This is a genomic window from Baekduia sp., assembly GCF_035318805.1.
Lineage (GTDB): Bacteria > Actinomycetota > Thermoleophilia > Solirubrobacterales > Solirubrobacteraceae > Baekduia.
In genome coordinates this window covers 1-113287 of the sequence record NZ_DATHDY010000016.1, presented here as the reverse complement: position 1 = coordinate 113287, position 113287 = coordinate 1, and the positions used below count along the sequence as shown (strand labels likewise).

107 protein-coding genes, 1 tRNA gene and 1 pseudogene (1 of these 109 cut by a window edge) are annotated in these 113287 nt (G+C 73.5%); 48 read left to right on the top strand and 61 right to left on the bottom strand.

Features of this window, described 5'->3' with window-relative positions; all coding sequences use genetic code 11:
- Together VK501_RS03465 and VK501_RS03460 are read right to left on the bottom strand one after the other, a co-directional pair.
- Positions 1 to 391: the 5' portion of a hypothetical protein gene (locus VK501_RS03465; protein ID WP_324334673.1), read on the bottom strand. 302 nt of this gene lie to the left of the window's left edge; 391 of the gene's 693 nt are visible here — the first part of the coding sequence; the start codon lies at positions 389 to 391; the stop codon falls past the left edge of the window.
- Positions 392 to 463: 72 nt separating this feature from the next.
- A complete protein-coding gene (locus VK501_RS03460) occupies positions 464 to 2158 on the bottom strand; it encodes a cytochrome c biogenesis protein DipZ (protein ID WP_324334671.1) in 1695 nt (564 codons plus the stop codon).
- A gap of 114 nt (positions 2159 to 2272) precedes the next feature.
- Here VK501_RS03460 and VK501_RS03455 point away from each other — a divergent pair, with 114 nt between their 5' ends.
- Positions 2273 to 3988, top strand: a complete 1716-nt coding sequence (locus VK501_RS03455; RefSeq protein ID WP_324334669.1) for a LuxR C-terminal-related transcriptional regulator — start codon at positions 2273 to 2275, stop codon at positions 3986 to 3988.
- 86 nt (positions 3989 to 4074) lie between these two features.
- Positions 4075 to 4425 carry a response regulator transcription factor gene (locus tag VK501_RS03450; RefSeq protein ID WP_324334665.1) on the top strand — a complete coding sequence of 117 codons (351 nt, stop codon included), beginning with the start codon at positions 4075 to 4077 and terminating at the stop codon, positions 4423 to 4425.
- A 209-nt stretch (positions 4426 to 4634) separates the two neighbouring features.
- Here the strand turns inward: VK501_RS03450 and VK501_RS03445 are convergent, their stop codons facing one another.
- On the bottom strand, positions 4635 to 6113 hold the full coding sequence (locus VK501_RS03445) for a flavin monoamine oxidase family protein (protein ID WP_324334663.1): 1479 nt from the start codon (positions 6111 to 6113) through the stop codon (positions 4635 to 4637).
- A 23-nt stretch (positions 6114 to 6136) separates the two neighbouring features.
- The gene (locus VK501_RS03440) at positions 6137 to 6925 is read right to left on the bottom strand and encodes a hypothetical protein (RefSeq protein ID WP_324334661.1); all 789 of its coding nucleotides are present in this window, start codon (positions 6923 to 6925) and stop codon (positions 6137 to 6139) included.
- Positions 6926 to 7027: 102 nt separating this feature from the next.
- On the opposite strand from VK501_RS03440, the gene VK501_RS03435 reads away from it, so the two are divergent.
- The 3 genes from VK501_RS03435 to VK501_RS03425 are packed head-to-tail and all read left to right on the top strand — an operon-like array spanning position 7028 to position 8795.
- Positions 7028 to 7816, top strand: coding sequence for a HipA family kinase (locus VK501_RS03435; protein WP_324334659.1), 789 nt, complete (start codon positions 7028 to 7030; stop codon positions 7814 to 7816).
- Positions 7803 to 8201, top strand: coding sequence for a DUF3037 domain-containing protein (locus tag VK501_RS03430; RefSeq protein ID WP_324334657.1), 399 nt, complete (start codon positions 7803 to 7805; stop codon positions 8199 to 8201). Before VK501_RS03435 ends, VK501_RS03430 begins: the two co-directional genes overlap by 14 nt.
- A gap of 3 nt (positions 8202 to 8204) precedes the next feature.
- Positions 8205 to 8795: a YdeI/OmpD-associated family protein gene (locus VK501_RS03425; protein ID WP_324334655.1), complete on the top strand. Its 591-nt coding sequence runs from the start codon at positions 8205 to 8207 to the stop codon at positions 8793 to 8795.
- Between the two features lie 19 nt (positions 8796 to 8814).
- Here the strand turns inward: VK501_RS03425 and VK501_RS03420 are convergent, their stop codons facing one another.
- Together VK501_RS03420 and VK501_RS03415 are read right to left on the bottom strand one after the other, a co-directional pair.
- Complete coding sequence (locus VK501_RS03420) at positions 8815 to 10203, bottom strand: FAD-binding oxidoreductase (protein ID WP_324334653.1); 1389 nt, start codon at positions 10201 to 10203, stop codon at positions 8815 to 8817.
- A 237-nt stretch (positions 10204 to 10440) separates the two neighbouring features.
- Entirely contained in the window at positions 10441 to 11073 is a 633-nt protein-coding gene (locus VK501_RS03415; RefSeq protein WP_324334652.1) for a TetR family transcriptional regulator, read from the bottom strand.
- A 94-nt stretch (positions 11074 to 11167) separates the two neighbouring features.
- Between VK501_RS03415 and VK501_RS03410 the strand changes: the two genes are divergently transcribed.
- Complete coding sequence (locus tag VK501_RS03410) at positions 11168 to 13306, top strand: MMPL family transporter (protein WP_324334650.1); 2139 nt, start codon at positions 11168 to 11170, stop codon at positions 13304 to 13306.
- Here VK501_RS03410 and VK501_RS03405 read toward each other — a convergent pair.
- Positions 13303 to 14712, bottom strand: a complete 1410-nt coding sequence (locus VK501_RS03405) for a flavin-containing monooxygenase (protein ID WP_324334648.1) — start codon at positions 14710 to 14712, stop codon at positions 13303 to 13305. The genes VK501_RS03410 and VK501_RS03405 overlap by 4 nt on opposite strands.
- Positions 14713 to 14806: 94 nt before the next feature.
- Between VK501_RS03405 and VK501_RS03400 the strand changes: the two genes are divergently transcribed.
- From VK501_RS03400 to VK501_RS03380, 5 genes are read left to right on the top strand one after another with little or no spacing between them, the layout of a single operon-like run.
- On the top strand, positions 14807 to 16312 hold the full coding sequence (locus tag VK501_RS03400) for an MFS transporter (protein WP_324334646.1): 1506 nt from the start codon (positions 14807 to 14809) through the stop codon (positions 16310 to 16312).
- Positions 16309 to 16779, top strand: coding sequence for a MerR family transcriptional regulator (locus VK501_RS03395; protein WP_324334644.1), 471 nt, complete (start codon positions 16309 to 16311; stop codon positions 16777 to 16779). Before VK501_RS03400 ends, VK501_RS03395 begins: the two co-directional genes overlap by 4 nt.
- Before the next feature lie 34 nt (positions 16780 to 16813).
- Positions 16814 to 17602: a DUF427 domain-containing protein gene (locus tag VK501_RS03390; RefSeq protein WP_324334642.1), complete on the top strand. Its 789-nt coding sequence runs from the start codon at positions 16814 to 16816 to the stop codon at positions 17600 to 17602.
- Between the two features lie 45 nt (positions 17603 to 17647).
- Positions 17648 to 18817: a sensor histidine kinase gene (locus tag VK501_RS03385; protein ID WP_324334640.1), complete on the top strand. Its 1170-nt coding sequence runs from the start codon at positions 17648 to 17650 to the stop codon at positions 18815 to 18817.
- On the top strand, positions 18814 to 19383 hold the full coding sequence (locus VK501_RS03380) for a response regulator transcription factor (RefSeq protein ID WP_324334638.1): 570 nt from the start codon (positions 18814 to 18816) through the stop codon (positions 19381 to 19383). Before VK501_RS03385 ends, VK501_RS03380 begins: the two co-directional genes overlap by 4 nt.
- 56 nt (positions 19384 to 19439) lie before the next feature.
- Here the strand turns inward: VK501_RS03380 and VK501_RS03375 are convergent, their stop codons facing one another.
- Positions 19440 to 20105, bottom strand: coding sequence for a hypothetical protein (locus VK501_RS03375; protein WP_324334636.1), 666 nt, complete (start codon positions 20103 to 20105; stop codon positions 19440 to 19442).
- A 61-nt stretch (positions 20106 to 20166) separates the two neighbouring features.
- On the bottom strand, positions 20167 to 20526 hold the full coding sequence (locus VK501_RS03370) for a TetR-like C-terminal domain-containing protein (RefSeq protein WP_324334634.1): 360 nt from the start codon (positions 20524 to 20526) through the stop codon (positions 20167 to 20169).
- 107 nt (positions 20527 to 20633) lie between these two features.
- Here VK501_RS03370 and VK501_RS03365 point away from each other — a divergent pair, with 107 nt between their 5' ends.
- The 4 genes from VK501_RS03365 to VK501_RS03350 all read left to right on the top strand — a co-directional run bounded on the left by VK501_RS03365 (position 20634) and on the right by VK501_RS03350 (position 23373).
- On the top strand, positions 20634 to 20891 hold the full coding sequence (locus tag VK501_RS03365; protein WP_324334632.1) for a hypothetical protein: 258 nt from the start codon (positions 20634 to 20636) through the stop codon (positions 20889 to 20891).
- Positions 20892 to 21009: 118 nt separating this feature from the next.
- Complete coding sequence (locus tag VK501_RS03360) at positions 21010 to 21576, top strand: RNA polymerase sigma factor (RefSeq protein ID WP_324334630.1); 567 nt, start codon at positions 21010 to 21012, stop codon at positions 21574 to 21576.
- Complete coding sequence (locus VK501_RS03355) at positions 21573 to 22400, top strand: hypothetical protein (protein ID WP_324334627.1); 828 nt, start codon at positions 21573 to 21575, stop codon at positions 22398 to 22400. Before VK501_RS03360 ends, VK501_RS03355 begins: the two co-directional genes overlap by 4 nt.
- A 223-nt stretch (positions 22401 to 22623) precedes the next feature.
- Entirely contained in the window at positions 22624 to 23373 is a 750-nt protein-coding gene (locus VK501_RS03350) for a peptidase inhibitor family I36 protein (protein WP_324334625.1), read from the top strand.
- Between the two features lie 316 nt (positions 23374 to 23689).
- On the opposite strand, the gene VK501_RS03345 is transcribed toward VK501_RS03350, so the two are convergent.
- Positions 23690 to 25654, bottom strand: a complete 1965-nt coding sequence (locus tag VK501_RS03345) for an alpha/beta fold hydrolase (protein WP_324334623.1) — start codon at positions 25652 to 25654, stop codon at positions 23690 to 23692.
- Positions 25655 to 25783: 129 nt separating this feature from the next.
- Between VK501_RS03345 and VK501_RS03340 the strand changes: the two genes are divergently transcribed.
- Positions 25784 to 25993, top strand: coding sequence for a hypothetical protein (locus tag VK501_RS03340; RefSeq protein ID WP_324334621.1), 210 nt, complete (start codon positions 25784 to 25786; stop codon positions 25991 to 25993).
- On the opposite strand, the gene VK501_RS03335 is transcribed toward VK501_RS03340, so the two are convergent.
- Positions 25990 to 26175, bottom strand: a complete 186-nt coding sequence (locus VK501_RS03335) for a hypothetical protein (RefSeq protein WP_324334619.1) — start codon at positions 26173 to 26175, stop codon at positions 25990 to 25992. The genes VK501_RS03340 and VK501_RS03335 overlap by 4 nt on opposite strands.
- A gap of 79 nt (positions 26176 to 26254) precedes the next feature.
- Here VK501_RS03335 and VK501_RS03330 point away from each other — a divergent pair, with 79 nt between their 5' ends.
- Together VK501_RS03330 and VK501_RS03325 are read left to right on the top strand one after the other, a co-directional pair.
- A complete protein-coding gene (locus VK501_RS03330; RefSeq protein ID WP_324334617.1) occupies positions 26255 to 28033 on the top strand; it encodes an ABC transporter ATP-binding protein in 1779 nt (592 codons plus the stop codon).
- A 58-nt stretch (positions 28034 to 28091) separates the two neighbouring features.
- A complete protein-coding gene (locus VK501_RS03325; protein ID WP_324334615.1) occupies positions 28092 to 29918 on the top strand; it encodes an ABC transporter ATP-binding protein in 1827 nt (608 codons plus the stop codon).
- A gap of 55 nt (positions 29919 to 29973) precedes the next feature.
- Here VK501_RS03325 and VK501_RS03320 read toward each other — a convergent pair whose 3' ends face one another.
- The gene (locus VK501_RS03320; RefSeq protein WP_324334613.1) at positions 29974 to 30378 is read right to left on the bottom strand and encodes a plastocyanin/azurin family copper-binding protein; all 405 of its coding nucleotides are present in this window, start codon (positions 30376 to 30378) and stop codon (positions 29974 to 29976) included.
- Between the two features lie 80 nt (positions 30379 to 30458).
- Positions 30459 to 31055: a hypothetical protein gene (locus VK501_RS03315; protein ID WP_324334611.1), complete on the bottom strand. Its 597-nt coding sequence runs from the start codon at positions 31053 to 31055 to the stop codon at positions 30459 to 30461.
- A 113-nt stretch (positions 31056 to 31168) separates the two neighbouring features.
- Here VK501_RS03315 and VK501_RS03310 point away from each other — a divergent pair, with 113 nt between their 5' ends.
- A complete protein-coding gene (locus tag VK501_RS03310; protein WP_324334610.1) occupies positions 31169 to 31324 on the top strand; it encodes a hypothetical protein in 156 nt (51 codons plus the stop codon).
- A 1084-nt stretch (positions 31325 to 32408) separates the two neighbouring features.
- Here VK501_RS03310 and VK501_RS03305 read toward each other — a convergent pair.
- The 15 genes from VK501_RS03305 to VK501_RS03235 form a co-directional block, all read right to left on the bottom strand.
- Entirely contained in the window at positions 32409 to 33089 is a 681-nt protein-coding gene (locus VK501_RS03305; protein WP_324334608.1) for a hypothetical protein, read from the bottom strand.
- A 23-nt stretch (positions 33090 to 33112) separates the two neighbouring features.
- Positions 33113 to 33361, bottom strand: coding sequence for a hypothetical protein (locus VK501_RS03300; protein WP_324334606.1), 249 nt, complete (start codon positions 33359 to 33361; stop codon positions 33113 to 33115).
- Positions 33362 to 33795: 434 nt separating this feature from the next.
- Positions 33796 to 34263 carry a hypothetical protein gene (locus tag VK501_RS03295; RefSeq protein WP_324334604.1) on the bottom strand — a complete coding sequence of 156 codons (468 nt, stop codon included), beginning with the start codon at positions 34261 to 34263 and terminating at the stop codon, positions 33796 to 33798.
- Positions 34264 to 34378: 115 nt separating this feature from the next.
- Positions 34379 to 34450 (bottom strand) — tRNA-Gln (locus VK501_RS03290).
- A gap of 42 nt (positions 34451 to 34492) precedes the next feature.
- Complete coding sequence (locus VK501_RS03285; protein ID WP_324334602.1) at positions 34493 to 35167, bottom strand: potassium channel family protein; 675 nt, start codon at positions 35165 to 35167, stop codon at positions 34493 to 34495.
- 22 nt (positions 35168 to 35189) lie between these two features.
- The gene (locus tag VK501_RS03280) at positions 35190 to 35615 is read right to left on the bottom strand and encodes a TrkA family potassium uptake protein (protein ID WP_324334600.1); all 426 of its coding nucleotides are present in this window, start codon (positions 35613 to 35615) and stop codon (positions 35190 to 35192) included.
- Positions 35616 to 35674: 59 nt separating this feature from the next.
- Positions 35675 to 37675 carry an amino acid permease gene (locus VK501_RS03275; RefSeq protein WP_324334598.1) on the bottom strand — a complete coding sequence of 667 codons (2001 nt, stop codon included), beginning with the start codon at positions 37673 to 37675 and terminating at the stop codon, positions 35675 to 35677.
- The gene (locus VK501_RS03270; RefSeq protein ID WP_324334596.1) at positions 37676 to 37885 is read right to left on the bottom strand and encodes a hypothetical protein; all 210 of its coding nucleotides are present in this window, start codon (positions 37883 to 37885) and stop codon (positions 37676 to 37678) included.
- Positions 37886 to 37905: 20 nt separating this feature from the next.
- Complete coding sequence (locus tag VK501_RS03265; protein WP_324334594.1) at positions 37906 to 39825, bottom strand: amino acid permease; 1920 nt, start codon at positions 39823 to 39825, stop codon at positions 37906 to 37908.
- Between the two features lie 72 nt (positions 39826 to 39897).
- Entirely contained in the window at positions 39898 to 41970 is a 2073-nt protein-coding gene (locus VK501_RS03260) for a sodium-translocating pyrophosphatase (protein ID WP_349260968.1), read from the bottom strand.
- Between the two features lie 192 nt (positions 41971 to 42162).
- Positions 42163 to 42606: a hypothetical protein gene (locus VK501_RS03255; protein ID WP_324334591.1), complete on the bottom strand. Its 444-nt coding sequence runs from the start codon at positions 42604 to 42606 to the stop codon at positions 42163 to 42165.
- A 37-nt stretch (positions 42607 to 42643) separates the two neighbouring features.
- Positions 42644 to 43795, bottom strand: a complete 1152-nt coding sequence (locus VK501_RS03250; protein ID WP_324334588.1) for a carboxylate-amine ligase — start codon at positions 43793 to 43795, stop codon at positions 42644 to 42646.
- An 11-nt stretch (positions 43796 to 43806) separates the two neighbouring features.
- Positions 43807 to 44496, bottom strand: a complete 690-nt coding sequence (locus tag VK501_RS03245; RefSeq protein ID WP_324334587.1) for a redox-sensing transcriptional repressor Rex — start codon at positions 44494 to 44496, stop codon at positions 43807 to 43809.
- Complete coding sequence (locus VK501_RS03240) at positions 44493 to 44750, bottom strand: glutaredoxin family protein (RefSeq protein WP_414641038.1); 258 nt, start codon at positions 44748 to 44750, stop codon at positions 44493 to 44495. The genes VK501_RS03245 and VK501_RS03240 overlap by 4 nt, the downstream gene beginning before the upstream one ends.
- The gene (locus VK501_RS03235) at positions 44659 to 45345 is read right to left on the bottom strand and encodes a hypothetical protein (protein WP_324334583.1); all 687 of its coding nucleotides are present in this window, start codon (positions 45343 to 45345) and stop codon (positions 44659 to 44661) included. The genes VK501_RS03240 and VK501_RS03235 overlap by 92 nt, the downstream gene beginning before the upstream one ends.
- 74 nt (positions 45346 to 45419) lie before the next feature.
- On the opposite strand from VK501_RS03235, the gene VK501_RS03230 reads away from it, so the two are divergent.
- On the top strand, positions 45420 to 47174 hold the full coding sequence (locus tag VK501_RS03230) for a phosphatidylglycerol lysyltransferase domain-containing protein (protein WP_324334581.1): 1755 nt from the start codon (positions 45420 to 45422) through the stop codon (positions 47172 to 47174).
- 56 nt (positions 47175 to 47230) lie between these two features.
- Here the strand turns inward: VK501_RS03230 and tsaD are convergent, their stop codons facing one another.
- The 5 genes from tsaD to VK501_RS03205 form a co-directional block, all read right to left on the bottom strand.
- Positions 47231 to 48247, bottom strand: a complete 1017-nt coding sequence (tsaD, locus tag VK501_RS03225) for a tRNA (adenosine(37)-N6)-threonylcarbamoyltransferase complex transferase subunit TsaD (protein WP_324334579.1) — start codon at positions 48245 to 48247, stop codon at positions 47231 to 47233.
- A complete protein-coding gene (gene rimI, locus VK501_RS03220; protein WP_324334577.1) occupies positions 48244 to 48756 on the bottom strand; it encodes a ribosomal protein S18-alanine N-acetyltransferase in 513 nt (170 codons plus the stop codon). Before rimI ends, tsaD begins: the two co-directional genes overlap by 4 nt.
- A gap of 68 nt (positions 48757 to 48824) precedes the next feature.
- The gene (gene tsaB, locus VK501_RS03215) at positions 48825 to 49505 is read right to left on the bottom strand and encodes a tRNA (adenosine(37)-N6)-threonylcarbamoyltransferase complex dimerization subunit type 1 TsaB (protein WP_324334575.1); all 681 of its coding nucleotides are present in this window, start codon (positions 49503 to 49505) and stop codon (positions 48825 to 48827) included.
- Positions 49506 to 49524: 19 nt separating this feature from the next.
- Positions 49525 to 49959 carry a tRNA (adenosine(37)-N6)-threonylcarbamoyltransferase complex ATPase subunit type 1 TsaE gene (gene tsaE / locus VK501_RS03210; RefSeq protein ID WP_324334838.1) on the bottom strand — a complete coding sequence of 145 codons (435 nt, stop codon included), beginning with the start codon at positions 49957 to 49959 and terminating at the stop codon, positions 49525 to 49527.
- Positions 49946 to 50374 (bottom strand): LPXTG cell wall anchor domain-containing protein, encoded by a 429-nt coding sequence (locus VK501_RS03205; protein WP_324334572.1) that lies wholly within the window; start codon positions 50372 to 50374, stop codon positions 49946 to 49948. The genes tsaE and VK501_RS03205 overlap by 14 nt, the downstream gene beginning before the upstream one ends.
- A gap of 67 nt (positions 50375 to 50441) precedes the next feature.
- On the opposite strand from VK501_RS03205, the gene VK501_RS03200 reads away from it, so the two are divergent.
- Complete coding sequence (locus VK501_RS03200; protein ID WP_324334570.1) at positions 50442 to 52889, top strand: glycosyltransferase; 2448 nt, start codon at positions 50442 to 50444, stop codon at positions 52887 to 52889.
- Between the two features lie 21 nt (positions 52890 to 52910).
- On the opposite strand, the gene VK501_RS03195 is transcribed toward VK501_RS03200, so the two are convergent.
- Positions 52911 to 53462, bottom strand: coding sequence for a hypothetical protein (locus VK501_RS03195; protein ID WP_324334568.1), 552 nt, complete (start codon positions 53460 to 53462; stop codon positions 52911 to 52913).
- Positions 53463 to 53516: 54 nt separating this feature from the next.
- On the opposite strand from VK501_RS03195, the gene VK501_RS03190 reads away from it, so the two are divergent.
- Entirely contained in the window at positions 53517 to 54506 is a 990-nt protein-coding gene (locus VK501_RS03190; RefSeq protein ID WP_324334566.1) for a patatin-like phospholipase family protein, read from the top strand.
- On the opposite strand, the gene VK501_RS03185 is transcribed toward VK501_RS03190, so the two are convergent.
- The 10 genes from VK501_RS03185 to VK501_RS03140 form a co-directional block, all read right to left on the bottom strand.
- The gene (locus VK501_RS03185; protein ID WP_324334564.1) at positions 54469 to 54783 is read right to left on the bottom strand and encodes a hypothetical protein; all 315 of its coding nucleotides are present in this window, start codon (positions 54781 to 54783) and stop codon (positions 54469 to 54471) included. The genes VK501_RS03190 and VK501_RS03185 overlap by 38 nt on opposite strands.
- Before the next feature lie 35 nt (positions 54784 to 54818).
- Entirely contained in the window at positions 54819 to 55850 is a 1032-nt protein-coding gene (locus tag VK501_RS03180; RefSeq protein ID WP_324334562.1) for an SDR family NAD(P)-dependent oxidoreductase, read from the bottom strand.
- Positions 55847 to 56434 carry a CDP-diacylglycerol--glycerol-3-phosphate 3-phosphatidyltransferase gene (gene pgsA / locus VK501_RS03175; RefSeq protein WP_324334560.1) on the bottom strand — a complete coding sequence of 196 codons (588 nt, stop codon included), beginning with the start codon at positions 56432 to 56434 and terminating at the stop codon, positions 55847 to 55849. The genes VK501_RS03180 and pgsA overlap by 4 nt, the downstream gene beginning before the upstream one ends.
- A 26-nt stretch (positions 56435 to 56460) precedes the next feature.
- Positions 56461 to 59016 carry a phosphoenolpyruvate--protein phosphotransferase gene (gene ptsP / locus VK501_RS03170; RefSeq protein WP_324334558.1) on the bottom strand — a complete coding sequence of 852 codons (2556 nt, stop codon included), beginning with the start codon at positions 59014 to 59016 and terminating at the stop codon, positions 56461 to 56463.
- 38 nt (positions 59017 to 59054) lie between these two features.
- Entirely contained in the window at positions 59055 to 60566 is a 1512-nt protein-coding gene (gene glpK, locus VK501_RS03165) for a glycerol kinase GlpK (RefSeq protein WP_324334557.1), read from the bottom strand.
- Positions 60567 to 60594: 28 nt separating this feature from the next.
- Positions 60595 to 61254, bottom strand: a complete 660-nt coding sequence (dhaL, locus tag VK501_RS03160) for a dihydroxyacetone kinase subunit DhaL (RefSeq protein WP_349260966.1) — start codon at positions 61252 to 61254, stop codon at positions 60595 to 60597.
- A complete protein-coding gene (gene dhaK / locus VK501_RS03155; protein WP_324334553.1) occupies positions 61242 to 62243 on the bottom strand; it encodes a dihydroxyacetone kinase subunit DhaK in 1002 nt (333 codons plus the stop codon). Before dhaK ends, dhaL begins: the two co-directional genes overlap by 13 nt.
- An 8-nt stretch (positions 62244 to 62251) precedes the next feature.
- A complete protein-coding gene (locus VK501_RS03150; RefSeq protein ID WP_324334551.1) occupies positions 62252 to 62965 on the bottom strand; it encodes an MIP/aquaporin family protein in 714 nt (237 codons plus the stop codon).
- Positions 62966 to 63037: 72 nt separating this feature from the next.
- A complete protein-coding gene (locus VK501_RS03145; protein ID WP_324334549.1) occupies positions 63038 to 63904 on the bottom strand; it encodes a lysophospholipid acyltransferase family protein in 867 nt (288 codons plus the stop codon).
- Between the two features lie 76 nt (positions 63905 to 63980).
- On the bottom strand, positions 63981 to 64727 hold the full coding sequence (locus tag VK501_RS03140; protein ID WP_324334547.1) for a hypothetical protein: 747 nt from the start codon (positions 64725 to 64727) through the stop codon (positions 63981 to 63983).
- A gap of 369 nt (positions 64728 to 65096) precedes the next feature.
- Between VK501_RS03140 and VK501_RS03135 the strand changes: the two genes are divergently transcribed.
- On the top strand, positions 65097 to 65657 hold the full coding sequence (locus VK501_RS03135; RefSeq protein ID WP_324334546.1) for a cupredoxin domain-containing protein: 561 nt from the start codon (positions 65097 to 65099) through the stop codon (positions 65655 to 65657).
- Between the two features lie 13 nt (positions 65658 to 65670).
- Here VK501_RS03135 and VK501_RS03130 read toward each other — a convergent pair whose 3' ends face one another.
- Together VK501_RS03130 and VK501_RS03125 are read right to left on the bottom strand one after the other, a co-directional pair.
- On the bottom strand, positions 65671 to 66411 hold the full coding sequence (locus VK501_RS03130; RefSeq protein WP_324334544.1) for a class I SAM-dependent methyltransferase: 741 nt from the start codon (positions 66409 to 66411) through the stop codon (positions 65671 to 65673).
- The gene (locus VK501_RS03125; protein WP_324334543.1) at positions 66408 to 70745 is read right to left on the bottom strand and encodes an alpha-(1->3)-arabinofuranosyltransferase domain-containing protein; all 4338 of its coding nucleotides are present in this window, start codon (positions 70743 to 70745) and stop codon (positions 66408 to 66410) included. Before VK501_RS03125 ends, VK501_RS03130 begins: the two co-directional genes overlap by 4 nt.
- A gap of 29 nt (positions 70746 to 70774) precedes the next feature.
- On the opposite strand from VK501_RS03125, the gene VK501_RS03120 reads away from it, so the two are divergent.
- Both VK501_RS03120 and VK501_RS03115 read left to right on the top strand, forming a co-directional pair.
- Positions 70775 to 72334, top strand: a complete 1560-nt coding sequence (locus VK501_RS03120; protein WP_324334541.1) for an O-antigen ligase family protein — start codon at positions 70775 to 70777, stop codon at positions 72332 to 72334.
- 1153 nt (positions 72335 to 73487) lie between these two features.
- A complete protein-coding gene (locus tag VK501_RS03115) occupies positions 73488 to 74747 on the top strand; it encodes an acyltransferase (protein WP_324334539.1) in 1260 nt (419 codons plus the stop codon).
- Here the strand turns inward: VK501_RS03115 and VK501_RS03110 are convergent.
- Positions 74700 to 75104 (bottom strand): hypothetical protein, encoded by a 405-nt coding sequence (locus VK501_RS03110; RefSeq protein ID WP_324334537.1) that lies wholly within the window; start codon positions 75102 to 75104, stop codon positions 74700 to 74702. The two genes, VK501_RS03115 and VK501_RS03110, sit on opposite strands and share 48 nt — an antisense overlap.
- Complete coding sequence (locus VK501_RS03105; RefSeq protein WP_324334535.1) at positions 75101 to 75847, bottom strand: class I SAM-dependent methyltransferase; 747 nt, start codon at positions 75845 to 75847, stop codon at positions 75101 to 75103. Before VK501_RS03105 ends, VK501_RS03110 begins: the two co-directional genes overlap by 4 nt.
- Before the next feature lie 57 nt (positions 75848 to 75904).
- Between VK501_RS03105 and map the strand changes: the two genes are divergently transcribed.
- The 3 genes from map (at position 75905) to VK501_RS03090 (ending at position 78379) form a co-directional block, all read left to right on the top strand.
- Positions 75905 to 76642 (top strand): type I methionyl aminopeptidase, encoded by a 738-nt coding sequence (gene map, locus VK501_RS03100; RefSeq protein WP_324334533.1) that lies wholly within the window; start codon positions 75905 to 75907, stop codon positions 76640 to 76642.
- Positions 76639 to 77445 carry an ABC transporter ATP-binding protein gene (locus tag VK501_RS03095; protein WP_324334531.1) on the top strand — a complete coding sequence of 269 codons (807 nt, stop codon included), beginning with the start codon at positions 76639 to 76641 and terminating at the stop codon, positions 77443 to 77445. Before map ends, VK501_RS03095 begins: the two co-directional genes overlap by 4 nt.
- Before the next feature lie 79 nt (positions 77446 to 77524).
- A complete protein-coding gene (locus tag VK501_RS03090) occupies positions 77525 to 78379 on the top strand; it encodes an ABC transporter permease subunit (RefSeq protein WP_324334529.1) in 855 nt (284 codons plus the stop codon).
- Between the two features lie 627 nt (positions 78380 to 79006).
- Here the strand turns inward: VK501_RS03090 and VK501_RS03085 are convergent.
- Genes VK501_RS03085 through VK501_RS03075 form a run of 3 tightly spaced genes read right to left on the bottom strand, consistent with a single transcriptional unit; the run spans position 79007 to position 82601 of the window.
- Positions 79007 to 80488 (bottom strand): hypothetical protein, encoded by a 1482-nt coding sequence (locus tag VK501_RS03085; protein ID WP_324334527.1) that lies wholly within the window; start codon positions 80486 to 80488, stop codon positions 79007 to 79009.
- An 8-nt stretch (positions 80489 to 80496) separates the two neighbouring features.
- Complete coding sequence (locus VK501_RS03080; RefSeq protein WP_324334525.1) at positions 80497 to 81441, bottom strand: glycosyltransferase family 2 protein; 945 nt, start codon at positions 81439 to 81441, stop codon at positions 80497 to 80499.
- Positions 81438 to 82601, bottom strand: coding sequence for a glycosyltransferase (locus VK501_RS03075; protein WP_324334523.1), 1164 nt, complete (start codon positions 82599 to 82601; stop codon positions 81438 to 81440). Before VK501_RS03075 ends, VK501_RS03080 begins: the two co-directional genes overlap by 4 nt.
- A 248-nt stretch (positions 82602 to 82849) precedes the next feature.
- Between VK501_RS03075 and VK501_RS03070 the strand changes: the two genes are divergently transcribed.
- The 4 genes from VK501_RS03070 (at position 82850) to VK501_RS03055 (ending at position 86314) form a co-directional block, all read left to right on the top strand.
- The gene (locus VK501_RS03070) at positions 82850 to 83845 is read left to right on the top strand and encodes a glycosyltransferase family 1 protein (protein ID WP_324334521.1); all 996 of its coding nucleotides are present in this window, start codon (positions 82850 to 82852) and stop codon (positions 83843 to 83845) included.
- Positions 83842 to 84717, top strand: a complete 876-nt coding sequence (locus VK501_RS03065) for a glycosyltransferase (protein WP_324334519.1) — start codon at positions 83842 to 83844, stop codon at positions 84715 to 84717. The genes VK501_RS03070 and VK501_RS03065 overlap by 4 nt, the downstream gene beginning before the upstream one ends.
- A gap of 93 nt (positions 84718 to 84810) precedes the next feature.
- Positions 84811 to 85614 carry a hypothetical protein gene (locus VK501_RS03060; protein WP_324334517.1) on the top strand — a complete coding sequence of 268 codons (804 nt, stop codon included), beginning with the start codon at positions 84811 to 84813 and terminating at the stop codon, positions 85612 to 85614.
- A 28-nt stretch (positions 85615 to 85642) separates the two neighbouring features.
- Complete coding sequence (locus VK501_RS03055) at positions 85643 to 86314, top strand: HD domain-containing protein (RefSeq protein ID WP_324334515.1); 672 nt, start codon at positions 85643 to 85645, stop codon at positions 86312 to 86314.
- Positions 86315 to 86330: 16 nt separating this feature from the next.
- On the opposite strand, the gene VK501_RS03050 is transcribed toward VK501_RS03055, so the two are convergent.
- Entirely contained in the window at positions 86331 to 87038 is a 708-nt protein-coding gene (locus tag VK501_RS03050) for a uracil-DNA glycosylase (RefSeq protein WP_324334513.1), read from the bottom strand.
- 124 nt (positions 87039 to 87162) lie between these two features.
- On the opposite strand from VK501_RS03050, the gene VK501_RS03045 reads away from it, so the two are divergent.
- From VK501_RS03045 to VK501_RS03015, 7 genes are all read left to right on the top strand, one after another.
- A complete protein-coding gene (locus VK501_RS03045; protein ID WP_324334511.1) occupies positions 87163 to 87912 on the top strand; it encodes a DUF2520 domain-containing protein in 750 nt (249 codons plus the stop codon).
- A complete protein-coding gene (gene panC / locus VK501_RS03040; RefSeq protein ID WP_324334509.1) occupies positions 87909 to 88769 on the top strand; it encodes a pantoate--beta-alanine ligase in 861 nt (286 codons plus the stop codon). The genes VK501_RS03045 and panC overlap by 4 nt, the downstream gene beginning before the upstream one ends.
- Positions 88770 to 88776: 7 nt before the next feature.
- Positions 88777 to 89160 (top strand): aspartate 1-decarboxylase, encoded by a 384-nt coding sequence (gene panD / locus VK501_RS03035; RefSeq protein WP_324334507.1) that lies wholly within the window; start codon positions 88777 to 88779, stop codon positions 89158 to 89160.
- 52 nt (positions 89161 to 89212) lie between these two features.
- The gene (gene panB / locus VK501_RS03030; RefSeq protein WP_324334505.1) at positions 89213 to 90097 is read left to right on the top strand and encodes a 3-methyl-2-oxobutanoate hydroxymethyltransferase; all 885 of its coding nucleotides are present in this window, start codon (positions 89213 to 89215) and stop codon (positions 90095 to 90097) included.
- Positions 90098 to 90181: 84 nt separating this feature from the next.
- Positions 90182 to 90808 carry a DUF47 domain-containing protein gene (locus VK501_RS03025; RefSeq protein WP_324334503.1) on the top strand — a complete coding sequence of 209 codons (627 nt, stop codon included), beginning with the start codon at positions 90182 to 90184 and terminating at the stop codon, positions 90806 to 90808.
- Between the two features lie 39 nt (positions 90809 to 90847).
- On the top strand, positions 90848 to 91924 hold the full coding sequence (locus VK501_RS03020; protein WP_324334501.1) for an inorganic phosphate transporter: 1077 nt from the start codon (positions 90848 to 90850) through the stop codon (positions 91922 to 91924).
- 1 nt (position 91925) lies between these two features.
- Positions 91926 to 92162 (top strand): hypothetical protein, encoded by a 237-nt coding sequence (locus VK501_RS03015; RefSeq protein WP_324334499.1) that lies wholly within the window; start codon positions 91926 to 91928, stop codon positions 92160 to 92162.
- 137 nt (positions 92163 to 92299) lie between these two features.
- Here the strand turns inward: VK501_RS03015 and VK501_RS03010 are convergent, their stop codons facing one another.
- Together VK501_RS03010 and VK501_RS03005 are read right to left on the bottom strand one after the other, a co-directional pair.
- Positions 92300 to 92929: an acyltransferase gene (locus VK501_RS03010; protein ID WP_324334497.1), complete on the bottom strand. Its 630-nt coding sequence runs from the start codon at positions 92927 to 92929 to the stop codon at positions 92300 to 92302.
- Entirely contained in the window at positions 92926 to 94035 is a 1110-nt protein-coding gene (locus VK501_RS03005) for a hypothetical protein (RefSeq protein WP_324334495.1), read from the bottom strand. The genes VK501_RS03010 and VK501_RS03005 overlap by 4 nt, the downstream gene beginning before the upstream one ends.
- Positions 94036 to 94177: 142 nt before the next feature.
- Here VK501_RS03005 and VK501_RS03000 point away from each other — a divergent pair, with 142 nt between their 5' ends.
- The 3 genes from VK501_RS03000 to VK501_RS02990 all read left to right on the top strand — a co-directional run bounded on the left by VK501_RS03000 (position 94178) and on the right by VK501_RS02990 (position 97717).
- Entirely contained in the window at positions 94178 to 94873 is a 696-nt protein-coding gene (locus tag VK501_RS03000) for a hypothetical protein (protein WP_324334493.1), read from the top strand.
- Positions 94874 to 95023: 150 nt separating this feature from the next.
- Positions 95024 to 96403 (top strand): sigma-70 family RNA polymerase sigma factor, encoded by a 1380-nt coding sequence (locus tag VK501_RS02995; protein WP_324334491.1) that lies wholly within the window; start codon positions 95024 to 95026, stop codon positions 96401 to 96403.
- Between the two features lie 192 nt (positions 96404 to 96595).
- Positions 96596 to 97717, top strand: coding sequence for a LysM peptidoglycan-binding domain-containing protein (locus VK501_RS02990; protein ID WP_324334489.1), 1122 nt, complete (start codon positions 96596 to 96598; stop codon positions 97715 to 97717).
- A 126-nt stretch (positions 97718 to 97843) separates the two neighbouring features.
- On the opposite strand, the gene VK501_RS02985 is transcribed toward VK501_RS02990, so the two are convergent.
- From VK501_RS02985 to uvrB, 6 genes are all read right to left on the bottom strand, one after another.
- On the bottom strand, positions 97844 to 98857 hold the full coding sequence (locus VK501_RS02985; protein WP_324334487.1) for a hypothetical protein: 1014 nt from the start codon (positions 98855 to 98857) through the stop codon (positions 97844 to 97846).
- A gap of 131 nt (positions 98858 to 98988) precedes the next feature.
- The gene (uvrA, locus tag VK501_RS02980) at positions 98989 to 101892 is read right to left on the bottom strand and encodes an excinuclease ABC subunit UvrA (protein ID WP_324334485.1); all 2904 of its coding nucleotides are present in this window, start codon (positions 101890 to 101892) and stop codon (positions 98989 to 98991) included.
- Positions 101893 to 101964: 72 nt separating this feature from the next.
- On the bottom strand, positions 101965 to 103050 hold the full coding sequence (locus tag VK501_RS02975; protein WP_324334483.1) for a hypothetical protein: 1086 nt from the start codon (positions 103048 to 103050) through the stop codon (positions 101965 to 101967).
- A gap of 44 nt (positions 103051 to 103094) precedes the next feature.
- Entirely contained in the window at positions 103095 to 103931 is an 837-nt protein-coding gene (locus tag VK501_RS02970; protein WP_324334481.1) for a DivIVA domain-containing protein, read from the bottom strand.
- 80 nt (positions 103932 to 104011) lie between these two features.
- Positions 104012 to 104773: an A/G-specific adenine glycosylase gene (locus tag VK501_RS02965; protein WP_324334479.1), complete on the bottom strand. Its 762-nt coding sequence runs from the start codon at positions 104771 to 104773 to the stop codon at positions 104012 to 104014.
- 11 nt (positions 104774 to 104784) lie between these two features.
- Positions 104785 to 106809, bottom strand: a complete 2025-nt coding sequence (gene uvrB, locus VK501_RS02960; RefSeq protein WP_324334477.1) for an excinuclease ABC subunit UvrB — start codon at positions 106807 to 106809, stop codon at positions 104785 to 104787.
- A 64-nt stretch (positions 106810 to 106873) separates the two neighbouring features.
- Between uvrB and VK501_RS02955 the strand changes: the two genes are divergently transcribed.
- Positions 106874 to 108373, top strand: a complete 1500-nt coding sequence (locus tag VK501_RS02955) for an amino acid permease (RefSeq protein ID WP_324334475.1) — start codon at positions 106874 to 106876, stop codon at positions 108371 to 108373.
- 83 nt (positions 108374 to 108456) lie between these two features.
- On the opposite strand, the gene VK501_RS02950 is transcribed toward VK501_RS02955, so the two are convergent.
- Positions 108457 to 109125, bottom strand: a complete 669-nt coding sequence (locus VK501_RS02950; RefSeq protein WP_324334473.1) for a hypothetical protein — start codon at positions 109123 to 109125, stop codon at positions 108457 to 108459.
- A gap of 107 nt (positions 109126 to 109232) precedes the next feature.
- Between VK501_RS02950 and VK501_RS02945 the strand changes: the two genes are divergently transcribed.
- From VK501_RS02945 to VK501_RS02925, 5 genes and pseudogenes are all read left to right on the top strand, one after another.
- Positions 109233 to 109541, top strand: a complete 309-nt coding sequence (locus tag VK501_RS02945) for a metalloregulator ArsR/SmtB family transcription factor (protein ID WP_324334471.1) — start codon at positions 109233 to 109235, stop codon at positions 109539 to 109541.
- A 154-nt stretch (positions 109542 to 109695) separates the two neighbouring features.
- On the top strand, positions 109696 to 110910 hold the full coding sequence (locus VK501_RS02940; RefSeq protein ID WP_324334469.1) for an ROK family transcriptional regulator: 1215 nt from the start codon (positions 109696 to 109698) through the stop codon (positions 110908 to 110910).
- A gap of 53 nt (positions 110911 to 110963) precedes the next feature.
- Positions 110964 to 112094 carry a sugar ABC transporter substrate-binding protein gene (locus VK501_RS02935; RefSeq protein WP_414641037.1) on the top strand — a complete coding sequence of 377 codons (1131 nt, stop codon included), beginning with the start codon at positions 110964 to 110966 and terminating at the stop codon, positions 112092 to 112094.
- Between the two features lie 30 nt (positions 112095 to 112124).
- Positions 112125 to 112898 (top strand): ATP-binding cassette domain-containing protein, encoded by a 774-nt coding sequence (locus tag VK501_RS02930; RefSeq protein ID WP_324334465.1) that lies wholly within the window; start codon positions 112125 to 112127, stop codon positions 112896 to 112898.
- Positions 112898 to 113287: pseudogene (locus VK501_RS02925) on the top strand (hypothetical protein); the annotation flags it as partial. The gene VK501_RS02930 and the pseudogene VK501_RS02925, both read left to right, overlap by 1 nt.

Below are 113287 nucleotides of genomic sequence, written 5' to 3'. Positions count from 1 at the left end.
CGTCGAGCGCGCCGTTGAGGCCGTGGCCGAACCCGGGACCACCGGGGCCGCCCGGGCCGCCTGGCCCGCCGTGCCCGCCCGGCCCGGGACGGCCGGCGCCCGGCCCGCCCAGGACCCGGCCGTCCTTCGCGCGGTCGGCCTTGATCGCGTCGGCCTGCTTCTGGGTGATCTTGCCGTCCTTGACGGCCTGGTCGAGCTGGGCGTCCTCGGCGGCGCCGAGCGCGGAGCGCAGGGCCTCCGGCGTAACGTTCAGCCGCTTGGCGGCGTCGTCGAGGACCGACTGCTCGGCCTTCTTGGCGTCGTCGCCGCCGCCGGCGGCGATGGCGGCCCCTGCTCCTGCGCCGGCGGCCAGGACGGCGGCGGACACGATGATGTAGCGCTTGACCCTCATGGCCGCAGCATGCCTGGGGATGCTGAGGCGAACCTGAGAGCTGCCTGGGAGTGCCTGGTGGGTCGCGGCCCACTACCCGAAGGTGAACGCGTAGGCCGAGGTGCCCGGCGCCAGCGCGAGGTCCAGCCGATGGCGCCCGTTGCGCGGCAGCTCCGCGAGCGTGTAGAGGCGCTGGCGGTCGACGGTCACCGTACGCGAGCGGCGGCCGTCGACCGTGACGTCCACGCGGCCGCGGCGCCCGCCGGCCGGCGGGCTGAGCACGAGGTAGACGAAGCGCGCCTGCACCGACGCGGTGAGCGTGGCGTGCGAGACCGCGGTCGCCGCCTCGTCGCCGATGGCCCACGTGCCGCCGAGGGCGAACGCGTGGAGGGGCGGCGCGCCGGCGGGAGCGCGGTAGGTGCGGGTGCCCTTGGCCGGCGGGGTGCCGACGAAGCCCTGGGCGCGCGCGGCGCCGACGTAGGTCTCGGGCGTCGTCGCGGCGCTCACCGGCGTGACGTCGCGCGGCTTGGCGGGCGCCACGCCGACCGTGGCGCCGCGCTCGGCCAGCAGCGCGCGGATCGCGGCCTCCGACTCGGCGTACCGGCCCTCGCCGAAGTGCGTGTGGCGGACGTGGCCCGTCGCGTCGATCAGGTACTCGGCCGGCCAGTACTGGTTGCCCCACGCGTTCCAGGTCGCCAGGTCGTTGTCCTGCACGACGGGGTAGTCGATGCCGTTGGTCGAGATCGCCCGTGCGACGTTGCCCGCGTCGTGCTCGAAGCCGAACTCGGGCGCGTGGACGCCGACGATCGTCAGGCCCTCGTCGCGATAGCGCCGGTCCCACGCCTCGAGGTAGGGCAGCGTGCGCAGGCAGTTGATGCAGGTGTAGGTCCAGAAGTCGATCAAGACGACGCGCCCGCGCAGCGCCTTCAGCGAGAGCGGCCGGCCCCCAGGCGTGTTGAACCAGCGCTGCGTGCCGGTGAAGTCGGGGGCCGCCCCGAGGTCGGGGAGCTTGGCGTGCGGGTGCGCCGGGGCAGCGTGGGCGGCGGCGTCGAAGCGCGGGCGCCCACGCAGGCGGTCGAGCCGGTCCTGCACCGCATGGGAGCGCTCGATCCCGCCGGTCAGCGTCAGCGCCGAGGTGTGGCGCGCCAGCGCGGTCTCGAAGCGCAGGTCGAGGTTGGCGGCGAACACGATCGCGGTGATGATCATCACGGCGCCCAGCACGCGCTGGACGCGCAGGGCGCCGGCGCGGCGCAGCGGCTCCATCACGCGCCGGCCGCCGAGCGCGATGACCAGCAGCACGGCGGCCGAGCCGGCGACGTAGGCGATCGCGATCGCGACCGTGCGCCCCGTGGCCGCAGAGATCGAGACGACGGCGGCCAGCACCGGCCCGGCGCACGGCGCGTACACGAAGCCCAGCGCGCCGCCGACCACCAGGCCGGAGCCGAACCCGTCGCCGAGGCGCCGCGGACCGAGGCGGCTGAGGCCCGCCAGCGGGCGCTCCAGGCGCACGGCCAGCGGTGGCGCGAGCGCCGCGACGCCGGCGACGAGCAGGACGGCGATGCCGACGTGGCGCAGCGTCGTGTCGCCGAGGCCGAGGTGGCGCAGCAACTCCCCGCCGCCCACGATCGACACCGCGAACGTCGCCGACAGCCCGATCACCACGCCCAGCGGCCGCCGGCGCCCGCCCGCCGCACCGGCCGACAGCAGCGCGGGCAGCACCGGCAGGGCGCACGGGCTCAGCGCGGTGCCGGCGCCGACCACGGCGCTCAGCACGAGGAGGATCAGCACGCGTCGTCTATGGTCGTCGAGCCCATCAAAGCGCCCGCGGCGTCCGAGTGCGCCGGTGCCCGCCGTGGTGACAAGTCCCGCAGCGATGTCCCGCGCGGATAGGGTCGGCCGTTCATGGACGTCGCGCTCGCCAGCCCGGGCGACGCCGTCGCGCCCACGAAGCTCCACGTCCCGGCGCGCCGCGGCGCGCTCGTGTCGCGCGACGTGCTCGTCGATCGCCTCGTCGCCGCCCGCGACGCGCGGCTGGTGCTCGTCACGGGCGCGGGCGCCTCGGCGCTGCTGGCGCGGTGGCCCGATGCTCCGGCCGAGAATCGCGCCTTCGCCTGGCTCTCGCTCGATCCCGAGGATGCGGACCCCGTCCGCTTCTGGCGCTGCGCGATCGCGGCGCTGCGCACCGTGCACGCCGGGTTCGGGGCCCAGGCCGCCGCGCTGCTGCGGATCGGCGAGCCGGCGCTGGCGCCCGCCGTGCTGCCGCTGATCGCCGCCGAGGCCGCGACCCTGGAGCGCCCGGCGGTGCTCGTGCTCGACGGGTTCGGCACGCTCGGCGAGGCGCCGGAGGTGTCCGCGACGCTGGACCGCCTGCTGGTTCGCCTGCCGCCCACGCTGACCGTGGCGGTCGCCGCCGAGCAGGCGCCCGCGGCCTTGGAGGAGGTCGCGCGCCGGCGCGGCTCCCCCACGATCGTGGCCGGCGGCGCCCCCGCCCGCGCACGAGCCCGGACGCCCGACACCCCCGCCGCCGCGATCGCCGCCGCGCTGGCCGCCGGCGACCACGAGCGCGTCGCGACCGTCGTGGCCCAGCAGTGGGAGGCGACCCTGCACCGTGGCGAGCACGCCACGGTGGCCGGCTGGGTCGGCGCGCTGTCGGCCGCCGCAGCAGATGCCGAGCCGGGCCTCTGGCCCGTGCGCCTCTGGGCCGCGCTGGACGCCGGGCGCCCCGGCGAGGCCGAGCGCCTGCTGGCCACCGGCGAGGCCACGCTGCCGCGCGCGATCCGCGCCCGCGGGCTGCTGCTGCACGCCTTCGACGCCTTCCGCCGCGGGCACCTCGCCACGATGGCCCAGAGCCTCGACCGCGCGAGTGCCTTCGATCCGCAGGACGGCTTCTGGCACACCGCAGACGCGCAGCTCCGCGGCCTCGAGGCGTTCTGGCGCGGCCACCCGCGCGTCGCGCACCGCCACTTCGCCCGCGCCGCCGGGCTGGCCGAGATCCACGACGACCGCATCGCGCTGGCCTACGCGACGGGCTACCTCGCGCTCGTCGCCGCCGAGGGCTCGGACCGCGACGGCGCCCGCCGCCGCCTCGGCCGTCTCGAGGACCTGCGCGACGACGATCCCGCGGCCGGCGAGCACGCCGTCGCCTGCGCGGGCGCGCTGGCCGAGGGCCGGATGCTCGAGCTCGCGGGCGCGTGCGAGAGCGCCGTCGCGCCGCTGCAGCGCGCGCTCGCGCTGGCCGATCGCGGCGCCGGCCTGCACGAGCGCGCCGAGCCGCTGCTGCGCCTGGCGACCGTGCACCGCGCGTGCGGGCGGGCCGACGAGGCGGCCGACTGCGACGCGCGCGCCGCGCTGCTGCTCGCCGGCTGCGGCGATCACGGCCGCCTCGCCGGCCCCCTGGCCGCCGCGGCGCCGGCCGGCCTGCCGCGCGAGACGCTGAGCCCGAGCGAGCTCGCCGTGCTGCGCCTGCTGCCCACCGGCCTGTCGCAGCGCGAGATCGGCGCCGAGCTGTTCCTCTCGGTCAACACGGTCAAGACCCACTGCCGCAACATCTACATCAAGCTGCATGCTGGGTCGCGCGAGCAGGCGGTCGCGCGAGCCCGACACCAGGGGATGTTGTGAACTCACCGAACGGCGTACGGACAGCGGACGGCACGAGTGTGGATACCCGCACGTTGGAACCGGCCGTTGCAGGGCACGCTTGAGTCGTGCGCAAAAAGGTTCTCATCGTCGACGACCATCCGAGCTTCCGCTCGGCCGCCCGCCTGCTCCTGGAGCATGAGGGGTTCGACGTCGTCGGTGAAGCCGAGGACGGCGCCAGCGGCCTGGCCGCCAGCGCCGCGCTGGATCCCGACGTCGTGCTCCTCGACATCAACCTGCCCGACCTCGACGGCTTCGACGTCGCCTCGCGCATCTGCCTGGACCAGGCCGCGCCGAAGGTCGTGCTGACCTCCAGCCGCGATCCGCGCGAGTTCGGCCCCCTCGTCATGCGCAGCGGCGCCCAGGGCTTCATCCCCAAGGGCGAGCTGTCGGGCGCCCGCATCGACGCGCTGCTGTAGGGGGGTCGCCGGCCTGGGCGCCGGCATCGCGGAGCGTCCGTGGCGTTCCGCTCCGGCGCGCTCGCGCCGCGACGCGCCTTCGGGGGGCACTGACGAGAGCGAGCGCGGGCGCGAGGCGGGCTCGGTCGTCCGCAGGCGTCTCCGGGGAGGGGCCGGCGGCGCGCGTTCTCGTCGGTGATCCCGGACGACGTCCGCCGCGCCGCTCCCACTCAGAGCGCCGCCAGCACCTCCCGCGCCGCCCGCTCCCCCGAGCTGATCGCGCCGTCCATGTAGCCGTTCCAGTAGCCGGCGGTCTCGGTGCCCGCCCAGTGCACCGCGCCCACCGGCTCGATCAGCTTCGGCCCGAAGTCGACGAGCGTGCCGGGGCCGAGCACGGACGTCGGCCCGCCGCGGGTCCAGCGCTCCTCCACCCAGTCCTGCTCGAAGTAGTCGATCGGTGAGCGCGCCTTCGCGCCGAAGGCCGCGGCGAAGTCGTCGAGCACCGCGCGGCGCCGATCGTCGGCCGACCTCGTCTGCCACGTGCGCCACGAGCGCCCGCCCATGAAGCCCATCAGCACGCCGGGCCGGCCGTCGGGCGGTGTGTTGTCGAACATCGCCGGAACCGCGCCGTCGAGCTTCAGCGCCTGGCCGCTGAGGCCGTCGGCGCGCCAGAACGGCTCGGCGTAGATCGCCTCGCACTTGGCCAGCGTGCCGAGCACCATGCGGCGCCGGAGGCTGTCGTGCTCGGCGGGCAGCAGCGGGGCCCAGTCGATCTCGACGGCCAGCGGCGGCGGGATCGCCACGACCGCCCGCCGCGCCTGCCACGCCCGCCCGTCGGCGGTCGTCACGGTCACGGCGCCGCCGGCCTGCGCGATGCGCCGCACGGGCGCCTCGAGCACGACCCGGTCGCCGAGGTCGGCCGCCATGATCAGCGAGAGCCGCTGCGTGCCGCCGACCAGCCGGCTGTCCTGCGCGGCGCCCTTGCTGCCGATGCCGCGCTCCAGCGTGCCGGGCGTGTCGGCGTCACCGTAGCCCGCGATCGTGGCCAGCATGAACAGCATCGACACGTCGGCGGCGCGGCTGCCCAGCGCGGGCGACAGGAACAGGTTGACGAGCTGCAGCACCCGCGCGCTGTTGACGGTGTTGGCGCGGATCCAGCTCTCGGCCGTCTCGCCGTCGAGCTTCTCGGCGTCCGGCGCGGTCCACGGCGCGTCGACCGGCACCTTGGCCGCCATCGCGTCCAGGCGCGTGAGGAGCAGCGCGAGGTCGGGCAGCGCGAGCGGATCGGGCGGGATGTCGCCGGAGTAGCGCGTGGCGCGGCCGTCGGCCACGTAGACGTTCTGCCCCGGCCCGTAGCCGGGATAGGTGCCGACGCCGAGCTCGGCGGCGAGCGCGAGCACGCGGTTCTGCGTCGGGCCGACGTACTGGCCGCCGGCCTCCGTCACCTCGCCGCCGCCGAGGTCGTGGTTCAGCGTCCGGCCGCCGACGCGGTCGCGCGCCTCCAGCACCACGACCGAGCGGCCGGCGCGCACGAGGTTGCGGGCGGTCGTCAGCCCGGCGAGCCCCGCGCCGACCACCACCACGTCGACCGCCGTCGGGGCTTCTGCGACGGCCGCAGACGCGCTGCGTCCGCCGCCGAGCAGCAGCCCGGCGCCTCCTGCCGCCCCGGCGCCCAGCACGCCGCGGCGGGTCAACCTGCCCTTTTGCACGTCGCCTCCCGTATCGCTCGGTCTCAGGTCCTGCCAACCGCAACGCGGCGCCGGCGCGAAACATGCGCCCAGGCCTCGTAGCCCACGAGCACGATCGCCGGCGGCACGGTCGCCGGGAGCGTGTCGACGACCAGGAAGAGCTGATCCCACGCGTAGGAGACGACCAGCATCGCGACCGCGGCGGCGACCTGGTTGCGCCGCTGCACCGCGAGGATCCCGCCGAGCACGGCCGCCGCGAAGAAGTCGCCGTAGCCCAGGCTCGCGAAGCCGAAGCTCGCCGACTGCAGCTGCGGCAGCCCCGCACCGGGCGCCGCCGCCACCAGCACGGCGTTGGGCGCCTGCAGCTCGTTGCCGAAGACGAGGATCGAGTCCACGCTCGCCATCGCGACGAGGCCGAGCTTCAGCAGGGTCAGCGGCGCCGCCCCCGCGAGCAGCCGCCCGAGCGTCACGCACGAGCCGACGATCAGGGCGGTCGTCGCCAGCTGCCCGACCTTGGTGTCCTGGTCGGCCCAGGCCAGCGCCAGCAGCGGGACCGCCAGCGGCGCCAGCCACCACCGTGCGCCGTGCATCGCCCAGCCCAGCGCCAGCGCGCAGCCGGGCGGGATCAGCAGCAGCGCGACCCACGTCAGGACGTCCGCGCTCTGGGGGAACGCGTTGATCGCCACGATGACGACGGCGATCGAGAGCGGCAGCACCAGCGCCCACCAGCCACCGCGAAACCGGCGCAGGAAGTAGGGCACGCCCGCCGCCGGCAGCGCGACGCAGAGCGCCTGCGCCACCGTCAGCACCAGGTTGTCGAACCCGAACCACACCGGAGAGCGACCGTACCGGGCGGCGGTGGCCGGCGAAGCGCGCGGGCGAAGCCGGGACGGTGTCCACTCGCCGACCAGCCCAGCCGCTAGCGTCCCGCCGCGATGCCCTCCGCCGCCACGGCCGATCTGCGCACCGTGCACGCCACGCGCTACGTCCTGCCCCTGCGGGAGGGCGGGTCGATGCCCGGGCTCGTCGAGGCCGACGACGACGGCCTGTACGTCGTCAAGTTCCGCGGCGCCGGCCAGGGGCTGAAGGCGCTCATCGCCGAGGTGATCGTCGGCGAGCTGGCCCGCGCGCTGGACCTCGCCGTGCCCGAGATCGTGCTCATCGACGTCGACCCGCTGCTCGCGGCGGCCGAGCCCGACCCCGAGATCCAGGAGCTCGTCGAGGCCAGCGGGGGCAGCAACGCCGCGCTCGACTTCCTGCCCGGCTCGCTGCCGTTCTCGCCCGCCGCGCCGGTCGGCGTGACGCCCGAGCTCGCCGCCGACGTCGTCTGGCTCGACGCGCTGAGCGCCAACGTCGACCGCACGCCGCGCAACCCCAACATGTTGGTGTGGCACGGGCGCCTGTGGCTCATCGACCACGGCGCGGCGCTGTACCGCCATCACGGGCCGTCGTGGCCCCAGGGCGCCGCGACCGCCGGCTTCCCGCTGATCGCCGACCACGTGCTGCTGCCGTTCGCCGGCTCGATCCTCGACGCCGACGCGCGCCTGGCCCCCAAGCTCGACGACGACACCGTGCAGCGGATCGTCGGGTCGGTGCCCGACGACTGGCTCGGCGACGATCCCTCCACCGCGCGCCGCGCCTACGCCGAGCACCTGACCGAGCGCCTGCGCGCGCCGCGCGCGTTCGCCGCCGAGGCCGAGGAGCTGCGCCGTGCCGCCGCCTGACGCCTTCCAGTACGCGATCTGGCGCGTCGTGCCTGACGTCGAGCGCGGTGAGGCGGTCAACGCCGGCGTCGTGGTGTTCTGCCGGCGCCGCTCCTTCCTCGCCGCGCGCATCGAGCTCGACGAAGCGCGCCTGCGCGCGCTGGCGCCCCAGCTCGACATCGACGCGGTCCGCCGCCATCTCGACGGCCTCGTGCGCGTCGCCGCCGGCGATCCCGAGGCCGGGGCGATCGCCGCGCTGCCGCAGTCCGAGCGCTTCGGGTGGCTGACGGCCGCGTCGAGCACGATCGTCCAGCCCTCGGCGATCCACACCGGTCTGTCCGACGATCCGGACGGCCTGCTCGACCGCCTGTTCACGCGCCTGGTGGCGGCGCCCCGAGCGCGGTAGCCGATGGCCGCCCCGGACGTCCCCGACGACCTCCCGGTCCTGCGCTTCGCCGACACCGCCGCGTTCGAGGCCTGGATGGAGGCCGAGCACGGCAGCGCGCGCGGGCTCTGGCTCATGATCGCCAAGAAGGGCACGGGCGTCGCGTCCGTCACGGCCGCCGAGGCGCTGGACGTCGTGCTCTGCTGCGGCTGGATCGACGGCCAGCGCCGGGCGCTGGACGAGACGCACTTCCTGCAGCGCTACACCCCGCGGCGCCGGCGCAGCCCGTGGTCGAAGATCAACCGCGACAAGGTGGAGGCGCTGATCGCCGCGGGCCGCATGCGCCCCGCGGGCCACGCCGAGATCGAGCGCGCGAAGGCCGACGGCCGCTGGGACGCGGCCTACGCCGGGCAGCGCGTGGCGGTGGTCCCCGACGACCTGCAGCGGGCGCTGGACGCCGACGCCCCGGCGGCGGCGTTCTTCGCCACCCTGGACAGCCGCAACCGCTACGCGATCCTCTACCGCGTCAACGAGGCCAAGCGGTCAGAGACGCGGGTGCGGCGCATCGCCACGTTCGTGGCGATGTGCCGCGAGGGGCGCAAGGTCCACCCCTAGCTCCCGCGCTCGCCACCGGCTACCGCGTCGCCGGCGCGATCGCGTGGTTGGCGTGGATGATGTCGTACGGGTCGTACTGGGCCTTGACGGCCTGCAGCGCGGCGAACGCGTCGGTGCTGAACGCCGTGCTCGTGTCGGTGGCGCCCTCGGCGAAGTTGAGGTAGGGCCGCAAGGCCTTCCACGGCGCCAGCGCCGCCATGACCTGCGACAGCCGCGGCGGGATCGCGGCGCCCATCTCGGGCGTCATCGGCGTGCCGACCGCGAACAGGACGTAGGAGGCCTCGAGGCGACCGCACGCGCCCGCGCCGGCCGGGATGCGCGACAGCGCCCCGCCGAGGTGGCGCAGCTCGACCGCCAGCAGCGGCGACCCGGAGCCGTGGCCGGCGACGGCGACGAGCTGGTCGATCGCCTCGGCCGGCAGCTCCTCGAGCATCTGGTGGTCGCCCATGCCGGGGACCGGGTGCTCGGGATCCATGTGCAGGTGGCTGAGCGCGACGGGCGGCGCCATGGCGAACAGGTCGATCTCCGGCTGCAGCGCGCGCAGCGGGGCCAGGACCTCGTCGGCGTAGGCGTTGGAGCCCAGGACCGCGCCGTCGATCACCACGAACTGGCGGCCGCGGACCATCTCGGGGATGTCCGGCAGCGGCGGCACCTGGAGGATGCGGGCGGACGTCGTGACCGACTCGGGCGCGTCCAGCGTCCACTCGCGCCAGGCGTGCAGGACCTCGCTCGCGCGCTCCCACGGCCACAGCATCGCGCCGGCGTAGAGGTCGGGCACCACGATGAGCTGGAGCTCCATGGCGGTGATGACCGCGGCGCTGCCGGTGCCGCCGCGCAGCGCCCAGAACAGCTCGGGGTGCTGCTCGTGGTCGCAGGTCAGCTGCTCGCCGTCGGCCGTGACGACCTCGATCGAGGTGATGGTGTTGCAGCACAGGCCGAAGGCGCGGGCCATCCACCCGATGCCGCCGCCGAGGCAGTAGCCGACGAGCCCGACGTCGGGCGACGAGCCGGCCAGCGCCGCGAGGCCGAGCGCCGACGCCGGGCCGGTGAGGTCGCCGCACAGCGCGCCGGCCTCGACGCGGGCGAGGCGACGGTCGGCGTCGATCCGCACGCCGCGCATCAGCTTGGTGTTGAGCAGGATGCTGTCCTGCAGGCTGCTGCGCGCCTGGCCGTTGTGGCCCGTGCCCTGCGGGGCGACGCGCAGGCCGGCCTCACGGGCGAAGCGCACGACCGCGCTGACGTCGTCGGCGGTCCGCGGCACGGCGACGAACGCCGGCTGCTGGTCGACGAGCAGGTTCCACGCCTGACGGGCGTCGTCGTACCCGGCGTCGCCGGGCGCATGGATGTCGCCGGTGAACTGCCGGCGGAGGGTGTCCAGCTCGACGGCGGGACGGGCGGTGAAGATCACGGTGGGCCTCGTGGGGAGTCAGGGAGAGGAGTCGCTGCGCATCCTCTCCTCGCCCGCCCGACCGCGCATCAGGGATGTCCCCCGTCCGCCCATGCGGCTGCCTCTAGGAGACTGTGTCGCTATCGCGACTGGGGACCCACCTCCGGCGGCGACGGCTGGCCGTCGTGGGCCTCGGCCTCGCTGGCCGCCTACGGCACCCCTTAGTGCGGTCTCCCGCACCCCCGCCGCCGGGCCCGCTCAAGACGTGCGCGCCCCCGCGCGGCGCTCCTGCAGGGCGGCGATCCCGCCGTCCAGGAAGGCGAAGGCCTCGTCGAGCTGGGCCACGCCCTCGTCGCCGAAGGGCTTGGCGTGCTTCTCGGCGGGGTCGAGGGGCTGGATGGCCTTCAGGGCGGCGAGCGCCGCGGCGGCCACGAGGCGCGGGCGGAGGTCGTGGTCCTCGTCGCCGAGGTCGGCCGCGACCGCCGCGCGGATCAGCTCCTCGACCCGCCCGAGCAGGTGGCTCTCGTGGGAGGCCAGCGACTCGTTCTCGCGCACGAGCCGCTGGCGGATCTCCTGGTGCGGGTCGAGCGCGCCGTCGCCGCCCTCGGAGAACATCTCGAAGATCCAGGTGCGCAGCGCGTCGAACGTCGTGACGCCCTCCGCGCGCTCGCGCAGGGCGCCGGCGAGGCTGTCGAAGGTCGCGTCGAAGTCGCAGAAGACGACGTCCTCCTTGGACGGGAAGTACCCGAAGAACGTGCGCGGGGCGATGTCGGCGGCGGCGGCGATGTCGGCGACCGTGGTGGCCTGGAAGCCGCGCTCGGCGAACAGCCGGAACGCGGCGTCCTCGATGGTGCGCCGCGTCTGCTCCTTCTTGCGCTCGCGAAGACCCATTGCGCCGCTCAGTCTACCCGCCGTTCGTGACAACTGCATCCAGCGCAATTCTGCATTCGTTGCAATCTTGCGCTGACTGTGCCATCTTCGCCGAATGCGCCGCCTCGCCGCCTTCTCCCACGACCGCCGCCGACTGATCGCCACCCTCTGGGTCGCCCTGATCGTCGCCGCCGGTGCCCTCGCGGGCGCCGCCGGCTCGGGCTACATCAACAACTTCACGCTGCCGGGCACCGAGTCCCAGCGCGCCCTGGACCTCCTCAAGGACCGCTTCCCCCAGCAGTCCGGCGACTCCAGCCAGATCGTCTTCCACGTCGACCGCGGTCGTCTCGACAGCGCCGCCAACCGCGCGCACGTCGACCGCGTGGTCACGAGCGTCACCAAGCTCCCGAGCGTCGCGGGCGCAACCGCGCCGTCGGCCGCCAAGGGCTCGATCAGCCGCGACGGGCGCACCGCCTACGCCACGCTGCTCTTCGACCGGCAGGCCGTCGACCTCGACAAGACCGACGTCCAGCGCGTGATCGACACGGCGCAGAAGGGCGCTGGCCACGGCCTGCAGGTCGAGCTCGGCGGCCAGGCCATCCAGCGCTCCCAGCAGGCCGCGACCGGCGCGGGCGAGCTCATCGGCGTCGGCGTCGCCGTGATCGTCCTGATCCTCGTCCTCGGCTCGCTGACCGCGATGGCGATGCCGCTGATCTCCGCGTTCGCCGCGATCGCCGCGGCGATGGGCCTCGTCTACGCCGCGACGGGCTCCTTCGCGATCGCCGACTTCGCGCCGACGCTGGCGGTGATGATCGCGCTCGGGGTCGGGATCGACTACGCCCTGCTGATCATCAGCCGCTTCCGGACCGAGCGCGCCGAGGGCGCCGACGTCCGCGAGGCCACGCTGACGGCCATGGACACGGCCGGCCGCTCGGTGATGTTCGCCGGCACCACCGTGGTCATCGCCCTGCTCGGCATGCTCCTGCTGGGCGTCTCGTTCCTCAACGGCCCGGCCGTCGCGTCGGCCGCCGCGGTGGCGCTGACGATGCTGAGCTCCCTGACGCTCCTGCCCGCGCTGCTCGGCTTCTTCGGCCGCCGCGTGACGGTTCCCAGCGTCGCGTCGGTCGAGGGCGAGCCTCGCGGCTGGGCCCGCTGGAGCCGCATCGTCGAGCGGCGCCCCGGTGCCTTCGCGGCCGGCGCGCTCGTCGTGCTGCTGCTCGTCGCCTCGCCCGTCACCGGCATGCGCCTGGGCTCGGGCGACGCCGGCAACGACGGCCCGTCCCATACCACGCGCAAGGCCTATGACCTGCTGTCGGCCGGCTTCGGCCCCGGGTTCAACGGCCCGCTGCTGCTCGCCGCCGACGTCGACGGCGCGTCCGGCCGCACCCAGCTCACCCGGCTCGAGGGCACGCTGAAGTCCACGCCGGGCGTCGCGGCCGTCAGCGCGCCGGCGTTCAACCAGCAGGGCGACGCCGCGACGCTCACCGTGATCGGAGCGAGCAAGCCGCAGGACGCGGCGACCAAGGACCTGCTGACCAACCTCCGCGACGACGTGGTGCCGCGGATCGCCCAGCCCGGCTCCGGGTTGAACGTCAGCATCGGCGGCTCCACGGCGTCGACGGTGGACTTCGGCGACGTGCTGTCGTCCAAGCTGCCGCTGTTCATCGGGGTGGTGATCGGCCTGTCGCTGCTGCTGCTGGCGGTCGTCTTCCGCTCGCTGCTGATCCCCGCCAAGGCCGCCGTGCTGAACCTGCTGAGCATCGGCGCCGCTCTCGGCGTCATCACGTTCATCTTCCAGGACGGTCACCTCGCCTCGCTGATCGGCGTGGAGACGACCAGCCCGATCGAGCCGTTCCTCCCGGTGATGCTGTTCGCCATCATCTTCGGGTTGTCCATGGACTACGAGGTCTTCCTCGTCACCCGCATGCACGAGGAGTGGGAGCACACCAAGGACGCGGCCTTCGCCGTGCGTCACGGACTGGCGCTGACCGGGAAGGTCGTCATGGCCGCGGCCATCATCATGATCTCGGTCTTCGGCTCGTTCATCCTGGGCGACGACCGCACGATCAAGCTGTTCGGCGTCGGCCTCGCGTCCGCGGTGCTCTTCGACGCCTTCGTGATCCGGCTGATCCTCGTGCCCGCCCTCATGCACCTGTTCGGGCGCGCGAGCTGGTGGATGCCGAGGGGCCTGGACCGGCGCCTGCCCCGCCTGTCGATCGAGGGGCCGCAGACCGTGTCGCCCCAGGAGAGCTAGGAGACTGTGTCGCTATCGCGACTGGGGGACCCACCTCCGGCGGCGACGGCCGGCCGTCGTGGGCCTCGGCCTCGCCGGCCGCCTACGGCACCCCCAGCGGCGCGCTCGGCGCCCGCCTCGCGCTCCTTGCGCAGCGCCCGCATGTAGTCGTCGTAGTCCACCTGGATGGTGTGGCGCTTGGACGCCACGTACCGACGGCGCGTGCGGGCGCGCTCGCGGCGGATCGCGCGCCGCATGTCCGCGGCGGGCGGCAGCGCGTGCCGGCCCTGGAGGTGGTCGGCGATCAGCTCGGACTGGCGCTCGGCGATCGGCATGATCGCGCCAAGCGGCTGGATCAGCCCGACGAAGTAGAGCCCCTCGACGTCGGGGTGGAACATGTGGCGGTAGAGCGGCACCTCGTTGTCGGGCGCGGCCAGCAGCTCGGGATCCAGGAACGGGAACGAGATCCGGTAGCCGGTGCAGTAGACCACCAGGTCGGCGTGGACCGAGCTGCCGTCGGTGAACCGCACCTGGTCGCCCTCCAGCGCGGCGATGTTCGGCTTGGGCACGATCGCGCCGTGGGCCAGCCGGTCGAGGATGCGCCCGGAGATCGTCGGGTGCGCCTGGGCGAACTTGTGGTCGGGCCGCGGCAGGCCGTAGGTCTCCATCGAGCCGACCGACAGGCGCAGCATCAGCCGGACGATCGGGAAGCGGACCCAGCTCGGCAGCCACTCGGCGCCGCCGATCTGGTCGATCGGACGGCCGAACAGGTACTTGGGGATCACGTGCGCGCCGCGGCGCGCGGCCAGATAGGTGTGGCTCGCGGTGTACGACGCGTCGACCGCGATGTCCATGGCCGAGTTGCCCATGCCGAGCACGACCACGTCGCGGCCCGCCAGCTGGTCCTCGGTCCGGTAGTGATGGGCGTGCAGCTGCTCGCCGGCGAACGTGTCGTGGCCGGGGAACGGCGGCTCGGGCGGGCGCGGGTCCCAGTGGTGGCCGTTGGCGACGGCGACCGCGCCGTAGGCGATCGTCTCGCCCGTCGAGATCCGCACGTCCCAGGCCCCGTCGTCGCGGCGCGCGACGTGCTCCACGCCGGTGCCGAAGCGGATGGCGTCGCGGAACCCGAAGTGGTCGACGTAGGCGTCGAAGTACGTCGCGATCTGGGTGTGGTGCGGGAAGTCGGGATAGGACTTCGGCATCGGGAAGTCCGAGTACTCCATCCGCTCGCGCGACGTGTTGATGTGCAACGAGCGGTAGGACGACGACATCCCGTTGACGTTGCCGAAGACCCAGTTGCCGCCGACGCGGTCGGAGACCTCGTAGACGTCGAAGGGGATGCCCCGGGCGTGCAGCACCTTGGCGGTGGCGATCCCGCTCGAGCCGGCGCCGATGACGCAGACCCGGGACGGCGCGCGATCGCTCATGGCTCGACGCTACGGCCTCAGCGGTCCCGCGGCAACCGTCCTCGCGCGAACCTGACGTTCACGTAAGGAATAAGTTCGGGTACCATCGAACGAGATGCCTGCCGCTCCCACCCCCACCACCACCCGACGCCGCCGCCTCGGCGTCGACGCCGACCACGAGCACTACAAGTGGTGGGCGCTCAGCTGCACGAGCCTGGGGATGCTGCTGGCGACGGTGAACTCCGGCACGCTGGTCATCGCCCTGCCCGACCTCGAGAAGGCGCTCGGCGTCAGCCTCCTCACGCTGGTCTGGGTGATCCTCGCGTTCATGATCGCCTCGACGGTGCTCGTGCTCACCTTCGGCCGGCTCAGCGACCTCTTCGGGCGCAAGCGCGCGTTCGTCGCGGGCTTCGCGGTCTTCACGCTCGCCTCGCTCGGCGCGGGCTTCGCCACCGGCGGCACCGACCTGATCCTGTGGCGCATCGTCCAGGGCATCGGCGGCGCGCTGCTGTTCGCCAACGCGTCGGCCCTCGTGACCGACGCGTTCCCGCGCGAGCAGCTCGGGGTCGCGATGGGCACCAACGTGATGGTCGCCGGCATCGGCCTCGTCCTCGGCCCGGTCCTCGGCGGCGCGCTGGTCCAGATCTCCTGGCACTGGGTCTTCTGGTTCAACGTGCCGCTCGGCCTGGCCGGGACGCTCTGGGCCGGGCTGGTCCTCCAGGAGCTGGTCCGCCCCGAGCTCGATCGCCGCTTCGACTGGTGGGGCACGGTCACGTTCGTGCTCGGGCTCACGGGGCTCACGCTCGGCATCTCGCGGGGCGGGATCGTCGGCTGGAACGACGCGCTGACGATCGGCTCGCTGATCGCGGCCGTGATCCTGCTGCCCGCGTTCGTGGCGATCGAGCGCCGCGCCGCCGCGCCGATGCTCGACCTCTCGCTCTTCGCCGACCGCGGGTTCGCCGCCGCCACGGGCGCCGCGTTCCTCTCGGGCCTGTCGCGCTTCGCCCTGACCTTCGTGTTCGTCCTGTACTTCCAGGGCGCGCTCGGCGACGACCCGATCCTCGCCGGCGTCAAGCTCGCGCCGCTGGCGCTGGGCATGCTCGTGTCCTCGCCGCTGGCCGGCGCCTACGCCGACCGCCACGGCGCGCGAACGCTGGCCGCCGCCGGCCTGATCGTCTCGGCGGTCGGCATGGCCGGCATGACCACGCTGGGCACCGGCACGTCGTACTGGTGGTCGGCGCTGTGGCTGCTGGTCGCCGGCCTCGGCTCGGGCATGTTCAACTCGCCGAACACCGCCGCGATGATGGGCTCGGTGCCGGTGCACCGTCGCGGGATCGCGGGCGGCACGCGCATGATGCTGCAGAACACCGGCTCGGTCCTGTCGATCGCGTTCGTGCTGGCGATCATCACCGCGGCGGTGCCGACCAAGGTGCTGCTGTCGATCTTCTCCGGCGTCTCGTCGGGCATCTCGGACGCCGCGCTGCAGCCGTTCATCCACAACATGCACCTGGCGCTGTGGGTGCTCACCGCGACCTCGGTCGCCGGCGCGGCCGTGTCGCTGCTGCGCCCGAAGGCCGTGGGCAGCGCCCGGGCGCAAGCCGGCGAGGCGGTGGCTGCATGAGCCCCGGCCCGACCACCGCGCCCGCGCCCGTGCCCGTGCCCGCCGGGCTGCGCATCGGCGAGGTCGCCCGCCTGGTCGACACCACGCCGCGGACCATCCGCTACTACGAGGAGATCGGGCTGCTGCCCGCCGGCGGCGACCGCGAGGCCGGCCGCCATCGCCTCTACGCGCCCGAGGACGTCGACCGCCTGCGCGACGCGCTGCGGCTCCGGACGCTGCTGGGCGTCAGCCTCGACGAGCTCAAGGAGCTGCTCGAGGCCGAGGAGGCCCGCGGCGCGCTGCGCGACGAGTGGCGCCACGGCAATCCGGACAGCGGGCGGCGCCGCGAGATCCTCGACCAGGCGCTCGGCCACGTCGAGCACCAGCTCGAGCTGCTGGCCGGCCGCCGCGCCGAGATCGCCCGCCTGGAACGCGAGCTGGGCGAGAAGCGCGACCAGATCCGCGCGAGGATCACCGAGCAGCCCTGACCCCGACCGCGTCGCGGGGGCTACTGTCGAGGGCATGAGCCTCACGCACGCGCCCGGTCCGCTGTCGGGCAAGCCCGCCCCGACGAACTACGCGCTCGACGGGCCGAAGCACAAGCTGCTGCTGACCCCGCTGCCGCGCCGCGTGCGCGCCGAGCTCGGCGGCGAGACCGTCATCGACACCGAGAACGCGCAGCTGCTGCACGAGACCGGCCTGCCGCCGCGGCTCTACGTGCCGCTGGCCGACGTCCGCGCTGGCGCGCTGTCGCGCACCGCGCTGACCACGCACTGCCCGTTCAAGGGCGACGCGAGCTACCGCACCGTCACGGTCGGCGACGGCGTCGCCGAGGACGCGCTGTGGGTCTACGACGAGCCCCTCGCGCCCGCCGCGTGGCTGGCGGGCCTCGCCGGCGTCTACCTCGATCGCTTCGACCGCTGGTACGACGAGGACGAGGAGGTCACCGCCTTCCCCGACCCCTATCACCGCGTCGACATCCGGCGCACGAGCCGCCACGTCGAGGTCCGCGCCCGCGGCGAGCTCGTGGCGACCTCCGACCGCGCGCTGCTGCTGAGCGAGACCAGCCTGGACAACCGCTTCTACCTTCCGCGCGAGGACGTCTCGGCCGGGCTGCACGGCCCGACCGACACGTCGTCGTTCTGCCCGTACAAGGGCACCGCGTCCTACTGGACGCTGGAGCTGGCCGACGGGACCGAGCTGGCCGACGCCGCCTGGAGCTACGAGGCGCCGTTTGCCGAGTGCAGCCCGATCGCCGGTCACGTCTCCTTCTGGGGCGACGACGTCGAGATCTCTGTGACGACTATGTGAATCCGTTCATGCGCGCTTCAGGTGCGCGTGAAAGGTTCGACCCCGATGACCGGCCGGCGACGCGAGCTCAGCACCTTGCGCACCCTGCGTCAGCACCGCTGGTTCGCCCTCCTGTCGATGACGCGGGTGGTCGGCGCGCTGCTGGCGGTCGCGCTCCTGCTGGTCCACCGCGTCACCCACGACGACCCGCTGCTGGCGGTCATCACCGCGCTCTGGACGCCGATCAGCCTGCTGGCGCTGCGGCAGACCGAGGACGCGGAGTGGGCGCCCGCGGTGTGGGCCCTCGACGCGCTTGCGGCGCTCGGCCTCGTCCTCGCCGGCGGCGACTGGCGCAGCCCGTTCTACGTCTTCGCCCTCACCACCCTCATCCTCCCGGCGACCGCGCTGCCGTGGCGCACGGCCGTCGCGTGGGGACTGGGCTTCTCAGGGCTCTACGGGGTCGTGGCGCTGCTCACCCAGAAGCTGCCCGTCGACACGCTGACCAACACCATCAGGTTGGAGACGCTGGCGACGCACCTGTTCGTGCCGGTCGTCGTCACCACGACGCTGGCGTACTCCAGCGTCCTGCTCGAGCGCCTGCGCGCCGCGCGCGGCCAGTCCGAGCGCCTCGCGCTGCAGTCCGAGCGCCAGCGCATCGCCTGGGAGCTGCACGACTCCGCCAAGCAGCGCGTGCACGCCGCCCACCTCATGGTCAGCGCGCTGGACCCGCGGGGATTCGACCACCAAGGCCACGACCTGCTCGGCGGCGCGCTGTCGGAGCTGCGCGCCGCGACCGCCGACATGGAGACCAGCGTCGCCGAGCTGCGCACGCCGCTGGACGGCCGCCCGGTCGACGAGCTGCTGCGCGAGCGCGCCGCCGAGCTGACGCTGTCGGGCCTCGCCCGCATCGACGTGCTCGGCCGCCTGCCGCTGCTGCCGCCGCTCGTCGCCGCTCACGCCTACCGCATCGCCGCCGAGGCGCTGACCAACGCCGTGCGCCACGCCGCCTGCACGAAGATCACCGTCACGCTGGGCGACGCGCCCGAGGGCGCGCGCCTGGAGATCGCCGACGACGGCGTCGGCATGCCGCCGGGCGACCGGCCCAGCGGCCACGGCCTGCGCTCCATGCACGGCCGCGCCGAGACCATCGGCGCCCAACTGCACATCGGTCCCGGACCCGGAGGGCGCGGAACGTCCGTCGCCCTCGCTCTCCCCCACCCCGGAGGTACCCCATGATCCGCCTGCTCATCGTCGACGACCACCCGGCCATGCGCGCCGGCCTCACCGCCGTGCTGCGCGCCGAGCCGGGCATCATCCCGCTGGCCACGGCCTCGTCTGAGCTCGACCTCGAGCCGACGCTGCACCGCACCAAGCCCGACGTCGTCCTGCTCGACTACCACCTGCCCGGCGCCGACGGCCTCAAGCTGTGCCGCCGCCTCAAGCGCGAGGTCCCGGCGCCCGCGGTGCTGCTCTACTCGGCCTACGCCGACAGCTCGATGGTCGTCCCCGCGATCCTCGCCGGCGCCGACGGGCTGCTCAACAAGAGCGCTCCTGCGCCCGAGCTGTACGACGCGCTGCGCGCCGTGGCCCGCGGCGACCGCGTGCTGCCGCCGGTGCCGCGCGAGCTGATGGAGGCCGCGGGGCAGGCGGTCGACTCGTCCGACCTGCCGATCCTGGCGATGGTGGTCGACGGCACCCCGATCAGCGAGGTGGCCGAGGCCCTGCGCATCCCGGTCCGCGACGTGTCGCGCCGGCTCGACGGCATGATCGAGCGCCTGCGCGTGGAGATCGCGGCGGTGTAGGTGTTGGCCTGTTCGACGCCGCGGCACCGGGCCCAACAGGCCCACCGGGCCCGCGCCTACGGCGCGCAGCCGTACACCACGCGCAGGCGCGAGCGGAGCGTCGTCACGCGGGCGTCGAGGCGCGCCACGCGCTCGCGGCGGCCGGCCGTGCGGCGCTGCGCGAGCGCCTTCCGCGCGGCCGTGAGGTCGCGGCGCGCCCGGGCGAGCGCGGTCCGGTTGGTGCTGCAGACCGTGCGGGTGACCGTGACCGAGGAGGGATCGCCCACCTCCACGCCGCCCGGGCAGAGGTAGGTCGCGCACTCGCGATAGGGCTGCCACCAGTAGGTGCCGGGCTCGGGCGGCAGCAGGCCGTTCTCGGCGTCGTCGGGCGCCGCCGTGCACATGCCGAGCCTGCCCTCCACGAGGATCGCGTCGCGCGTCTCCACGCGGTTGACGGCCAGCAGCCGGCGGTCGGCGCCGACCTCGCCGCTGCGCGCCAGGACCACGTGGTAGCCCTCGGCCGGCTGCGTGATCACGTCGTCGTAGGAGAACTGATGGTAGGTCGGGCAGGTGAACTCCACCGCGACGCCGTGCGTGGCGTCGGCCACCGTCGCGCCCGACGCCGGGCCGCGCGTCTCGGTTGGCAGGTCGTCGCGCCGCGCGCCCGCGACGCCCGGCAGCCCACCGAGCAGCACGACGACCAGCGTCGCGACGATCGCCCGCGGGACCCTTCTCCGACCCACCACCCGGCCGAGCCTATCCGGGATCGGCGCAGCCCCGCCAGGATCGTCGAACGCCGAGCGTTCAGCGTTCGAGCGAGGCGCAGACCAGCGCGGCGACCGCGCCGGGCGGCGGGGTCGGCGCGGTGTCGGTCAGCAGCGGCCAGGCCAGCGGCCCCACGAGCATCGCGCGGACGAACTCTGGATCGGCCTCCGCGCCGGGCTCCGAGAGCTCGCCGCGGCGCCGGGCGCGCATGAGGATCGCCCCGACGCGCTCGCGATCGAGGCCGCTCCAGGCGTCGTGCAGGCGATGGGCGAGCCCGGCGTCGAGCCCGCTGAGGCGGTCGACGACCAGCAGCGCCAGCGCCTCCAGATCGCCGTGCAGTGACCCCGTGTCGCACAACTCACGCGGGTCGGACGTCAGGAACGGGCGCGTGCCAATCATGAGGAACGCTACCGTACCTAAAGTCGCACGCGGTGTCGACACGTCTTCGCCCGGCGTGTTCGCGCTCGTGGCGCGCGACCGGCCGGCCAGCGGCTACCGTCACGGGCGTGCGCTCCGTCGTGGACTTCTACCGTGCCCGGCCGCTGGTCGGGGTCCTCGTGTTCTGCGTCGGCCTCGCCATCGCCGTCGCGACCGTCAGCCTGCAGAAGGGCGACGGGATCATCCTCCCGGTCGCGTTCACGGCGCTGATGGGGATCGTGGTCGGCAGCGTCGTCGGCCTCGGGTCGCGCAACCGCCGGCGCCGCGAGGCCGAGGAGTCCTTCGACTTCGACGAGGGCGACTTCGAGCCCGAGGCGAAGGCGTAGATGCAGTCAGGGGCGGCGGTGCGGTCGTCGCCTGAGCGTTAGGGGCTTCACGGTCGTTCGAGGCCCCCCTCACGACGACCCTGTTACAGCCGCCGGCTCTCTCGCCACTCTATGAGCGATGGCCGAGTCCTCCCTCACGCGCTCCAAGCAGGAACCGCGGGCGTTCGGTGACTTCTATCGCGAGCAGGCCGTCGCCATCACGCGATATCTCGCCCGTCGCGTCCTCGACGCCGAGGTGGCGCTCGACCTGACCGCTGAGACCTTCGCCCAGGCCTACGCCGGGCGGCGCACGTTTCGCGGCCACACCGATGCCGAAGCGCGTGCGTGGCTGTACACGATCGCCCAGCGGCAGCTGGCCGGCTACCTGCAGCGCGGCTACGCGGATCGCGCCGCGCTCGCGCGCCTGGGCCTGGAGCGCCCTGCCGCGGAACCTGAGGAGCTCCAGCGCGTCGAAGAGCTCGGCGACATGGCAGACCTCCGTGCGCTGCTGGCCCAGCAGATGGACGACCTGCCCCAGGGCTACCGCGACGCCGTGCGCCTGCGCGTCGTCGAGGAGTTGCCCTACCCCGAGGTGGCGCAGCGCCTGGCCATCACCGAACCAGCCGCTCGCATGCGCGTGTCGCGGGCGCTGGGCCACCTACGCACGGCCCTGACGCCCGAGATCTCCGCGGAGGGAATCTCATGAACCAGCTCGACCGCTTTCCGTCACTGCAGACCTTCGGCGAGCAGCTCGACGAGCTCGCCGAACGCGACGCGCACCGCTGGATGCGCCCGAACCCCGCGCGCCGGTTGGCGCGGCTCTGGCCCGGCTCGCGGCCCCACGTGCACCTGGCTGCTCGTCTTGCCCTCTCGCTCGGCGCGATCGCGGCCGTGGCCGGTGGCACCTATGCCGTTCCCGTCACGCGCGCCGCCGTCGACGACGTCTACGGCACCCTGTCGAGCTGGATCTCGGGAGACGAGGCCGCCGCACCGGGCCGCCCCGTCTCTGCCGGCGAGGACGTGCCCTCATGGGTGTCTGCCGAGGACGGCGAGAAGCGCGTCCTCGCGCAGGCGGGCGGCGAGAAGCTCGTCGCCATCCGCCAAGGCGACAAGCTCACCCTCGCGCTCGCCGGATTCGGTGAGACCGACACCATCGACGGCTGGCGCCGCCGGCTGTCCGGCCAGCGCATCGATCTCGTGGGGCCCGGGCGCTTCCTCCCCAACGGGCGACACGACCTCCGACCGCTCTTCGGGCTGGTCTCGAGCACCGTCACCCGCATCCGGTTCAACTACGCCGACGACGGCCCACCGGTCACGGCAGATCGCCTCACGGGAGCCTTCGGCATCGTCATCGAGACCAACCGGCGCCCGAGCTCACTGACCGGCTACGACCAGGCGGGGAACCTCGTCGCGCGCTTCGACTTCACCGCAGACCCGCAGGATCTCGTCCCCGGCAAGGCCGGCCAGGCGCTCGGGGACTTCCGCTACTGCCCCGACGCCGCCCACGCCTGTCCGCCCTGGCCGAGGTAGCCCACCTCGGCCCCCGCGAACGCGGCTAGTCCAGGCGGCGGCGAAACGACGAGGCCGCTTTAATCGCTTAAGCGTTCGCTAGCACTTCAAAACTGGTGCAGTTACAGTAGTCCTATTGTCTGCGTGTCCGGACGCCCGTAGGTTCGCCGGGCCGACCAGGGATGGCATCCGTGGCGGTCCGCGCTCGGGAGGACCCCGAGCATCTGAAGGGAAGGGATGGCAGATGAGAAAGCAGCTGTTGTCTGCTTTGGCCGCGATCGCTGTCGTGACCGCCATGGCGTCCACCGCCAGCGCTTCGGCATGTCAGGGCCTCTCGTGTCCGGGAGTTCTCCCGGACAACTCGGCAGCGCAGAATGTGCTCTTGCCGACCGTGCCCAACGCTGAGGCTCTGGCCAATATCCGAACCAGCGGCTACTACGCCTACAACACCCCCGGAAGCGACGGCCAACGGGCCGTCGCCTACGTGGTTGCTCCGGGGGAATGGGCCACGGCCCCCGCGGAGGTCAAGCAGCTTCCACTGGCCGACGACCTGATCCCTGTCGAGAGGGCGAGCAAGTGGATGGTCATCTTTGGCCCAGACGCCATGATGAGCGGACCTTGGGCACCCCAGCCGACCGCGGCGGCGGCGCGCAAGACGAAGCACCATGGCGCCACGGCGTATGCCGCGGCAGCGTCTGACTGCGTGTCTCCCTGGTTCTGCGTCTTCACCGACGGGAGCTTCGGGGGCAACAAGTGCCAGTGGCAGTCCACCTCGGTGTGGCAGTCGCTGGGGAGCTGCAACCAGTTGGCCTCGTCCATGGTCAATCGGCGCTCGGCTTGGTCGCTGCTCAAGCGCAACGACGGCAGCAACTACTGCGCGGTCCCCGGCACGCAGGACGCATCGCTGTCCAGCAACGGGTTCAACGACAACACCTACGAGACCTACAACAGCACGTCGACGAGCAAGTTGTCGGCCTGGAACTGCGCCAACTAGCGCAGCGCGCTACCCCGCGCTCACGCCGGGATCCGGACGTTGCGAGCCACCCCGCCGGGGTGGCTCGCGGCCTTTAAGTCGTGTGGAGGAGCTTCAGCCCAACGATGCCTGCCGACGCGGGCGGACGGCCCGATCGCCGTCGGCGGCCTCACCGTCATCGCGCCGTACACCTACACGTGGATAAGCAGCGGAGGCTCGAGTTTCGCGAAGACTGCACCGACGCGTTGCGGGCGCGCGCCTCACGTGCCAAGGGCTGACACGGCAGCGAGCGCCGAACGGCCTGTTTGACCCCTCTCTGCCAGTGAGGGAGCTCCACTCAGCCGCGCACCGCCAGCGCAGGCAGCGCGACCCTCCGCGCCCGCTGCATCGCCGCGGCCAGCGACGGCAGGCGCAGTGCCTCGGGCGACCGGCCGGCGCGGATGGCCGCCGAGCTCCCGGTGTCCTTGGCCGGGTCGTAGCGGACGGCTCGGCCGCCGAGGCGCCCGGTCACCACGCCTTTGGCCGTGATGCGCAGCCGGCCGTCCAGTTCGCCGGGCCCGTCGACCGTGACGGTGCCGGCGTCGGCCGTGTCCGAGGCGCGCAGCGCGCCGGTGACCGTGAGCCCCGGCACCAGCTCGTAGTCGTGCAGGCGCAGCCGCTCGCCGTTGGCCGAGGCCGAGAAGCGCCCGCCGCGCAGACCGCCGCCCTGGACGTGCGTGAAGCCCGCGTAGAGCGTCTGCAGCGCCGAGACCTGCGCGTCGACGATCGTGTCGAGCGCGGCGAACAGCGTGCGCCCGCGGTTGCCGGGGACGCCCGGCGGCCGGCGGTAGGCCGACAGCGACCGCGACGGGCGCGCGAGCACCGGCACCGCGTTGTCCTTGCCACTGCACGGCGTGCCGATCGCGCGGTCGTCGGCGAAGCGCCGCAGCGCGCGGGCCGCGCAGCCCGTGATGTCGCTGTCGAGCACGTCGTGGCCGGTGCCGGCGACGGTCAGCAGCTGGGCGTGCGGCAGCAGCGGCACCATCTCGTTCGAGTTCTCCAACGGCGTGCGGGTGTCGAGGCGGCCGCTGAGCAGCAGCGTGGGGACGTCGGGCAGCGGGTCGGTCGACGGGCCCGCGGGCGTGTCGCCCCACGGCCAGCGCAGGCAGTCGTGCGCGACCGAGGTGTCGGTCACCGCCGCGCGGCTGAACGGCGCGAACGCGCTGTCGGGGACGCCGTCGACGCCGTGTCGCCACAGCGTCCAGCGGTCCGGGTAGGGCGTCAGCAGCGTGTAGGGAAGCTTGACGTCGGCGCAGGTGGTCGCGACGTTGAGCGTCGAGCTGAGCTCGCTGACCGGTGTCGGCGGCCCCTGCGCGTAGCGGCGCAGGCGCAGCAGCGGCGCGGCGTCTCCGCGCGTGGCCGCGGCGATCGCGCCGGGCAGCGCGGCCTGCAGGAACGGGTTGAGGTCGCCCGACATGATCATGAGCAGCAGCTCGGACTCGTCGTGGACCGCGGTGGCGTGCGGCACGCCGAGCGCGTCGGGGACCTCACCGCGCAGCGGCGCCTTGGCCAGCGCCCGCGTGAGCCGGCCGAGGTCGGCGACCGGGTCGTCGGTCGCGGCGCGGCAGCGCCCGGCGGCGCACTGCTCGGTCAGCACCCGCGGGAGTCGCTGGAACGTGTCGAGGAAGTAGGCGTCGATCCCGTCGGGGCCGACGACCGAGTCGAGGATGAGCCCGTCGGTGGTCGCCGGGAAGCGGCGGGCGTACTGCGCGGCGACGTAGGTGCCGTAGCTGACGCCCATCAGCTCGAGCTTCGGCGCGCCGATCGCCGCGCGCACCGCGTCGATGTCGAGCACCGAGTCGGTCGTCGTGTAGAACTGGCGCCGTGGGCCGAGGGCGTTGGCGCAGCGCTCCACGATGCGCGTGTTGACCACGTCCAGGGTGCCGAGGGCCTGCAGCGGCGGGCAGCTGAGCGCGCCGGACGCGCCGGTGCCGCGCTGATCGAACACGACCAGCCGGCGGTGCGCCAGCGCCGGCGCCAGCGACGCGCGGAACGACTCGGCAAACGGGATCGACGGCTGGCCCGGGCCGCCCGAGAGCGCCAGCAGGAACCCGCTGGCGCCCTGGCGCGGCGCCTCGACGGCGACCGACAGCTTCACCGTGCCCGGGACGCGCCCGCTCCGGTCCAGCGGAACCGTGACCGTTCCGCACCGGAAAGCGGAGGAACTCGCGCAGACGTGCGTGTCGAGGGCGGAGGCCGGGCCCGGCCCGACCGCGAGCGCGGCGACGGAGGCGATCAGGGCGAGGAGGACGCGGCGCGGCATGAGGCGCGCAACCGTACCCGCTGCGGCCGCAGAAGATCGACGTGCGGACATGGCGACGTGAGCCGATCGGGCGTGCGTGGACGAACGGCCGAGTCAAGCCCGGCGCCCCGTTCGCCGATGGGCTCCCTGATGACCGACGACTTCGCCGTGCGCTGCAAGGGCTGCGGGTTCACGTGGAACACCCCGGCGATGGCCGACGGCCTGCGGATCCTCGGCGCCTGCCCGAAGTGCAGGGGCGACCTCGAGTTCGGGACGCGCGGCGCCATCGCGCCGGCGCCGGTCGCCCCCGACGTCGCCGCCGCGGCACCGCACCTGGTGCTCGGCCTCCCCCGCATCTAGATCGCCTCGTTGCGGGGCCGCGCCTCGTGACGCGGACAGCGCAGCACGGGCATGCGCGGGTACTTCGGCCAGTCGGGATCGCGCAGGCCGATGCGGCACATCGAGAACGTCGACCCGCGACCGCTGCGGACGAGCTTCTGGTGCACGCACGTGTCGCACAGGCCGAACGATCGGGTGGCCATCGTCCTGGCAGCATTCCACGCCGGGGGCCGGACCGGACGCTGCGCGGTTCGTTTCCTGTGCAACTACACTGGACCCTTCGTGCCCACGTTCCGGCGACTCCTGCGCTTCCTCTCGCCCTACCGCCCCGCGGTCGTGCTGTCGGCCCTGCTCGCGGCGGTGGCGATGGCCCTGACGGTGACGATCCCGTGGCTGACCGGTCAGGCGATCGACCAGATCCGCGCGCACGACAGCTCCGACCTGGACCGCCTCGGCATCCTCATCGCCATCGCGGGCGTCGGGCGCCTCGTGCTGACCGTCGCCCGCCGGCTGGTCGCGGGGCGCGTGTCGCTCGGCGTCGAGCAGGACCTGCGCCAGCGGTTGTACTCGCACCTGCTCTCGCTCGAGCTCGCGTTCTTCGACCGCCAGCAGACCGGCCAGCTGATGTCGCGCGCGACGGTCGACCTGCAGGCCGTCCGGTTCTTCCTCGGCTACGGCCTCGTGTTCATCCTGCAGTCGGGGCTGACGATCGTCCTCGCGGCGGTCGCGATGCTGCTCGTCGATCCGCTGCTGGCCGTGATCTCGCTCGTGCCGGTGCCGTTCGTGGTGCTGATCGCCGCGCGCTACGGGCACCGGGCGCGACCCGCGCAGCAGGCCGTCCAGCAGCGCCTGGCGGAGCTGACCGCCGACGCCGAGGAGTCGATCGGCGGCGTGCGCGTCGTCAAGGCCTTCGCGCGCGAGGACCGCCAGCTCGAGCGCTTCGCCGGCACCACCGGCCGGGTGTTCGACCAGGAGATGATCGCCACCCGGCTGAGCGCGTTCTACCAGCCGCTGATCGGCTTCCTGCCGCAGATCGGCCTGGCGTGCGTGCTGCTGATCGGCGGCCGCCGCGTCGTCGCCGGGAACATGACGCTCGGCGACTTCGCCGCGTTCTACGCCTACCTCCTGATGCTGCTGGGGCCGATGCGCCAGCTCGGCATGTCGCTCGGCCTGGCCCAGCGCGCGACCGCCTCGGGCGCCCGCCTCTTCGAGCTGCTGGACCGCGAGCCGGCGATCACCGCGCCGGCCGGCGCCCGGCCGCTGCCCGCCGGCAACGGCCACGTGGAGCTGCGCGACGTGACCTTCGGCTACCAGGACACGTCCTCCCCCACGCTGCACGACGTCTCGCTCGACGTCCCGGCCGGGACGACGGTCGCGCTGGTCGGCGCCACCGGCTCGGGAAAGACCACGCTCGTGCAGCTCCTCGGACGGCTCTACGACGTCGACCGCGGAGCGGTGCTCATCGATGGCGCCGACGTCCGCTCCGTCGACCCCGTGGAGCTGCGCCAGGCGATCGCGGTCGTCGACGACGCGCCGTTCCTGTTCAGCACCACCATCGCCGACAACATCGCCTACGCGCGCGGCGGCGCGGACAAGGTCGACCGCGCCGACATCGAGCGGGCCGCGCGCCGCGCGCAGGCGCACGAGTTCATCGCGACGCTCCCCGACGGCTACGACACCCGCGTCGGCGAGCGCGGCCTGACGCTCAGCGGCGGCCAGCGCCAGCGCGTCGCGATCGCCCGCGCGCTGCTGGCCGACCCGCGCGTGCTCGTGCTCGACGACGCGACCTCCGCGGTCGACGCGTCCACCGAGCAGCAGATCAAGGAGGCGCTACGCGAGGCCATGGCCGGCCGCACCACGTTCATCATCGCCCACCGCCTGAGCACGATCGCGCTGGCCGACACGATCGTCGTCGTCGAGGACGGCCGGATCGCCGCGCAGGGCAGCCACGAGGAGCTGCTGGACGCGTCGCCGCTGTACGCCGAGATCGTCGAGAAGGGCCTGCCCGACCAGGTCTTCCTCAACCGCAACCCGGTCGAGCGCGAGGTGGCGGGCCTGTGAGGGCGGGAGCCTCGCCCACAGGGCTCGCTCCCGGGCGCGCGCCCATGGAGGCCACGGCGTGAGGAACGAGCAGGCCGAGGGCCTGAGCCGCCGCGACGACCTGCGCCGGCGGCTGGCCGCGACCGGCGGGCGCAAGCGCAAGCTGCAGGGCCTGGTCGAGCTGCTGCGCCCCTACCGGGGACGCACCGCGCTGATGTTCGTCGCGCTCGTGCTGGGCACGGCGGCCGCGCTGGCGCCGGCGCCGCTGGCCAAGCAGGCGATCGACCGTGGGATCACCAAGGGCGACCTCGGCGCGCTGAACGTCATCGTCGTCCTGTTCATCGTGAGCGCCCTGATCGTGTGGGCCACCTCGTACGTGCAGACCTACCTGACCAACTGGGTCGGCCAGCGCGCCCTGCAGGACCTGCGCCTCGACATCTTCCGCCACCTGCAGGAGATGCCCGTCGGCTTCTACGAGCGGCGCCCGGCGGGCGTGCTGATCTCGCGCCTCACCAACGACGTCGAGGCGCTCAACGCGATGGTCACCGACGCGGTGACGACGCTGTTCCAGGCGTCGCTGACGCTCGTCGGCTCGATCGCGATCCTGCTCTTCTTCGACGTCCAGCTCGCCCTGCTGACGTTCCTCATCTTCCCGGTCATGGCCGTCGGCTCGTTCGCGTTCCGGCTGGCCTCGGCCGACGCGTTCAAGCGCACGCGCGAGACGATCGGCGCGATCACGGCCTACCTGCAGGAGACGCTGTCGGGCATTCGCGTCATGCGCTCGTTCGCCCAGGAGCCGCGCCACCTGGACCGCTTCGCGGAGCTCAACGCGGCCAACCGCCAGGCGAACATGACGACGGTCAACCTCAACGCCGCGTACTTCCCGGCGGTCGAGTTCGTCAGCGCGATCGCGACGGTCGGGATCCTGCTCTACGGCGGCCACCAGGTGCTCAACGGCGACGTCACGGTCGGCGTGCTGGTCGGCTTCATCGCCGCCCTGAACGGCTTCTTCGACCCGATCTCCCAGCTGTCGCAGGTCTACACGACCTACCAGTCCGGCATGGCGGCGCTCGACAAGATCTTCGAGCTGCTCGACGAGCGGCCCGACCTGACCGACAAGCCGGGGGCGACCGACCTCCCGCGCCCGCTGCGCGGCGAGATCGCGTTCGAGGACGTGACGTTCGCCTACTCCACCGCGGACGGCACGAAGACGGCGCTGGCCGACGTGTCGCTGCACGTGCCGCCGGGGCAGACCGTCGCGCTCGTCGGCGCCACCGGCGCGGGCAAGTCGACGCTGGCCAAGCTGGCCGCGCGCTTCTACGACCCGACCGCGGGCCGGATCCTCGTCGACGGCCACGACCTGCGCGACGTCACGATGCGCTCGCTGCGGTCCCAGATGGGCATCGTGCCGCAGGAGGGGTTCCTGTTCAGCGGGACGCTGCGCGACAACATCGCGTTCGGGATCGCCGACGGCGACCCGGTCGACGACGCGCTGCTGGAGGACGCGTGCCGCGCGGTCGGCGCCTGGGAGTTCGTGGAGCGCCTGGAGCACGGCCTCGACACCGAGATCGGCGAGCGCGGCGTGCAGCTGTCGGCCGGCCAGCGCCAGCTCGTGGCGTTCGCGCGCGCGCTGGTGGCCGACCCGTCGATCCTGGTGCTCGACGAGGCGACGTCCAACGTCGACCTCCACACCGAGACGGTGATCGAGCATGGGCTGCGCCGCCTGCTGGCGGGCCGCACGGCCGTCGTCATCGCCCACCGCCTGTCGACGATCCGCCAGGCCGGGCGCATCGTCGTGCTCGAGGGCGGGCGGATCGTGGAGTCCGGAACGCACGACGAGCTGCTGGCAGCCGAGGGTCGCTACTGGGAGCTCTATCGCGACTGGGCCGAGCAGGCCGCCGCGTAGGGGGTGCCGCAGCGACACGGTCTCCTGCGCGACCTGCTCGGGCGGGCCGACCGGCCTACTTGACCACCAGCTTGCCCTCCATGCCCGCGGCCTTGTGGCCGTCTACGGGGCAGTAGAACTCGTAGGTGCCCTTCTTGAGGGTCGCGGTGACCCTCGAGGCACCGCCCGGCGAGACCGTCTTGCCGTCCTTGTCGACGCCGTGGCCCTCGACCGCGACGCCGTGGGGCTTGCCGGAGCCGCTGGGGTTCGTCATCACCAGCGTGACCTTGCCGTGCGTCGTCGTCAGCTTCGTCTTGTTGAACTTGAGCTTGCCCTGCCCGTCGGCCGACAGCTTCACGGTATGGGTGGATGCCGCGTCGGCCGGTTGATCCCGGGCGACCAGGAGCGCAGCGGCGGCGGCGGCCAGGAGAGCCAACGCTGCGATGAGCATGCGTCGGGACGTCGAGGTGAAGCTGGCCATGGAGGCTCCCTTCGAGCAGATGGACGAGTGGCCATCGGGTCAGACACCGGCCCCGGCGGATCCTTCCCGCCGGACGTGCGTCAGCGTCCGAAGAGCTTGCGCCGCCGCGGGCGCGGCGCGTCGGCGGCCGGCGGCGCGGAGCCCGGCGGCGGCGCGGAGCCCGGCGGCGGCGCGGACGCCCGTGGGCCCTGGGCGGCCTGGCGGCGGCCCTCGGCGATGTGCCGCGCGCCCGGGCCGAGCGCCTTGCGGGTCGCGATCATGTCCGGCACCTCGTCGGAGAGGCGCGCCAGCAGCTCGTCACGCTCGCGGCGCGCCTTGTCGGGCTGCAGCAGGCGCTTGCCGGTGGGACGGATCTCGGCGTCGGTGGCCTCGGGGATGTGGCGCACGCGAGCGCGGACGGCGCTGTGGCGGACGGCGAGCGCCGCCTGGATCTGGGCGTCGGCGGCGTCGAAGGCCCAGCCGTGGAAGCCGACCCACACGACGCCTCCGTCCTCCTGGCGCAGGCCAGAGCGGGTGGACGCGAAGCGGAAGTGACGTACGAAGGCGCTGGCCTCGCTGTCGTCGTGGAAATGCAGCCGGAAGCCGACGAAGACGTCGACGAACTGCTGGCCCAGGGCACCACCCTGCTCCCGCAGGGCGGGCAGCAACGACGGATCGGCGGGCGGCAGGGCGTCCACACCAAGGTGCTCGGCAGGACGGTGGGCGCCTGAAGCCCTTGTCGTGGCACCGACGAAGGCGCACGATCCGGTCAGGCGCACTCCGCCTCACCCACGGCTCCCGGAGGGGACGCATGTCACAGGTGATCTCGGCGATCGTCGGACTCGGCCTCGTGGCCTTCGTGATCGACTCGGTCTGGCACGGCACCTGGTTCGGCACCTGGTGCGCCTCAGGCAAGCCCACACGCGGCCCCCAGTTCCCGGGCGGGCCGCATGAGGACGTGGGCTGAGGCGGGCGGTTGGGTCGGCGGGGCCACCGCGCTTGCAAGCGCCCCGGCGCTCAGCGCCGGCGCGGTGGCTGGGCGGGCCACCGCACCGCACGCGCCCCCGGCGCGCAGCGCCGGCGCGATCGCGCCGCCGACGTCGTCGGCCGGGCAGTGACGAGAGCGTGCGTAGCGGCGGTGTCGGCGCCCCGGGGCGTCCGCCATGGTCTCCGGTCGGGTGGGCCCATCGACCGCGGCGAGACCGCGCCAAACAGGCCCACCCCCACCGTCCTCCCGCCCACGCCCCCCAAGGTGGGCCCATCGGCCGCGGCGACACCGCGCCAAACAGGCCCACGCCCTCCGGCGTCGAGTGGGCCCAATCGATTGAGGCACGCCTTCCGCGGGGCCCACCCCGACGCCCTCGGGCGCCCGGCCTCCCGCGGCAGACCGACCACGCCGAAGTCCCCGCTCACCTCCCCGTCACTGCCCCCAGACCACGCCCCGCACCCCGACCAGCGCCGGCTCCGAACGCCACCTACGCCCGCGCCGAAGCGGCACCCCGGCCGGAAGAACCAGACCCGTTCCTCCCCGCCACGCCGTTCCGGTACTGGCTCATCGGACGGAGCGAAAGTGACCGCGAAATGGCTGAACAACTTGGAGTCGACGCCCAGCGCGTCGGTGCGATCAGGAACGGCACGCGTAAGAAGGTGCGCCAGTCGGTCGTTGACCGAGCCGGCGTTCTCCAAGAGCTCTACCCATCGACCTGACCGGCCCATCGCCCCAACGCAAACGAGCGGCCTCGTGGGAGACCGCTCGCTTGGTCCGCCTCAGGGGAGATGAGATCCCTTCAGCAAGTCCTAACGCTACCGGCGTCGTCGGCGGCCGTGCTCCCACCGCGCGACGCTGACGTAGGTGCCGCCGCTCCCACGGCGACAGCTCCGTGTACGGGCCTCCGGCGGCCCTCAGGGGGCTCGTGGTGTCCTGGGCGTGGACCCACCCGTGACCGCTCAGCCCGTCCGGCCGGACGACGTACTCCCAGACGCCGCGCTCGAACAGCCGATCGGGGTGCGGGTGGATGTCGTCTACGCAGAAGCTCAACACGACCCGGGCGTCAATCGCGCAGCTCGCCGCCGTTGCGAACGATCGCCGTCTCAAGCTGAAAGGTCGATATCAAGCCGTACGCCGTCGCGGCCATATCGGCCACATTCAGCGCGTCGGGCCTTGGCCGCTTGGTCATCTCCACCCAGTCCGCCTGAGCCGTCTGTAGTTCGCCGGGGCAGGTGTGAACTGCGCCGTCTTGGACGAGAGGAAAATCCTGGGCGTTGCGCTTCGGCGCTGACGTTGTTCGTACGAGAAAAGGGCGACCATTGGCGGCGTTGTGATGATCGTGCGACACGACGACGTAGCGCTTGTCCTGCCCCCCAGTATCGAAGCCCTTGACCCAGTAGATGTCGCCCCATCGTGGATAGGTCACCGCACCGGCTGGCGAATGAGGAGGCAGTGGGTCGCCACAGCAGAGATCGACGAGCGCTAACACGTCAATCAGCTTGTCTTCGGTCCGCTCGATGGCCTGGGCCGTCAGCTTGTAGAGCGGCTGGGTAAGGCGGCCCTGCGGCATGTGAGCCATCGCTGGAAGATCGATCCACCCAATGTCCCTGATCCTGATCGCGCCGGGATATGGCTGGATGGCTGGGCTGCGGATAGGGATCGCGGCCACACCGCTCATGACGTCGTTCCAGACGTCGTTCGTCAAGACAAGGGCGCCGACGGTGCCGGCGCCCTTCCCCTCCACATCAAAGATGTAGCCGCGAGGCTTCAGAAGCCGCCCTCGCGGAAGGCCCAATCGTCGGCCGTCTCAAGCGCCTCAACGTAGCCCTGGCTCTCATTGTGCTCGGCGTATGCCACCCGCCGACGCTCGTTGCGGACCTGCGCCCGCATCGCCCGTACTCCAGCGTCAACCAACTGCGCGTAGCGTTGTGCCTCGGAGGCACTCGGGTCCAGTCCAAGCTCGGTGGGGCAGTTGTCCACCTGCTTCTTGATCTCTTCCGGGACTGGGACGCTCACACGGTTCATATATCTCTCCAGCCTAGCGCTGCAGTCTGTGCCGCAGTTCTTGCCTCACGTTGCGCTTCTCAAACTACCTTGTCGACCGCTGCATATCCAGCCTGAACGGCGATGCATATCGAACGGCAATATTGGCCGATCGTTGCATGCGAACATACGTTCCTGCCAGCGGTTTCTTCAGCCGTGGATCGTTGTAGCTATGGAGGAACGAGACCTGCGCCGCCAGCCTAGGCCGCCCAGCGCGGTCGATCACAGATGAATCCCACGACGACGACCTCGCGTCCTCGCTCCACGGGCCGCTGGCCCAACCTCGATGTCGGCTCCCATGACATACGGCTCCTGTTCGCACGGTCGAACGGGGTCGCCGACGCCGTTGCACAGGTTCCGGCACAGAGGGCTCGACTGTCGGTACTTGGCGACTAATCGCGTGAAACTCAGACGAGATTTGAGACGGCCGATAGCCCGACGCCGAGCATGAACAGCACGGTTCCCGCGATGCGCCGGCCGATCCCGGAATCGAGCTGGTCCGATAGGAACCCCCGAAGGCGCCGTTCCCGCTCGTCCGCCTGTTCGAGGACAGCACGCATGCGCGTGAAAACCTCCTCTCTCAGTTCGTCCCGAAGCGTGTTCACCCGAGACAGCGCCGCCGCGTGTTGGTCGGCCAACCGTCGCTCAAGGTTCTCGACGCGCTCAGCTAGCGGGGGTTGGACACCATGCACGTCGTACTGGGCGGTGAACGATGCGCTGACCGGATATGTCATTGGGTCAGGCTCGTATGCGTTGAGTGCGTCACGTGCCGCCCGTCTCGCATCTCGTACGTCCCAGACGACTAATGCCAGCCCGACGAGCTCGGCGGCCGCGCCGCTGAGCGTCAACGTCCACTTGAGGCTTTCGGAGTCCATTGAGCCGCCGACGCTACTGGCGGTAGGTGACGTAACTCGGCCGACTGTCCCGCACACTGTCCCGCACCGCTCACCCACCAACGCAGAAAGCCCCCGTTTCCAGGAGCTTTCGGAGCTGCGGGACTAGGACTCGAACCTAGAATACCTCGTCCAGAGCGAGGCGTGTTGCCGATTACACCATCCCGCAAGGGCGGTGCTGCGGCGCAGAAGTATAGAGGCCGGTCCGGGCCTACGCCGCGTCGCGGGTGCCGGGCGAGAACTGCGCGGTGATCGCGTCTTCCAGGCCCGGGTCGAGGACGAGGAGGACCTCGTCGCCGGGCTCGATGACGGTATCGGCCTTGGGGACGAAGCCGCGCCCGTCGCGCAGCAGCGAGATGATCAGCGCGCCCTCGGGCAGGTCCATGTCCTGGACGGCGGTGTTGGCCGCGCGCGACTCCGGGCCCACCTCGACCTCGATGATCTCCAGCTGCTCGTCACGGAGATCGAGCAGGTGGACCAGGCCGTAGCTCGGCACCTCGTGCTCGATCAGCCGCAGGATCAGGTCGGTCGCGCTGACCGCCGGCTGGATCCCGAGGAGCTCGAACCAGGAGCGGTTGCGGGGGTTGTTGACGCGGGCGATGATCCGCTCGCAGAGGTACTTCTCCTTGGCCATCTGGCAGATGAGGAGGTTGTCCTCGTCGTCGCCGGTGACCGCGATCGTCAGGTCCGCGCGCTGGATGCCGGCGCGTTCCAGGACCCACAGCTCGGTGGCGTCGCCGTACTGGATGGCGTGCTCGAGCTCCTGCTCGATCGTGAGGTACCGCGTGCGGCGGTTCTCGATGAGGGTGACCTCGTTGCCCTTGGCGATGAGCTCGCGGGCCAGGTTCCAGCCCACCTTGCCCCCGCCGGCGATGATGACGTACACGTTCAGGCTCCTCCGTCTCGGCTCAGGCGATGGCGCCGAGGGCCGAGGTGAACATCTCGATCGCGTGCTGGGTGGGACAGATGGTGTGCAGCCCCTGCTCGCGGTACCAGGCCGCTCGTGCGGGATCCATCACGCGCACGATGACCTTCTCGACTTCGTAGTGCTTTTGGGCGATCTGCGAGATCGTCAGGTTGGTGTTGTCGCCGTCGGTGGACGCGATGAACACGTCCGCCTCGAGGATCCCGGCCTCCGTCAGCGCGTCGACCTCCATGCCGTGGCCGACCGTGAAGCGGCCGCCGGCCTCCTCCCACGTCCGGTCGAGCCCGACCTCGAGGCGCTCGTGGCTGAGCGGGTCCTCGTCGAGGACCGACACGGTGTGCCCAGCGGCCAGCGCGGAGCGTGCGACGGAGGAGCCGACGCGACCAGCGCCGACGATCAGGATGAACACGCTTGAGCACAATACCCATGGACGGCCCCGCCCAGCGACGGGCGCCTTCCACCGGGCATTCAGTTGTCGCGCAGCGGCGGCGCGGCGCTGATCGACTGATCGCTCGGCTCGGGCTGCGGGCTCGGCGGCACGACCGGCTCGCGGACCGGGGACGGCGGCTGGTCGCTGGCGCGCGGCGCGGTCAGGATGACCTCGCACGGCGCCTTGGACACCACGTACTTCGTAGCGTCCCCCACGAAGTTGTCGCGCGCGCCGGCCAGGCCGCCCATGAGCGCACCGCCCCGGATCCGGGTCGGCTCCTCGGCCGCGAGGACGATCGCCTGCACCCCGCGGCGCCTGGCCTCCTCGACGATCGCCGCGCCGGCCCGGCGGGCGCGGACCGTCGCCGTGGCGACCTCGACGCCGTCGTACTCCTCCCCCACCGCCTTGGCCCGCCGCAGCGACGCCCGCGCATGCTCGAGCTGCGCGTCGGGCAGGCGCGCGTCGATCGGCAGCGCCATCGGCACCTCGAAGATCCACAGCGCCTCGATCGTCGACTCGGGGTGCTCCAGCCCCGGGTCGGTCTCCTGACCCGCGAGGCGGCCCGCCGTCTGGATCATGTCGTCGTCCAGCGGCGTCCCGGTCAGCGGCACGAGGATCGAGCCGAACTCCAGCTCCTCGTGCTCCATCTTCAGCGCCGCCTCGGGCACCTGGACGCGCTTGAGCAGCGACTTGCCCTGGGTGCGGCGGTAGCTGACGTAGGTGACCAGGCCGAAGGCCATCCACCCGAAGCCGACGTAGCGGGCGCCGGAGTGCGTGATGACGACGCTGATCCACGCCGCCGTCGACAGCAGCGCGCCGAGCACCGCGGGCAGCGGCAGGCTCCCGCCACGGAAGCGGACCGACAGCGGCACGCTGTAGAAGCGCTCGCGGTCGGGCTCGCGGTAGCGCAGCGCGATGATCGACAGATGCGCGATCGTCAGGCCGATCAGCGCGCCGAACGCGTAGATGCCGACGAGGAAGTCGAGGTTCTCGGGCACCACGAGCGCGCCCGCGATCACCGCCGCGATGCCGATCAGCACGAACGGCGTCGAGCGCGTCGGGTGCAGGCGCCCCAGGGCGCTGGGGATCTGGCGGTTGCGCGACAGCGAGTACGCCAGCCGCGAGAGGCCGAGCATCGCCGAGTTGGCGGCCGCGATCAGCGTCGCGGTCGCCGCGACGGCGATCGTGTACTTGAAGCCGTCCGAGATCCACTGGGTGTCGAAGGCCTCGGCGATGCCGAGCACCGGCGCCTCGAGGTACAAGCGGCTCAGCCCGGTCGCGTTGCCCGTCACCGGGAACGCCGTCATCGCGACGAGCGCGATCCCGACGTAGACGACCATCACCACCGCGGTCGCGCTGAGGATCAGGCGCTTGAGCTGGGCCCGCGTGGCCCGCACCTCGCCCGAGAGGCCCGCGGCCGACTCCAGCCCGGTGAAGACGACCGTCGCCACGCCGAGCGCGAAGATCGTGTCGTCCCACCCCGGAGTGGTCCCGAGGTGGATCGGATCCAGCAGCACGTCGAGGTTGAAGAACGTCGCCAGCCCGACGACGATCAGCAGCAGCTGCAGCCCGATGTCGGCGATGACCAGGGCGCTGATGCGGTTGACGCGCGTCTTGGAGAAGCCGCGGATGTTGCGGGCCGCGACGTAGAGGATGATCGCGAGAGCGAGGATCACCTCGGTCCCGCCGTGGCCGAGGTCGCCCCAGAACGCCGCGAGGTAGTTCGTCGCCGAGAACGCGGTGACCGCGACCAGGATGATGTAGTCGAGCAGGATCGCCCAGCCGGCGATGAAGCTGACGAGCTCGTTGAAGCCGTAGCGGGCGAAGACCGTGGAGCCCGCGCGCTCGGGGTGCAGCGCGGCGCCCTCGACGTAGGTCATCGCCGCCAGGGCGAAGAACAGCCCGGCCACGAGGAAGACGAGCGGCGTGAGGCCGAGCGCGTGGTCGGCGACGACGCCGAGCGAGAAGTAGATCGAGCTGGCGACCGAGATGTAGACGATCGCGAAGAGCGCCGGCTGGCCCAGGCCGCGGCCGAGCACCTAGGACGGCCTCCGAGCGCGGCCGGGGCGCACCGCCAGGTAGATCCGGCCCGCGCCGGCGGCGATGAACAGCGCGCCGAGCAGCAGCCCGATCGCCAGCGCGCCACCGCCGCCGAACAGGGTTCGGACGATCATGGCCAGGCCGAGCAGGACCATGAACGAGGACAGCAGGAGCGTGGTCCCCCGGTGCACCTTGCGGGGCGTCGACATGTCGGTCACAGGCTACGCGGCTACCCGGCCACGCCAGACGCCGGGGCGGTCCGGGACGGCGGCGGCTTGGCCGGATCGGACTGGATGATGACGCGGCACGGCCGCTCGGCCAGCACCGTCTCGAGCGTCTTGCCGAAGAGCGAGCCGCCGGTCCGCGGCGGCAGCGGCGCGACGATCGCGCGCGCTTCCAGCTCGCGCGCCTCCTGCACGATCATCCGGCCCGCCTGGCCCGGACGCACCTTCTCGAGGTGCCCCGTGACGCGCCGGCCGCCCTGCAGGCGCGCCTGCTCGATGATGCTCTCGGCCGCCTGCTCGGCCTCGGGCAGGTCGGCGTCGATCGGAGCCGACTGCGGCACGGCGATGTAGACGAGCACGTGGATGCCCCGGCGGCGGCGCGCCGCGACCTTGGCGGCCGTGGCGATCGCCCCCTTGGGATAGGGCTGCGACGCGTCCAGCGCGACGAGCACCGACTCGTACTCGGCCTCGTGCTCGACGACCGGGCGCTGCACCGCGACCTTGGTCGTCGTCGTCAGGTCCAGCCCCTGGCGCCTGCGGTAGATCGGGTAGATCACGCAGCCCAGCGCCAGCCAGCTGATGCCCGCCAACGCGACGTCGAGATGCAGCGCGGTCACCACCACGAACGCCAGCCCGGTGCCGAGGCCGCCGAAGACCGCGAAGAGCGGGATCGACCGCCCGCCCGAGAGCCGGATGTTGCCGGGTCCGCGCCACGGCCGCCGCGCGTCGGGCCTGGCCAGGCGCAGCCGGATCACCGCGAGATGGGCGATCGTGAACGACAGCATCGCGCCAAAGGCGTACATGTTGCCCAGGAACGCGGCCTTGCCCGGGATGACGGCGAGGCAGGCGATCACGCCGAAGATCGCGATCCCGATGTAGGGCGTGCCGTACTTGGGATGCAGCTGGCGCATCCGGTCGGGCACCTGACGGTGGATCCCCATCGAGTAGACGAGCCGCGAGACGCCGATGATCCCCGCGTTGGAGGCGATGATCAGGATCGTCGCGGCGAGCACGCCGACGTAGAGCTCGGCCGGCGCCTGCAGGAAGCCGAGGTCGAAGTGCTTGACGACGCCCAGGACCGGGTCGCCGGCGAAGCCGCCCTGGTCCTCGGGCAGGCCGAGCTGCGTGACGTAGTCGCCCTCGGCGTTCTTGAACACCGGCAGCGCCGACAGGGCGACCATCGGCAGCAGCGAGTAGATCGCGAACACGGCGATCACGACGCGGTTGATCGCCGCCGGGATCGTCTTCTCCTCGTCCTTGGCCTCCTCGGCCATGTTCGAGATCGTCTCGATGCCCGTGTAGGCGATCATGCCCACCGGGATCGCGATGAAGAAGTCCTTCCACGTCGGAGCGATCCCCCATTGGACGTTGTCGATCAGCGTCGACGGCGAGAAGACGAGCACGAACCCGACGGCGACCAGCAGCAGCTGCGTCATGAAGTCGACCAGCGCGAGGCCGACGTTGACGCCCGCCGACTCCTTGACCCCGCGCACGTTGACGACCGACAGCAGGCCGATCAGCCCGATCGCGAACACGATGTCGCCGGGGCCGTGGCGCAGCTCGTCCCAGAACAGGCCGCCGACGTAGTGCGGCACGAAGAACGCCGAGATGGCGATCGTGATCGTGTAGTTGAGCATCTGCGCCCACGCCGCGAAGAACGACCAGAACTCGTTGAAGGCGTGGCGCGCGAACGACGACGAGCCGCCCGCCTCGGGATACATCGCCGTGGCCTCGGCGTAGGTGGCGGCCGTCAGGTAGAAGATGAAGCCGGTGATGACGAACACCACCGGCGTGAGCCCCAGCGCGAAGCTGGCGACGAGGCCCAGCGCGTAATAGATCGACGACCCCACGTTGCCGTAGGCGGTCGAGAAGAGCGCGTTGACCCCGAGGACGCGCTGCAGGCCATGAAGGCGACGTTCGGCCATTGAGCGAGCCGCAGTGTAGGCAGCCCGGCGGTCGAGAGGCGGCAGCCCGCCACCTCTCGACCGTGCGAACGCCTAGGTGATGATCGGGATGATCAGGATCGCCACGATGTTGGCAACCTTGATCATGGGGTTGATGGCCGGACCCGAGGTGTCCTTGAACGGGTCGCCGACCGTGTCGCCCGTGACCGAGGCGGCGTGGGCGTCGGAGCCCTTGCCGCCGAACGCGCCGTCCTCGATGAGCTTCTTGGCGTTGTCCCAGGCCCCGCCACCGGCGGTCATCAGGACGGCGAAGAAGAACCCGACGACGATCACGCCGATGAGCAGGCCACCGAGCGCCTGGACGTCGATGACGCCGACGACGAACGTCAGCAGGATCGGCAGCAGCGCCGGCAGGATCATCTCCCGCTGGGCGGCCTTGGTGACCAGGTCGACGCACCGCGCGTAGTCGGGCTGCTCGGTCCCCTCCATGATCCCCGGCTTCTCGCGGAACTGCCGGCGGACCTCCTCGACGACCTCGCCGCCGGCGCGGCCGACGGCCTCCATCGACAGGGCGGCGAACAGGCAGACCATCATGCCGCCGAGCAGCAGGCCGATGAGCACCGGCGGATAGCCGACGTCGAAGATCCGCGTCGACGCGCTGACCCCCGCGTCGGCGAGCTCGAACCGGAAGCCGGCGAACAGCACGACCGCCGCCAGCACGGCGGAGCCGATCGCGTAGCCCTTGGTGACCGCCTTGGTCGTGTTGCCGACCGCGTCGAGCTTGTCGGTGATCGTCCGGACCTCCTCCGGGAGGTTCGCCATCTCGGCGATGCCGCCGGCGTTGTCGGTGATCGGCCCGAACGCATCGAGCGCGACGATGAGGCCCGTCAGCGACAGCTGACCCATCACGGCCACGCCGATGCCGTAGATGCCCACGGTCCCGCCGCCACCCAGCTTCCACGCGCCGAGGATGCCGAGCACGAGGACGATCGCGGGCAGCGCGGTGGCCTGGAAGCCCTGCGCGAGGCCCGAGATGATGTTCGTCGCGTGGCCGGTCTGCGACGCCGCGGCGGTCTTCTTGACCGGTCCGAAGCGGGTCGAGGTGTAGTAGTCGGTGATGACGAACAGCAGCGCCGTGACGCCGATGCCGATCAGCGCGCAGAGGTAGAGCTTGCCGACCCCGGGCGTGTCTCCCGCGGCGCGGCCGGCGTACGACGTGCCGTCCATCAGCCACTTGGTGACCGGGTAGAACAGGATCGCCGCGATCACGCCGGACGCGATGAGGCCCTTGTAGAGCGCGCCCTCGACGTTGTCGGTGCTGGTCCGCACGAAGAACGTGCCGATGATCGAGGCCACGATCGCGACCGCGCCGAGCACCAGCGGGTAGAGCGCCGCCGCCGTGGCGTCGGTGCCCGTGAAGGTCAGGACGCCGAGCAGCATGACCGCCACGGCCGTGACCGCGTAGGTCTCGAACAGGTCGGCCGCCATGCCGGCGCAGTCGCCGACGTTGTCGCCCACGTTGTCGGCGATCGTCGCCGGGTTGCGCGGGTCGTCCTCGGGGATGCCGGCCTCGACCTTGCCGACGAGGTCGGCGCCCACGTCGGCCGCCTTGGTGAAGATGCCGCCGCCCAGCCGGGCGAAGACCGAGATCAGGGAGCCGCCGAAGCTCAGGCCGATGAGCGCGTCCACGGCCTCCTTCTGGGTGCGGTCGAACGCCGCCGTCAGCAGGCCGTAGTAGCCCGCCACGCCCAGCAGGGCGAGGCCGACGACCAGCATGCCCGTGATGGCGCCGCCGCGGAAGGCGACCTCCAGGCCCGGCGAGACCCCGCCGCGCGCCGCCTCGGCGACCCGCGCGTTCGCGCGGACCGAGACGTTCATGCCGATGTAGCCGGTGGCGCCCGACAGAACGCCGCCGATCACGAAGCCGGCGGCGACGTAGCCGTCCTGCACGAAGATCAGCACGATGGCGAGCACGACGCCGGCGATGGCGATGGTCGTGTACTGGCGGTTCAGGTACGCCTTGGCGCCCTCTTGCACGGCGCCCGAGATGCGCTGCATCTCGGCGTTGCCTGGCGAGAGCGCCAGCAGCTGCCGGGTGGTCAGCAGGCCATAGGCCACCGCCAGTCCGGCGCATACCAGCGCCACGATCACCCCGTGGTCGGTCAGGAAGTCACTCACGCAGTTCCTCCAGGTCTTGGTTGTGACGCCGCCGTCTCGCGAAGGGCGCGGGACGACGGCGCTCGGGCCTAGAGGCGCTACGACGACGCCGGCCCTAGGACAGCGGCGCCATCCTATTCAGCGCGACAGTCGGAACGCGTGCGGTTCGTTGCGAAGTGCGGTCTGGTCAGACCGCCGGCACTACTGGCCGGGGACCCAGATCCTGCTGGGAGGCTGCTGTCCCTGGCCGGGGCCGGGCTGCGGCGGCTGGCCGCCCGCCGGGGCGCCGCCCGAGCCGCTGTCGCCGCCACCCTCCGGCGCGCCGCCCGCCAGCTGCGCGTAGGCGAGCTGGAGCTGGGAGAGCGCATCGCGGATCGCCGCGCCGTCGGGGCCGAGCTCGGACTCGATGAGGCCGAGCAGGGCCCGGGCGCCATCGATCGCGAGCCGCAGCTGCTGCGGGTCGCGCTCGGACTCGGTGCCCGGAGCCAGGCCGGCACGGCGGCCGCCCAGGTTCACGAGCGTCACGATGGTCTGCACGATGACGTCTTCGACGCGCAGGGTGCGCAGCTGCTCCTCGAGCTGCTGCTCGTAGGCCGCGCGCATCTCGTCTTCGGACATCTGCGGCTGCTGAGGCTGGTCGGTCATGTCGGGAACCTCATGGGAAGTTGGTTGTGGTACATGATCATGAGGCGGGAACCTCCTGGGCGTAGGTGTGCCGGGTGTCCTGCACGGAGGCCGCGTAGACCTCCTCGATCGGTGCACCGGACGCGATCGCCCGGCGCTGGCGCTGCGCGCCGTTGAGGGCGGGCAGCGCGGGCTCGATCCCGAGCTCGGAGCGCATCGGTGCCGTCCAGGTGAGCAGGCCCGCCAGCGCGGCGGCCGCAGGCTGCTCCGCCATGGTGGCGAAGTCGATGAGCGGCCCGTCCATGCCGTAGCGAATAGCGCGCCAGAGGTTCTCCTCAAGCACACGGCCCGGGAGATCGACGCGTGGGCGGCCCTCGTCCTCGTCGCGGGCGGCCTGGGCGACGGAGGCCACGACGAGCTGCGCGAGCGCGTCGCTCTCGGTCGCCGTGCCCTGCGCGTCGGCGATGCGGACCTCGACGGTGCCGAACGAGAAGTGCGGGCGCACCGACCACCAGACCTGCGTGTACTCCACGATCGAGCGTGTGCGGGTCAGGAAGTCGATGTATTGCGCGTAGGTCTGCCAGTCGCCGAACGCGTCGGGGATGCCGCAGCGCGGAAACGACTTGGTGAACGACTGCGTGCGGGCGGAGTGCAGCCCGGAGTCGCGGGCGTCGAGGTAGGGCGAGTTGGCGCTGATCGCCAGCAGCGTCGGCAGGACCGGTCGCAGCCGATCGCAGACCGCGATCGCCCGCTCGGCGCCCTGGACGCCGACGTGGACGTGCAGCGAGAACGTGTTGTTGCGGCGCGCGACGTACTGCAGGCCCTCGACGACGCGCCGGTAGTGCTCGGTGTCGATGTTGGGCTGCTCGCGGTAGTCGGCCCACGGGTGCGTGCCGGTCGAGCCGAGCACCAACCCGCGGCGGGCCGCGAGGTCGAAGAGGCGGCGCCGGAAGTCCCGCTGGCGCGCCTGGGCGTCGTGGACGTCCTCTCCCCGCCCGGAGCGGATCTCGATCTCGCTGGAGATCAGCTCGCCGGCGATGGAGTGAGACAGCGCCGGGTCGGTGGCCGCGGCGACATCGCGCAGCTCCTCGAAGCGCGGGACCAGGTCGAGGGTGTCCGGATCGAGGATCGCGAACTCCTCCTCCAGGCCGACCGTCCAGTCGGTCGATGCCGCGAAGGCCTCCGCGGCACGATCGGTGTCGAGGCTCATCTCCCGGGCGCCTAGGTGAGGTAGAAGTACAGCGCGTACAGGAGGTCGACCGCGGGGCTGGAGGTGTGCACGGTCACCTCGGGCGGTACGCGCACGAGCGCCTCGGAGTAGTTGAAGATGATCTTCACGCCGGCCTTGACGAGCTGCTCGGCCAGGCCCTGGGCCGCCGCGCTGGGCACCGCGAGGACGCCGACGACGATGTCCTCGTCCTCGATGATCTGCTTGAGGTTCGCGGCGTCGCGGATCTCGAGCGCGCCGACGTGGGTCCCGATCTTCTCGGCATCGCTGTCGAAGATCGCGACGACGCGGAAGCCGTGGTCGGCGAAGACGTCGGACGAGGCGATGGCGCGGCCGAGGTGCCCCGCCCCGAACAGGGCGATGTTGTGCTGGCCGGCGGTCCGCAGGATCTTGCGGATCTGGGAGACCAGGCCGTCGACGTTGTAGCCGACCCCGCGCTTGCCGAACTTGCCGAAGCCGGACAGGTCGCGGCGGATCTGCGTGGAGTTGACCTGGGTGAAGGCGGAGAGCTCCTGGGAGGAGATCGTCTCCTTGCCCTCCTTCTTCGCCTTGGTCAGCACCTGGAGGTAGCGGGCCAGCCGGGCGGCGACGCCGAGCGAGAGCCGCTCGGGCATGCCCGGCTCCGGAGCCGCGCCGTTGGGGGGCTCCGTGCCGCGGTGGTTGGCCAGATCGCTGAGGCTCATCCAGGGCCAACTCTACCGAGGCGGTCCCGCAACACGGCCGCGTCCACGAAGAAGTCGAAGAGCTCCTCACCGTCGAGCGCCACGACGGGGATGCGCTCCAGGTACCGGCGGTGCAGCTCGTCGTCGGCCTCGATGTCGCGCTCGACGAGCTCGAAGCACAGCTCAGCGCGCAGCGCGAGCAGCTGCGCGCGGGCGTCGTCGCAGAGATGGCAGCCGGGGCGGCCGTAGAGGGTCAGCGTCGCCACGGCGCTCATGATGCAGGGCGCGGGCGGCCAATGCCGCGCCGGCCAGGAAGGCGACGAGATGCTCGACGTCCGACAGCTCGCCGTCGGCGGGCAGCAGCACGAGGAACGCCAGCAGGCACCCGGCGCCGAGGCTGGCGGCCAGCCGGGCGCGCGGCAGGGCGCCGGCCGCGCCGGCGACGGAGACCACGCCGATGCACGCGGCCCACACCGCAGAGATGCCGTAGTCCGACGCGTCGGTGACGTGGCGCACCGCCTGGGCGTCGACGAGCCAGATGAGCCCGATCCCGGCGTAGACCGCCAGCGTGCCGCCCACGTGCCCGGCGACCGCCGTCGCCCAGAACGTGGCCGCGCCGAAGCGATGCACCACGACCCAGATCAGCCCGGCGGTCCCGGCGATCTGGAGCACCGGCGGGCCCTGGACGACCAGGGCGCTGGTGCCCAGCAGCCACAGGCGACCGCGCTCCAGCGCGTCGGGAGAGGCGGCGAGCTCGTGCGCGGCGGGCCACCCCGCCGTCGCGCGCGCGAGCGCCAGCGCCGCCACGGCCGCCAGCCACGCCACCGCCGACGCGGCGCCGAGACCCTGCGTGAGGCGCTGCCGGGGCACACGTCCATTGTCGCGAACGCCGGCGGCATACAGGACGCGTTCATGTCGCGGCTCTACCGTGGAGCGCGGATCCCATGTTCCCGTCACCCCGCCTGCCCGGGCTGCTCCGCATCGAGCGGCGCCGTCCGCCCGGTCCCCGGCTGCACGTCCCGCCCGCGCGCGGCCGGGTGCCGATGATCGCCGGGCTGGCGACCGCCGCCGTGGGCGCGCTGAACGTGCTGTCGGCGCTCACCGAGGAGCTGCCCCTGCGCCTGCGCGACCTCGTGGCGACGGTGCCCGTCGGCGAGGTGCGGCTCGCGCATGCGCTCGCGCTGCCGACGGGGATGGCGCTGGTCGGCGCGGCCCGGCCGCTGGCCAAGCGCCGCCGCCGCGCCCTGCACGGCGCGGTCGCGCTGCTGGCCGGCGTCGGCGTGCTGAACGTCCTGAAGGGCCTCGACATCGAGGAGGCGGTCATCAGCTGGGCGCTGGCCGGCGTGCTGTGGCGCTGCCGGGCGGCGTTCTGGGTCGGCCATCAGCGCCCGGCGTCAGCCGCCCTGGCGGCCCGCGTGACGCTCCTCGTCCTCGGGCCGCTGGCCGTCGCCGTGGCGGCCGTGGCGATGGCCGCGGGCCACGCGGTCGTGCCGCTGACGGGAGCCGCGATCCCGCGCGCCGCGATCCAGCTGCTGACGGTCACCGCCGGCCCCGACTTCCGCGGCGGGTTCGGCTGGCTGCCGATCGGCCTCGGCGTGCTCGGCGTCGGCGCGGCGATCGCCATCGCGGCCACGATCCTCGAGCCGCTGCGTCCGGTGAACCTCGCGAGCGCCGTCGACCGCCGCCGTGCCGCGGCGCTGGTCCGCCGCCACGGGACGGACACGCTGAGCGCCTTCAAGCTGCGCTGCGACCTGCACCGGCTCTGGTCGGCCGACGGCCGGGCGATGGTGGCCTACCGGATCGAGGCCGGCTCGATGCTGCTGGCCGGCGACCCGACCGGTCCGCCGGACGCGCTGCCCGCCATGGTCGACGAGGCCATCGCCTGGGCGCACCGCCACGGCCTCGGCTTCGGGGCGGTCGGCGCGAGCGAGCAGTTCGCCGCGACGGCGCGCGCGGCGGGCGTCCGCCGGCTCTACCTCGGCGACGAGGCCCTGCTGAGCACCGGGACCATGGATCTCTCCGGCGGGTCGCGCAAGACCATGCGCAAGGCCGTCAACCGCGTGGCGCGCAACGGCTACACCGCCGAGCTGCGCACGGTCGCCGAGCTGGACGCCCCGACGGTCGCCCAGCTGCACGCCGTCAGCGACGCCTGGCGCGACGGCACGCCCGAGCGCGGGTTCTCGATGGCGCACGACACGCTCGTCGACGAGCTGCTGCCCGACGCCATGGTGCTCCTCGGGCGCGACGGCGACGGCACCGTCCGCGGGTTCCTGCACTTCGTCCCGGTGTTCGGCCGCACCGCCACCTCGCTGGGGTTCATGCGCCGAGAGCGCGACACGCCGAACGGGCTCACCGAGTTCCTCGTCGTCGAGGCGGCGCGGCTGCTCGCCGAGCGCGGCGTGACCGAGTTCTCCCTCAACTTCGCCGCCTACGGCCGCTTGCTGCGCGACCCGGCCAACGTCGCCGAGCGCGCGCTGGCCGTCGTGCTGCGCCGCGCCGACCGGTACTTCCAGGTGGAGCGGCTGCTGAGGTTCAACGAGAAGTTCGCCCCGCGCTGGCAGCCCCGCTACCTGCTCTTCGAGGGCCCGGCGCAGCTGCCGCGCATCGCGCTGGCGTCGATGTGGGCCGAGGGTCAGCTGCCGCGCCTGTCGCTGCCGCGTGGCGCGGCGCCGGCGAACCCGGTGCCGGCGATCTTCTAGCGGTTACAGCGCCCGCTGACCTGTCGCGGCCACGACAGGGGCTCGACGCCATCGGTTCACAGCGCCCGCTGACCTGTCGCGTGCACCTCGAGGCCGAGGTAGTCCGGGAACGCGACGGGCGCCACCCAGCGGGCGGCGCTGGCGATCATCGCGGCGTTGTCGGTGCAGAGCTCGCGCGGCGGGATCTTGACGGTCGGCGCGAGCGCGGAGAGGCGCTCGCGCAGCGGGCCGTTGGCCGCCACGCCGCCGCCGATGGCGAGCTGGTCCAGGCCGGTCTGGTCCAGCGCGCGCTGCACGCGCCGGGCGATCTGCTCGACGATCGCGTGCTGGTAGGCGGCCGCGAGGTCGGCACGGCGCTCGGTGGCGGCCTCCTCCCCCAGGTCGCGCACCTTGTAGAGCAGCGCCGTCTTCAGCCCGGCGAACGAGAAGTCCAGGCCCGTGACGTTCTTGGAGGTCGGGAACGCGAACGCGCCGGGATCGCCGCCGGCCGCGAGGCGCTCCAGGTGTGGACCGCCCGGGAACGGCAGGCCGAGCAGGCGGGCGCCCTTGTCGATGGCCTCGCCGGCCGCGTCGTCCAGCGTGGCGCCGAGGACGTCGAAGGAGTCGTGCTCGTCCACGCGCGCCAGGAACGTGTGGCCGCCGCTGGCGATCAGGCACAGGAACGGCGGCTCCAGCGGCGCGCCGCCCTGCGGGTCCTTCAGGAAGTTCGCGGCCACGTGGCCCTGGAGGTGGTCGACGGGCGCCAGCGGCAGGCCGCGCGCCGCGGCGATGCCCTTGGCGGTCGCCACGCCGACCAGCAGCGCGCCGACGAGGCCCGGGCCGGCGGTGACCGCGACGAGGTCGATGTCGTCCAGCGTCGCGCCCGCGCGGGCCAGGGCGTCGTCGACGACCGGCGTGGCCAGCTCCAGGTGATGGCGCGAGGCGACCTCGGGCACGACGCCGCCGTAGCGGTCGTGCACGCCTTGGGAGGAGATGACGTTGGCGCGGATCTCGCCGTCGCCGGTCACGACGGCCGCACAGGTGTCGTCGCACGAGGTCTCGACCGCGAGGATGAGCCCGGGAACGGCGCTCACACGACCCGCCTGAGCGGATCGACGGCGTTGGGGACATCGTCCAGGCGGCCGCGGAGCGTCGCCGGCGTGCGCCACATGATCACCGCGTCCTCGCCATTGTCCTGGTAATAGCGGCGGCGCAGGCCGGCGGCGCGGAAGCCGTGGCGCTCGTACAGCGCGATCGCGCCGGCGTTCGAGGTCCGGACCTCGAGCGTGAAGCGCGGGTCGGCCTCCCCGACGCGGTCGATCAGCGCGGCCAGCAGCGCGCTGGCGATGCCCTCGCGGCGGTGGCCAGGGTCGACCGACACGTTCATGATGTGCCAGACCGTGTCGTACCGGGAGCACACGCAGTAGCCCAGGATGCCGTCGGGCCCGTCGGCGGCCAGGCAGACGCCCGAGGGCTTCGACAGCTCCAGGACGAACATCGCCAGCGACCAGGGCGTCGGGAACGCCCGGCGCTCGATCGCGATGACCTGCGGCAAGTCGGCGTAGGTCAGGCGGCGGATGTTCGGGGAGACGGGATCGGACACCGGGGTCAGCGGCGGGCGGCGAGAGCGTGGGCAGGCGGCGGGGTCAACGGAAAGGGTACGACGGCGCGTCACGACCGGGGAACCGCGTCCGGGGCGCGGACGTACTCCGGGACGAGGGCGTCGCGATCCACCGGCAGGGCCTCGGCGGCGAGCCGGCACAGGGCTCCGGCGCTCACCCGATGCTGGTCTGCGCCGTCCGCTGCCACGGTCACGCCCACCGCCTCGAGCTCCGCGCGAAAGCGTAGCGCTCCGTCCCCCACGGCCCGCCAGGGTCCGGGGGCGAGCTCGACCGCAGCGGGCAGCTGCTCGGGCCGCCACGCGGCGGGCGCGAGCACCTCGGCGCCGGCGGCGTCGTAGGCGGCGACGTAGGCCTCGCCACGGCGCGCGTCGAGGGCGGCGAGGAGCGAGCCCGGCGCGCCGGCGCTCGCGGCGCCGAGGGCGAGCGCGCGGAGCGTCGGGATCGCCACGGTCTCGGCGCCCAGGCCCTGTGCGAGCGCGCGGGCGGTCGCCACGCCGATCCGCAGGCCCGTGAACGTGCCGGGGCCGACGCCCGCGCCGACGCGCGCGACCGCGCTCCACGGCACGCCGGCCTCCGTGAGCGCCGCGTGGGCCAGGGCCAGCAGCTGCGGGCTGTGCCCCGGGCGCTCGCCCGGCCCGGGATTGTGGCGGCGCTCCGCGACGAGCGTGCCGTCGGGCCGGGCGACGCCCACGACCGTGGCCGGCGTCGCGGTGTCGAAGGCAAGAATCATTCCGAGGGTGCTGCCGTCATCACCCGGATGATGACGCGACCGTGACGGTGCGCCGGTCGCCGCCCGCGTGCTCCAGCCGCACCCGCGCGCGGACGCGGCCGATCTCGGGCTCGGCGACCGCCGGCCACTCGACGAAGGCGATCGCGTCGGGTGTCAGGTAGTCGTCGAGCAGCGCGGGGTCCTCGTCGGCGAGACCCGCGAGGCGATGGAGGTCGAGGTGGGCGATCGGGACGCGGCCCTCGTAGCGGCGGCCGATCGTGAAGGTCGGGCTCGTCACGGGGCCATCGAAGCCCAGCGCGCGGGCGGCGCCGCGCACGAACGTCGTCTTGCCCGCCCCCATCTCGCCCTCGATCAGGACGACGTCGCCCGGACGCAGCTGCGCCGCCAGCGCGGCGCCGGCGGCCTCGGTCTCGGCCGCCGCGGTGGTCGTCCGGGTCGCGCTAGAACCGCTCAGGAGCGGAGCGCAGGCGCAGGCCGAGGCCGACGATCAGCAGCGCGGCCCCGCCCAGCAGCAGGACGCGGGTGTCGAGGCCGGTGTTCGGGAGGCTGCCGGTCGCCTGCGGCGCGGTGCTCGGCGCGGCGGCGGTGCCCGACGACGTGCCGGAGGCGCTCGACCCCGAGGACGCCGAGCTCTGCGGGCTGGGCGACAGCGGCTCGATGCTGGGCGGGGCCGCGTTCGTCTGCGTGCCCGACCCGCTGGACCCGGAGCCCGAGGAGCCCGAGCCCGACGACCCCGAGCCGGAGTCCCCGAACGGGTCCTGGTACTGCTGATCGCCCGCGCCTTGGGCGAGGGCGGCAGTGGCGGGCACGGACAGGCCCAGGCAGAAGACAGCGACCAGCACTGCGATCCGGTGGCAGACGGACGGCACGGCTCGCCATTGTATGGATCCCACGGACGATCCTCGTTCTGGCGGAAGAGATAGCCTCGCGCCCCTCGTGCCCCACGCCGAGCGAGCTTCCCGCACCCCGCGGCACATCCTGCTGCTGACCGACCGCGACTGGACCCACCCCCAGGGCGGCGGCACCGGCACGAACCTGTACGGCCAGGTGTCGCGCTGGGTCGCGTGGGGCCACCGCGTCACGGTCATCGCCGGCTCCTACCCGGGCGCGGCCAAGGTCGAGCATCCGCACGAGCGGCTGACCATCCACCGCATGGGCGGCCGCATGACCGTCTTCGGACGCGCGGCGCTGGCGTCCTGGCGGGGCATCGGGCGCGACGCCGACGTGGTGCTCGAGGTCGTCAACGGCATCGCGTTCTTCACGCCGCTGTGGTGGTGGCTGCGCACCGTCCCGCGCGTCACGCTCGTCCATCACGTCCACCAGGACCACTACGTCGCCGAGATGGGCACCGCGGGGCGCGTGGCGGCGCTCGTGGCCGAGCGGCTGCCGCTGCAGACGCTCTACCGCCACCACCCCTTCCTGACGATCTCTGACTCCGCGCGGCGCGACATGGTCGGGCTCGGCATCCCGTCCGCGCAGATCCACGTCGCCTACCTCGGCGTCGAGCCCGACTCGTTCACCGAGACCCGCCGCGACCCGACGCCGACGCTCCTCTACCTCGGGCGCATCAAGCAGTACAAGCGGCTGGAGATCCTGCTCGACGTGCTGGAGGGCATCCCCGGCGCGGTCCTCGAGGTCGCCGGCGACGGCGACCACCGCCCCGTGTTCGAGGCCGAGATCGACCGCCGCGGGATGCACGACCGCGTGGTGCTGCACGGGTTCGTCAGCGAGGAGGAGAAGCGCGACCTCTACGCCCGCTCGTGGGTCAACCTCACCGCGTCCTCGGCCGAGGGCTGGTGCCTGACGGTCATGGAGGCCGCCGCCGCCGGCACGCCGAGCGCGGCGATGGCCGTCGGCGGGCTGCCCGAGTCGATCGTCGACGGGCAGACCGGCCTGCTGGCCGACACGCCGGCGGAACTGGCCGGCAAGGTCGCCGCGCTGGTCGCCGATCCGGTCCGGCGCGACGAGCTGGGCGAGGCGGCCCGGGCCCGCGCCCGCGGCTTCACCTGGGACGCGACCGCCGACTCCAACCTCCAGGTCCTCCACCGGGTCGCCGAGGCGGAGCGCCCGCGCCTGCGCGACGCGCTGCGGCGCTCCGAGACCGGCGCCGCCGCCGGCCTGGCGGGCGCGACGCTGCTCAACAACGCCATCCAGCTCGTCTTCGTGGTGCTGTTCACCCGCCTGCTGGGCGCCGACGGCTACGGCGCGCTGGCGGCGATCATCTCCGGCTTCCTGATCCTCATGGTCGGCGGGCAGTCGATCCAGGTCGCCGCGGCGCGCGAGGCGACGCTCGGCCATCTCGGGACCGACGGGCGGCTGCGCGGGACGCTGCGAACGTGGACGCGCCAGCTGGTGGTCGCGACCGTGGCGTTGTCGGTGGTCGGCGTGCTGCTGCGGCAGCCGCTGGCCGACGTGCTGGGCACCGCGGAGCATCCCTGGGCGGTCGCGGGCCTGCTGCCGACGGGCTCGCTGTGGCTGCTGCTGTCGCTGCAACGCGGGATCCTGCAGGGGCTGACGATGTACGCGCCGGTCGGGCTGTCGATCGTCGGCGAGGCGATCGGGCGCATCGTCTGCGCGCTGGTGCTGTGGGGCGCCGGGCTCGGGGTCGCGGGCGCGTACCTCGGCAACCCCTTGGCCTTCGTGCTGATGGCGCTGTGGCTGAGCCACGTGCTCGCCAAGCGGCTCGGCGCGCCGGTGGTCGACGGCGCCGGCGAGGGCGTCGAGCGGGCGGCCCGCCCGCTGCTCGGGCTGGTCGGCGACAACTGGCTGCCGATCCTCGGCCTGCTGCTGCTGGCCGCGCTGCAGAACGTGGACGTGATCGTCGGGCGCCATCAGTTCGACGGCGACGGCGCGGGCTCCTACGCGGCCGCCGCGGTGGCGGCGAAGTCCGTGGTGTGGGTCGCGATCGGCGTCGGGCTCCAACTGCTGCCCGAGGCGACGCGCCGCGCCGCCGCCGGGCTGGACCCGCGTCCCGCGCTGCTGCGCGCGCTGGCGGTCCTGGCGGCGGTGGCCGCGCCGGCGCTGCTGATCTTCGCCCTGGTCCCCCATCTGCTGATGAAGCTCGCGTTCGGCCCGGACCTCACCCAGGCCTCGAGCGCGCTGCCGGTGCTCGGCGTCGCCATGACGCTGCTGGCTGTGGCGTACCTGACCGTGCAGTACATGGTGGCCTTGGGCGAGCTGAAGTTCGTCTGGGTGCTGGGGATCGTGGCGATCGTCGAGCCGTTCCTCCTGAGCGCGGGCGACTTCACGCTGCTGTCGTTCGCGACGATCGTGCTGGGGCTGCAGCTCGTGGCGGCCTCGGCGGTCCTGGCGCTCGGGCTGCGGGCGCGGCGGCCGGTCGCGGGCCGCGGCGGCGCCGCCGGGCCGGGCGCCGCGACCGCCTGAACGTGCCGGAGGTCCTCGACGCTACGCCGCGCCGGGCTGGGCCGTGACGTCGTGGTCGCGCAGCAGCGCGGCGAGCTCGTCGATCAGGCGCTCCTGCACCGGCGGGTCGACGGCCTCCTCGCCGACGGTGTGGTGGTACTGCGGGAAGTCGCGCTGCCCCCAGCCGCGCAGCTCGCTGTCGAGGCGATGGAACCGCCCGTCGACCGCCAGCACGAGCCCCGGCGCGTAGCGCCGCGGCACCGCGTCGTCGTCGCGGTCGACCGGGCGCACGACCCAGCCCTCGACCTTGGGCACGCGGCGCAGCATCGCCCGGCTCGCGACGGGGGTCTCCACCACGCCCGGGTCACCCGCCGCGTGCATCGCGGCGAGGAACGCCCCGGTCGCCTCCGCGCAGCGGTCCGCCAACGGACGGGCCGGAGCGTCGTCTGCGGCCGCGGAGGGCTCGCCGGCCTCCCACTGCGCACGCGTCGGGAGGCGCTCGACCTGCGCCAGGTTGCGACCGCATGCCGCGCAGAACACCCCGACCCCGGGAGGCTCGCCGCAGAACGGGCAGACGCGTGCGCCGCTGTCCATGGTGCGGATGGTGTCACCCGGGACGGTCGCCCGCTGCTGGCAGACTTCGCGGCCATGCGCGAGTCGACGCACCCCGTCGCCGAGCTGCTGCGGCGCCGCCGCGCCGATGGCTCCACCCCGGGCGCACGCCGCGACCCGCATCGGGTGGCGCTGGTCCTGGAGGGCGGCGGGATGCGCGGCGTCGTGTCGGCCGGCATGGCCGCGGCCATCGAGCGGCTGGGCCTCACGCCGTGCTTCGACCTCGTCGTCGGCTCGTCGGCCGGCGCGCTCAACGGCGCCGGGCTGCTGGCCGGCGTCGCGCAGGCCGGGCCGGGCGTCTACTGCGGGCCGCTCGCGTCGCGGGAGTTCATCAACCCGGCCCGGCTGCTGGTGGGGCGCCCGGCCCTCGACGTGCGCTTCGTGCTGCGCCACGCCTCCGACGGCGTCGACGGCGACCGGCACGAGCGCACGCTCGCCAGCGCCGTGCCGCTGCACTGCGTCGCGGTGGACGTCGACACGGCCGCGCCGGTCACGTTCGCCGGCATGCGCACCCGCGAGGAGCTGTGGGACGTCCTGCTGGCCACGACGCGGATGCCGCTGTTCGGCGGTGCCCCGGTGCCGATCGGCGGCCGCCGCTTCATCGACGGCGCGCTCGCGGCGTCGATCCCGCTGGCGGCGGCGCTGGAGGCCGGAGCGACGCACGTGCTGATCCTGCAGACGCGCCCCCACGGCGTGCCCCGATCGACCGGATCGCGGCTCGCCGACCTGCTGATCGAGCGGCACCTGCGCCGGCTCAACCCGGCCCTTGTCGGGCTCTGGCGCGACCGGCTGCCGAGCTACGAGCGCCTCGTCGAGGACATCGCGCGGCAGTCCGGGGCGCCCGCCGCCGGACCGCCGCACGTGCTCGGCCTGCGGCCGCCCGCGGGCACGCCGGTCGTCGGCCAGCTCGAGCGCCGCGCGCCCGTGCTCTCGGTCGCGGCCGACGCGGCGCAGCGGCTCGTCGAGGACGCGCTCGGCGCGGGTCAGCTCATTCGCTCGTCGGGCTGCGCTCGACCCCCTCGCTGAAGCGGCGCTCGACGGTCTTGTCCGGGCTGTCGCGCGGCTTCTGCTCGATGCCCTCGCTGAAGCGTCCCTGCTCCTCGAGCTCTGACTCCGGCCCCGTGCGCTCGCCGCGCGCGAAGTCGGGCTCGAGCTCCTCCTCCGGCGAGTCGGGATGGTGGTCGACGCCCTCCGCGAAGCCCGACCCCGGGCCCTGGGGCTCGGCGGGGTGCTTGTGCTCGATGCGCTCCTCGGTGGCCTCCTCGGCGTCGCTGGGCCTGCTGGGGTGCTCTGGCCGTTCCATGCGTGAACCTCCGTATCGGCGGTGTAGCGAACGACCTACCCGCCTCCCACGTGGGCGATTCCCTCGGGCGGCCACGCAGGGAGCGGCCGGGTGACCAGTCCCTGGCCGACCGCCCACGCGATCGTGCGCGCCAGCGTCTCGCGCACGGGCGTGTAGGACAGGCCCAGCTCCCGCTCGGATCGCGAGCCGTCGTAGCGGTGCCCGTGCAGCATCGTGCGGACCATCTCCCGGCAGACCGGCGGTGGGCGCCCCGCCAGGCGGGATCCCGCCTCGACGAGCGCGGCGGCCGACATGGCCACCACCGGCGGCAGGATGCGCGGCCGCCCCCCGATCCCTGTCAGCTCCGCGACGATCGCCAGCGCCTCCAGCGACGTGAGCGTGACGCCGTTGAGGACGTAGCGCTCGCCGGCCCTCCCGCGCTGCGCCGCCAGGACGTGGCCCTCGACGCAGTCGCGGAGGTCGACGAGGCTCAGGCGCGTGTCGACGAACGCCGGGAGCCGCCCGTTGAGGTAGGCGATGAGGATGCGTCCGGTGCCGCCGGCCCGGCCCGGGCCCTGCACCGACGACGGGCAGACGGCGACGAGCTCCACGCTCGCGCGCCGGGCCGTCGCGAACGCGGCCCGCTCGCCTTCGTGCTTGGAGCGCTCGTAGATCGACAGGAACGACCCGCGGTGGGGCGAGTCCTCGCGGCCGGTGGTGCCCGGCGCCTCTCCGAGCGCCGCGGCCGAGGACGTCAGCACGACGCGGCCGATGCCCGCCCGCGCGGCGGCGCGCACGACGTTCTCGGCGCCGGCCACGTTGACGCGGAACAGCACGGCGGGGTCCGGCGGGCAGAAGGCGTTGACGCCGGCGACGTGGTGCACGAGCGCGCAGCCCGACGCGCCCGCGGCGAGGGCGTCCTCGTCGAGCACGTCGCCGCGCACGACCTCCGCGCCCCGGGCATGGAGCGCCGCCGCCGCCGTGTCGGACCGCGCGAGCGCCACGACCTCGTCGCCGCGCTCCAGCAGGCGCGCCGTCAGCGCGCCGCCGATCAGCCCGCTGGCGCCGGTGATCAGGACGCGCGTCACCGCCGGGGCGCCGATCCCGTCGACAGCGCAGACGCCGATCGCGCCAGGTAGTCGGCCGCCGACGCCACCGTGATCGCCGCCGCGACGAGCATCGCCCACTGGTCGAGCCAGTGGCCGGCGATCGTCACGTCCGGGCGCACGATCGCGAGCCCGATCGCCAGGAACTGCACGGTCGTCTTGACCTTGGCCAGCGGCGACGGCGTCAGGACGGTGCCCTGGGCGGCCAGCACGCTCCGCAGGCCCATGATCACCAGCTCGCGGCCGATGATGATCATCGCGATCCATGGCGAGACCCGATCGACCGCCAGGAGCGCGACCAGGCCGCCGCTGACAAGCAGCTTGTCGGCGGTCGTGTCGAGGAAGCTGCCGAAGCTCGTCGTCACGCCCCAGCGCCGCGCCAGGCGGCCGTCGAACCAGTCGGTGGCGGCGGCGACCGCGAAGAGCGCGGCGGCGACGTCGGCGGCGGTCTGCGGGTGGCTTCCGTCGGCCAGCAGCAGCGCCATGACGACCGGGGTGAGCACGATCCGCAGGCCGGTGCTCGCCGCGAGGAAGCGTGCCGACCGGATCCGGGCTCCCGTGCTCATCGCCGCCCCCGGCACCGCGGCGAGGCCTATCCGTCGGGCTCCGACCCGGAGGCCAGCAGCGCGGCGACCGTGCCGCGAACCGCGTCCGGGTCGTCGAGGTCGAGCGCCCGGCGCGCGACGTCCCGGGCGTCGGCGAGCGTGATGGCGCGCAGCGTCTCCTTGACCTCCGGGATCAGCGGCGCCGCCATGCTGAGCTCGTCGACGCCCAGGCCGGCCAGGAGCACGGCCGCCGCCGGGTCGCCCGCCAGCTCGCCGCACACGCCGACCCAGCGGTCGTGGGCCTGCGCCCCGGCCACCACCGCGTCCACGAGCCGCAGCACGGGCGGCAGCGGGCCGGCCAGCAGGTCGGCGAGCTGCGGGTTGCCGCGGTCGGCCGCCATGGCGTACTGCGACAGGTCGTTCGTGCCGATCGAGAAGAAGTCGACCTCGCGGGCGAAGCGCTCGGCGGCGATCGCGACCGCGGGGACCTCGACCATGATCCCCGCCGGCACCGGCGGCGCGCCCAGCTCGTCCCGGGCCGCCTCGAGCATCGCGCGCGCCGCGCGGTACTCGGCGAGCGTGGCGACCATGGGGAACATGACGCGGACGTCGTAGCGGCCCGCGAGCGCGGCGACGGCGCGCAGCTGCGCCTGCAGCAGCTCCGGGCGCGCGAGGCCGAACCGGATGCCGCGGACGCCGAGGAACGGGTTGTCCTCCGGCGCGTGGGGCAGGAACCGCAGCGGCTTGTCGGCGCCGGCGTCCAGCGTGCGGACGATGAGCGGACGGCCGCCGAGCGCAGCGGCGATCTCCTCGTAGACCGCGCGCTGCTCGGACTCGCTCGGCGCCTCGTCGCGGTCGAGGAACAGGAACTCCGTGCGCAGCAGCCCGACGCCCTCGGCGCCCAGCTCGACGGCCGTCGCGACCTCGCCGGCGGCGCCGACGTTCGCGGCGACCTCGATCGTCGCGCCGTCACGGGTGCGCGCCGGCTCGTGCGCGCGCTCGCGGGCCCGCCTCCGCCGGCGCTCGGACCGGTCGCGGTCGCGCTCGCGCTCGGCGAGCTCCTCCGCCGGCGGGTCGACCTCCACGACGCCGGCGTCGCCGTCGAGGACGAGACGGGTTCCGCCGGCGATCGCGAGCGCCGCGCCGCCGAGTCCGACGACCGCCGGGATGCCGAGCGCCCGGGCGAGGATGGCCGCGTGCGACGTCGCGCCGCCGTGCGCGATCGCCAGGCCCTCGACGAGGTCGGGCTCCAGCGCCGCGACGTCGCTCGGCGCGAGGTCAGCGACGACGAGGATGCCGCGCTCCATCGCCGCCTGCGCGGGGACGCCGGCGAGCCCGCGGAGCACGCGGTCGCCGACGTCCTCCACGTCGGCCGCCCGCTCGCGCAGGTACGCGTCGTCGAGGGCGCGGTAGGCGGCGGCGGCCGACGCCACGGCGGTCGCCCAGGCGCGCGCGGCGCCCTGGCCGTGCTCGATCGCCCGGTGGGCGGGCTCGAGCAGCAGGGCGTCGTCGAGCAGCAGCAGGTGCGCGTCGAAGATCCTCGCCTCGGCCTCGCCGGCGCGCTGCGCGATCCGCTCGCGCGCCGTGGCGATGTCGCGGCCTGTGGCGGCGCGGACGTCGTCGAGCCGCGCGCGCTCCGCCGCGGGGTCGCCGGCGACCTCGTCGGCGATCGCGTCGGCGATCGCGTCCAGGCGCTCCGGCCGCTGCGGGCGGCGGGCGAGCCCGATCGCCAGCCCGGGACCGGCCGGCACCCCGCGCAGGCGGGTGCCGGGGGCCGGCGCGGCGCCTGCCGCGTCCGGCGCCTCGGTGGCGGCCTCGGGCGCGGCCGCCTCGCGCGCGGGCGCCGACACGTCGTCGCCGAAGTCCTCGTCCGCGAGCGCCGCCAGCGCCGCCAGCGCCGCCGCGGCCTCGGGTCCGGACGCACGGGCCAGCAGCGTGTGACCCTGACGCGCGCCGAGCGTGACCAGCGCGCTGAGGCTGCGCGCGTCGGCCGGATCGCCGCCCGTCGTCTCGTCGGCCAGCGTGACCCGCGCGTCGAAGCGCGCCGCGGTCTCGACGATCCGCGCGGCCGGGCGGGCGTGAAGGCCCAGCGGCATCCGCAGGGGCAGGAGCCGCTCCTGCTCGCCGGCGGCCACCGCCGGCGCGTCGGGTGGCGGCGCGCCCGCGGCGTCGTCCTCCAGGCCGAGTTGCGCCCGCTTCATCCCCAGCGCCGACCGCGCCTCGGCGGCGACCTCGTCCAGCGGCGCGCCGGCGCCGGCCCGCGCCGCCGCAGCGACGGCGCCCTCCACGAGCGGCGCCTCGCACAGCAGGACGCGGGTGTCGCGCTCGGCGGCCACCATCTCCGCGGCCATCTCGGCCGTCATGACCGCGCTGCCCAGGTCCATCAGCACGAGCACGCCGTCGTCATCCTCGCCGGCGGCGCGGTCGATCGCCGCGCGCACGAGCCCGAGGTCGGTGCCGATCGCGCCCGGCGGATCGGCCATCCCGCCGGCCGGCTCGATCCGCACCGCCCCGCCGCCCATCTGGCCGGCGAGCTCCACGACGGAGCTCGCCAGCGCGGCGCTGTGGGACACGATGACGATGCCGACCACGCCGGTGCTCAACGGAGGGCTCGGAGCCCGGTGCGGTGTGTCCGGCCGCCCTACTCCTCGGTGTCGAACCAGTCGAACGTGCGGGTCACCGCCTTCTTCCAGTACTTGTAGTACTCGTCGCGCTTGGCGGGATCCATCGTCGGCTCCCAGCGCTTGTCCTCCTGCCAGTTCTGACGCAGGCTCTCGACGTCCTCCCAGAACCCGGTCGCCAGGCCCGCCGCGTACGCCGCGCCGAGCGCGGTCGTCTCGGCGACCTGCGGCCGGATGACCGGGACGCCAAGCAGGTCGGCCTGGAACTGCATGAGCAGGTCGTTGCCGACCATGCCGCCGTCGACCTTCAGCGACTCGAGCTTCACGCCGGAGTCGGCGTCCATGGCCTCGACCACCTCGCGGCTCTGGTAGGCCGTGGCCTCCAGGGCGGCGCGGGCGATGTGCCCTGCGTTGACGAAGCGGGTCAGCCCCGCGACCACGCCGCGCGCGTTGGACTTCCAGTACGGCGCGAAGAGGCCCGAGAACGCCGGGACGATGTAGCACCCGCCGTTGTCCTCGACGGTCTGGGCCAGCTCCTCGACCTCCGGTGCCGCCTTGATCATCTTGAGGTTGTCGCGCAGCCACTGGATCAGCGACCCGGTGACGGCGATCGACCCCTCGAGGCAGTAGACGGCAGGCTCGTCGCCGATCTTGTAGCCGACGGTCGTGATCAGCCCGGACTTGGACTGCACGGCTTCGGTGCCGGTGTTGAGCAGCAGGAAGTTGCCCGTGCCGTAGGTGTTCTTGGCCTCGCCGGGCGAGAAGCAGGTCTGGCCGAACGTCGCCGCCTGCTGGTCGCCGAGGTCGCCGGCGATCTTGACGCCCTGCATGCCGCCGCCGGAGCGGACCTCGCCGTAGACCTCGCTCGAGGCCCGGATCTCGGGCAGCATCGACATCGGGACGCCGATCGCCGACGCGAGCCCCTCGTCCCACTGCAGCGTCTGGAGGTCCATCAGCAGCGTGCGGCTGGCGTTCGTGACGTCGGTGATGTGCAGGCCGCCGTCGGTGCCTCCGGTGAGGTTCCAGATGCACCAGGTGTCCATGTTGCCGAAGAGCAGGTCTCCGGCCTCGGCGCGCTCCCGGGCGCCGTCGACGTTGTCGAGGATCCAGCGGACCTTGGGGCCGGAGAAGTACGTCGCCACCGGCAGACCGGTCTGCGGGCGGAAGCGGTCCTGACCGCCCTGGCGCGAGAGCTCGTCCACCAGGCGGTCCGTGCGCGTGTCCTGCCAGACGATCGCGTTCATCACCGGCTCACCGGTGTTCCTGTCCCACACGACCGCGGTCTCGCGCTGATTGGTGATCCCCAGGCCGGCGATGTCGTCGGCGGTGGCGCCCGCGGAGCTCAGCGCCTCGTCGAGGACCTCCTGCGACCTGGCCCAGATCTCCTTCGCGTCGTGCTCGACCCAGCCCGGCTGGGGGAAGATCTGCTCGTGCTCCTTCTGGGCGACGCTGACCACCTTGCCGCTGTGGTCGAAGATCATCGCGCGGGTGCTCGTCGTGCCCTGGTCCAGGGCTGCTGCGTAGTTCGCCATCGAGCCAATCCTCCGTCGTCGTAGCCGGCTATGAACCTGCGAACGTCTCGGCCGCGCTGCGGAACAGCAGGTACGTCGAGGTCGCCCCCGGGTCCTGGTGATCCACGCTGCGCGGGCCAAGGTAACTCGCCCGCCCCTTGCGGGCCTCCATGGGGATCGTGGCCTTCATCCCCTCCTCGGCCGCCTCGGCCGCGCGGCGCGCGGCCTCCGCCGGTCCGGCGCCCTCAGCCTGGGCCGCGCGGAGCGCCTGCACCGCAGGCAGCAGCGCGTCGACCATCGTCTTGTCGCCCGGCTCGGCCTTGCCGCGCGCCTGCACGCCCTTGACCCCCGCCTCGACCGCGTCGGCCCACCCGCCCACGTCGAGCCGCTCGGCGCCCCCGGCCGGCCCGCCCATCTGGAGGAAGAGCGTGCCGTACAGCGGGCCGGCGGCGCCGCCCACGCTCGAGACGAGCGTCATGCCGACGGTCTTCAGCGTCGCGCCGATGTCGGCCCCGTTGGATCCGTCGAGCTTCTCGAGCACCTTGTGCATGCCGCGGTCCAGGTTCGTGCCGTGGTCGCCGTCGCCGATGGCCGTGTCGAGCCGCACCAGCTCGGCGCGGTGCTCCTCGATCTCCGCCGCGAAGCGCCGGATCCAGGCCAGGACGGCCGCGTGGTCGATGGTCTCGTCGTCCGGCGTCACGCACCCCATCTCAGCGCGGGCGTGTTGACCGGCGCGTCCCACAGGCGCGTCAGCTCGTCGTCGAGCCGCAGCAGCGTGATCGAGGCGCCGGCCATCTCGAGCGAGGTGATGTAGTTGCCGATCAGCCGGCGGCTGATGGTGATGCCGCGCTCTGCGAGGAAGTGGTGCAGGTCGCGGTAGACGATGAAGAGCTCGATCAGCGGCGTCCCGCCCATGCCGTTGACGAACGCGAGCACCTGGTCGCCCGACTGGTAGGGCAGGTCCTCGACCACGGCCGACGCCAGCCGCTCCACGACCTGCGCCGCCGGGGCGAGCGGCTCGCGATAGCGCCCGGGCTCGCCGTGGATGCCGATGCCGATCTCCATCTCGTCGTCGCCGAGCTGGAAGCTGGGCTCGCCGGAGCTCGGCGTCGTGCACGGGGTGAGCGCCATGCCCATGCTGCGCCCCTGCCCGTTGACGCGGCGGCAGATCTCGGCCACGTCGGCCAGCGGGCGGCGCTCCTCGGCGGCGGCGCCGCAGATCTTCTCGGCGATCACCGTGATGCCGACGCCGCGGCGCCCCGCGGTGTAGAGGCTGTCCTGGACGGCGACGTCGTCGTTGGTGACGACCGCCTCGACCTCGATGCCCTCCTCACGGCCCAGGTCGGCGGCCATCTCGAAGTTCATCACGTCGCCGGTGTAGTTCTTGACGATGTGCAGCACGCCGGCGCCGCCGTCGACCGCCTTGGTGGCGGCCATCATCTGGTCGGGCGTGGGCGACGTGAAGACCTCGCCGGGACACGCGGCGTCCAGCATGCCGGGACCGACGAAGCCACCGTGCATCGGCTCGTGGCCCGAGCCGCCGCCCGACACGATCCCCACCTTGCCGGCGACCGGGGCGTCGGCCCGGACGACGCAGGCCGGGTCGTAGGACACGCGGATCCGGTCGCCGTAGGCCAGCTCCATGCCCTCCAGCGCTTCGCGGACGACGGCGTCCGGGGCGTTGATGAGCTTCTTCATCGCCGGGCTCATGGGTAGAACCACTTGAAGAGTAGCGCCGCGATCGCGCCGCCGATCAGCGGCCCGACCACCGGGATCCACGAGTATTCCCAGTCCGACGGGCCCTTGCCCGGGATCGGGAGCAGTGCGTGCGCGATCCGCGGCGCCAAGTCGCGTGCGGGATTGATCGCATAGCCCGTCGGCCCTCCGAGCGACAATCCGATGCCGAGCACGATCAGGCCGACGATCAGGCCGCCGAGCCCTGCGCCGGCGGTCGCCTTGTCGGCGAAGATCGCCAGCACCGAGAAGACCAGCACGAACGTGCCGATGACCTCGGTGATGATGTTGGCGACGGTGTTGCGGATCGCCGGCGCCGTGCAGAACACCGCGAGCTTGAGGCCCGGATCCTCGGTCGGTCTCCAGTGGTTCAGGTAGGAGAGGTAGACGAGGACTGCGCCGATGAACGCACCGGAGAACTCGCCGGCGAAGTACTTGGGCACGTCGCTCCAGGGGGTCCGGCCCTCGATCGCGAAGCCGAAGGTCACCGCGGGGTTGAGGTGCGCCCCGCTGAACTGGGAGACCGCGAAGACGCCCACCATGACGCCCATGGCCCAGCCCCAGGTGATGACGATCCAGCCGCCGTTCTGAGCCTTGGAGTGGTTCAAGAGAACAGCGGCGACCACTCCGTCGCCTAGAAGGATCAGGAGCCCTGTCCCGATCGTCTCTGCACCGAAGATGCTCACGCGACCCTCCTGTGGCTTCGAATAGACCCGAAAGAGGGTCTACCAGAGTCCGTCGACCGGGTCAATAGGGCTTCATGATCGGCTGTTTTGAGGGGCGGTTGGCTCCTGAATCCGGGTCGTCGGAGGGCCGTCGAGGTACGTGCGCACGCGTCGCATGACCGCGTCGCGATCCTCGCCGGCGGCCGGCCAGATCGGCGGTCCGAAGTGCACCTCGACGCGGTGGCGGCGCGACAGGAAGCCGTGCCTGCGCTGCGGCCAGTTGCGCCCGGGCGGCATCGCCTCGTGCGTGCCGCGCACGAGGATCGGGACGATCGGGATCCCGTGCTGCTGCGCGATGACGGCGGCGCCGGACCGCAGCCGGCCCAGCTCCCCCTGGCGGGAACGCGTGCCCTCGGGGAAGATCAGAAGGTTCCAACGCTGATCGATGAGCCTATCGACGTGGTCGAACGAGCCGCCGCCCGCACCGCCGCTCCGGCGCAGGATCGGCACCGTGTTGAATAGCAACGCGACGGCGCCCGCGACCACCCGCTTCTTGTAGAAGTAGTCCGCCGCTGCCGCGACGGCCGTGCGCTGCCGCCACGCCAGCGGCAGCGCGCGCAGGATCGTCGGCGTGTCGAGATGGCTGGAGTGGTTGGCCACCAAGATGACCGGCGGCGGCAGCGCGGAGAAGCGCTCGCGGCCGTCGACGCGCGTGCGGGTGTACAGCGCCATGAGCGGTCCGAGCCCGAACCGCAGGATCGCCTCCCGCGCCATCCGGGCGGTCCGGCACCGCGCCCACGGCACGTCCAGCCGGCTGATCTGGCGGCGTGCCTCGGCGCCTTTGGCCGCGGCCGTGCTGCGGAGCTCCCCTCCCTTCGCGGCCGCCGTCTCGCGCAGCTCGTTCTTCTTGGCGGCGGCGGTCGCCCGCAGCTCGTTGGTCCGCCCGCTCAGGTCGCCCACGGCGGTTGCTCTCCGTCCGTCTCGTTACCAACAGCTACCCCGCTGCGAGCACTTGGTTTCGCGGCGGCGCGGCGCGTCAGCAGCGGTCGGGCGACGGCGTCGTGGGGACCTGCGCTACACCCGTCGGCGCCGGCGGCGGACAGCCCGTTGTCCGCGGGGGGACCACCCAGCCGGTGCGGCCGTAGACGCCGTCGGGCGAGTGCGGGCCGTTGACGAAGGCGAGGCCGAGGCCCACCAGCGACCCGGCGACCACCAGCGCAGACGCCACGCGAAGCGCGTCGCGGCGGCGCCGGCGCCGGGCAACCCGGCGCGCAGCCGCTCGGTCGGTGCCGAGCAACTGGTCGACGACGGCCTGATCGAGGCCGAGTCCGCGTCTGCGGCACCAGTCCAGCAGGCCGTCGGGACCCTCGACCTCGACCAGCTCGGCGTCGTAGCGCTCGGCCAGGCGCGCGACGAGCCGGGCGTTGCGCCCGGGCGTCACGAAGAGCGCGTAGGGCCGGGCCCGCTGCGCCCGGAACCCCTCCTCGTGGACCTGGATCGCCCCGGCGCCCTCGACGACGCCGGCCACCTCGCGGCGGCTGGCGAGCACGTCCCTGGCCGAGCGCCGGCTCGGATGCAACGCGTGGATGCCGCAGGCGCACTCGGGATCCGGTGGGTCGTGGCCACCCTCGGCGGTGCACGCGGCGTGCATCCAGTCGCCGCCGTCGGGCCACGGGGTCGGGTCGTAGGCGCCGGTGAGGCGGTCACCCCCCGCGTCGTCGGCCGCCGGCCTCCACGTCCGCAGGCCGTACAGCGCGCCGGGGATGAGCGGCGCATCGGTCACATGGACCGGACCGGCTTGGAAGGGCTTTCAGAGAGAAGCCGGGCTGAGCGAACCGTCTCGCGGCGCCCTGGCCGATGCGCGCGGATCGGCGGGCAACCAGCACGACTCACCGCGCGCACCGACCAGGGCATCCACGATCCGGCCACGCTCAGCCTCGCCTTCTCATTCTGAAAGACCTTCTTGGGCGGAGGCGTGGCGGGCCGCTTCGGTGGCTCGGAGGCCGCCGGCCGCTGGGCCAGGGGCTCGGCGACCACGCGGCACGACGGTCGTGACGCAAGCATGTCCTCAAGGGTGCGCCGAACGAGCCGGATGCGCAAGCGGAATTCTCGCCTGGCCACGGCGCCGCGGTGGGAGTACCGTCGGTTCGCGATGCATCCCGGCAACGTGGCAGGCGCCGCGTCGCTGCTCGCGGCGGCCCCGAGCAAGGCCCCGTTCTACGTGGTCGGCGCCGCGCTGGCCGCCTGGGCCGTCGCGCTGGCCGCCTTCGGCGCCACCCATCCGGAGTTCCCGCACGGCGCGGGCGGGGCCCGGCTCGTCGTGCTCACGACCGTGCTGCTCGTCGCGGGCGCGATGACCGCCGCGGTGCTCACCGCGGGAGACGAGGGCGGCAAGGCGCAGGCCCGCCCGGCCGGCGGCGCCGCGCCCTCCAGCACCCTCGCGCTCGCCGCCGATCCCAGCGGCGGCCTCTCCTATGACGTGCGCCAGGCCACCGTCGCCGCGGGAGCCGACACCATCAGGTTCGTCAACCGCTCGCCGTTGGCGCACGACGTGACGATCGCCCAAGGCTCGAAGGTCGTGGCGGCGACGAAGACCATCGACCACGCGACCACCACCACGACCGCGCGGCTGGCCCCGGGGCGGTACGTCTTCTACTGCTCGGTCGACGAGCATCGCCAGGCCGGGATGCAGGGGACGCTGACGGTGAGGTGAGGCGTGGAACGTCTCAGAGCTTGCGCGCGCGGATCACGCAGTTCCACGAGACGAGCTCGCGGAGGCCCGGGACCTTCATGACGCGGCGCGCCCAGGGCCAGTAGCGGGGCTCGACCTGGACGATCACCAGCGTCGGGCGGCCGGAGACGAGCCGGAGCGTCGGGCCGATGTGGCAGGCCCAGAGGGTCTCGCCGTAGGCGTGCTTCTCCGGCCTGCCGTGGCGCTTCTCGTAGAGCTTCGGCCCGAGCCGCGGGCCGAGGTAGTGGTAGGGCGCCATAAGGTGGCCGCCCCACGGCGAGTACCAGTTCGTCCACGAGATGTAGGCCCAGCCGCCGGGCTTCAGGACGCGCTCGATCTCGGCGACGATCGGCTCGGCCGACGGCGTGTGCTCCAGCATGTTGGAGCAGAACACGCCGTCCACGCTGGCGTCGGCGAGCGGGAGGTCGCCGGCGTCGCCGAGGACGTAGCCCTCCGGCGGCGCGCCGCCGAGCTCCAGCTCGTCGGTCGAGTTGTCGATCGGGATGACGCTCGCCCCGCGGCCGCGGAACGCGTCGGTGTAGTAGCCCGGGCCGCAGCCGAGGTCGGCGATCGTCTGGCCGGCCAGCGGCCCGTGATGGGCGTCGAGGTCCTCGACGGCGTACGCAGCGAGCAGCCGGTAGAACGGCTCGGGCTCGGCCCGTTCGTTGCGCCACAGGCGCCAGAGCGTGCGGAAGCGCTCGGGTCCCCGGGGCAGGTCGACGGCGGTGGCGCTCACCGGCGAGACGGTACGGGATCGCGGTCGGGATCCGGCGCCCGGCGCTCGACCCACGCGGCCGCGAGCGTCCGCCACAGCAACACGACGACGAGCACCAGCGCGGCGACCGCCACCCAGTGGGCGCCGAGGCGGTCGGCGCCGTACTGGGTGCTGTTGCCACCGAGGATCTGCTCGCCGCCGAAGAGCGCGACGCCGACGTAGATCGCCGGCACGACGACGCCCATGAGCCCGGCGACGATCCAGCCGAGCGTGCGGTCGGCCACCCCGCGCCAGAGCAGCAGCGCGAGCAGCGGGGCGCAGACGGCCCCGGCGCGCAGCCCGAAGGAGAAGCCGGCGACGGCCGCCGCGGGCAACGCGATCGCGACCGCGGCCGGCAGCGGCAGCGCCCGGGCCCGGGCGGGCTCGGGCAGCGGCACGGGGTCGGGCGGCGGCGGTGCGACGGCGCCACCACGGCGGCGGCGCCGCCACGTCCCGGCGGCCAGCAGCGCCAGCAGCGCCGCGCAGGCCAGGCCCGACACGAGGTAGCCGCCGTCGGCCAGGCGCTGGGGCGCGTAGGCGAACGTCACGGCGCGGCAGCCGCGGTCGACGGGCCACGCGTTGGCGTAGCCCTGCAGCAGCTGCGGTACGCCGAGGTCGCGGCCGTCGCACGTGGCGCGCCAGCCGCGGTCGAAGCTCTGGCCGAGGACGAGCCAGGACGGGCCGGCGACGTCGAGCTTGACGCCCGTGCGGCCGCCCTGGTCCTGGCGGCCGGCGTCGAGCACGCGGCCGCCGGCGTCGAGCACCGCGGCATGCGCGATCGGGTCCGGCGCGGGCGAGGTGAGCTTCAGGCCGTCGACGCGCAGCGCGGGCGCCCGACGCACGTCCGTTGCGGGGCCTGGCCCCGCAACGGAAGCGTCACGGGCCGCGGAGGAGCCCACGAGCGTCACGTCGGAGGCCGGCAGGCTGAGGCGGCCGCAGCCGCGCAGGCGGACCGGCCGGCCGGCGTCCAGCGAGGCGCGGTCGGTCGTCGCGCGCAGGGCGTACGGCCGGCCGTCGACCGTCACGGTCGCGATCCCGCACGGCAGGTCGACGCGGCCGGTCCGCGGGACGGCGCGGGCCGGGACGCCCGCACCCCGGATCTCCCCGATCCCCACCGCCCGGCGCTGCCGGATGCGGCCGGGCGTGCCGGCGGGCCAGCGGGCGTCGAGGACGTCCAGCCGGAACGCGCGGCCGCGGACGGCGGCCGGCAGCGCCACCGCGCCGCCGGCCCCCACGGCCACGGACGGCCCCGCCCGCCCGTCGACCGTCAGCCGCACCCGCGTCGGGCGCCGCACGCGCACCCCGGCGGGAGCGAGCACGAGCCGCCGCACGGTCACCGGCGCGGCGACCGTCCACGACAGCCACGCCGCGTTCCCGCCGATCCACTGGCCGACCCAGGAGCGAGAGCCGGCGTCGAACGCGCCCGCCGCGCGGTAGCGCCCGAGCCCCTCGAATCGCGACGACGACGCGAACCGCGACTCGACGCCGCCGGTCACGTCCAGCGCCGCGAACACCGCGTCGGCCGAGCGGGGGTCGACCGTCGCCCAGCCCTCGACGTCGTAGGACCGCGCCGCCGGCGGGTGCAGCACGCGGCGCAGCGCCGGCTCCGGGTCCTGCGCGTCGCGCAGCTGCCCCGCGCCGCGCTCGCCCACGACCTTCTGCTGCGCCGCGGGCACGTCGGCCGTCGCGCGCTCAAAGATGTAGGACAACACGTTGTGCGACAGGTCGGTCCCGCGCAGCGCGTCGTCGACCACCGTCGGCGGCCGCAGCGCCTCGGTCACCCGCACGCCGGGGATCTGCAGCTCGCGGATCCCCCCGGCGCCGGCGGCGGCGCGCTTCGGCTCGGTCACCTCGAGCAGCGCCACGTCCAGCGTCCGCACGCCGCGGAGCCCCACGCGCAGGTCGTTCCACCCGCGTCGGACCGCGAAGCGCCGCCCGTTGACCGTCACGGCCTTCACCACGCCGCGGGAGTCCGAGTACGGCAGCAGCCGGATGCGCTCCACGTCGCGCGGCGCGCCGAGCTCCACGCTCAGCACGTGGCGCTCGGGGGCGAGCACGCGGTCGGCCATCCAGGCGGTCTGGGGATCGCCGTCGAGCGCCGCGTACGGCCGCCGGTCGGGGAACTGCGTGACCTGCGGCGACGCCGGCGCCGTCACCGAGCGCACGCCGCGCACCTCGGCGACCGTCTCCGCACGAGCGTCGAGGCCGCCGAAGGGGTCGAGGACCGTCCCGTCGGCGCTGATGCCCTGGTCCGGCGGGAGCGTCGGGCCGACCTCGCCCTTCAGCCGCGCCGCCACGAACGCACGCCGCCGGTTGGTGTCGGAGACGACGAACGACGCGCCGTCGCCGGCCGCGCGCCGGATCGCCCCCGGCCCCGCGCCGGCGCCCGTCGCGCTCGCGCCCGCCGAGAGCCCCGTCAGGTCCGGGGCGTAGGCATAGGGCTTGGCCGGGTCCAGCGCGCCGTAGGCCGCGAGGCCGGCCAGCGCGCCGCCGGCGCCGTCCACCACGGTCAGCGGCGCCCTCGGCAGCACGCGGACCAGCCCGCCGGTCGGCAGCTCGACCCGCCGCAGCGCCGGCACCGACCGCGTCGCCGCGACGCGTCCCGCGCCCGGCGCCGCGCCGACCGCCGGCCCGTAGGTCTTCCCGACCCCAGGCCCGCCCAGGCCGCCGGGGCCCGCCAGCTCGCGCGCCGCGTCGCCCGCGGGCATCTCCCCGCTGCGCGCACGGTCGCCGTCGGCGGCCACCAGCACGTCGCCGACGCCCAGCAGGTCGAGCAGCGGCCGCAGCTGCCCGGGCCGCAGCCGCTCTTGGTTGACCAGCCCGTCGACGGTGAACTGGAGGTCGGTCGAGCGCAGGTCGGCGAACGGCACGATCCACCGCGTCGTCACCGGGTGGTCGGTCAGCGGCGGCAGCACCGCGTCGACCGTCCCGCCCCAGCGGTAGGACGCGAAGAGCTGCCCCGGCAGCACCATCGCCCGCGACGCGTCCGGGCGCCGGTCCAGGTCGGCCGCCGCCTGGCGCCACGACGACGGGAGGTCGAACGTCAACTGCCGTTCGAGCGCGCGCCCCGTGACCAGCGGCCACGCCGCCAGGACCACCAGCACGGACGCCACGCCACCCACCAGCGCCCGCGGCCAGCGCCGCCACGCCTCGGCCACGGTGGCCCCGCCCAGCATCGCCAGTCCCAGCGCGACCAGCGCGCCCGCCTTGTACGTCGTCCGCAGCGGCTGCAGGCTGTCGACGCGGTAGTAGACGCCGGTCGCCACCCTGCGCAGCGGCGTCCCGTCGGGCCACCCGGCGACCATCACCACCACGCCGATCAAGACCATCAACAAGAAGAACGGCCCGTAGCGCCACCGGCGCGTCCACGGAAACGACGCCAGCGCCAGCGCGGGCACCAGCAGCCCCGCGACGACCACCGGCTGGAGCAGCAGCATGGCCGGCGCCGAGCTCTGGTACGGCCGCAGCGAGCCGCCGTACCCGACCCCCACGTACGACGTCCAGAACCCCATCAGCCGCAGCGACTCGGGCAGCGTCGTCGTCGACCAGATCGTCCCCGGCTGCTCGGTGAAGACCAGGAAGTTCGGCGCGCCGCGGCCGGCCACCACCAGCGGCACGACCCACCACACGTTCGCCAGGACCGCCGCCGGCACCAACCGCATCAAGAACGGCCGGACGGCGCGGCCGCGCACCTCGCCCCACAGGCACTCGTAGACGAGTAGCAGGCCCGGACCGACGAGCACCCAGGCCGTCGTGGCCGCGTTGACCCCGCCGCCCGCGGTGGCCAGCACCAGCGCGAACACCGCCGGCCAGCGCCACGAGCGCGGCTCCCGCAGGCCCCGGTGCACCGCCAGCAGCAGCCACGGCAGGGCGGCGTAGGCCAGCAGCGTGACGCTCGCCCGGCCGGCGTAGACCGTCACGTAGGGGTTGACAACGTAGAGGGCGCCGGCCGCCAGGTGCGCCACGCCCCGCTCGCGCGAGCGCAGCTCGTCGAGGAGCCGCACGACGCCCCAGGCCGCCACCGCGAGGATCGTCCCCAGCCACAGCCGCTGCACGAGCCACGTCGGCAGGCTGGCCGCGTCGCCCAGCGCGAACCACGGCGCCATCGGCCACGCGTAGCCGCCGTACTGGCTCGCCCACACGTGGCCGAGGTCCGGCGAGCCCGACCACAGCGACACCACGTCGCGCAGGAACCGCCCCGGCGCGAGGTACAGATGGACCTTCGTGTCGGCCACGACGTCGCCCGGCCGCTGGACGACGGCCAGGGCGTAGGAGAGCGCGACGAGCGCGAGCGGGATCGTGCGGCGGCTCCGCATGCGAGCGCGGAAGATACGCTGGCGCGCCGATGCGCCCGCTCTCCCCCATCGCGGCGCCGTCCGGTGCCGCGCCCCCACGGGCGAGCGCGCCGGCGGCCGTCGTCGCCGCCCTCGCCCTCCTGGCCCCCACCGCGCTGGCGTTCGCCAGCGGCGGCTACTTCGAGGGCGCCCGCGACGTCGCGCTGATCGGCGCCGGCGTGCTGCTGGCCCTCGCCGCGCTCGTCGCGCCCCGCCCCGTGCCGCCGCGGGGCCCCGCCCGCCTCGCGCTGGCCGGCCTGGCGCTGCTCACGGCGTGGACGGCGCTGAGCGCCCGCTGGGCCCCGCTGAGCGACGGCGCCTGGTCGACGACCGAGCGCGACGTCCTGTACCTCGCCGGGCTGGTCACCGTCACGCTCCTGCTGCGCGAGCGCGCCACCGCTCGCCTCGCCGAGCCCGTCCTCGCCGTCGGCACCCTCGTCGTCGTCGGCTACGGCCTCCTGGGCCGGCTGCTGCCCGGCATCGTCGACGTGCCGTCCTCGGTGTCGGCCGGCGGACGGTTGGACCAGCCGCTGACCTACTGGAACGCGATGGGCGCTCTCGCCGCGATCGGCATCGTGCTCTGCGCCCGGATCGCCGGGGACGCGACGCGGCCGGCCTGGATGCGCAGCGCGGCGCCCGCGGTCGCGGTGCCGCTGGCGGTCGGCCTCTACCTCACGTTCTCCCGCGGCAGCCTCGCCGCGGCGGCCGCGGGGCTCGTCGTCCTGCTCGCCCTCGCCCCGACCTACACGCAGCTGCGCGCGGTGGCGGTCACGCTCGAGGCCGGCGTCCTCGGAGCCGTGGCCGCCGCGGCCTCGCCCGCCGTGCGCTCGCTGCATGGCGGCCACCGCGAGCTGCAGGGCGCCGCCGTCCTCGTCGCGCTGGTGGCCGTGATGGCGCTCGCCGCCGCCACGCAGCGCTGGGCCGTCGCGGTGGAGGAGAACCGGACCACCCGCCTCGGGCGCCTGCCGCTGCCGCCGCGCCACGGCTGGGTCGCCGCCGCGCTGGTGGCCGCGATGCTCGTCGTGCCCGTGGTGATCGCGGCGGGGAGCGACACGCCCAGCTCCGTCGACCCGCGCTTCGGCTCGAGCACGAGCCGCCTGGCCAGCGCCGACTCGCCCCGCTACGAGTACTGGCGCGTCGCCGTGCAGTCCTTCGCCGACCATCCGCTGGAGGGCGTCGGCGCCGGCGGCTTCGCCGTCGAGTGGCTGCGCGAGCGCAAGGAGGCGCGCCCGGCGCGCGACGCGCACTCCCTGCCGATCGAGACCCTCGCCGAGCTGGGCCTCGTCGGCGCGGCGTTCCTCGCCCTCCTGGCCGCCGGCGTCGCCCTCGCGGCGCGTCGCGTGCACCAGACCGACCCGGTCCTCGCCGCCGGGCCCGCCGCGGCGCTGATCGCCTACGCCTTCCACGCCTCCATCGACTGGGACTGGGAGATGCCGGCGCTGTCGCTGGTCGCCGTCGCGCTCGCCGGCCTCCTCCTGGCCCGCAGCGCCCCCAGCAGCACGTCGACGGTGACCGCGCCGAGCACCACCAGCGCCGGCTCGGCGACGAACCTGAACCTCGTCGAGCCGTAGGTCGCCGCGGCGACGAGCAGGGCGAGCGCGATCGGGACGAGGAGCACGGCCAGCGCGCGCTCGCGCCGGCGCGCCAGCAGCAGCGCGCCGACGATCGCGAACGGCACGAGCAGCCAGTAGGCCAGCAGGCCGAGGTGCTGCGCTCGCGGGTGGCGACCCTCGGCCGAGGCCAGGAACGCGCCCTGCCCCCATGGCTGATAAACGTCGAGAACGCGCCCCAGCCGCGCGGCCACCACGACCGGCAGCCGGCCCGCGTGGTCCTTCAGGTAGTCGATCCCGCGCTGCCGGTACACCGCGGCGCGCTCGGACTCGTCGCCGGGCGGCGCCGTGCCGTAGCACTGGAACTTCCAGGCGCCGACGAGGTCGCCGTAGTAGGTGTCGTGGCAGTTGGCGCCGACCCAGATCTCGTTGGCGTTGCTGGAGATCGGCACGGGCCTGGCGAACGTCGACAGGTTGCGGATCGTCCACGGCGCGAGCACGACGAGGCACGCGAGCGCCGACACGCCCACCAGCGCCGCGCGCGACTGCCACGGTCCCGGAGCGCGCCACGCGAGCACCACCGCCAGCAGCGCGAGCAGCCCGAGCGCCTCGCCCCGGGTCAGCGCGGCCAGCGCCCCGAGCACCCCGAGCGCCGCCGCCCGAGCCACCGTCGGTCGCCGGACCATCCCCACCGCCGCCAGGAGCGTCGCGGTGACGAACACGCCGTAGGTCGTCTCGGCCATCAGCGCGCCGTCGGGCAGCCACAGCATCGGGTACAGCGCGGCCATCACGCCCGCGATCACGCCGGCGCGGTCGGACCGCGTGACCGCCCGCGCCAGCAGCGCGATCAGCACGACCGTCACCGTCCCGACGCAGGCGAAGAAGAGCTTCTGGCCCTGCGTGCCGTGCAGCCCCAGCAGGTCGGCGAACGCGACGAAGACGATGTGCAGCGGCGGGTACTCGGCCGTCGGCACGTCCTCGTAGGCGCGCCGGAACCCCTCGCCGTCGGCGAGGAACCCGCCCTCCAGGTGGAACGACAGCGCGTCGCCCCCGACCGGGAGGCCGTGGTTGAGCAGGACGTAGGTGATGCGCACCGCCAGCGCCAGCAGCGCGACGGCGGGCAGCGCGCGGCGCAGTGTGGACCCCATCGCCGCAAGCGTAGACTCGACCGCCGATGCACGGTCCCGAGACCCCGGGCACGGCGACCGCCGCCGACGTCCCGGACGCCCTTCGCCCGCCGCCCGGCAACCCGCGCTTCCCGGCCGTCGACGGCCTCCGCGCGCTCGCGGCGATCATGGTGCTCGTCGGCCACACGTCGTTCCTGGCGGGCGTCAACGGCCACGGCCAGCTCGGCCAGGTCCTCTCGCGCTTCGACCTCGGCGTCGCCCTGTTCTTCATCATCTCGGGCTTCCTGCTCTACCGCCCGTTCGTGGCCGCGCGGATGGACGGCCGCCCCGGTCCCGGCGTCCTTCGCTACGGCCGCCGGCGCCTGCTGCGCATCGTCCCGGCCTACTGGCTGGCGCTGACCGTGCTGGCGATCTGGCCGGGCCTCGGCGGCGACGTCTTCGGCCACGCGCCCGTCTACTACTTCTTCCTGCAGGACCTGCGGATCGAGTGGATCCAGGGCGGCATCACGACCGTCTGGAGCCTCTGCGTCGAGATGCAGTTCTACCTCGTCCTGCCGCTCTACGCCCTGGCCGCCGCGCGGTTCCTGAGCGGCCGCGACGCGGGCCTGCAGGTGCGCGTGGAGCTGCTGTGCCTCGCCGCGCTGGGCGCGGCCTCGTTCGCGCTGCGGACCTGGGCCTACGGCGATCCGTCGCCCGACACGATCTCCTGGACCGTCGCCGGGTCGTTCCTGTGGTTCGCCTTCGGGATGGCGATGGCCGTCGTCAGCGCGCGCTGGCACGGCGCGACGCGGCGCCCGGCCCCGCTGGCGCTCATCGACCGCCGCCCGCTGCTGCCATGGGCCGTCGCGCTCGTGCTGACCGCGGTCGTCAGCCACATCGGCCTGCCGACCGTCGCGCCGCAGTTCTACTCCAAGGGCGACTGGTTCTGGGAGCACCTGCTGTACGGGCTGATCGCGGTCGCGATCGCCGCCCCCGCCACGATCGCCGTGCTCTCGCCGGGCGCGCTGCCGCACCGCCTGCTGACGCTCAAGCCCGTCGCGTGGCTCGGGCTCGTCTCCTACGGGATCTTCCTGTGGCACCACCCGCTGACCGCGCAGTTCATCCACGTGCAGGACTGGACCACGCACGGCAGCTTCGTCATCTACACCTTCGTCGTCTTCGCCGTGGCCACCGCCTTCGCGGCGGCCAGCTACTACCTCGTCGAGCGCCCGCTGCTGCGGTTCAAGGACCCGCGGCCCAAGCCGCCGCGGGCGACGCCCTCAGCTCCGGCGGACCCCGACCGGGTCGAGCTGGTGCGCGCGGTCTAGCGCCCGCTGGGCGCCGGCCGCGTCGCCGGCCTTGCGGCGCACGAGCGACAGCGCGAGCCAGCCGTTGCGCCCGTCGGGCTCGCGGCGCACGGCGGTGGTCGCCAGCGCGCTCGCCGCACCGACCTGGTCGACGCGCAGCAGCGCGACCGCGCCCTCGGCCAGCACGCCGGCGTCGCGGCAGTCGCCGGCGATCCGCCGGGCGACCGCGGGCGCGTCGGTCGCCGGAGACTTCTTCGCGACGATGGCGAACGCCGCGTGGCGCGCGCCGTCGCACGCGTCGTGGCCCTCGTGGCGGCGCACGCCGACGAGCGCCAGCGCGATGCCGGCGGCGACGAGGGCGGCGCGCAGCGCGATCACCGGCCCGCGCCCCGTGGCCGCCGGGCGTGGACGATCAGGCTCAGGCCGAACGGCGGCGTGCGGCGGCGCTCCAGCGCGCGGAACGGCGGCAGGAGCAACTCATAGGCCTTGAGCGACCGTGCGTCGATGCTCGGCTCGCGGCGGTGGCGGTTGACGAGCCAGCCGAGCACGCCGAGGCTGTTGAACGAGTACAGCTGCTCCACCTCCAGCCCCGCGCCCTCGACGACCGACCGCAGGTGGTCACGGGAGTAGCGGCGCTCGTGGCCGAAGCGGCGGTCGAGGTTGCCGTACAGGCGCGGGTGCGCGGGCACCAGTAGGCCCAGCGCGCCGCCCGGCGCCAGCGCCTGCGCCATCGCGGCGACGGCGCCCCGCTCGTCGGCGATGTGCTCGAGCACGTTCTGGCACAGCAGGAAGTCGACGGTGCCGGCCCAGGCGTCCAGGGCCGGCGAGCCGGGGATCAGGTCGCGCGACACGCTCACCCGCGGATCGGGTCCGAAGCGCTGCTCCAGGCGCGCGACGCACGGCTCCTCGGGCTCGATCAGCAGCGCGTCGTCGACCGTCCCGGCGGCGAGCATGCGCTCCGAGAACGTGCCGATGCCGGCGCCGACCTCGACCACGCGGCCGCGGGCCAGCGGCGCGAACTGCTCGAACATCCAGTCGCCCAGGCGCCGGGCGCCGGCGAGCGTCTCGAGATCCCACAGCTCGGACTCGGCGGCGGCCGCGGCGTTGAGGTCGGTGCTCACGGCCGTCATCCAAGCACGTCTGCGGGCATCCCCGGGCCGTGACGTAGCCTTGTGGCGGTGTCCGCCGATACCCCCGAAGAGCTCGCCGGCCTGCGCGCCGCCGGCCGGGTCGTCGCTCAGACGATCCGCGAGCTGCGCAAGCTGGTGCGCGCCGGCATCACGACCGCGGAGCTGGACGCCGAGGCCGCTCGCATCTTCGCGAGCCACGGCGCGCGGTCCGGTCCGCGCCTGGACTACGACTTCCCCGGGACGATCTGCATCTCGGTCGGCGACGAGGCCGTCCACGGCATCCCCGGACCGCGCCGGCTGCGCGACGGCGAGCTGGTCAAGCTCGACGTCACCGCCGAGCTCAACGGCTTCTACGCCGACGCCTGCCGCACCGTCGCGGTCGGCAAGGCCAAGCCCAGCGCGCTGAAGCTGATCGGCGCCGCCGAGTCCGGCCTCAAGCGCGGCATGGCCGCCGCAACGGCCGGCGCCACCGTCAACGACATCGGCGTCGCCGTCCAGGGCGAGGTCGAGAAGCGCGGCTTCGCCGTGTGCGGCGCGCTGAGCGGGCACGGCATCGGCCGCAAGATCCACGAGGAGCCGACGGTCTTCAACGTCGCCCTGCCCGGCCCGTCGCCGACGCTCACCGAGGGGCTGGTGATCACGATCGAGCCGATCATCGCCGCCGGCGACGGCGAGGTCGTCGAGGACGGCGAATGGGTCGTGCGCACCAGCGACGGCTCGCTGTCGGCCCACGCCGAGCACACGCTCGTCATCACCGACGGCGCACCGCTCGTCCTGACGGCGTGAGTGCCCTCGCACTCGCCGGCCTGCGCAAGCGCTACGGCCGTCACGACGCGCTGCGGGGCGTGGATCTGGAGGTCGGCGACGGTGAGCTGGTCGGATTGCTCGGTCCCAACGGCGCCGGGAAATCGACCCTGACGAAGATCGCCTGCGGGCTGGTGCATCCGTCGGAGGGCACGGTCGAGGTCGCCGAGCCCTTCGGCTACCTCGCCGAGCTGTTCCGCTTCCCCGGCTGGTGCACGGCCGACGAGGTGCTGCTCCTGCACCAGCAGCTGACGCGCTCGCCCGGTGGCCCCGCCGAGCGGGCCGAGCTGCTGGAGCTCGTGCGCCTGGAGGGCGACGCCGGCACGCGCGTCGAGGCGATGTCCAAGGGCATGCAGCAGCGGCTCGGGCTGGCCCAGGCGATGATCGGCAGCCCGCGGCTGCTGCTGCTCGACGAGCCGACCAGCGCCCTGGACCCCGGCGGCCGGCGCACCGTGCGCGACCTGCTGGAGGAGCTGCGCCGCCGCGGCGTCGCGGTCCTGCTCAACACGCACCTGCTCAGCGAGGTCGAGCAGGTGTGCGACCGCGTGGTGATCATCGACCGCGGCCTGGTCGTCGCCGCGGGGACGCCCACCGAGCTGGAGGGCGGCAGCGGCGTGGAGGTCGAGCTGGCCGACGGCGTCCGCAGCTTCCCCGGCGCGACGCGCGAGGACGTGCCGCGGATCGTCGCCGACCTCGTCGCCGACGGCGAGGAGATCTACGGCGTCCGCGTGGCCCGCTCCACGCTCGAGGACGTGTACCTCAGCACCGTGGCGGACGCCCGATGAGGCGGAACGCTCGCCCAGAGGGGGAGGTTCCGTGCGCCAGCTCGCCCAGGGGCTGGATCGCGCGGCAGGGGTCGCTTCGATGAGCGGGGTCTGGATCGTGGCCCGCCACGCCCTGCAGGAGGCGCTGCGACGCCGCGTGCTGCTGGTCGTCGTGGTCCTCACCGCGCTGTTCGGCGGCCTCTACGCGTGGGGCTGCGACGAGCTGTTCCAGGACCTCAGCGGCTTCCAGGACAACACGCAGGGCCTCGACGCGCGGTCGCTGGCCGGCGCGACGATCGTCGGCCTGGCGATGTTCGGCGGCCTGTTCCTCGGCATCGTGCTCGCCACGTTCCTGACCGCCGGCGCGGTGCGCGGCGACGCCGAGCGCGGCCTGCTGCAGCCGCTCGTCGTGCGGCCGCTGACCCGCACGCAGTACCTCGTCGGCCGCTTCCTGGCCGCCGCGACGGTCAGCGCCGCGTACGTGCTGGTCGTCTACTTCGGCGCCGTGCTGGTCACCGGGTGGATCGGCGACTTCTGGCCCGCCCATCCCTTCGCCTCGGGCTTCCGGCTGGCCGGCGCGGCGGTGCTCGTCGCCGCGCTCTCGCTGCTCGGCTCCGTCTTCCTGTCGGCGACCGCCAACGGCATCCTCATGTTGATGGCCTACGGCATGGGCCTGCTCGCGGGCCTGCTCGGCGCGATCGGCGACGCGATCCCCTCGCCCACGCTGCAGAGCATCGCGTCGACCGCCTCGTGGGTCCTGCCGTTCGAGGCGCTGTACCGCGACGCGCTGCGCCTGCTCGTGCAGGACGTCCCAGGCGTCGCCGGCGCGATCGTCCAGCTCGGCCCCCTCGGCGGCTCCCACGACGCCGGCCCCCTGCTGATCCCGTGGGTCGTGCTCTACCTCCTCCTGACCCTCGCGGCCGCCGCCTGGGCCTTCCGCACGCGCGACCTCTAGGCGACCCGCAGGCCCGGGGCCCTTCGCCGCGCGGGATCGTTCGGGCGTAAATGATGATCCGTGTCGTTCTGCCCCCGGATATATCCGGGGCCAGCCGACACGGACCCTGGAGTGGCCGGCGCGGGCGCCGGTGGCGCTCAGCTCGTGGCGCTCGGGTGCCGCTGGCGCCTTGTGGGGCAGTGACGAGGGAGGTTCGAGCGGGTGCCGGCGCGGTCGGTCTTCCGTCGGCGCCGTGAGGGGATCGTTCGGGCGTGGATCGCCACTCTTCGAGGTCCGGGTCGCCTCGTGGGGAACTATTCATCATGAATCGACCCGGACCCTCGACGGACCTCCCGCCCCCCGGCGCCGGCGGACGCCCCGGGGCGGCGGCGCCTCCCCGGCGCTCGCTCTCGTCAGTGCCCCCGGACCACGCGTCGTGGCACGACGGCGCCCGAGCTGAGCGCCAGCGACGCCCGACCCCCGACGCCTACGCCTTGGCCGCCGCGCGCCGCCGCGCGCGCGGCTTCTTCGCCGCACGCGCCGGCCGCACCTCGAGCTGCAGCGCGTTGGCCCACAGGCGCGTGAGGGTGGCGACGAGCTCCTCGAACGGGATCTCCCACGCGCCGTGCGGCCGTCGGCCGGCTCGACCTACCGGCGCTCCAGCAGCAGGTAGTCGCCGTAGCGTCCGACGCGGGCGTAGTGCGCGCGGATGTAGTCGTCGAGCAGCGTCACGCCCGACGAGCGTCCGGAGCCGTTGTCCTCGGTCGCCCGCGCGACGGGTGCCTCCCAGCGGATGACCAGCCGCGCCCGCGAGCGGGCGAGATCGGCGCGCATCTCCCGCTGGACCTTCGCGGTGGTCACGACCCCCGGCTGCACGACGTCGTAACGCGTGGGGTTGGACCGGTCGAGCAGGGTGTACAACAACGTGTCGCCCACCCGCACGCGGTCGTAGCGCGGCGGCGCCGACAGGATCGGATCGCCGTCCTTGGTCCGCCGGTCGACGGCCGCCGCCAGCTCCTTGAGCGCCTCGCCGTCCTTGGGCGTGGTCCGCACGTTCTGGACGGCGGGCAGGTCGACCGCGGCCATGTCGCCGGCCTCCTGCACCTTGCCGAGCTGGCGATCGAGCCCGTGCACGACGATGAGCGCGAGCGCCGCGGCCAGCGCTATCCGCAGCCCGCGGCGCGGCTCCCGCGCCCCTGCCACCGCCAGCGCGACCGCCAGCACCGCGGCCAGGGGCACGAGGTGGAACTCGTCGGTGCGCGCCAGCAGGTAGGCCAGCCCGACCACGATGAGCGCCAGCAGCGCGCCGCCCCGCCGGCGCGGCAACGCGGCGGCCGCCCACAGCAGCGTGGAGGCGACGAGGATCGCCGGGAACAGCCGCTCCAGCACCTTGTTGGGGTCGGTGGTGTGCGGGGCCAGCGGGAATGGCAGCCGCTGCAGGTGCTGCTGTCCCGCGAAGCCGAACGTCTGCGAGAGCACGTCTGCGGGCGACACCACCAGGAACGGCAGCAGCCCGGCGAACGCGACCCCGCCCGCCACGACCAGCGGGGTGAGCGACCGCCGGCCGCCGAGCACCCACGCCCCGATCGCCGCGGCGATGCCGACCTCCGGCCGGAACAGGAACGTCAGGCCGGCCAGCACGCCCGCCCAGCCGCCGTGGCGCCGGGCCGCCAGCAGCGCGCCGAGCGCCAGCGTGACGGCCGACGCGTTCGGGCCCGCCGTCAGCGGCCACGCCATCGCCGCCGCCACGCCCGCCCAGGCGGCCAGCGCCCAGCGGTCGTCGGTGATCTCGCGCCGCACCAGCAGGTAGGCCAGCACCGCGGCGATCCCGGCCGTCAGCGCCCGCACCGCCCGCCAGCCCCACAGCGTGTCGCCGATCAAGGCCTGCAACAACGGCTGGCCCGGCAGGTAGTTGCACCAGAAGTCGCGATAGGGCCACTCGCCCGAGGCGATCCGCCGGCCCCACTGCAGCATGAGGCCCTCGTCGTGCGGGCCGATCCCCGCGCGCAGGTCCAGCGCCGCGAACGCCGCAGCCAGCAGCGCCAGCACGACCAGCCGCGTCGCCGACACGTCGACCGTCGCCCGGAAGAACCCGGGGAGTGGCTCGCGGACGCGGTCGCGGCCCGGCATCGCCAGCCTCACTCCGGCGCCTCCGGATGCCCGCCGGCCCGCGCGCCCCGCCACGGCCGCGCGGGCACCGCGCGCTCCATCGCCCCTCGCAGGTCCCGGCGGCGCGCGCGACCCCGCACCGCGCCGGGCAGCAGCGGCAGCGCCGCCGCCAGCCCGCGCAGGTGCTCCCGCAGCGCCCCGCGCCGTGCCGCGTCGACCAGCCACGACGCCTGCCGGTAGGCCACGTACGGCGCCCAGCGCCACGGGAACCAGCGAGCCACCAGCACGAGCGTGTTGCGCGCGACCCAGAAGCCGACCGCCGCGCCGGAGCCCGCGCCCGCGTGGCGCGCGACCGCCGGCTCGTAGCGGCACGTCCAGCCCGCGAGCCGCAGCCGCAGCGCCACGTCGACGTCCTCCAGGTACATGCCGTAGGACGCGTCGAAGCCGCCGACCGCATCGAGCGCGCGACGCCGGTACAGCGCCGCGCCCGCGCACGCGCCCCAGACCTCGCCGGGGACGTCGAACCGCCCGGCGGCGTCGCGCCGTCCGCGCCCGCGCTGCTCGCACACGCCGTCGCGGCGCAGCGCGTCGCCGGCGTCGTCGATGGTCGCGGGATCGTCCATGGCCACCATCTTGGTGGCCACCGAGCCCGCTGTCGGTACGGCTTCCAACACCGCGACCGTCCGGCTCAGCCAGTCGGGCGCCAGCGCGACGTCGGTGTTGACCAGCGCCACGGCCTCGCACTCGGCCACCGCCTCCAGGCCCGCGTTCACGGCCGCCGCGAACCCGCCGGAATCCGGACGCACCACCACCTCCACGCCCTCGCCGCGCAGCCACGCCACCGAGTCGTCGCGCGAGCCGTCGTCGACGATCACCACGCGATCAGCCGCGCGCGTCTGCGCCCGCAGCGACTCCAGCAGGCCGGGCAGCCAGCGGCGCCCGTCCCGGTTGGGGACGACGACGGCGACCCTCACGCCGCGCGGCGGCCGGCGAGCGCCAGGCCGCGCGCCGGGCGGCGCCGATCCCCGCGCGGGCTCGGACCGGCGGCCACCGCCGCGGCGACGTTCGCGCGGATCTCCGCCTCGAACGCCGCACGGCTGAAGCGCTGCGCGTTGGCGACGCAGTCGGCGGGGTCGACCGACAGTGGGTCGAACGCGCGGACGGCCTCGGCCAGCGCCTCGGGCGTCGCCTCTTCGTAGAACACGCCGGTGCGCCCCTCGAGGATCGACTCGGTCACGCCGCCCTCGGCCAGCGCGACGACGGGCCGCCCGGCCGCCTGCGCCTCGACGGCGGCGATCCCGAACTCCTCGGTCGCGGTGACGACCATCGCACGCGAGGTCGCCAGCTGCCGCGCGACCTCGGCGTCGCTGACGCGGCCGGTGAAGCGCACGGTCGGTCCGGCCATGCGGTGCAGGCGGCGCGCGTCGGGGCCGTCGCCGATGACGACCAGCGGGCGGCGCAGGTCCGTGAAGGCCTGGACGGCGAGCTCGATGCGCTTGTGCGGCATCAGCTCCGACAGGACGACGTAGTGATCGCCGACGGCCGCGGGCGTGAATCGCTCGATCTCCACCGGCGGGTAGACGACCTCGGCGTCGCGCGTGAAGTACCGCGCGATGCGCCGGCGCGTCGTCTCGGAGTTCGCGACGTAGCGGTCGACCCGCTGTGCGGCGATCCAGTCCCACTGGCGCCAGCGCTGCAGGACGGCGCCGAGCCCGGCGCGCACGACGGGGCCGTGGGCGCGCAGCGTCGCCTCGCGCGCGTTCCAGGCGTAGCGGAACGGGTTGTGGCAGTAGCAGACGTGCACCGCGTCCTCGGAGGGCAGCACGCCGTGCGCCCAGGCCGACGAGCTCGACAGCACCAGGTCGTAGGCGGAGAGGTCCAGCGCCTCCATGGCGTACGGGTACAGCGGCAGCAGGCGCCGGAACGACGTGGCGTTGGGCCGCAGCCGCTGGAGGAAGGACGTGTGGACATTGCGGTGCGCGAAGCGCTTCTCGGTCCCGACCGGGTCGTAGACCGCCGTGAAGATGTCCGCGTCGGGATACATCTCGCACAACACCAGGAAGACCCGCTCGGCACCGCGGAGGTCGAGCAGGAAATCGTGGACGAGCGCAACGCGTGGTTCCGACGGCTTCATGCGGGGGCGAGTCTAGATGGTTGATCCGACATCGACCGGCCGCGGGAATGGCGGATCAACCATCCAGATGTCAAAGAGGCGTCAACGCACTCCGGCGGAGATGGCACTCCCCTCCGGCAACGCGTGCGAGACCGCTTCGGGGTCGTCCCAGATCGGGAGGTGTCCGCAGTCGGTCAGCGTCATGTCGCGCACGTGGGGCGGACGTCCAGCTTCGTGCCACTGCCGCCGCGCGGGTAGATTGCGCCGCCATGCTCGTGGGGGTCGACGCGCGCGCGCTGGCGGCTCGCCGGGGCGTAGCGCGCTATACGCGCCGGATGCTCGAGGCGCTTGCCGCGCTCGACGGCGTCGAGGTGCGCGCGCTCGTCCCCGGGCGCGATCCGGTGGCGCCGGTGGCGGGAGTGGAGCTGCGCCGCACGCCTGCGCCCTCGCGGATCGTGCACGGCGCGGGCGCGCTGCTCGGGCGCCCGCGGGTCGACGCGCTGCTCGGCGGGCCGGACGTGACGTGGCTGCCGGCGCCGGCGCCGGTCGCCGTCGGCGCGCCGTTCGCGCTGACCGTGCACGACCTCTCCTGGGAGGAGCGCCCGGGCGACTTCACGCGCTACGAGCGCGTCTGGCACCGCGTGGCGCGCCCGGCCTCCCTGGCCCGGCGGGCGGCGGCCGTGATCTGCGACGCACCCGCGGTCGCCGCGGATCTGGCCGTCCGCTGGGGGGTCGACGCGCGGGTCGTCGAGCCGGGGACCGACGCCGCCGGCACCGCGCCCAGCGGCGCGCCCCGGACCACCCCCTACATCTTGTTCGTCGGCGCGCTCGAGCCCCGGAAGGGCCTCGACGTCCTGGCCGCGGCGTGGCCGCGCGCCGGGCTGGACGGCGTCGAGCTCGTGATCGCCGGCGAGGGGCGCGAGGCCGTGCCGGGCGCGACGCACCTCGGCCACGTCACCGACGACGAGCTTCACGCGCTCTACGCGGGCGCGCTGGCCGTGGTGCTGCCCTCGCGCCTGGAGGGCTACGGCCTGCCGCCCCGCGAGGCCGCCGCCCACGGCACGCCGTCGATCGTCAGCGACCTCCCGACCCTGCAGCTGCCCGGCACGCTGCGCGTCGCACCGGGCGACGCGGACGCCCTGGCCGCCGCGCTGCGCCGCCTTCCCGCAGAGCGCGCCCGCCTCGTCGCGGAGCTTCCGCCGCCCCGCTCCTGGGCCGTTGCGGCCACCGAGCTGCGCGCCGTGCTGGAGGATGCCGCCTCGTGAGGAGGTTCGCCATCGTCTGCGTCCTGCACGACTCCGCCGCGGATCTGCGGCGGCTGCTCGCGTCGCTCGGGCGCGCCGACGTCCACGTGGTGGTGGTCGACGCCGGCTCCTCCGACGACGGCCCGCAACTGGCCCGCGACTGGGGCGCCGAGGTCATCGAGGCCGGCGACGTCGGCTTCGGGGCGGCCAACAACCTGGGGGTCGAGCGCGTCGACACGTCGGTGACGCTGCTGCTCAACCCCGACGTCGTCGTGCCCGACCCCGCGGTGCTCGACCGCCTCGTCCGCCACGCGCGGCGCGAGGACGCCCTGCACGCGCCGCGGCTGCTGAACCCCGACGGCACGGTGCAGCGCAGCGCGCACCCCGAGCCCGGGCGACCGTCGGCGATCCTGCCCGCGCTCGTCCACCCCGCGGCGCTGCCACGCCCGCTGCGGCTCCGCGCCGACCCCTGGCGTGCCGAGGGCGACCGCGAGGTCGGCTGGGCGATCGCGGCCGCGCTGGCCGCGCGCACCGACACGCTGCGCCGCCTCGGCCCGTTCGACCCGCGCCAGTTCCTGTTCTACGAGGACCTGGACCTGTGCCTGCGCGCCCGCGACGCCCACGTCCCGACGATCCTGCATCCCGACCTGACGCTGGAGCACCGCGGCGGGCACAGCACCGGCCCGGCCTACGGCGGCGAACCGCTCCCCCTGCTGGCCCAGCGCCGCCGCGAGGTCATCGGCCGCAACCGCGGCACCCGCGCGCTCATGCTGGACGACGCCGCCCAGGCGCTCACCTTCGCGACGCGCGCCACGGCGCGGGCGCTGCTGGGCCGCGCCGCCGGGCGCGAGCGCGCTCAGCTCCGCGCATTGCGGCAGGCGCGGCACGGATAGCCATCCGTGCATGACCCGGTTCTGGTTCGCCGGCTCCACCGAGGAGCTCGCCCGCACCGCTGATCGCGCCCCGGCCGGGCATGCTGTGTCGGGATGCTGGAGATCCGCGGAGCCGCCCCCGGGCTGCTCGACGACCCGCTGCTGCTCGACGTCGGGGGCGCCGCGCCGAACACGGCGCTGGTCTGGCGCGGGCGCTTCCGCGACGACGACGGCTTCGTCTGGCGCGCCGCGGCACCCCGGCCGGAAGGCCTGTCGACCGCCTGGGTCCCGGCGAAGCCGACCGCCGGGCCGGCCGCGGCGCTGCGCTCGCTGCGCGCCGTCGACATCGACGTGCGCGTCGAGGCGCCCGACGGCAGCGCGGCGTCGCGCACCGTCACGCGCCGCCTGCTGGACGAGGGCGTCCGCGTGCGCCGCTGGCGCGACGACGTCGCCGGCACGCTGCACCTGCCGGCCGCCCCGGTGGGTTCGGCCGTGCTGATCGACGCCACCGCCCGGCCGCGGCCGGCCCCACCACGGGCGTCGAGGGACGACTCAACCGCGACTATCGCGGTTGAGTCGTCCCTCGACGCCGAGAAGGAGGCGGCGGCGCAGGAGGAGGCCGGGGCGGCCGAGCACATCGCCGCCGGCATCCCGCTCGCCGCCGCGCTGCTGGCCTCGCGCGGCGTGGTCGTCCTCGTCGTCACCGGCGGCAGGGGCGATCCGCTCGCCACCGCCCGCGAGCGCCTCGCGGCGATCCCGGCCACGCCGGACACGATCGACGTCTCCACCGCCGCCGAGGTCCCGCTGCCCGCGGGCGTCGGGCTGCGCGGCGAGGACCAGCCCGGCGCGGTCGCCCGCGCCGAGGCCTGGGACACGCTGCTGGCCCGCGTCGGCGCCCGCCCGCGCGCCCGTCGCTGACCGCGCGGCTGCGATCCTCCCGCCCACCGTGCCCGAGTCGTTCACCGACACGCCGCTGCTGACCTCGCGCTTCGACGCGGCCCTGCACTACGCCACCCGCCACCACGCGCGGCAGCTGCGCAAGGGCACGACGGTCCCCTACGCCGCCCACCTGCTGGCCGCCGCGTCGCTGGTCCTCGAGATGCAGGGCGACGAGGACGAGGCGATCGGCGCGCTGCTGCACGACGTCGTCGAGGACGGCGGCGGCCGACCCGCGCTGACCGCGATCGAGGCGGCCTTCGGGCCCACCGTCGCCGGCATCGTCCTCGCCAACACCGACACCGTGGACGAGGCCGACCGCGGCTCCGGCGGCGCCGGCTGGTACGCCCGCAAGCGCGCCTACCTCGACGGCTTCCCGGACAAGTCGCCTGCCGCGCTGCGCGTCAGCCTCGCCGACAAGCTCCACAACGCCCGCTCGATCCTCCTGGACTACCGCACCCACGGCGACGACCTGTGGTCGCGCTTCGGCCAGAGCCGGGGCCTCGCGACCCGCGTCTACTACCGCGAGCTGGCCAGCGCCTTCGAGCGCGAGCGCGAGCGCCTCGGCGGTCCCGCCCAGCCCGCGATCGACGAGTTCCGCCGGACCGTCGACGCGATCACCGCGCTGGCCGAGACCCACCAGGGCCCCGACACGCGCACGCTGTTCGACGACGCTCGCTAGTGGGCGTGGCCCACTACTAGAACAGGCCGAGCTGCACGGGCTGCGGCTCCTCGGACGCCTCCGGCGCCTCTGCGTCGTCGGCCGGCGCCGGCTCCACCAGGGACTCGTCCGCCGCGACCGCGACCGGCTGCTCGGGCGGCCCCAGCGCCAGCAGCGCGGGCAGCCGCTGGAAGTCCTGGCGCAGCACCTCGACGTTGGAGGGCGTGTAGAGCGCCGCGGCCGGATGGAAGACCGGGAACAGCCGCACCGCGCGGGGCCCCACGGTGCGCACCTCGGCCTGACCGTGCAGGCGCATGATCCCCGTGGTGTCGTGGCGCAGCAGCTTCGTCGCGAAGTTGCCCAGCGTGCAGATGACGGTGGGCGCCACCAGGTCGATCGTCCGGAACAGGTAGTCCTGGCAGCGCTCGATCTCCACCGGATGCGGGTCGCGATTGCCCGGCGGCCGGCAGCGCAGCACGTTCGTGACGAACACCGCGTCGCGCGACAGCCCGATCTCGCCCAGGAGCGTGTCGAGCAGCCGGCCGGCCTGCCCCACGAACGGCAGCCCCTGCTCGTCCTCGTTGCGCCCCGGCGCCTCGCCGACGAACATCAGGTCGGCGTTCGCGTGTCCGGCGCCGAACACCACGGTGTGGCGCGTCTGGGCGAGCTGCGGGCAGCGCACGCAACCACGAGCCTCGTGGAAGAGCGCCTTCAGGCCCTCGCGTCGCTCGTCCGGGGACGACACGCCTGTGAGACTAGACCGGCGAAGGTGTCCGCGGCCGTGCCATCCCGCTAATTCCGGGGTACCATTGCGTCACCGAGTTTCGCGACCGGCATCCCCGTGGAGGGGAGCTGGACCGGCACCTGACATGACTCTTGTCCTCCCCCGCTGCGCGGTTGTGGGTAACGGCCGCCTCGGCACGGCGCTCAGCGCAGCGCTGCGCGCCGCCGGCGTGCCCGTCGACGGGCCGCTCGGTCGCGGCGCCACGGGCGCCGGCGTGGACGTCGTCCTGCTCTGCGTCCCCGACGCCGAGATCGCCGGCGCCGCCGCCTGCATCACGCGCGGCCGTCTGGTCGGGCACTGCTCCGGCGCCACGACGCTCGCCCCGCTGGCCCCGCATGCCGACGCGTTCTCGCTGCACCCGCTGATGACCGTCACGGCCGCGGGCGCCGACTTCGCCGGCGCCGCAGCCGCCGTCGCAGGGACGACCGAGCGCGCCCGCGCCGCCGCACGCGACCTGGCGACGGCCCTGCGGATGCGCCCCTTCGCCGTCGCCGACGGCGACCGCGCCGCCTACCACGCGGCCGCCTCGATGGCCTCCAACTTCCTGATCACCCTGGAGTGGGCGGCGGAGCGCCTCGGCCCCGTCGACCGCGCCGCGCTCGCGCCGCTGGTCCACGCGACCGTCGACAACTGGCTCGCTCACGGTCCCCAGGCCGCGCTCACCGGCCCGATCGCCCGCGGCGACGAGGACACCGTCGCCCGGCAGCGCGCCGCCGTGGCCCAGCGCACGCCCGACCTCCTCGAGCTCTTCGACGCGCTCACGAGCGCCACCCGCGCGCTCGCGGCCACCGGCGCGCCGGCGCCGGCACCCGTGCCCGCCGAGGTCGCTGCATGAGGACCGTCCGGACCGTGGCCGAGGTGCGCGCCGCGCTGCGTCCGGCCCGCGCCGCCGGGCGCACGATCGCGCTCGTCCCGACGATGGGCTTCCTGCACGAGGGCCACCTCAGCCTGGTCGCGGCCGCGCGCGGGCAGGCCGACGAGGTGGTCGTGTCGCTCTTCGTCAACCCCACGCAGTTCGACGAGGCCTCCGACCTGGACGCCTACCCGCGCGACGAAGACCGCGACGCCGCGCTCGCGGCCGACGCGGGCGCCGACGTCCTCTTCGCCCCGGCGGTCGGCGAGGTCTACCCACCCGGCTTCGCCACCGAGGTCCGCATCGCCGGACCGCTCACCCAGGCGCTGGAGGGCGCGCACCGCGGCGCCGCCCATTTCCACGGCGTGACGACGGTCGTCACCAAGCTCCTCAACATGGTCCAGCCCGACGTCGCGTTCTTCGGGCAGAAGGACGCCCAGCAGGCGCTCGTCATCCGCCGGCTCGCCGCCGACCTCGACCTGCCGACGCGGATCGAGGTCGCCCCCACGGTCCGCGAGGAGGACGGCCTGGCGCGCTCCAGCCGCAACGTCCGCCTCGCCGGCGACGACCGTCGGCGCGCGCTCGCGCTCTCCCGCGCGCTGCGCGCGGCCGAGCAGGCCCTGGCCGCCGGCACGCGCGACGGCGCGACCCTCACCGCCGCCGCCCGCGCGGCGATGGACGACTTCGACGTCGAGCCCGAGTACCTCGCGCTCGTCGATCCCGAAGACCTGCGCCCCGTGGCGACGGTCGACCAGGAGACCCTCCTGGCGGTCGCCGCCCGCGTGGGGCAGGTGCGACTCATCGACAACACGATCCTCACCCCCAACGGGAGGCACTGACCCGCACATGCAGCGCGTCATGCTGAAGTCCAAGATCCACCGGGCCACGGTCACCGACTCCGACCTGCACTACGTCGGGTCGATCACGATCGACCCCGTGCTGCTCGCGGCCGCCGACATCCGCGAGCACGAGCAGGTCCACGTCGTGGACGTCGACAACGGCGCCCGCTTCGAGACCTACACCATCGCGGGCGAGCCGGGCTCGGGCGCGATGAAGGTCAACGGCGCCGCCGCGCGCCTCGTGCACCGCGGCGACACCATCATCGTCATCTCCTACGCGCAGTACGACGAGGCCGACCTGGAGCGCTACGAGCCCAAGGTCGTCCACGTCGAGCAGGGCACCAACTCCATCATCGACGTGGATGCGGCGGTGGCGACCCTCCTCACGTAGAGGGCGTCAACCGATCGGTTCACAGGAGGTCTGAACAAACAGCATGTCCACGATGCGCAACATCACCGTCCCGGCCGACGCCTCGCGCCTGCCGATGACGCTCCCGCGGATGGCCGAGAAGAAGAAGCAGGGCGAGCCGCTGGTGATGGTCACGGCCTACGACTACCCGAGCGCGCTCGCGGTCGACCAGGCCAACGTCGACCTCGTCCTCGTCGGCGACAGCGGCGCCATGACGGTCCTCGGCTACCCGTCGACGGTGGCCGTCGAGCTCGACGAGCTCCTGGTGCTGGCCAAGGCCGTGCGCCGCGGCCTCACCACGCCGTTCCTGATCGGCGACCTGCCGTTCGGGTCCTACGAGGTCTCCGACGAGCAAGCCGTCACGACGGCGTTCCGCTTCGTCAAGGAGGCGGGCTGCGACGCCGTGAAGCTCGAGGGCGGCGGCGCGGTGTCGGTCGCGCGTGCGCGAGCCATCGTCGGCGCCGGCATCCCGGTGATGGGCCACGTCGGCCTGACGCCGCAGACCTCGACCGCGCTGGGCGGCTACCGCGCCCAGGGCCGCACCGCCGAGGCCGCGCAGCGCGTCGCGCAGGAGGCCCTGGCGCTCCAGGAGGCCGGATGCTTCTCGGTCGTCTTCGAGGCGATCCCGAGCGCCGTCGCCGCGGCGGTCATGCCGCGGATGGAGGCGCTGGTGATCGGCATCGGCGCCGGTCCGGCGACCGACGGCCAGGTGCTCGTGTTCCACGACCTGCTGGGCATCCGCGAGGGCCGCGGCGCCCGCTTCGTGCAGCGCTACGCCGACATCCTGGACGAGATGGTCGCGGGCGTGGCCGCCTACGCCCACGACGTGCGGAGCCGCCGCTACCCGAGCCCCGACCACGGCTACTCGATCCCCGACGAGGAGCTCGCGGCCTTCCACCGCGCACTGCGCGAGCAGTGATCGAGGCCGTCATCTGACCCGTGCGACCCCCGCCCTCGGGGGTCGCACGCGTTAACACGGCTTTCACTCGCTACATTGCCGCGCGTGGCCCGTCTGTCTCAGGTGTTCGCTCCGCGCGACCGTGAATTCTTCGATCTGTTCGAGGAGGCCGGGAGCAACATCGCTCGCGCGGCCGACCTCCTGGACCAGATGCTCTCCAGCTGGCCCGATCGCAAGGAGCTGGCGCGCGACATCCTCGTCTGCGAGCAGGAGGGCGACCGGATCACGCACGACATCATCCATCGCCTCAACCAGACGTTCGTGACGCCGATCGACCGCGAGGACATCCTCGCCCTCGCCTCGGCGCTGGACGACATCATCGACTTCACCGAGGAAGTCGCCGATTACATGGGCCTCTACCGCATCGAGGCCCCCATGGAGCAGGCCGTGCGCCTGTCACACATCCTCGTGCAGGCCACGCGCCAGGTGGCCGAGGCGCTCCCGCGCATGCGCGGCTTCAAGGACATCAGCCACTACACCGTCGAGATCAACCGCCTGGAGAACGACGGCGATCGTGTCGTGCGCGAGGCGATGGCGTCGCTGTTCGACCACGGGATCGACCCCATGGTCGTGATCCGGTGGAAGGACATCTACGAGCGCCTCGAGCAGGCGATCGACGCTTGCGAGCACGTGGCCAACGTGCTCGAGGGCGTCGTCATCAAGAACTCGTAGGGCCGCCGCATTTCCAGCGACGTCGTCCTCTACATCGTCGTGGCCACCGCGCTGGCCTTCGACTTCACCAACGGCTTCCACGACACCGCGAACGCGATCGCGACGAGCATCTCGACCCGTGCGATGTCGCCCCGCGCGGCCGTGCTCATGTCGGCCGTCCTGAACTTCGCCGGCGCCTTCGTCTCCCTGGCGGTCGCCGCCACGGTGGCCAAGGGCATCGTCCAGGCCGACGTGGTCACCCCCACGATCGTCTTCGGCGGCCTGATCGGCGCGATCGCCTGGAACCTGGCGACATGGTGGTTCGGCCTGCCGTCGTCCTCCTCCCACGCCCTGATCGGCGGCATGGTCGGCTCGGCCTTCGTCGCCGCGGGTCCCTCGGCGATCCTGGGCAGCGGCATCCTCGAGAAGGTCATCCTGCCGGCGCTCATCGCCCCGACGCTGGCCTTCGCGGTCGCCGGCCTGGCGATCCTCATCATCTACCGCATCGTCGGCCGGCTCCGACCGGGGCCCGTGAACCGCGGGTATCGCCTCGGGCAGCTGGTGACCGGCGGCCTGTTCTCGCTGGCCCACGGCACGAACGACGCCCAGAAGACGATGGGCATCATCACGCTCGCGCTGATCGCGCACGGCGATCTGAGCGGTGACTTCCACGTGCCGACCTGGGTCGTCATCAGCTCGGCGACCGCCATCTCGCTCGGGACGTACTCGGGCGGCTGGCGCATCATCCGCACGATGGGCAGCCGCATCATCAAGATGGACCCGGCGCAGGGGTTCGCGGCGCAGGGCGCCGGCTCGGCCGTCGTGCTGACCGCCTCGCACCTCGGCTTCCCGCTCTCCACGACGCACGTGATCTCCGGCGGCGTGATGGGCGCGGGCGCGGCGAAGCGCCTCTCGGCCGTGCGCTGGGGCGTGGCGGGCAACATCGCGCTGGCGTGGGTCCTCACGCTGCCGTGCTCGGCCGTCATCGGCGGCGCCGCCTACGGCCTGAGCGCCATCTTCGGCGACGAGTCGCTCGGCGTGATCGTCGTCCTGCTCCTGGTGATCGGGCTGATCGCCGCGGCGTTCGGCTCGCGCCTGCGCCGCGGCCCCGCCCTCACCGCGGCGGCGGAGGCCTGAGATGCTCGCCGAGATCGAGTGGAACAAGATCGCCGAGCTGCTGTACGTGGCGCCGCTGGCCGGCCTCGCCGTGGCGATCACGTTCTCGGTCCTGATCCTCGGCGTCGCCCGGGCGGGCGACGCGCAGCGCGACGGCGCCTCGCACATCGCGATGGCCTACAGCGTGCTCGCGCTCGCCGCGACGCTCGCCTTCGCCGGCGTCGTGGTCTACGGCGTCCAGGTCGTCGTGACGAAGTAGGGAACACTGGCCCAGAGGGCCAGGTTCCCTTGCGGGTGTTCGCCCAGGGGGCGAAACCCGCGGCGGGTTAGGGACCCACGCTCCGAGCTAGCTAAGCGGCTCGCTCGCGCGCCTTGGGCGACCTCGCTGGCGGGTGCTCAGCCGGCCACGGGCGCGTCGGGCGGCAGGCCGCCCTCGGGATGCTCGGCGTAGGCGATCGTCCGCAGCACCCGCGCGGGCGCGCCGGCGGCGATCGAGAACGGCGGCAGGTCGGTGGTGACGACGCTGTTGGCGCCGATCACGCAACGCTCGCCGATCGTCACCCCGCTGGTGACGACGACGTTGGCGCCGCACCAGACGTTGTCGCCGATCTTGGTCGGTCCCTTCGTGGTGAAGCCCTGCCACGGCACGGGCCGGGCGGGATCGTCGAAGCGGTGGTTGCCGTCGGTGACGAAGCAGCCGTTGGCGAACATGCAGTGCTCGCCGATCTCGACCGACGCGACGGCCGCGATCATCACCCCCATGTTGAGGAACGACCCGCCGCCGATGCTGATCCGAGCCGGCGCCGGGCCGGTGATCCACACGTTGGGCTCGAAGAGGACGTGCGCGCCGAGGCGCAGCCGGCGCTCCCGGAGCATCTCGAGGACGTTGCCGTGGATCGGCCAGCGCGCGAAGGACTCGCGGCGCGCCAGCTCCAGGTGGATGCGAGCGCGGTTCCACGGCAGCGCGTTGCGCTCGTACCAGCGCCACTTCTGCAGCCAGAGGCGGCCGCGGCCGCCCGGCGTCACTCCTCCTCCCGCGTCCCGCTCCCGCGCAGCACGCGCCCCAGGTGGTCGGCGACCTGCGAGGCCGAGCCCTCCGTCGCGCCGGCGCGCAACCGCGCCTGGACGCTGTGCAGCGACGTGCGGTCCGCCAGGTCCTTCTGGGCCGCCTGCAGCTGGGTCGTGATCTGTCCGCCGAGCTCGCGCAGGCGGTGCTGGGCCTCGCGGACGGCCTCGGCCAGCGCACGGCCCTCGACGGTCGCCAGGTCCGCCTGCGCGCGGGCCTCGCGCAGCAGGGCGTCGGCCTGCTCGCGCGCCTCGCGCGTGGCCCCGCGCGCCGCGACGCGCGCGTCGGCCAGCTCCTTCTCGGCGGCCGCCTTGACGCGCGCGGCCTCCTCCTGGGCGGCCTGCACGATGCGCCGGGCCTCCTGCTCGGCGCCGGCGCGCCGGCCGCTGGCGTCCTGGTCGAGCTCCCGCGTGCGGGCCGACAGCGCCTGCTGGATCCGCGCCTCCTCGCCGGAGGCGATCTCCTGGCGGACGCGCTCGGTCTCGGCGCGCGCGGCGGCCAGCGCCTCCTCGTGCTCGGCGCGCAGGGCGGCGAGCGCCCGCTCGCGGTCCTCCTGGGCGGCGGCGGCCATGCGGTCGGCCTCGTCGCGGGCGTCGGCGCGCAGCTGCTCGGCGTCGGCGCTGCCCTGGTCGAGCGCCTGCTGCGCCTGCTCGCGCGCCTGCGCGACGAGCTGCTCGGCCTCCTCGTGGGCGGCGGCGAGGCCGCCGGAGGCGTCGCCCGGGTCGGCGGCTGCGACGTCCGCCACGGGCTCCGCGGGCATCCCGGCGGCCGGCGCCTCCTCCGCGACGGAGGCGGGCGGGCCCGCCGCGGGGTCGACCAGTCGCTGCGGCGGCGCCTCGGGCGCGGCCGCGGGCGGGCTGGGCGGCGCGGCGGCCGGCGCCGGGCCGCCGAGGTCCGAGATGAACGGGCGGTGGCGCACGGTCAGCTCGTGGCCGCGGCTGCCGCCGGGCAGCACGATCTCGCGCTCGCTGACCAGCTCGATGTGGCCGAAGCGCAGCGTCAGATCCGTCAGGAGGGCGGATCGATCCGGGCCGGTGACGGTGACGACGGACGGTTCCAGAGCCATTTGGGGCTTCACCGTACAGGTCGTCCTGGCGGGAAGGCCCGTACACGCACGGACATTCGTACGAGAGCGGCGTGATCTTGCGCGGTTGCCCGTGTCACAGCGGTCGACTCACTCACGACACGATGCATCAGGGAGGATCTACATGACGTCAGTCCGACGCATTGCACTCGCCGTCGCCGCATTGGCGCTGCTTGCGCTGCCGACCAGCGCGCTGGCCAAGGGTGGAGACAGCGACCGGGACGGCATGCCGAACCGCTGGGAGAAGACCCACGGCCTGAAGGTCCACAAGCAGGACTCGCGAGCCGACAAGGACCGCGACGGCCTCAAGAACCTGGCGGAGTACCGGCTGGGCACCGATCCGCGGAACGTCGACAGCGATGGCGACGGCGTCGAGGACGGCCAGGACGTCGGCGGCAAGGTCGACTCGTTCACCAACGGCCTCCTCACGATCGCCCTGCCCGACGGGACCAAAGTCTCGGGCAAGGTCGTCGACGGGTCCACCGAGCTGAAGTGCAAGACCGCGCAGCCGGCCACGCCGACGACGACGGCTCCGGCGGCTCCGACCGCCCGCAAGGCCGACGACGGCCACGGCGACGACGACGGCGACCGCAGTGGCGACGACGGCGACGGCGACCACCAGGACGATCCGGGCCAGCCCGCCCAGTCCGCGCCGGGGGAGTCCAACCAGCACGACGACGGCGACCGCGAGGACGACGACGAGAACGACGACGCCGCGTGCGGCGTCGAAGCCCTCACCGCCGGGACTTCGGTCCACGAGGCCGAGCTCAAGATCACGAGCGCGGGTGCGGTCTGGGACGAGGTCGAGCTCCTCAAGTAGCGGGCTCCACGTCTCGCCGCGGCCCGGGAGCGGGAGGCCCGGGCCGCGGGCGGGGCGACGAGGGCTACCATCGCAGTTGTCGGAGGACGGGTCACGAACAAGATGAGGTCTCAGCGGCTGCACCCCGCTCGCCTGGCGGGCTCCTCGCTCATGCGCTTGCAGAGCGACGAGCGCCTGGCCGAGCTGGCCATCGACGGACATGAGGCGGCATTCGCCGCCATCGTCGACCGCTATCGCACGCCGCTGCTGCGTTACTGCGCCGGGATCGTCGGCGCCAGCCGCGCCGAGGACGCGGTGCAGCAGGTGCTCATCAACGCCCACGACGCGCTTACGAGGACCAACGACGTGCGCCACCTTCGCTCTTGGCTGTACCGGATCGCGCACAACGCGTCGCTGAACGTGTTGCGCGCCGTCCGCGACGACCTGCCCCTCGACCACGCCCAGGTCGCCGCGACCGATGGGCCCGCCGCCGCCTTCGAGCAGTCCGAGCGGCTGCGTGCGACGCTCGACGCGGTGCACGAGCTGCCCGAGCGCCAGCGCGCCGCGCTCGTGCTCCGCGAGCTGGAGGGCCGCTCCCACGAGGAGATCGCCGACGCGCTCGGGGTCACCAAGGGCTCGGCCCGCCAGCACCTGATGCGCGCCCGCACCGCCGTGCGCGGCGCGGTGACCGCGATCACGCCCTACCCACTGATCGCCAAGCTCGCCGAATTGGTCAGCAGCCCGGCCGCCGGCTCCTGGAGCGACGCCGCCGTCGGCGCCGGCGCCGGCGCGACGGTGGCGAAGCTGACCGCCGGCGTCATGGCCACCGGGGCGCTCGTGGGCGGCGCCGTGGGCACCGACCAGGTGATCCACCGCCAGCACCGTCAGGCCGATGCCGCCTCGACGCAGACGACCAGGACGGGCCACGCGAAGGCGTTGCGCGCGGTCGCGCCGCCGGCACGGACCACGCAGAACGCCGCGCTGGTGCTGCCGGCGTCGAGCAGCACGAAGACCCAGGGCGGGAGCGGCACGTCCGGTACGGGCGAGCGCGGCGGGTCCGGCGCCGGCGCGGGGTCAGGGTCCTCTGGATCCTCGGGATCTTCCGGCCGCGACGCGTCCGGCCAGGACGACCAGCGCGACGACGGCGACCGCTCCGGTCGCGGCTCCGGCGACGACAGCCGCATCCAGAGCGCCGGCGGCAAGGACTCCGGCGGCAGCGACGAGGGCAGCGGCGGCAGCAGCACCAGCAGCGGCAGCGCCAAGCGCTCGACCGGCGACGCCACGCGCGATCGAGGCGGCGACGAGAGCGACCGCTCCACCGACGACAGCAGTCACTCCGGCTCAGCATCCGGGTCGTCTGGCGAAGACGCCACCGCGACCGCGCCGCTCACCGGCTCCTCGGCATCCGGCAGTGGCAAGGACGCCGGCGGCACCCCGTCGGTCGACGAAAGCCGGTCCTCCTCCGGCAGCAGCGCCGACACCCCGCCCAGCAGCTCCGGCGGTGACGGGCCAGCCGGTGGCTCGTCACCCAGCGGCTCCGGCGACGACTGACCCCACGGCGACGGCCGCCGCCGGCCCCACCGCCCCCGCCTCGCCGCCACCGGCCCACGACTCCCGGCGCGGCCGGATCCCCGCGGCGACGTCATGACGTCCGTTGCCAGACACCGTGCACCCGGGCTTGCAAGGCGTCGTAATCCCGCTCCTGGGGTTCAGGGTTGGTCAGAGCAAGGCAAGGTGAAGGCCATGCCTTTCCGCCTTCCGGTCCTTGCGGCTCTCCTGTTGTCCACGTTGGTCCCTGCCGCCGCGCAGGCGAACGTGTCACATCTCGTCGTGCCGGGCGAGACGCTGTCGGGGATCGCCGCCGCCAACGGCCTGTCGCCGCAGGCGCTGGCCGCCGCCAACGGGCTGCCCGCCGATGCGTTCGTCATCGCCGGCCGGTCGCTGTCGGTTCCGCCGCGCGGCACCGTCGCCGCGGCCTCCACCCCGGCCACCACCACGGCCGCGCCGGTCCCCGCACCGCTCGGCGGCTACCGCGTGCGCCTCGGCGACTCGCTGAGCGCCATCGCGACCGAGCACGGCGTCGGCCTCGCCCAGCTCGCCGCGGCCAACGGGATCGACCCGCAGGGCGTCCTGATCGCCGGCACCTCACTGCGGCTCCCGGCCCCCGGCAGCTCCACGGCGGGCAGCACATCGACCAGCGCGACCGCGCCCGCCACCACGACGGCCAGCGCGACCACCAGCCGAGGCGGCCACTACGTCGTCCCCGGTGACACGCTCAGCGGCATCGCCGCCGCCAACGGCCTCACCCCCGCCGCGCTGGCCGCCGCCAACGGCCTGACGCCCAACTCGTTCGTCATCGCCGGCACGCGCCTGCGGATCCCGGCCGGGACGCCGTCGGCGGTCGTCCCCGCCACGAGCACCGCGAGCACGCCCTCCTCGACGCCCACCGCGCCCAGCACCGTCGCCGGCGGCGGGCGCCTCAGCGCGTCCCAGATCGGCTCGATCGCCGGCCAGAACGGCGCCCCCGCCTCGCTGGCCACCGCGATCGCCTGGCAGGAGAGCGGCTTCAACAACAACATGGTCAGCGTCGCCAACGCGCGCGGCATCATGCAGGTCATCCCGAGCAGCTGGGACTACGTCCAGCACAACCTCGGCGCCGGCCAGCTCGACCCGGCCTCGCCGAACGACAACGTCCGCGCCGGCTCGATCCTGCTCGCCCACCTGCTGCGCAACACGGGCGATCCGGCGACCGCCGTCGCCGCCTACTACCAGGGCCTCGGCTCGGTCCGCCGCATCGGCATGCTGCCCGAGACCCGCCAGTACGTCGCCAACGTCATGGCCCTCCGCTCCCGCTTCGGCGGCTGACAGCGCCCACGGCCACCCCGGCGGCGTCGAGGGACGACTCAACCGCGACTATCGCGGTTCAGTCGTCCCTCGACGCTGGGCGCCCGCCAAGGGCTCGTACGTGCTGCGGGCGGCCGCGGCTGCGCGTCAGAGCTTCACGCGCAGCGCGGCGGTGCCGCCGTCCTGCGCGGCGGTGACGATCGCCATCAGCTTGCCGGGACGCCGGAGCGCGGCCGCCAGGAGCCGGCGGTCCGCCGCCCGGGCCGGCACGATCGCCGCGGTGATCCGCCCGGCGCGCGGGAAGCGCAGGGTGCGGCCGAAGTCCACGCCGCCGGCGCGGACCGCGAGCCTGACGGCGCCGGCGCGGCTCGTGCTCACGAGCATGCGCAGCCCGCCGCCACGGGCCACGGCGCGAGACGGACCGACCAGCCGCAGGAACGGCGCGAGATCGGCGACGTTGTCGGCCGGGGTCGCGTCCGGGCCCTCGGCGCCGACCTGCACGCGCACCGGCGGACCGGCGCGCAGGTCGACCCACCGGCTCATCTCGACCTCGGCGCCCGGAGCGAGCGGCCGAGCCCGCGCGCACGAACCGGCGTCGCACGGGAACCAGCCGTGGCCCGGGACGTCGAGCGCCGGCGCGTCGCGCACCGTCGTGCCGGCGTTGCGCACCCGCGCGACCACGAGCGCGCGGTCGGGCCGGTACTCGGCGATCCGGGCCGTGACGATCCGGAGGTCGCCGGCGTCCTGGGTCTGGTCGCCGAGGCCGTCCTGATCGGCGTCGCGCTCGGTCGTCACGGCCACCGCCAGCTCCTGGCCGGAGCGCCGCTCGGCGTAGGGCACGTCGCGGGCATCGTCGGCCAGCGCGGGCCGGAAGACGTCCACCAGGCTCAACCGCGCAGGGTCGCCGAGCTCACCCAACTCGGGCCGAGCCGGCACCGAACGGAGGATCGCGTGGCCACCGACCTCCTGCGCGACGGCGAGGCTGCCGAACCGGCCGGACGGCAACCGCAGCCCGCGCCCGGGCGGGATCGCGAACGTGTAGGTCCCGGCCGCGGCCGGCAGGGCCTCGGCCGGCGACGCGGCCGACACCGTCGCGCGGTCGCCGCCGCCGGCGAGCTGCAGCCGCACCGGCCCGGCGCTGCCACCTGGTCCGACGGTCACCGTCCACCCCACCACGACCGCCGGCCCCCGCCCCTCCGCCGTCTGCGGCCCGATCCACTGACCCCGCACCGTCGCCGGCCCCGCGGGCGTCAGCAGATCCTCGGCACTGGCGCCCGGCGCCGCCAACGCTCTTACGCCGCCGCCGGCACCTTCCGGGTCCGCGCCCGCGGCTTCCTCGGCCCCTTGGCCGCCTTCGGCGTCACCAGGCCCGCGAGGAACTCGCCGGTGTGCGACCCGGGCGTGCCGGCGACCTCCTCGGGCGTGCCGACCGCGACCACCATGCCGCCTTCCTCGCCACCCTCCGGCCCCATGTCGACGATCCGGTCGGCCGTCTTGATGACGTCGAGGTTGTGCTCGATCACCACGATCGAGTTCCCCGCCTCGACCAGGCGCTGCAGCACCTCCAGCAGCCGCTGGACGTCGGCGAAGTGCAGGCCCGTGGTGGGCTCGTCGAGGATATACAGCGTCCGCCCCGTCGCGATCTTCGACAGCTCGGTCGCGAGCTTGATCCGCTGTGCCTCGCCGCCCGACAGCGTGGTCGCCGGCTGGCCCAGCCGGATGTAGCCGAGGCCCACGTCGCGCAGCGTCTCCAGCCGGCGATGGATCTTCGGGATGTGCTGGAAGAACTCGACGGCCTCCTCGACCGGCATGTCGAGCACGTCGGCGATCGTCTTGCCCTTGAACCGGACCTCGAGCGTCTCGCGGTTGTAGCGCTTGCCGTGGCACTGCTCGCACGGCACGTACACGTCCGGGAGGAAGTGCATCTCGATCTTGATCTGCCCGTCGCCGCGGCAGACCTCACAGCGCCCGCCCTTGACGTTGAAGGAGAACCGCCCCGGCTTGTAGCCGCGGGTCCGGGCCTCTTGGGTCTTGCTGAACAGGTCGCGGATGACGTCGAACAGGCCCGTGTAGGTCGCGGGGTTCGAGCGCGGCGTCCGGCCGATCGGCGACTGGTCGATCTGGATGATCTTGTCGACCTGGTCCAGGCCCAGCACCGCGGTGTGGGCGCCCGGCCGCTGGCGCGCGCGGTGCAGCTTGTTGGCCACCGCCTTGAAGAGCACCTCGTTGACCAGCGTGGACTTGCCCGACCCCGAGACCCCGGTGACGCACGTCATGACGCCCAGCGGCACCTTGACGTCGACCTTCTTGAGGTTGTGCTGCGACGCGCCGCGGATCTCGACGTAGCCGCTCGGCGTGCGCCGCTTGGCCGGCACGTCGATCGTCCGCGTGCCCGCCAGGAACTGCCCGGTCAGCGAGGACTTGACCTTCATGACCTGCTTGGCGGTGCCCTGGGCGACGACCTTGCCGCCGTGCTCGCCGGCGCCCGGCCCCATGTCGATGAGGTGGTCGGCCGCGTGCATCGTCTGCTCGTCGTGCTCGACGACGAGCACGGTGTTGCCCAGGTCGCGGAGGCGCTCGAGCGTCCCGATCAGCTTGCTGTTGTCGCGCTGATGCAGGCCGATCGACGGCTCGTCGAGCACGTACAGCACGCCCACCAGCGCCGACCCGATCTGCGTCGCCAGGCGGATCCGCTGGGCCTCGCCGCCCGACAGCGTCGCCGCCGCGCGATCCATCGACAGGTAGCCGATCCCGACGTTCTCCAGGAACTGCAGGCGCTCGCGGATCTCACGGAAGATCAGCCGCGCGATGTGGCGCTCGGTCTCCGACAGGTCGACCTCGTCGAGCCACGCCATCGCCCGGCGGACCGAGAAGGCGCTGAACTCGTGCAGCGCCATGCCGCCGACGAGCACCGCCCGCGACTCGGGCCGCAGCCGCGCGCCCTTGCACACGGGGCACGGCACGAGCGACATGTACTCCTCGATCTTCTCCCGGACGCCCTCGGAGTCCGTCTCGCGATAGCGGCGCTCGAGGTTGGTGATGATCCCCTCGAAGCGCGTGGAGTACGCGCGCCGCCGGCCGTAGCGGTTGCGGTAGGAGATGTCGATGCGGTCGCCGTTGGTGCCGTGCAGGAAGAGGTCCTGGAGCTTGGCCGGGAGCTGCCCCCAGGGCATCTCCATGTCGACGTCGTACTTCTCGGCGATCGCCTCGGTGATCTGCTCGTAGTAGTTCGACGCGCTGTTGGCCCACGGGGCGATCGCGCCCTCGCCGAGCGACAGCGACGGATCCGGGACGACCATCAGCGGGTCGATCTCCATCTGGGACCCGAGGCCGGTGCAGCGCTCGCACGCGCCGTGCGGCGAGTTGAAGGAGAAGATGCGCGGCTCGAGCTCGGGGATGACCGGGCCGTGGTCGGGGCAGGCGAACTTCTCGCTGTAGAGGGTGACGACGGGTGGCTGGGACGAGTCTCCCTTCGGCACCGTCTCGATCTCCACCATGCCGTCGGCCAGCGCGACCGCCGTCTCGATCGAGTCCGCCAGCCGCTTGCGCACCTCAGGGCGCATCACCAGCCGGTCGACGACCACCGAGATGTCGTGCTTGAACTTCTTGTCGAGGACGATCTCCTCGTCGAGCATCCGCAGCTCGCCGTCGACCTTGGCGCGCTGGAAGCCCTCCGACAGCAGCCCCTTGAACGCCTTGCCGTACTCCCCCTTGCGACCGCGCACTACCGGCGCGAGGACCATGAACCGCTCGCCCTCGGGGTACTCCATCACCTGGTCGATGATCTGCTCGGCCGACTGGCCCTGCACGGGCTTGCCGCAGATGTGGCAGTGGGGATGGCCGATGCGCGACCAGAGCAGGCGCAGGTAGTCGTAGATCTCGGTGACGGTGCCGACCGTCGACCGCGGGTTGCGCGACGTGGTCTTCTGGTCGATCGAGATCGCGGGCGACAGGCCCTCGATCGAGTCGACGTCGGGCTTGTCCATCTGCCCGAGGAACTGGCGCGCGTACGCCGAGAGCGACTCGACGTAGCGCCGCTGACCCTCGGCGTAGATGGTGTCGAAGGCGAGTGACGACTTGCCCGATCCCGACAGGCCCGTGATGACCGTCAGGGCATCTCGCGGCAGGGTGACATCGACGCCCTTGAGGTTGTGCTCACGGGCGCCGGAGACGACGATTGCGTTCTTCGGCGGCACGGTCGTCCGAGTGTAGCCAGGCGAACAGACGTTCCCACGGCGCGCGGACTTCGCCCCCGCACGGCGCGAGGCTCAGCCGCCGGCGGCGCCCTTGACGACCGTGCGGAACGCGCTCAGCGCGGGCTTGTCGCGGAAGCCGCCGCCCGGCAGCGCCGTGCGCAGGCCGGAGTAGTCGAACGAGTTCTGCGAGCCGTTGTCGACCGTCGCCCACGTGTACCAGAACACCCGCGCCAGCTTGAGCTTCTGACGGTCGCGGAGCAGCAGCCCGTAGATCTCGCGCAGGCGCTGGGCCTGCCCGGACTCCGTGGTCTCCCAGTTCTGCGTCAGCGGCGTCTTCTTGCCCTTGGCCGACGACCAGGTCAGCTCCGTCAGCCACATCGGCACGCGCGAGTACCCGTGGTGGTCGAGCGCCTCGCGGTTGAGCCGCACGATCTTCAGCGCGTTGGACGGCCGGCCGCTGAACGGGTGCGCGCCCGCCGCGTCGAAGCGCAGCTTCGGGCCGGACACCTTCAGGAGCGTGGCCAGGTCGCGCCACGAGTAGTTGGCCATCGACGCCATCAACACGGTCGCGCCGGGATCCGCGCCCTTGACGGCCGGATAGGAGGCCCGCAGCAGCGCCGCGTACGGCTTGGCGAACGGCTGCGCGCGGAAGTAGTCCTTGAGGTTCGGCTCGTTCCAGATCTCCCACGTGCGGACCGCGCGCCTGGGGACCTCGGGATGCTCGGTCCACAGCGACCCCGACGGCCCGTAGCGGCCGATCAGCGCCCGCAGGTACGCCGCGAAGTCGGCCGGCCTGGCCGGCGGCACGAACGGGTCGACCGAGCCGCCGTTGGCCCACGCCGGCGCTCGGACGGCGAGGCCGAGCACGTCGATCCCGGCCCGCGCCGCAGCCAGCACCTTGCGGTCGGTCGCCGCCCACGAGTACTGCCCGGGCGCCGGCTCGATCACGTCCCACGCCAGCTCGACGCGCCAGGACTGCACGCCGGCCGCCTTCATGTCGGCGGCCTGCGCGTCGAGGTCCACCGCGGGGTCGTCCAGCGGACCGTTGACCATGACGCCGAAGAAGCCCTTCGGCGTGGCGGCGTCGGCGGGCGTGGCGACGGCCGGGGCCAGCAGCAGCACGGCCGACAGGAGCAGGAACGCGAGCAGACGGAGCATCAGGGCTCCGAACGCCTCGGGAGCGCGGGAGTTGCGGGCCGCGGTCAGGACCCGACCGTCGCGTAGACCTCGTCGAGCAGCCCGGCGCGGTCGGCGAGGTCGAAGTTCTCGGCCAGGTACTCGTCGGTCTCGGCGCGCGGGGTGCCGTTGAGCGCCATGTTGAGGGCGACCAGCCGGGCACCGTCGACGTCGGCATCGGCCCCGTCGGGCGCAGCGTCCTCGGCGGGCTCGACCTCGAGCACCTCGGCGACCGCGACCTCCTCGACGACCGTCTCGTCGCCGAGCGGCGCGTCCGCGTCCGCGTCCGCGGCGGGCTCCGGCTCGTCGGCGACGACGGCCAGCGGCACCGACTCGACCACGCGCGGGCCCGCGGCCGGACGCTCGCGTCCCGCGGCGTCGTACAGGTCGCTCATGCCGTCCTCGAGCAGCGACAGGTCAGCGGTGAGGCGGTTCGCACCGGTCCGCAGGCTCTCGACCAGACCGGCCAGCTCGGAGTCCATCGCATCCACGCGCTGCAGCATCTGCGTGGTCGACTGACGGACCTTGTCGACGTGCTCCTGGCTCTGGCCGACGGCCTCCTCGCGCGTCTGTCGCGCGTCGGCCTCGGCGTCCTCGCGGATGCGCTGCGCCTCGTCCCGCGCGCCCTGCTCGATCGCCGCGGCGCTCGACTCGGCGGCCTCGACGATCGACCGGACCTGCTCGGAGGCGGCCTGCGCGATCGAGGCCGGGCTGCTCTTGGCGGAGCCGCCCGCGGCGCCGCGGCGCAGCTGCTCGACCTCCTCGGCGACACGGGCCAGGTGCGCGTCCACGGCCTCGGGCTCATAGCCCCGGCGCCCGATGGGGAAGTCGCGCTTCTCGATGGTCTGACGGTCCAGGGCCATGCCGCGAACCCTAGTGGGTCGCGCGGGGACGTTCGCCGGACGGGATTACCGGTGAACGTTTCCGCGCGGCCCACGAGCGATCACGACGGCAGGCTGAGCCCATCCGCGCCACGCTCCACGAGCCCGTCGCGCACGAGCCCCTCGATGGCCAGCTCCAGGCGCTCCAGCTCGATCCCGGCGGGCAGGTCCGCCCCGGCCGCGAGGGCCTCGACCACCCGTCCGCGCACCCACCGGTTGGAGTCCTCGAAGCGTTCGCGCCGCGTGCCGTCGCCGGGCCGGCCCCGCGGCCCCACGACGACCGCACCCGCCGACGCGCACCCGCTCGCGACCGGGCAGACCGGGCATGCGGCCTCGCGCGCGCGGCACACGACGGCGCCCAGCTCCATGACGGCCTGCCCGAGCTCGGGCGGCGTGTGCGCCGGCGTCCAGCCCGTGCGCTCCAGGACCCGGGCGACGTTGGTGTCGACCGGCAGCTCGTCGCGCCCGAAGGCGAAGGCGCCCACCGCGGCGGCGGTGTAGGGCCCGATGCCCGGCAGCGACCGCAGCTCCGCCGGCCACCCGTCCCGCGCCACCACCGCGCACGCCGCGCGCAGCCGCAGCGCGCGCCGGTTGTAGCCGAGGCCGACCCACGCCGCGAGCACGTCGGCCACCGGCGCGGCGGCCAGCGCCGCGGCCGTCGGCCAGCGCTCCAGCCAGGCGAGATAGCGCGGAACGACCCGCGCCACCTGCGTCTGCTGCAGCATCACCTCGCTGACGAGGATCGCGTACGGATCCCGCGTGCGCCGCCACGGCAGATCCCGCGCCTCGCGGGCGTACCACTGAAGCAGCGCCTCGGCGAGCATCGACCGGGACGCTACGCCGGCGCCTCCATGTCGGTCAGCTGCCGCAGGTCGCGCCGCAGCTCCCGGATCTCGTCGCGCAGCCGTGCGGCGTACTCGAAGCGCAGGTCCTCGGCCGCCTCGACCATCTCCTGCTCGAGCTCGATGATGGTCTTGTCGAGCTCGTCGGAGGTCATCGACTCGGTCTTGACCTTCTTGCGATCGCTGCGGCGCCTGCCCTTGGGCGTCTTGCTCTCGCCCTGCAGGAACTCCGACATGTCGCTGATGCCCTTGACGATCGAGGCGGCGGTGATGCCGTGGTCCTCGTTGTACTTGAGCTGGATCGCCCGGCGGCGGTCGGTCTCCGACAGCGCCGCCTTCATCGCCGCGGTCTCCTTGTCGGCGTACATGATCACCGTGCCGTCGACGTTGCGGGCGGCGCGGCCGATCGTCTGGATCAGCGACGTCTCCCCGCGCAGGAAGCCCTCCTTGTCGGCGTCGAGGATCGCCACCAGGGAGACCTCCGGGAGGTCGAGTCCCTCACGCAGCAGGTTCACGCCGACCAGCACGTCGTACTCGCCCAGTCGCAGGTCGCGGATGATCTGGATCCGCTCGAGCGTGTCGACCTCGGAGTGCAGGTAGCGGACCTTGAACCCCATCTCGAGCAGGTAGTCGGTCAGGTCCTCGCTCATCTTCTTGGTGAGCGTGGTGACGAGGATGCGCTCGTTGCGCTCGACGCGCTCGCGGACCTCGTTCATGAGGTCGTCGATCTGGTTGCGCGTGGGCCGCACGTCGACGTGCGGGTCGATGATCCCCGTGGGCCGGACGATCTGCTCGACCGTCGCGCCGGCGTGCGCGCGCTCGTAGGTGCCCGGCGTCGCCGAGACGAACAGCATCTGCGGCGTGATCGAGAGGAACTCCTCGAAGCGCTGCGGGCGGTTGTCCAGCGCGCTCGGCAGCCGGAAGCCGTAGTCGATGAGCGTGGCCTTGCGCGAGCGGTCGCCCTCGTACATGCCGCCGATCTGGGGCACCGTCTGGTGCGACTCGTCGATCATGCACACGAAGTCGTCGGGGAAGTAGTCGATCAGGCAGTACGGCCGGTCGCCGGGCATGCGGCCGTCCAGGATGCGCGAGTAGTTCTCGATGCCGTTGCAGAAGCCCATCTCCCGCAGCATCTCCATGTCGTACTGCGTGCGCTGGCGGAGGCGGTGGCTCTCGAGCAGCTTGCCCTCGGCTTCGAGCTCGGCCGTGCGATGGTTCAGCTCGCGCCCGATCTCCTCGACCGCGCGGTCCACCGTGCCCTCGCGCACGTTGTAGTGCGACGCCGGCCAGACGCCGACGTGCTCCATGTCGCCGTGCACGAGCTCGCCGGTGAGCGGGTCGAACTCCTGCAGCGACTCGACCTCGTCGCCGAAGAACGTCGCCCGGTAGGCGGTGCGCTCGGAGTACGCCGGGAAGATCTCAAGGGCCTCGCCGCGCACGCGGAACGAGCCGCGGCCGAGCGCCTGGTCGTTGCGGGTGTACTGGATCGTGACGAGCTTGCGCAGGAGCAGGTCGCGGTCGACCTCGGCGCCCTTCTTGAGGATCACCAGGTTGTCGTTGTAGGTCTCCGGCGAGCCGAGGCCGAAGATCGCCGACACCGACGCCACGATGATCACGTCGCGCCGGCCGAAGAGCGCCGCCGTCGCCGCGTGGCGCAGCCGGTCGATCTCCTCGTTGATCGCCGAGTCCTTCTCGATGTAGAGGTCCTTGCTCGGGACGTACGCCTCGGGCTGGTAGTAGTCGTAGTAGGAGACGAAGTACTCGACCGCGTTGTCGGGGAAGTAGCTGCGGAACTCGTTGCACAGCTGCGCGGCCAGCGTCTTGTTGTGGGCCATCACGAGCGTCGGACGCTGCACGCGCTCGATCACCGAGGCCATCGTCATCGTCTTGCCCGTCCCCGTCGCGCCGAGCAGGGTCGTCATCGGCACGCCGGCGCCGAGCGCCTCGACGATCCCGTCGATCGCCTGCGGCTGGTCGGCCATCGGGCTGTAGGCGGCGTCGAGGCGGAAGGGCGGCATCCGTTCAGCGTAGCCGCCGCCCCGGTCCGGTTTGACGGCCCGGGCGCTCGGAAACACCCCCGCCATGCCGGCGGCGGCAGGCGGACGGCGCGGATCGGGGAACGGCGGCACGACCGCGGCTCCCCGCAGCGGGCCCTTCGCCCGCAAGCCGGCCCACCAGCTCGTCGCCGAGACCGGCGACGACGGGGGCCTGCGCAAGGCGGTCGGCGCGGTCAGCCTGACCGCGATGGGCCTGGGCGCCATCATCGGCACCGGCATCTTCGTGATCATCGGCGAGGCGATCGGCCTCAGCGGTCCCGCCATCGTCCTGAGCTTCGCGCTCGCGGCGATCACGTGCGTGTTCAGCGCGCTGAGCTACTCCGAGCTCGCGTCGACGATCCCGGTCTCGGGCTCGGCCTACACCTACTCGTACGCGACGCTCGGCGAGCTGGTCGCCTGGATCATCGGCTGGGACCTCATCCTGGAGTACGGCGTGTCGGTCGCGGCGATCGCCGTGGGCTGGGGCGGCTACCTCCAGTCGCTGCTGGACTCGCTGATCGGGGTCCATCTGCCCGACGCGATCTCCAAGGCGCCGGGCGACGGCGGCACGTTCAACCTCCCGGCGGTCGTCCTCGTCCTCGCGATCGCCGCGCTGCTGTGCGTCGGCGTGCGCGAGAGCACCCGGACGAACACGGCGATGGTCGCCTTCAAGCTCGTGGTCCTGATCCTCTTCGTCATCCTCGGCGGCTACGCGCTCCTGTTCCACGAGGGTGGCGGCGCCGGCGGCTTCTCCCCCTTCGCCACCCACGGCTTCTCCGGCGTGGTGGACGCCGCGGCGCTGATCTTCTTCGCCTACATCGGCTTCGACGCGGTCTCGACCTCCGGCGAGGAGGCCGAGAAGCCGCAGCGCGACCTGCCCGTGGCGATCATCGGCTCACTGGTCATCGCGACGTTCCTCTACGTCGTGGTCGCGCTCGTGACCGTCGGCCTCGCGCCGGCGTCCGAGCTCGGCGGCTCGACCGCCCCGCTGGCCGACGCGCTGGAGATCGGCGGCGGCTACGGCAGCTGGGCCGCCGACGTCCTGAGCCTGGGCGCGCTGGTCGCCATCACCTCGGTGGTCCTGACGATCCTCTACGGCCAGACGCGGATCATGTTCGCGATGACCCGCGACGGGCTCCTGCCACGGGGCTACGGCAAGCTGTCGGCGCGCCGGACCCCGGTGCGCATCACGGTGAGCTTCGGCGTGGCCATCGCGCTCCTGGCCGCGTTCATCCCGCTGACCGAGATCGCCAAGCTGGTGAACATCGGCACGCTCTTCGCGTTCGTCCTGGTCAACATCGGCGTGATCGTGCTGCGCCGGACCGAGCCCGACATGGAGCGCGGCTTCCGGGTGCCCTTCGTGCCGTGGTTCCCGCTCGCCGGCATCGCGCTGTGCATCTACCTGATGACCCGGCTCGAGGGCATCACGTGGCTGCGCTTCGGCGTCTGGCTCGTGCTCGGCCTGGCGATCTACGGCCTCTACGGCCGGACCCACTCGCGCCTGCAGCGCGGCGACCGCGAGCCGCTGGTCGAGCCCGGCCGCTAGGAGCCGGGTCCCTACTGGACCGCGGGTACGAGCCCCTGGGCGAGTACCCGCAAGGGAACCTGGCCCTCTGGGCCAGCGTTCCCCTAGCTCGGGCCCACGCGCCGGACGCGGCCGTCCGGGCCGACGTGCCACGCGGCACCGGTGCCGTGGATCTCGCCGTCGACCAGCAGCGCACCCTCGTCGAGCGCCCAGCCCTCGCGCGCGAGGCCCTCCTGCACGACGTGGACGAGGCGGCCCAGCGTGCCCCACTGCGCGGCGTGGACGTCGATCGCGAACGGCACGAGGCCGAGGCCCGACCGGACGGTGACGACGTCGAGATCCTCACCGCTCTCCTCCGGGCACACCGGCAGCCCGTCGGCCGAGCGCCAGCCGCCGACGACCGCCTGCTCGGCGGCGACCGCGGCGCCGGCCGAGAAGCCGGCGTACGGCACGCCGGCGGGCGGGCGCCAGCCGGCCAGCACCTCCAGGTACAGCGGCGTCAGCCCGCCGGCGACGTAGATGCCGGCCACGCCGTCGACGTCCGCGTCGGCGATCGCGCGCTGCGCCGAGAGCACCACGACGCGGACGTCCTCGTCGTCGGCGCCCGCGTCGACCAGCGTGGTGCGCCAGCGGTCGGCGTCGACGCCCTCGCCCTCGTCGGCGATCAGGCAGGCGATCGGACCGCCCGCGCACGCGGCGACGAACGGGCGATGGGCCGGGAGCACCTGCTCGGGCTCCCGGCCGCCACCGATGAGGAAGGCTCCGGAGGACATGGACCACGGTCTATCAGGCGGCAGCGCCCAGGACGTCCGCGGCGGGCGCCAGAGGCACCGCGTCAAGAGGTTCGACCGGTGTCGAACCACCCGCTAGCCTATGTCGCGTGGACATCTTCCAGCCTGCCACCGAGGACCTCGACGTCACGACCGTGCTCCAGGCGCTCGGCGACCCCATCCGCCTGAGGATCGTGCGCCTGCTGGCCTCCGGGGGCGAGCAGGTCTGCGGCGCCGTGGACCTCGGGATCAGCAAGTCCACGCGGTCACATCACTTCAAGACCCTGCGCGAGGCCGGCGTGACCTTCACCCGCGTCGAGGGGACGCACCGCCACGTCTCGCTGCGCCGCGACGACCTCGAGGCGCGCTTCCCGGGTCTCCTCGACGCCGTGCTGCAGACGCAGGCGGCGCCGGCCTAGGACCGGCGCCGCGGGCGCCGTGCCCGTTGGGGAGATCCGCCACCCATGGCACGAGGTGGTTCGACCGCATCGTGGCCAAAGCACTGCGATCGTTCCACCGAGTTCGTTCTTTCTCTTGACAAACCTCCCATCGAGGTGAGAGGGTCGCGAGCCGATGGGTCAAGAAGGGTCTGGGTCGCTCGAATCCCTCCGCGAGCGGAACCGGCGGCGCGTGCTGAGCGCGCTTCGGGTTGCAGGAATCACCAGCCGTGCCGAGCTCGCTCGCCGCACGGGTCTTTCGCGAACCACGGTGTCCTCGCTGATCGGCGACCTCGTCCGCGAGGGTCTCGTCGCCGAGCGGGTCGACCACAGCTCCGTTCCGGGTGCCCAGGGCGGCCGGCCGCCCGTGCTCGTGTCCCTCGACCGGCGTGCGGGCGCGGCCGTCGGCGTCGACTTCGGCAAGACCCACGTGACCGTGGCAATCGCGGACCTCGGACATACCGTCCTGGCCGAGATGCGCCGCGAGCTGCCCGGCGACCACCGCGCCGACGCGGACCTGGAGATCGCCAGCCAGCTCGTCGACACCGCCCTCGAAGAGGCCGGCGTTGACCGCAGCCTCGTCCTCGGCGTCGGCATGGGCCTGCCGGGCCCGATCCACGCCGACACCGGCACGGTCGGCTCGACCTCGATCCTCCCGGGGTGGGTCGGGGTCACGGCCGCGCGCGCGATGAGCGACCGGCTCGGCCTCCCCGTGCGCGTGGACAACGACGCCAACCTCGGCGCGCTCGCCGAGCACGTGTGGGGCGCCGGCGCCGGCGTCGACGACATGATCTACCTCAAGCTCGCGACCGGCATCGGCGCCGGGCTCGTGCTGAACGGCCGCCTCTACCTCGGCGTCGGCGGCACCGCGGGCGAGATCGGCCACACGATCATCGACGAGCACGGCCCCGTGTGCCGGTGCGCCAACCGCGGTTGCCTGGAGACGCTGGCCAGCGGCGCCGCGACCGTCGAGCTGCTGCGCCCCACCCTCGGCGACGACCTCACGCTCAACCAGCTGGTCGAGCTCACGCTCGAGGGCCACCCCGCCTGCTGCCGGGTCGTCGCCGACGCCGGGCGGCACATCGGCCGCGCGGTGGCCAACCTCGTCAACCTGCTCAACCCGAGCCGCGTGGTCGTCGGCGGTGAGCTGGCCGCCTGCGGCGCCGTGCTGCTCGACCCGTTGCGCCAGGAGTGCAAGCGGCACGCGATCAGCAGCGCCGGCGACGACGTCGAGATCGCCCACGGGCCGCTCGGCGATCGCGCGCAGGTACTGGGCGCGCTGGCGCTGGTGCTGCAGGACGCCGAGACCTTCGCCACGCCCGTCGACCACCTGGCCGAGGCGCAGGCGTGACCCACCCGACTTCCCCCATCCCTGTCCCTTGCACCTCGAGGAGGAGCGTGTATATGCGTAGTACCAAATGGGTCGCCGGCTTTGCCGCCGTGGCCCTCTCAGTGGGTGTCGCTGCCTGTGGCAGCAACAACAACAGCAGCACCGACACCGGCAGCGGCGCGTCGACGTCGGCCGCATCGAGCGGCGCCAAGGCGAAGAAGATCGCCCTGCTGCTGCCCGAGTCCAAGACGGCGCGGTACGAGTCCCAGGACCGTCCGAACTTCGTCAACAAGATGAAGACGCTGTGCCCGGACTGCGAGATCATCTACTCCAACGCCGACCAGGACGCCGCCAAGCAGCAGCAGCAGGCTGAAGCGGCCATCACGCAGGGCGCCAACGTGCTCGTGCTCGATCCGGTGGACGGCGCGTCCGCCGGTGCGATCGTCGCGCGCGCGAAGCAGTCCAAGATCCCGGTCGTCTCGTATGACCGCCTGATCCTCAACACCGGGGATCTGGACTACTACATCTCGTTCGACAACGAGAAGGTCGGCGTCCTCCAGGGCACGGCGCTCGTGGACAAGCTCAAGAAGGACGGCAAGTCCGGCTCGGTCGTGATGATCAACGGCGCTCCGACCGACAACAACGCCAAGCTGTTCAAGCAGGGCGCACACAGCGTCATCGACAAGAGCGGTTTCAAGGTCGCCAAGGAGTACGACACGCCCGACTGGTCGCCGGACAAGGCCCAGAGCGAGATGGAGCAGGCGATCACGGCCGTCGGCAAGAGCGGCTTTGTGGGCGTCTACGCCGCCAACGACGGCACCGCCGGCGGAGCGATCGCGGCCATGAAGGCCAACGGCGTCGACCCCAAGAAGATCCCGATCACGGGTCAGGACGCGGAGCTCGCCGGCGTGCAGCGCATCGTCGCGGGTGAGCAGTACATGACGGTCTACAAGGCCATCAAGGCCGAGGCCGAAGCCGCCGCGCAGCTGGCCTACGACGTCTCGCAGGGCAAGACGCCCGACGCCGCCACCGTCAACGGCAAGACCAACAACGGCCAGGCCGACATCCCGTCGGTCCTCCTGACCCCCGTGTCGGTCACCGTCGACAACATCCAGGACACGATCATCAAGGACGGCTTCTGGAAGGCCTCGGAGATCTGCACCGGCCGCTTCGCGGCGGGCTGCAAGACTGCCGGCATCCAGTAGGTAGCTGAAGCCGGAAAGGAAGAGCCCGAGATGGCAGAGACCACCCCCCTGCTCGAAATGCGGGGGATCACCAAGAGGTTCGGCGCCGTTCGTGCGCTGAACGGCGTGGACTTCCGGGTCATGCCCGGCGAGGTCGTTGGCCTCGTCGGTGACAATGGCGCGGGCAAGTCCACGCTCGTCAAAGTCATCTCGGGCATCCACCCGGGCGATGAGGGCGAATACCTGTGGGAGGGTCAGCCGGTATCGGTGACCACCCCGCAGGACGCCACCCACCTGGGCATCGCGACGGTCTACCAGGACCTCGCGTTGTGCGACAACCTCGATGTGGTCGAGAACCTGTACCTCGGCCGCGAGGTGCTCGCCAGCGGTCTGCTGGACGAGGTCACCATGGAGCACAAGGCCAACGAGCTGCTGGCCGAGCTGTCGGTGACGACGATCCAGTCCGTCCGCGGCGAGGTCGGGGCCATGTCCGGTGGCCAGCGCCAGTCGGTTGCCATCGCGCGATCGCTGCTGGGCGAGCCGAAGATGGTCATCCTCGACGAGCCGACCGCCGCGCTCGGCGTGGCGCAGACCGCGCAGGTGCTGGCGCTGATCAAGCGCCTGAAGGCGCGCGGCCTGGGCGTCATCGTGATCAGCCACAACGTCTCCGACCTCTTCCAGGTCGCCGACCGCCTCTTCGTCATGCGTCTCGGCGCTGCGGGCGGGGAGTTCGACGTGGCCACCGCCACGCAGGAGGGTGTCGTCGCCGCCATCACGGGCCTGGCGGGCGAAGGCAACGGCAAGGCACAAGGAGCAACGCACTGATGAGCGCCACCACCCCCACGCCCACCGAGGACGATCGCCGCGCCCGCGGGCCAGCCGTGCTTGACGGAGAGCACCGCGGCGATGGAGGCGCAGAGTCCGCTGACGGCACCGACCGACAGGTCGATCTCGCCGAGCAGCAGCACGAGCACCACGCCGACCGAGATCAGGCCGACGGCCGTGATCTGCAGCGACAGGTTGACGATGTTGGTGGAGCTGAGGAACCGGCTCTCCTGCGACTGGAAGATCGCCCACACGATCGCCAGCAGGATGAGGACGCGCAGCGAGCCGAGATCGCCCGTGCGGATCCGGTTCATGAGCTCCTTGCCGGAGGTCGGCAGGGTCTCCTTCTGGGCCGCGGCGGTGGTTGGATCCTGCTCGGTGGGCGCGGG

What these genes read in the sequence shown, in the direction of transcription:
- VK501_RS03455 (WP_324334669.1), top strand. Translation starts at nt 2,273, where the DNA reads ATGGACGTCGCGCTCGCCAGCCCGGGCGACGCCGTCGCGCCCACGAAG.
- VK501_RS03435 (WP_324334659.1), top strand. Translation starts at nt 7,028, where the DNA reads ATGCCCTCCGCCGCCACGGCCGATCTGCGCACCGTGCACGCCACGCGC.
- VK501_RS03425 (WP_324334655.1), top strand. Translation starts at nt 8,205, where the DNA reads ATGGCCGCCCCGGACGTCCCCGACGACCTCCCGGTCCTGCGCTTCGCC.
- VK501_RS03415 (WP_324334652.1), bottom strand. Translation starts at nt 11,073, where the DNA reads ATGGGTCTTCGCGAGCGCAAGAAGGAGCAGACGCGGCGCACCATCGAG.
- VK501_RS03410 (WP_324334650.1), top strand. Translation starts at nt 11,168, where the DNA reads ATGCGCCGCCTCGCCGCCTTCTCCCACGACCGCCGCCGACTGATCGCC.
- VK501_RS03405 (WP_324334648.1), bottom strand. Translation starts at nt 14,712, where the DNA reads ATGAGCGATCGCGCGCCGTCCCGGGTCTGCGTCATCGGCGCCGGCTCG.
- VK501_RS03400 (WP_324334646.1), top strand. Translation starts at nt 14,807, where the DNA reads ATGCCTGCCGCTCCCACCCCCACCACCACCCGACGCCGCCGCCTCGGC.
- VK501_RS03395 (WP_324334644.1), top strand. Translation starts at nt 16,309, where the DNA reads ATGAGCCCCGGCCCGACCACCGCGCCCGCGCCCGTGCCCGTGCCCGCC.
- VK501_RS03390 (WP_324334642.1), top strand. Translation starts at nt 16,814, where the DNA reads ATGAGCCTCACGCACGCGCCCGGTCCGCTGTCGGGCAAGCCCGCCCCG.
- VK501_RS03385 (WP_324334640.1), top strand. Translation starts at nt 17,648, where the DNA reads ATGACCGGCCGGCGACGCGAGCTCAGCACCTTGCGCACCCTGCGTCAG.
- VK501_RS03380 (WP_324334638.1), top strand. Translation starts at nt 18,814, where the DNA reads ATGATCCGCCTGCTCATCGTCGACGACCACCCGGCCATGCGCGCCGGC.
- VK501_RS03370 (WP_324334634.1), bottom strand. Translation starts at nt 20,526, where the DNA reads ATGATTGGCACGCGCCCGTTCCTGACGTCCGACCCGCGTGAGTTGTGC.
- VK501_RS03360 (WP_324334630.1), top strand. Translation starts at nt 21,010, where the DNA reads ATGGCCGAGTCCTCCCTCACGCGCTCCAAGCAGGAACCGCGGGCGTTC.
- VK501_RS03355 (WP_324334627.1), top strand. Translation starts at nt 21,573, where the DNA reads ATGAACCAGCTCGACCGCTTTCCGTCACTGCAGACCTTCGGCGAGCAG.
- VK501_RS03350 (WP_324334625.1), top strand. Translation starts at nt 22,624, where the DNA reads ATGAGAAAGCAGCTGTTGTCTGCTTTGGCCGCGATCGCTGTCGTGACC.
- VK501_RS03345 (WP_324334623.1), bottom strand. Translation starts at nt 25,654, where the DNA reads ATGCCGCGCCGCGTCCTCCTCGCCCTGATCGCCTCCGTCGCCGCGCTC.
- VK501_RS03340 (WP_324334621.1), top strand. Translation starts at nt 25,784, where the DNA reads ATGACCGACGACTTCGCCGTGCGCTGCAAGGGCTGCGGGTTCACGTGG.
- VK501_RS03335 (WP_324334619.1), bottom strand. Translation starts at nt 26,175, where the DNA reads ATGGCCACCCGATCGTTCGGCCTGTGCGACACGTGCGTGCACCAGAAG.
- VK501_RS03320 (WP_324334613.1), bottom strand. Translation starts at nt 30,378, where the DNA reads ATGGCCAGCTTCACCTCGACGTCCCGACGCATGCTCATCGCAGCGTTG.
- VK501_RS03310 (WP_324334610.1), top strand. Translation starts at nt 31,169, where the DNA reads ATGTCACAGGTGATCTCGGCGATCGTCGGACTCGGCCTCGTGGCCTTC.
- VK501_RS03295 (WP_324334604.1), bottom strand. Translation starts at nt 34,263, where the DNA reads ATGGACTCCGAAAGCCTCAAGTGGACGTTGACGCTCAGCGGCGCGGCC.
- VK501_RS03270 (WP_324334596.1), bottom strand. Translation starts at nt 37,885, where the DNA reads ATGTCGACGCCCCGCAAGGTGCACCGGGGGACCACGCTCCTGCTGTCC.
- VK501_RS03265 (WP_324334594.1), bottom strand. Translation starts at nt 39,825, where the DNA reads ATGGCCGAACGTCGCCTTCATGGCCTGCAGCGCGTCCTCGGGGTCAAC.
- VK501_RS03255 (WP_324334591.1), bottom strand. Translation starts at nt 42,606, where the DNA reads ATGACCGACCAGCCTCAGCAGCCGCAGATGTCCGAAGACGAGATGCGC.
- VK501_RS03250 (WP_324334588.1), bottom strand. Translation starts at nt 43,795, where the DNA reads ATGAGCCTCGACACCGATCGTGCCGCGGAGGCCTTCGCGGCATCGACC.
- VK501_RS03245 (WP_324334587.1), bottom strand. Translation starts at nt 44,496, where the DNA reads ATGAGCCTCAGCGATCTGGCCAACCACCGCGGCACGGAGCCCCCCAAC.
- VK501_RS03240 (WP_414641038.1), bottom strand. Translation starts at nt 44,750, where the DNA reads ATGAGCGCCGTGGCGACGCTGACCCTCTACGGCCGCCCCGGCTGCCAT.
- VK501_RS03230 (WP_324334581.1), top strand. Translation starts at nt 45,420, where the DNA reads ATGTTCCCGTCACCCCGCCTGCCCGGGCTGCTCCGCATCGAGCGGCGC.
- tsaB (WP_324334575.1), bottom strand. Translation starts at nt 49,505, where the DNA reads ATGATTCTTGCCTTCGACACCGCGACGCCGGCCACGGTCGTGGGCGTC.
- VK501_RS03195 (WP_324334568.1), bottom strand. Translation starts at nt 53,462, where the DNA reads ATGGACAGCGGCGCACGCGTCTGCCCGTTCTGCGGCGAGCCTCCCGGG.
- VK501_RS03190 (WP_324334566.1), top strand. Translation starts at nt 53,517, where the DNA reads ATGCGCGAGTCGACGCACCCCGTCGCCGAGCTGCTGCGGCGCCGCCGC.
- VK501_RS03185 (WP_324334564.1), bottom strand. Translation starts at nt 54,783, where the DNA reads ATGGAACGGCCAGAGCACCCCAGCAGGCCCAGCGACGCCGAGGAGGCC.
- pgsA (WP_324334560.1), bottom strand. Translation starts at nt 56,434, where the DNA reads ATGAGCACGGGAGCCCGGATCCGGTCGGCACGCTTCCTCGCGGCGAGC.
- glpK (WP_324334557.1), bottom strand. Translation starts at nt 60,566, where the DNA reads ATGGCGAACTACGCAGCAGCCCTGGACCAGGGCACGACGAGCACCCGC.
- dhaL (WP_349260966.1), bottom strand. Translation starts at nt 61,254, where the DNA reads ATGGGGTGCGTGACGCCGGACGACGAGACCATCGACCACGCGGCCGTC.
- dhaK (WP_324334553.1), bottom strand. Translation starts at nt 62,243, where the DNA reads ATGAAGAAGCTCATCAACGCCCCGGACGCCGTCGTCCGCGAAGCGCTG.
- VK501_RS03135 (WP_324334546.1), top strand. Translation starts at nt 65,097, where the DNA reads ATGCATCCCGGCAACGTGGCAGGCGCCGCGTCGCTGCTCGCGGCGGCC.
- VK501_RS03125 (WP_324334543.1), bottom strand. Translation starts at nt 70,745, where the DNA reads ATGCGGAGCCGCCGCACGATCCCGCTCGCGCTCGTCGCGCTCTCCTAC.
- VK501_RS03120 (WP_324334541.1), top strand. Translation starts at nt 70,775, where the DNA reads ATGCGCCCGCTCTCCCCCATCGCGGCGCCGTCCGGTGCCGCGCCCCCA.
- VK501_RS03115 (WP_324334539.1), top strand. Translation starts at nt 73,488, where the DNA reads ATGCACGGTCCCGAGACCCCGGGCACGGCGACCGCCGCCGACGTCCCG.
- VK501_RS03090 (WP_324334529.1), top strand. Translation starts at nt 77,525, where the DNA reads ATGAGCGGGGTCTGGATCGTGGCCCGCCACGCCCTGCAGGAGGCGCTG.
- VK501_RS03085 (WP_324334527.1), bottom strand. Translation starts at nt 80,488, where the DNA reads ATGCCGGGCCGCGACCGCGTCCGCGAGCCACTCCCCGGGTTCTTCCGG.
- VK501_RS03075 (WP_324334523.1), bottom strand. Translation starts at nt 82,601, where the DNA reads ATGAAGCCGTCGGAACCACGCGTTGCGCTCGTCCACGATTTCCTGCTC.
- VK501_RS03070 (WP_324334521.1), top strand. Translation starts at nt 82,850, where the DNA reads ATGCTCGTGGGGGTCGACGCGCGCGCGCTGGCGGCTCGCCGGGGCGTA.
- VK501_RS03060 (WP_324334517.1), top strand. Translation starts at nt 84,811, where the DNA reads ATGCTGGAGATCCGCGGAGCCGCCCCCGGGCTGCTCGACGACCCGCTG.
- VK501_RS03045 (WP_324334511.1), top strand. Translation starts at nt 87,163, where the DNA reads ATGACTCTTGTCCTCCCCCGCTGCGCGGTTGTGGGTAACGGCCGCCTC.
- panC (WP_324334509.1), top strand. Translation starts at nt 87,909, where the DNA reads ATGAGGACCGTCCGGACCGTGGCCGAGGTGCGCGCCGCGCTGCGTCCG.
- panD (WP_324334507.1), top strand. Translation starts at nt 88,777, where the DNA reads ATGCAGCGCGTCATGCTGAAGTCCAAGATCCACCGGGCCACGGTCACC.
- panB (WP_324334505.1), top strand. Translation starts at nt 89,213, where the DNA reads ATGCGCAACATCACCGTCCCGGCCGACGCCTCGCGCCTGCCGATGACG.
- VK501_RS03015 (WP_324334499.1), top strand. Translation starts at nt 91,926, where the DNA reads ATGCTCGCCGAGATCGAGTGGAACAAGATCGCCGAGCTGCTGTACGTG.
- VK501_RS03005 (WP_324334495.1), bottom strand. Translation starts at nt 94,035, where the DNA reads ATGGCTCTGGAACCGTCCGTCGTCACCGTCACCGGCCCGGATCGATCC.
- VK501_RS03000 (WP_324334493.1), top strand. Translation starts at nt 94,178, where the DNA reads ATGACGTCAGTCCGACGCATTGCACTCGCCGTCGCCGCATTGGCGCTG.
- VK501_RS02995 (WP_324334491.1), top strand. Translation starts at nt 95,024, where the DNA reads ATGCGCTTGCAGAGCGACGAGCGCCTGGCCGAGCTGGCCATCGACGGA.
- VK501_RS02990 (WP_324334489.1), top strand. Translation starts at nt 96,596, where the DNA reads ATGCCTTTCCGCCTTCCGGTCCTTGCGGCTCTCCTGTTGTCCACGTTG.
- VK501_RS02975 (WP_324334483.1), bottom strand. Translation starts at nt 103,050, where the DNA reads ATGCTCCGTCTGCTCGCGTTCCTGCTCCTGTCGGCCGTGCTGCTGCTG.
- VK501_RS02970 (WP_324334481.1), bottom strand. Translation starts at nt 103,931, where the DNA reads ATGGCCCTGGACCGTCAGACCATCGAGAAGCGCGACTTCCCCATCGGG.
- VK501_RS02965 (WP_324334479.1), bottom strand. Translation starts at nt 104,773, where the DNA reads ATGCTCGCCGAGGCGCTGCTTCAGTGGTACGCCCGCGAGGCGCGGGAT.
- uvrB (WP_324334477.1), bottom strand. Translation starts at nt 106,809, where the DNA reads ATGCCGCCCTTCCGCCTCGACGCCGCCTACAGCCCGATGGCCGACCAG.
- VK501_RS02955 (WP_324334475.1), top strand. Translation starts at nt 106,874, where the DNA reads ATGCCGGCGGCGGCAGGCGGACGGCGCGGATCGGGGAACGGCGGCACG.
- VK501_RS02950 (WP_324334473.1), bottom strand. Translation starts at nt 109,125, where the DNA reads ATGTCCTCCGGAGCCTTCCTCATCGGTGGCGGCCGGGAGCCCGAGCAG.
- VK501_RS02940 (WP_324334469.1), top strand. Translation starts at nt 109,696, where the DNA reads ATGGGTCAAGAAGGGTCTGGGTCGCTCGAATCCCTCCGCGAGCGGAAC.
- VK501_RS02935 (WP_414641037.1), top strand. Translation starts at nt 110,964, where the DNA reads ATGCGTAGTACCAAATGGGTCGCCGGCTTTGCCGCCGTGGCCCTCTCA.
- VK501_RS02930 (WP_324334465.1), top strand. Translation starts at nt 112,125, where the DNA reads ATGGCAGAGACCACCCCCCTGCTCGAAATGCGGGGGATCACCAAGAGG.